119 protein-coding genes (1 of these 119 running past the window's edge) are annotated in these 115,343 nt (G+C 37.8%); 59 read left to right on the top strand and 60 right to left on the bottom strand.

Annotation, left to right across the window (positions count from 1 at the left end; translation table 11 throughout):
- Positions 1-123 precede the first annotated feature (123 nt).
- From AACZ49_RS09620 to AACZ49_RS09645, 6 genes are all read left to right on the top strand, one after another.
- A complete protein-coding gene (locus AACZ49_RS09620; RefSeq protein WP_225603982.1) occupies positions 124-726 on the top strand; it encodes a PRTRC system protein E in 603 nt (200 codons plus the stop codon).
- A gap of 27 nt (positions 727-753) precedes the next feature.
- On the top strand, positions 754-972 hold the full coding sequence (locus AACZ49_RS09625; protein ID WP_112376284.1) for a PRTRC system protein C: 219 nt from the start codon (positions 754-756) through the stop codon (positions 970-972).
- 17 nt (positions 973-989) lie between these two features.
- Positions 990-2,156 (top strand): hypothetical protein, encoded by a 1,167-nt coding sequence (locus AACZ49_RS09630; RefSeq protein ID WP_225603981.1) that lies wholly within the window; start codon positions 990-992, stop codon positions 2,154-2,156.
- The gene (locus AACZ49_RS09635) at positions 2,153-2,875 is read left to right on the top strand and encodes a PRTRC system protein B (protein WP_291125283.1); all 723 of its coding nucleotides are present in this window, start codon (positions 2,153-2,155) and stop codon (positions 2,873-2,875) included. The genes AACZ49_RS09630 and AACZ49_RS09635 overlap by 4 nt, the downstream gene beginning before the upstream one ends.
- On the top strand, positions 2,875-3,681 hold the full coding sequence (locus AACZ49_RS09640; RefSeq protein ID WP_225603979.1) for a PRTRC system ThiF family protein: 807 nt from the start codon (positions 2,875-2,877) through the stop codon (positions 3,679-3,681). The genes AACZ49_RS09635 and AACZ49_RS09640 overlap by 1 nt, the downstream gene beginning before the upstream one ends.
- A gap of 323 nt (positions 3,682-4,004) precedes the next feature.
- The gene (locus tag AACZ49_RS09645; protein ID WP_225605884.1) at positions 4,005-4,526 is read left to right on the top strand and encodes a GNAT family N-acetyltransferase; all 522 of its coding nucleotides are present in this window, start codon (positions 4,005-4,007) and stop codon (positions 4,524-4,526) included.
- On the opposite strand, the gene AACZ49_RS09650 is transcribed toward AACZ49_RS09645, so the two are convergent.
- From AACZ49_RS09650 to AACZ49_RS09730, 17 genes are all read right to left on the bottom strand, one after another.
- The gene (locus tag AACZ49_RS09650; protein ID WP_339654030.1) at positions 4,523-4,972 is read right to left on the bottom strand and encodes a DNA-binding response regulator; all 450 of its coding nucleotides are present in this window, start codon (positions 4,970-4,972) and stop codon (positions 4,523-4,525) included. The two genes, AACZ49_RS09645 and AACZ49_RS09650, sit on opposite strands and share 4 nt — an antisense overlap.
- Before the next feature lie 274 nt (positions 4,973-5,246).
- Entirely contained in the window at positions 5,247-5,546 is a 300-nt protein-coding gene (locus AACZ49_RS09655; RefSeq protein ID WP_066439707.1) for a helix-turn-helix domain-containing protein, read from the bottom strand.
- On the bottom strand, positions 5,527-5,838 hold the full coding sequence (locus AACZ49_RS09660) for a helix-turn-helix domain-containing protein (protein ID WP_066439706.1): 312 nt from the start codon (positions 5,836-5,838) through the stop codon (positions 5,527-5,529). The genes AACZ49_RS09655 and AACZ49_RS09660 overlap by 20 nt, the downstream gene beginning before the upstream one ends.
- 153 nt (positions 5,839-5,991) lie before the next feature.
- Entirely contained in the window at positions 5,992-6,792 is an 801-nt protein-coding gene (locus AACZ49_RS09665; protein ID WP_066439705.1) for a TIGR02391 family protein, read from the bottom strand.
- Positions 6,793-6,854: 62 nt separating this feature from the next.
- Complete coding sequence (locus tag AACZ49_RS09670) at positions 6,855-7,136, bottom strand: molybdenum ABC transporter permease (protein WP_066439704.1); 282 nt, start codon at positions 7,134-7,136, stop codon at positions 6,855-6,857.
- 111 nt (positions 7,137-7,247) lie between these two features.
- Positions 7,248-7,697 carry a DUF3872 domain-containing protein gene (locus AACZ49_RS09675; protein ID WP_066439702.1) on the bottom strand — a complete coding sequence of 150 codons (450 nt, stop codon included), beginning with the start codon at positions 7,695-7,697 and terminating at the stop codon, positions 7,248-7,250.
- Positions 7,698-7,708: 11 nt separating this feature from the next.
- Positions 7,709-8,269, bottom strand: coding sequence for a conjugal transfer protein TraO (locus tag AACZ49_RS09680; protein ID WP_066439701.1), 561 nt, complete (start codon positions 8,267-8,269; stop codon positions 7,709-7,711).
- Positions 8,270-8,290: 21 nt separating this feature from the next.
- Positions 8,291-9,184 carry a conjugative transposon protein TraN gene (gene traN / locus AACZ49_RS09685; RefSeq protein ID WP_066439697.1) on the bottom strand — a complete coding sequence of 298 codons (894 nt, stop codon included), beginning with the start codon at positions 9,182-9,184 and terminating at the stop codon, positions 8,291-8,293.
- A 24-nt stretch (positions 9,185-9,208) separates the two neighbouring features.
- Positions 9,209-10,543: a conjugative transposon protein TraM gene (gene traM, locus AACZ49_RS09690; RefSeq protein WP_066439696.1), complete on the bottom strand. Its 1,335-nt coding sequence runs from the start codon at positions 10,541-10,543 to the stop codon at positions 9,209-9,211.
- Positions 10,530-10,817: a hypothetical protein gene (locus tag AACZ49_RS09695; RefSeq protein WP_019974903.1), complete on the bottom strand. Its 288-nt coding sequence runs from the start codon at positions 10,815-10,817 to the stop codon at positions 10,530-10,532. The genes traM and AACZ49_RS09695 overlap by 14 nt, the downstream gene beginning before the upstream one ends.
- A 19-nt stretch (positions 10,818-10,836) precedes the next feature.
- Positions 10,837-11,265, bottom strand: a complete 429-nt coding sequence (locus tag AACZ49_RS09700; protein WP_019974902.1) for a hypothetical protein — start codon at positions 11,263-11,265, stop codon at positions 10,837-10,839.
- Between the two features lie 11 nt (positions 11,266-11,276).
- Positions 11,277-11,900: a conjugative transposon protein TraK gene (gene traK, locus AACZ49_RS09705; RefSeq protein WP_339654038.1), complete on the bottom strand. Its 624-nt coding sequence runs from the start codon at positions 11,898-11,900 to the stop codon at positions 11,277-11,279.
- 21 nt (positions 11,901-11,921) lie between these two features.
- Complete coding sequence (gene traJ, locus AACZ49_RS09710) at positions 11,922-12,917, bottom strand: conjugative transposon protein TraJ (protein ID WP_059333820.1); 996 nt, start codon at positions 12,915-12,917, stop codon at positions 11,922-11,924.
- A gap of 2 nt (positions 12,918-12,919) precedes the next feature.
- The gene (locus tag AACZ49_RS09715) at positions 12,920-13,552 is read right to left on the bottom strand and encodes a DUF4141 domain-containing protein (RefSeq protein WP_019974899.1); all 633 of its coding nucleotides are present in this window, start codon (positions 13,550-13,552) and stop codon (positions 12,920-12,922) included.
- 26 nt (positions 13,553-13,578) lie between these two features.
- Positions 13,579-16,083, bottom strand: coding sequence for a TraG family conjugative transposon ATPase (locus tag AACZ49_RS09720; RefSeq protein ID WP_339654041.1), 2,505 nt, complete (start codon positions 16,081-16,083; stop codon positions 13,579-13,581).
- Positions 16,080-16,412 (bottom strand): DUF4133 domain-containing protein, encoded by a 333-nt coding sequence (locus AACZ49_RS09725; RefSeq protein WP_225603966.1) that lies wholly within the window; start codon positions 16,410-16,412, stop codon positions 16,080-16,082. Before AACZ49_RS09725 ends, AACZ49_RS09720 begins: the two co-directional genes overlap by 4 nt.
- A gap of 11 nt (positions 16,413-16,423) precedes the next feature.
- Positions 16,424-16,729, bottom strand: coding sequence for a DUF4134 domain-containing protein (locus AACZ49_RS09730; RefSeq protein ID WP_034867769.1), 306 nt, complete (start codon positions 16,727-16,729; stop codon positions 16,424-16,426).
- A 210-nt stretch (positions 16,730-16,939) separates the two neighbouring features.
- Here AACZ49_RS09730 and AACZ49_RS09735 point away from each other — a divergent pair, with 210 nt between their 5' ends.
- Genes AACZ49_RS09735 through AACZ49_RS09755 form a run of 5 tightly spaced genes read left to right on the top strand, consistent with a single transcriptional unit; the run spans position 16,940 to position 25,908 of the window.
- Positions 16,940-17,266, top strand: a complete 327-nt coding sequence (locus tag AACZ49_RS09735) for a helix-turn-helix transcriptional regulator (RefSeq protein WP_201443582.1) — start codon at positions 16,940-16,942, stop codon at positions 17,264-17,266.
- On the top strand, positions 17,263-20,247 hold the full coding sequence (locus AACZ49_RS09740) for an Eco57I restriction-modification methylase domain-containing protein (RefSeq protein ID WP_225603965.1): 2,985 nt from the start codon (positions 17,263-17,265) through the stop codon (positions 20,245-20,247). The genes AACZ49_RS09735 and AACZ49_RS09740 overlap by 4 nt, the downstream gene beginning before the upstream one ends.
- On the top strand, positions 20,234-21,871 hold the full coding sequence (locus tag AACZ49_RS09745) for a class I SAM-dependent methyltransferase (RefSeq protein WP_225603964.1): 1,638 nt from the start codon (positions 20,234-20,236) through the stop codon (positions 21,869-21,871). The genes AACZ49_RS09740 and AACZ49_RS09745 overlap by 14 nt, the downstream gene beginning before the upstream one ends.
- A gap of 42 nt (positions 21,872-21,913) precedes the next feature.
- Positions 21,914-23,995, top strand: a complete 2,082-nt coding sequence (locus AACZ49_RS09750; RefSeq protein WP_291125247.1) for an ATP-dependent endonuclease — start codon at positions 21,914-21,916, stop codon at positions 23,993-23,995.
- On the top strand, positions 23,977-25,908 hold the full coding sequence (locus AACZ49_RS09755; protein WP_291125245.1) for a UvrD-helicase domain-containing protein: 1,932 nt from the start codon (positions 23,977-23,979) through the stop codon (positions 25,906-25,908). Before AACZ49_RS09750 ends, AACZ49_RS09755 begins: the two co-directional genes overlap by 19 nt.
- Before the next feature lie 32 nt (positions 25,909-25,940).
- Here the strand turns inward: AACZ49_RS09755 and AACZ49_RS09760 are convergent, their stop codons facing one another.
- Genes AACZ49_RS09760 through AACZ49_RS09775 form a run of 4 tightly spaced genes read right to left on the bottom strand, consistent with a single transcriptional unit; the run spans position 25,941 to position 28,083 of the window.
- Entirely contained in the window at positions 25,941-26,576 is a 636-nt protein-coding gene (locus AACZ49_RS09760; RefSeq protein ID WP_292968504.1) for a conjugal transfer protein TraD, read from the bottom strand.
- A gap of 11 nt (positions 26,577-26,587) precedes the next feature.
- Entirely contained in the window at positions 26,588-26,893 is a 306-nt protein-coding gene (locus AACZ49_RS09765; RefSeq protein WP_034871411.1) for a DUF3408 domain-containing protein, read from the bottom strand.
- On the bottom strand, positions 26,893-27,303 hold the full coding sequence (locus AACZ49_RS09770) for a DUF3408 domain-containing protein (RefSeq protein WP_034871410.1): 411 nt from the start codon (positions 27,301-27,303) through the stop codon (positions 26,893-26,895). Before AACZ49_RS09770 ends, AACZ49_RS09765 begins: the two co-directional genes overlap by 1 nt.
- Before the next feature lie 12 nt (positions 27,304-27,315).
- Complete coding sequence (locus AACZ49_RS09775) at positions 27,316-28,083, bottom strand: ParA family protein (protein ID WP_292968505.1); 768 nt, start codon at positions 28,081-28,083, stop codon at positions 27,316-27,318.
- 708 nt (positions 28,084-28,791) lie between these two features.
- On the opposite strand from AACZ49_RS09775, the gene mobA reads away from it, so the two are divergent.
- From mobA to mobC, 7 genes are all read left to right on the top strand, one after another.
- Complete coding sequence (gene mobA / locus AACZ49_RS09780; RefSeq protein WP_120181176.1) at positions 28,792-29,229, top strand: conjugal transfer protein MobA; 438 nt, start codon at positions 28,792-28,794, stop codon at positions 29,227-29,229.
- Positions 29,230-29,231: 2 nt separating this feature from the next.
- Positions 29,232-30,515, top strand: coding sequence for a conjugal transfer protein MobB (gene mobB / locus AACZ49_RS09785; RefSeq protein ID WP_120181175.1), 1,284 nt, complete (start codon positions 29,232-29,234; stop codon positions 30,513-30,515).
- Between the two features lie 126 nt (positions 30,516-30,641).
- Positions 30,642-31,205 carry a Crp/Fnr family transcriptional regulator gene (locus tag AACZ49_RS09790; RefSeq protein ID WP_120181174.1) on the top strand — a complete coding sequence of 188 codons (564 nt, stop codon included), beginning with the start codon at positions 30,642-30,644 and terminating at the stop codon, positions 31,203-31,205.
- Between the two features lie 75 nt (positions 31,206-31,280).
- The gene (locus tag AACZ49_RS09795; protein ID WP_120181173.1) at positions 31,281-31,610 is read left to right on the top strand and encodes a multidrug efflux SMR transporter; all 330 of its coding nucleotides are present in this window, start codon (positions 31,281-31,283) and stop codon (positions 31,608-31,610) included.
- A 16-nt stretch (positions 31,611-31,626) separates the two neighbouring features.
- Positions 31,627-32,085 carry a GNAT family N-acetyltransferase gene (locus AACZ49_RS09800; RefSeq protein WP_120181172.1) on the top strand — a complete coding sequence of 153 codons (459 nt, stop codon included), beginning with the start codon at positions 31,627-31,629 and terminating at the stop codon, positions 32,083-32,085.
- On the top strand, positions 32,086-32,619 hold the full coding sequence (locus AACZ49_RS09805; RefSeq protein ID WP_120181171.1) for a GNAT family N-acetyltransferase: 534 nt from the start codon (positions 32,086-32,088) through the stop codon (positions 32,617-32,619).
- 225 nt (positions 32,620-32,844) lie between these two features.
- On the top strand, positions 32,845-34,845 hold the full coding sequence (mobC, locus tag AACZ49_RS09810) for a conjugal transfer protein MobC (protein WP_120181170.1): 2,001 nt from the start codon (positions 32,845-32,847) through the stop codon (positions 34,843-34,845).
- A 54-nt stretch (positions 34,846-34,899) separates the two neighbouring features.
- Here mobC and AACZ49_RS09815 read toward each other — a convergent pair whose 3' ends face one another.
- The 8 genes from AACZ49_RS09815 to AACZ49_RS09850 all read right to left on the bottom strand — a co-directional run bounded on the left by AACZ49_RS09815 (position 34,900) and on the right by AACZ49_RS09850 (position 47,206).
- A complete protein-coding gene (locus tag AACZ49_RS09815) occupies positions 34,900-40,320 on the bottom strand; it encodes an N-6 DNA methylase (protein WP_120181169.1) in 5,421 nt (1,806 codons plus the stop codon).
- Entirely contained in the window at positions 40,307-40,744 is a 438-nt protein-coding gene (locus AACZ49_RS09820) for a DUF1896 domain-containing protein (protein ID WP_120181168.1), read from the bottom strand. The genes AACZ49_RS09815 and AACZ49_RS09820 overlap by 14 nt, the downstream gene beginning before the upstream one ends.
- 146 nt (positions 40,745-40,890) lie before the next feature.
- Positions 40,891-41,772 carry an ORF6N domain-containing protein gene (locus AACZ49_RS09825; protein ID WP_249601199.1) on the bottom strand — a complete coding sequence of 294 codons (882 nt, stop codon included), beginning with the start codon at positions 41,770-41,772 and terminating at the stop codon, positions 40,891-40,893.
- Positions 41,762-43,855, bottom strand: a complete 2,094-nt coding sequence (locus AACZ49_RS09830; protein WP_249601198.1) for a type IA DNA topoisomerase — start codon at positions 43,853-43,855, stop codon at positions 41,762-41,764. The genes AACZ49_RS09825 and AACZ49_RS09830 overlap by 11 nt, the downstream gene beginning before the upstream one ends.
- Positions 43,856-43,861: 6 nt before the next feature.
- A complete protein-coding gene (locus tag AACZ49_RS09835; protein WP_249601197.1) occupies positions 43,862-45,337 on the bottom strand; it encodes a DUF3945 domain-containing protein in 1,476 nt (491 codons plus the stop codon).
- 85 nt (positions 45,338-45,422) lie between these two features.
- On the bottom strand, positions 45,423-45,731 hold the full coding sequence (locus AACZ49_RS09840) for a helix-turn-helix domain-containing protein (protein ID WP_002978404.1): 309 nt from the start codon (positions 45,729-45,731) through the stop codon (positions 45,423-45,425).
- 12 nt (positions 45,732-45,743) lie between these two features.
- The gene (locus AACZ49_RS09845) at positions 45,744-46,097 is read right to left on the bottom strand and encodes a helix-turn-helix domain-containing protein (RefSeq protein ID WP_249601196.1); all 354 of its coding nucleotides are present in this window, start codon (positions 46,095-46,097) and stop codon (positions 45,744-45,746) included.
- Positions 46,098-46,360: 263 nt separating this feature from the next.
- On the bottom strand, positions 46,361-47,206 hold the full coding sequence (locus AACZ49_RS09850) for an RteC domain-containing protein (RefSeq protein ID WP_249601195.1): 846 nt from the start codon (positions 47,204-47,206) through the stop codon (positions 46,361-46,363).
- Positions 47,207-47,459: 253 nt separating this feature from the next.
- Between AACZ49_RS09850 and AACZ49_RS09855 the strand changes: the two genes are divergently transcribed.
- The 17 genes from AACZ49_RS09855 (at position 47,460) to AACZ49_RS09935 (ending at position 65,575) form a co-directional block, all read left to right on the top strand.
- Positions 47,460-48,023 (top strand): AraC family transcriptional regulator, encoded by a 564-nt coding sequence (locus tag AACZ49_RS09855; RefSeq protein ID WP_200122132.1) that lies wholly within the window; start codon positions 47,460-47,462, stop codon positions 48,021-48,023.
- Positions 48,024-48,113: 90 nt separating this feature from the next.
- Positions 48,114-50,525: a heavy metal translocating P-type ATPase gene (locus tag AACZ49_RS09860; RefSeq protein WP_225603962.1), complete on the top strand. Its 2,412-nt coding sequence runs from the start codon at positions 48,114-48,116 to the stop codon at positions 50,523-50,525.
- Positions 50,526-50,545: 20 nt separating this feature from the next.
- On the top strand, positions 50,546-50,818 hold the full coding sequence (locus AACZ49_RS09865) for a DUF5661 family protein (RefSeq protein WP_225603961.1): 273 nt from the start codon (positions 50,546-50,548) through the stop codon (positions 50,816-50,818).
- Positions 50,819-50,830: 12 nt separating this feature from the next.
- Entirely contained in the window at positions 50,831-51,781 is a 951-nt protein-coding gene (locus AACZ49_RS09870; RefSeq protein ID WP_225603960.1) for a cation diffusion facilitator family transporter, read from the top strand.
- A 53-nt stretch (positions 51,782-51,834) separates the two neighbouring features.
- Positions 51,835-52,221, top strand: a complete 387-nt coding sequence (locus AACZ49_RS09875) for a hypothetical protein (RefSeq protein ID WP_225603959.1) — start codon at positions 51,835-51,837, stop codon at positions 52,219-52,221.
- A 181-nt stretch (positions 52,222-52,402) separates the two neighbouring features.
- Positions 52,403-52,909 (top strand): azurin, encoded by a 507-nt coding sequence (locus AACZ49_RS09880; RefSeq protein WP_225603958.1) that lies wholly within the window; start codon positions 52,403-52,405, stop codon positions 52,907-52,909.
- A gap of 109 nt (positions 52,910-53,018) precedes the next feature.
- Positions 53,019-53,261, top strand: coding sequence for a heavy-metal-associated domain-containing protein (locus AACZ49_RS09885; RefSeq protein ID WP_225603957.1), 243 nt, complete (start codon positions 53,019-53,021; stop codon positions 53,259-53,261).
- Positions 53,262-53,411: 150 nt separating this feature from the next.
- The gene (locus tag AACZ49_RS09890; RefSeq protein WP_339654074.1) at positions 53,412-53,789 is read left to right on the top strand and encodes a hypothetical protein; all 378 of its coding nucleotides are present in this window, start codon (positions 53,412-53,414) and stop codon (positions 53,787-53,789) included.
- A 107-nt stretch (positions 53,790-53,896) separates the two neighbouring features.
- Positions 53,897-54,967 carry an iron-sulfur cluster-binding domain-containing protein gene (locus tag AACZ49_RS09895; protein ID WP_225603955.1) on the top strand — a complete coding sequence of 357 codons (1,071 nt, stop codon included), beginning with the start codon at positions 53,897-53,899 and terminating at the stop codon, positions 54,965-54,967.
- 153 nt (positions 54,968-55,120) lie between these two features.
- Positions 55,121-55,711 (top strand): helix-turn-helix transcriptional regulator, encoded by a 591-nt coding sequence (locus AACZ49_RS09900; RefSeq protein WP_066439830.1) that lies wholly within the window; start codon positions 55,121-55,123, stop codon positions 55,709-55,711.
- 239 nt (positions 55,712-55,950) lie between these two features.
- Positions 55,951-57,021, top strand: a complete 1,071-nt coding sequence (locus AACZ49_RS09905) for an efflux RND transporter periplasmic adaptor subunit (protein WP_339654079.1) — start codon at positions 55,951-55,953, stop codon at positions 57,019-57,021.
- A gap of 3 nt (positions 57,022-57,024) precedes the next feature.
- Positions 57,025-60,159 (top strand): efflux RND transporter permease subunit, encoded by a 3,135-nt coding sequence (locus AACZ49_RS09910; RefSeq protein WP_339654081.1) that lies wholly within the window; start codon positions 57,025-57,027, stop codon positions 60,157-60,159.
- Positions 60,160-60,165: 6 nt separating this feature from the next.
- A complete protein-coding gene (locus AACZ49_RS09915; protein WP_339654083.1) occupies positions 60,166-61,464 on the top strand; it encodes a TolC family protein in 1,299 nt (432 codons plus the stop codon).
- Between the two features lie 98 nt (positions 61,465-61,562).
- Positions 61,563-62,129 carry a DUF2652 domain-containing protein gene (locus AACZ49_RS09920; protein ID WP_050377141.1) on the top strand — a complete coding sequence of 189 codons (567 nt, stop codon included), beginning with the start codon at positions 61,563-61,565 and terminating at the stop codon, positions 62,127-62,129.
- Positions 62,130-62,245: 116 nt separating this feature from the next.
- Positions 62,246-62,671, top strand: coding sequence for a transcriptional repressor (locus AACZ49_RS09925; protein WP_082171028.1), 426 nt, complete (start codon positions 62,246-62,248; stop codon positions 62,669-62,671).
- Between the two features lie 120 nt (positions 62,672-62,791).
- Positions 62,792-63,193 (top strand): HAD family hydrolase, encoded by a 402-nt coding sequence (locus AACZ49_RS09930; RefSeq protein ID WP_050377142.1) that lies wholly within the window; start codon positions 62,792-62,794, stop codon positions 63,191-63,193.
- 126 nt (positions 63,194-63,319) lie between these two features.
- Positions 63,320-65,575, top strand: a complete 2,256-nt coding sequence (locus AACZ49_RS09935) for a heavy metal translocating P-type ATPase (protein WP_050377143.1) — start codon at positions 63,320-63,322, stop codon at positions 65,573-65,575.
- 228 nt (positions 65,576-65,803) lie between these two features.
- On the opposite strand, the gene hppD is transcribed toward AACZ49_RS09935, so the two are convergent.
- Complete coding sequence (gene hppD, locus AACZ49_RS09940; RefSeq protein WP_050377144.1) at positions 65,804-66,964, bottom strand: 4-hydroxyphenylpyruvate dioxygenase; 1,161 nt, start codon at positions 66,962-66,964, stop codon at positions 65,804-65,806.
- 367 nt (positions 66,965-67,331) lie between these two features.
- Between hppD and AACZ49_RS09945 the strand changes: the two genes are divergently transcribed.
- The 7 genes from AACZ49_RS09945 to AACZ49_RS09975 all read left to right on the top strand — a co-directional run bounded on the left by AACZ49_RS09945 (position 67,332) and on the right by AACZ49_RS09975 (position 72,861).
- Positions 67,332-67,553, top strand: coding sequence for a heavy metal-associated domain-containing protein (locus AACZ49_RS09945; RefSeq protein ID WP_120182569.1), 222 nt, complete (start codon positions 67,332-67,334; stop codon positions 67,551-67,553).
- A gap of 39 nt (positions 67,554-67,592) precedes the next feature.
- The gene (locus AACZ49_RS09950; protein ID WP_120182570.1) at positions 67,593-68,036 is read left to right on the top strand and encodes a DUF3347 domain-containing protein; all 444 of its coding nucleotides are present in this window, start codon (positions 67,593-67,595) and stop codon (positions 68,034-68,036) included.
- 65 nt (positions 68,037-68,101) lie between these two features.
- Positions 68,102-70,405 carry a multicopper oxidase domain-containing protein gene (locus AACZ49_RS09955; RefSeq protein WP_120182571.1) on the top strand — a complete coding sequence of 768 codons (2,304 nt, stop codon included), beginning with the start codon at positions 68,102-68,104 and terminating at the stop codon, positions 70,403-70,405.
- A gap of 176 nt (positions 70,406-70,581) precedes the next feature.
- The gene (locus tag AACZ49_RS09960) at positions 70,582-70,803 is read left to right on the top strand and encodes a heavy-metal-associated domain-containing protein (RefSeq protein ID WP_120182572.1); all 222 of its coding nucleotides are present in this window, start codon (positions 70,582-70,584) and stop codon (positions 70,801-70,803) included.
- A 161-nt stretch (positions 70,804-70,964) separates the two neighbouring features.
- Complete coding sequence (locus tag AACZ49_RS09965) at positions 70,965-71,792, top strand: RteC domain-containing protein (protein WP_120182573.1); 828 nt, start codon at positions 70,965-70,967, stop codon at positions 71,790-71,792.
- Between the two features lie 252 nt (positions 71,793-72,044).
- Positions 72,045-72,311 (top strand): hypothetical protein, encoded by a 267-nt coding sequence (locus AACZ49_RS09970; protein ID WP_339654094.1) that lies wholly within the window; start codon positions 72,045-72,047, stop codon positions 72,309-72,311.
- A gap of 19 nt (positions 72,312-72,330) precedes the next feature.
- Positions 72,331-72,861: a CIA30 family protein gene (locus tag AACZ49_RS09975; protein ID WP_339654097.1), complete on the top strand. Its 531-nt coding sequence runs from the start codon at positions 72,331-72,333 to the stop codon at positions 72,859-72,861.
- 443 nt (positions 72,862-73,304) lie between these two features.
- Here AACZ49_RS09975 and AACZ49_RS09980 read toward each other — a convergent pair whose 3' ends face one another.
- From AACZ49_RS09980 to AACZ49_RS10000, 5 genes are all read right to left on the bottom strand, one after another.
- On the bottom strand, positions 73,305-73,829 hold the full coding sequence (locus AACZ49_RS09980) for a glutathione peroxidase (protein ID WP_339654100.1): 525 nt from the start codon (positions 73,827-73,829) through the stop codon (positions 73,305-73,307).
- Between the two features lie 109 nt (positions 73,830-73,938).
- A complete protein-coding gene (locus AACZ49_RS09985; RefSeq protein ID WP_339654103.1) occupies positions 73,939-74,412 on the bottom strand; it encodes a hypothetical protein in 474 nt (157 codons plus the stop codon).
- 449 nt (positions 74,413-74,861) lie between these two features.
- Positions 74,862-75,545 (bottom strand): SDR family oxidoreductase, encoded by a 684-nt coding sequence (locus tag AACZ49_RS09990; protein ID WP_339654104.1) that lies wholly within the window; start codon positions 75,543-75,545, stop codon positions 74,862-74,864.
- A 16-nt stretch (positions 75,546-75,561) separates the two neighbouring features.
- On the bottom strand, positions 75,562-76,260 hold the full coding sequence (gene folE / locus AACZ49_RS09995; protein ID WP_339654105.1) for a GTP cyclohydrolase I FolE: 699 nt from the start codon (positions 76,258-76,260) through the stop codon (positions 75,562-75,564).
- Entirely contained in the window at positions 76,223-76,633 is a 411-nt protein-coding gene (locus AACZ49_RS10000) for a 6-carboxytetrahydropterin synthase (RefSeq protein ID WP_339654107.1), read from the bottom strand. The genes folE and AACZ49_RS10000 overlap by 38 nt, the downstream gene beginning before the upstream one ends.
- Before the next feature lie 108 nt (positions 76,634-76,741).
- On the opposite strand from AACZ49_RS10000, the gene AACZ49_RS10005 reads away from it, so the two are divergent.
- The 12 genes from AACZ49_RS10005 to AACZ49_RS10060 all read left to right on the top strand — a co-directional run bounded on the left by AACZ49_RS10005 (position 76,742) and on the right by AACZ49_RS10060 (position 82,426).
- Positions 76,742-76,984 (top strand): FAD/NAD(P)-binding protein, encoded by a 243-nt coding sequence (locus tag AACZ49_RS10005; protein ID WP_339654108.1) that lies wholly within the window; start codon positions 76,742-76,744, stop codon positions 76,982-76,984.
- A gap of 27 nt (positions 76,985-77,011) precedes the next feature.
- Positions 77,012-77,362 carry a hypothetical protein gene (locus tag AACZ49_RS10010; RefSeq protein WP_339654110.1) on the top strand — a complete coding sequence of 117 codons (351 nt, stop codon included), beginning with the start codon at positions 77,012-77,014 and terminating at the stop codon, positions 77,360-77,362.
- Positions 77,363-77,393: 31 nt separating this feature from the next.
- Positions 77,394-77,582: a hypothetical protein gene (locus tag AACZ49_RS10015; protein ID WP_339654112.1), complete on the top strand. Its 189-nt coding sequence runs from the start codon at positions 77,394-77,396 to the stop codon at positions 77,580-77,582.
- A 269-nt stretch (positions 77,583-77,851) separates the two neighbouring features.
- Positions 77,852-78,145: a type II toxin-antitoxin system HigB family toxin gene (locus AACZ49_RS10020; protein WP_339654114.1), complete on the top strand. Its 294-nt coding sequence runs from the start codon at positions 77,852-77,854 to the stop codon at positions 78,143-78,145.
- Positions 78,146-78,195: 50 nt separating this feature from the next.
- Positions 78,196-78,585 (top strand): helix-turn-helix domain-containing protein, encoded by a 390-nt coding sequence (locus AACZ49_RS10025; protein WP_339654117.1) that lies wholly within the window; start codon positions 78,196-78,198, stop codon positions 78,583-78,585.
- Positions 78,586-78,716: 131 nt separating this feature from the next.
- The gene (locus tag AACZ49_RS10030) at positions 78,717-78,956 is read left to right on the top strand and encodes a hypothetical protein (protein WP_339654120.1); all 240 of its coding nucleotides are present in this window, start codon (positions 78,717-78,719) and stop codon (positions 78,954-78,956) included.
- A 440-nt stretch (positions 78,957-79,396) separates the two neighbouring features.
- On the top strand, positions 79,397-79,864 hold the full coding sequence (locus AACZ49_RS10035) for a YdeI/OmpD-associated family protein (RefSeq protein ID WP_339654122.1): 468 nt from the start codon (positions 79,397-79,399) through the stop codon (positions 79,862-79,864).
- Entirely contained in the window at positions 79,857-80,534 is a 678-nt protein-coding gene (locus tag AACZ49_RS10040; protein WP_339654124.1) for a DUF2461 domain-containing protein, read from the top strand. The genes AACZ49_RS10035 and AACZ49_RS10040 overlap by 8 nt, the downstream gene beginning before the upstream one ends.
- Before the next feature lie 207 nt (positions 80,535-80,741).
- Positions 80,742-80,978 carry a hypothetical protein gene (locus AACZ49_RS10045; RefSeq protein ID WP_339654126.1) on the top strand — a complete coding sequence of 79 codons (237 nt, stop codon included), beginning with the start codon at positions 80,742-80,744 and terminating at the stop codon, positions 80,976-80,978.
- 210 nt (positions 80,979-81,188) lie between these two features.
- Positions 81,189-81,617: a DUF6526 family protein gene (locus tag AACZ49_RS10050; RefSeq protein ID WP_339654128.1), complete on the top strand. Its 429-nt coding sequence runs from the start codon at positions 81,189-81,191 to the stop codon at positions 81,615-81,617.
- A gap of 268 nt (positions 81,618-81,885) precedes the next feature.
- Positions 81,886-82,137, top strand: a complete 252-nt coding sequence (locus tag AACZ49_RS10055; protein ID WP_339654131.1) for a type II toxin-antitoxin system ParD family antitoxin — start codon at positions 81,886-81,888, stop codon at positions 82,135-82,137.
- Positions 82,124-82,426, top strand: coding sequence for a type II toxin-antitoxin system RelE/ParE family toxin (locus AACZ49_RS10060; protein ID WP_339654134.1), 303 nt, complete (start codon positions 82,124-82,126; stop codon positions 82,424-82,426). Before AACZ49_RS10055 ends, AACZ49_RS10060 begins: the two co-directional genes overlap by 14 nt.
- An 884-nt stretch (positions 82,427-83,310) precedes the next feature.
- Here the strand turns inward: AACZ49_RS10060 and AACZ49_RS10065 are convergent.
- From AACZ49_RS10065 to AACZ49_RS10130, 14 genes are all read right to left on the bottom strand, one after another.
- Positions 83,311-83,694, bottom strand: coding sequence for a DUF3037 domain-containing protein (locus AACZ49_RS10065; RefSeq protein WP_339654137.1), 384 nt, complete (start codon positions 83,692-83,694; stop codon positions 83,311-83,313).
- On the bottom strand, positions 83,684-84,463 hold the full coding sequence (locus AACZ49_RS10070) for a HipA family kinase (protein ID WP_339654139.1): 780 nt from the start codon (positions 84,461-84,463) through the stop codon (positions 83,684-83,686). Before AACZ49_RS10070 ends, AACZ49_RS10065 begins: the two co-directional genes overlap by 11 nt.
- 147 nt (positions 84,464-84,610) lie before the next feature.
- On the bottom strand, positions 84,611-85,291 hold the full coding sequence (locus tag AACZ49_RS10075; RefSeq protein WP_339654141.1) for a hypothetical protein: 681 nt from the start codon (positions 85,289-85,291) through the stop codon (positions 84,611-84,613).
- Between the two features lie 182 nt (positions 85,292-85,473).
- Positions 85,474-86,520: an ACR3 family arsenite efflux transporter gene (arsB, locus tag AACZ49_RS10080; RefSeq protein WP_339654144.1), complete on the bottom strand. Its 1,047-nt coding sequence runs from the start codon at positions 86,518-86,520 to the stop codon at positions 85,474-85,476.
- 2 nt (positions 86,521-86,522) lie between these two features.
- Positions 86,523-87,155 carry a protein-tyrosine-phosphatase gene (locus tag AACZ49_RS10085; RefSeq protein WP_339654147.1) on the bottom strand — a complete coding sequence of 211 codons (633 nt, stop codon included), beginning with the start codon at positions 87,153-87,155 and terminating at the stop codon, positions 86,523-86,525.
- 38 nt (positions 87,156-87,193) lie between these two features.
- The gene (locus AACZ49_RS10090; protein WP_339654150.1) at positions 87,194-87,526 is read right to left on the bottom strand and encodes a metalloregulator ArsR/SmtB family transcription factor; all 333 of its coding nucleotides are present in this window, start codon (positions 87,524-87,526) and stop codon (positions 87,194-87,196) included.
- A 139-nt stretch (positions 87,527-87,665) separates the two neighbouring features.
- Positions 87,666-88,220 (bottom strand): GNAT family N-acetyltransferase, encoded by a 555-nt coding sequence (locus AACZ49_RS10095; RefSeq protein ID WP_339654153.1) that lies wholly within the window; start codon positions 88,218-88,220, stop codon positions 87,666-87,668.
- Between the two features lie 265 nt (positions 88,221-88,485).
- Complete coding sequence (locus tag AACZ49_RS10100) at positions 88,486-88,944, bottom strand: YciI family protein (protein WP_339654156.1); 459 nt, start codon at positions 88,942-88,944, stop codon at positions 88,486-88,488.
- Between the two features lie 218 nt (positions 88,945-89,162).
- A complete protein-coding gene (locus tag AACZ49_RS10105) occupies positions 89,163-89,786 on the bottom strand; it encodes a DUF6624 domain-containing protein (RefSeq protein WP_339654361.1) in 624 nt (207 codons plus the stop codon).
- A 223-nt stretch (positions 89,787-90,009) separates the two neighbouring features.
- Positions 90,010-90,876, bottom strand: a complete 867-nt coding sequence (locus AACZ49_RS10110; protein ID WP_339654159.1) for a DUF5694 domain-containing protein — start codon at positions 90,874-90,876, stop codon at positions 90,010-90,012.
- Positions 90,877-91,239: 363 nt separating this feature from the next.
- Positions 91,240-93,207, bottom strand: a complete 1,968-nt coding sequence (locus AACZ49_RS10115; protein WP_339654160.1) for a heavy metal translocating P-type ATPase — start codon at positions 93,205-93,207, stop codon at positions 91,240-91,242.
- 44 nt (positions 93,208-93,251) lie between these two features.
- The gene (locus AACZ49_RS10120; protein WP_339654161.1) at positions 93,252-93,668 is read right to left on the bottom strand and encodes a transcriptional repressor; all 417 of its coding nucleotides are present in this window, start codon (positions 93,666-93,668) and stop codon (positions 93,252-93,254) included.
- A 387-nt stretch (positions 93,669-94,055) separates the two neighbouring features.
- Positions 94,056-95,027, bottom strand: coding sequence for a succinylglutamate desuccinylase/aspartoacylase family protein (locus AACZ49_RS10125; RefSeq protein WP_339654164.1), 972 nt, complete (start codon positions 95,025-95,027; stop codon positions 94,056-94,058).
- A gap of 395 nt (positions 95,028-95,422) precedes the next feature.
- Entirely contained in the window at positions 95,423-97,597 is a 2,175-nt protein-coding gene (locus AACZ49_RS10130) for an alpha-glucuronidase family glycosyl hydrolase (RefSeq protein ID WP_339654167.1), read from the bottom strand.
- Between the two features lie 546 nt (positions 97,598-98,143).
- On the opposite strand from AACZ49_RS10130, the gene AACZ49_RS10135 reads away from it, so the two are divergent.
- The 3 genes from AACZ49_RS10135 (at position 98,144) to AACZ49_RS10145 (ending at position 102,363) form a co-directional block, all read left to right on the top strand.
- Positions 98,144-100,285 (top strand): thioredoxin domain-containing protein, encoded by a 2,142-nt coding sequence (locus tag AACZ49_RS10135; protein WP_339654170.1) that lies wholly within the window; start codon positions 98,144-98,146, stop codon positions 100,283-100,285.
- Between the two features lie 90 nt (positions 100,286-100,375).
- Complete coding sequence (locus AACZ49_RS10140) at positions 100,376-101,131, top strand: sulfite exporter TauE/SafE family protein (protein ID WP_339654173.1); 756 nt, start codon at positions 100,376-100,378, stop codon at positions 101,129-101,131.
- Between the two features lie 38 nt (positions 101,132-101,169).
- The gene (locus tag AACZ49_RS10145) at positions 101,170-102,363 is read left to right on the top strand and encodes a DegT/DnrJ/EryC1/StrS family aminotransferase (RefSeq protein ID WP_339654176.1); all 1,194 of its coding nucleotides are present in this window, start codon (positions 101,170-101,172) and stop codon (positions 102,361-102,363) included.
- Positions 102,364-102,367: 4 nt separating this feature from the next.
- On the opposite strand, the gene ribB is transcribed toward AACZ49_RS10145, so the two are convergent.
- The 11 genes from ribB to AACZ49_RS10200 all read right to left on the bottom strand — a co-directional run bounded on the left by ribB (position 102,368) and on the right by AACZ49_RS10200 (position 113,362).
- A complete protein-coding gene (gene ribB / locus AACZ49_RS10150; RefSeq protein ID WP_339654178.1) occupies positions 102,368-103,504 on the bottom strand; it encodes a 3,4-dihydroxy-2-butanone-4-phosphate synthase in 1,137 nt (378 codons plus the stop codon).
- 10 nt (positions 103,505-103,514) lie between these two features.
- The gene (locus AACZ49_RS10155) at positions 103,515-105,014 is read right to left on the bottom strand and encodes an LptF/LptG family permease (RefSeq protein WP_339654181.1); all 1,500 of its coding nucleotides are present in this window, start codon (positions 105,012-105,014) and stop codon (positions 103,515-103,517) included.
- Positions 105,015-105,019: 5 nt separating this feature from the next.
- Positions 105,020-105,664: an outer membrane lipoprotein carrier protein LolA gene (locus AACZ49_RS10160; protein WP_339654364.1), complete on the bottom strand. Its 645-nt coding sequence runs from the start codon at positions 105,662-105,664 to the stop codon at positions 105,020-105,022.
- Between the two features lie 13 nt (positions 105,665-105,677).
- The gene (locus AACZ49_RS10165) at positions 105,678-108,041 is read right to left on the bottom strand and encodes a DNA translocase FtsK 4TM domain-containing protein (RefSeq protein WP_339654184.1); all 2,364 of its coding nucleotides are present in this window, start codon (positions 108,039-108,041) and stop codon (positions 105,678-105,680) included.
- A gap of 63 nt (positions 108,042-108,104) precedes the next feature.
- Positions 108,105-108,470 (bottom strand): diacylglycerol kinase family protein, encoded by a 366-nt coding sequence (locus tag AACZ49_RS10170; protein WP_339654186.1) that lies wholly within the window; start codon positions 108,468-108,470, stop codon positions 108,105-108,107.
- Positions 108,471-108,485: 15 nt separating this feature from the next.
- Positions 108,486-108,989, bottom strand: coding sequence for a thiol peroxidase (gene tpx, locus AACZ49_RS10175; protein ID WP_339654188.1), 504 nt, complete (start codon positions 108,987-108,989; stop codon positions 108,486-108,488).
- 122 nt (positions 108,990-109,111) lie between these two features.
- Positions 109,112-109,369 carry a hypothetical protein gene (locus tag AACZ49_RS10180; RefSeq protein ID WP_339654191.1) on the bottom strand — a complete coding sequence of 86 codons (258 nt, stop codon included), beginning with the start codon at positions 109,367-109,369 and terminating at the stop codon, positions 109,112-109,114.
- Positions 109,350-109,664 (bottom strand): thioredoxin family protein, encoded by a 315-nt coding sequence (locus AACZ49_RS10185; protein WP_339654194.1) that lies wholly within the window; start codon positions 109,662-109,664, stop codon positions 109,350-109,352. Before AACZ49_RS10185 ends, AACZ49_RS10180 begins: the two co-directional genes overlap by 20 nt.
- 74 nt (positions 109,665-109,738) lie before the next feature.
- A complete protein-coding gene (locus AACZ49_RS10190; protein ID WP_339654195.1) occupies positions 109,739-110,383 on the bottom strand; it encodes a peroxiredoxin in 645 nt (214 codons plus the stop codon).
- A 217-nt stretch (positions 110,384-110,600) separates the two neighbouring features.
- Complete coding sequence (gene nhaC / locus AACZ49_RS10195; protein WP_339654197.1) at positions 110,601-112,067, bottom strand: Na+/H+ antiporter NhaC; 1,467 nt, start codon at positions 112,065-112,067, stop codon at positions 110,601-110,603.
- 74 nt (positions 112,068-112,141) lie between these two features.
- Complete coding sequence (locus AACZ49_RS10200) at positions 112,142-113,362, bottom strand: aminotransferase class I/II-fold pyridoxal phosphate-dependent enzyme (protein WP_339654200.1); 1,221 nt, start codon at positions 113,360-113,362, stop codon at positions 112,142-112,144.
- A 150-nt stretch (positions 113,363-113,512) separates the two neighbouring features.
- Here AACZ49_RS10200 and AACZ49_RS10205 point away from each other — a divergent pair, with 150 nt between their 5' ends.
- Positions 113,513-113,971 (top strand): Lrp/AsnC family transcriptional regulator, encoded by a 459-nt coding sequence (locus tag AACZ49_RS10205; RefSeq protein ID WP_339654203.1) that lies wholly within the window; start codon positions 113,513-113,515, stop codon positions 113,969-113,971.
- A 48-nt stretch (positions 113,972-114,019) separates the two neighbouring features.
- On the top strand, positions 114,020-115,343 hold the 5' portion of the coding sequence (lpdA, locus tag AACZ49_RS10210) for a dihydrolipoyl dehydrogenase (RefSeq protein WP_339654206.1). Its footprint extends 83 nt past the window's final position; only the first 1,324 of its 1,407 coding nucleotides appear in the window; it begins with the start codon at positions 114,020-114,022; its stop codon lies beyond the right edge, outside the window.

Below are 115,343 nucleotides of genomic sequence, written 5' to 3' on the forward strand. Positions count from 1 at the left end.
TATAGCCACGAGGACAAAAGTTTTTCAGACTTCGATAAAAGGCAAAATGCCTATTGGACAGATATACACAAGAAATTGACAGCAATCAAAGAACAGTTAAACAACAATTAAAATTTAAGAACGATGAACACAAATTTTTTCAATCAGATACAGCAGTTGGACTTTACAGGCAATTTACAACTGACGATAACCAAAGGAGCAGAAAGCAATCTAATCGTATCGGTATTGCTCCATAACGAACAATGCGGAGATAGTGCGAAAAACCTTATTCCCCCATTGACATTTAACGCCACACCCCAAGAGTTTGACGAGGGATTTTTTGAGCAAATAACCACACCTGTACAAAAGGTATCGGGTTTAATGGTGGATATGGAGAAATTCCAAAAGCAACTTGATGAAGCCAAAGCACAATCGGCAATCGAGAAAGCAAAAGCCGAAAAAGAGAAAAAGGAACAGGAAGCCAAAGACAAGAAGTTCAAACAGGCTATGGACAAGGTGGACGAGTTGGAGAAAGAGGGCAAGTTCCGTGAAGCGTGGATGAAAGTTCCCGATTTAACGGAGTTTCCCGAAAAAGCGGACGAGATACGCAAACGCAAAACCTCATTATCCGACAAGTTTGCAACACCGAGCCTTTTCGGAACAACGGAAGAAACAGCACCTGAACAGCCACAGGTGGCAGAAGTTACTGCCGATTATCCTATTGATGAAGCGGACGAGGAAGAATAAAAGTGTTAACCCCAAAATTAGAAAGTTATGTTATTAGCAACGCAATTAGAACGAGTTTTTATACTCAAAGATAAAGGACAGGACATCAGACTGACCGACCCAGAGCCACGTTGGAGTGTGGAAGCGGTGATGAATTATTACGCCAATATGTACCCCATTTTGACGACTGCAAAAGCATCAGCACCGCAGATAAAAGACGATGCAATCGAGTACAAATTTGAGAGCGTAATGGGTACGAAAGGTTGAACCAAAATTTTAAAACGATGAATTATGCAACGCAACATCATATCGGGAGTTATCAGCATACCCGAACAGAAAAGACAACAGCAGCTACACCGACAGTTGGGCGAGTTCGCAAATTGGCTACAAAGACCAAAGGACGCAAGCCAAGTGCAAAAAGACAAGCAGAAATCCGTACCAATAGCAATGCTACCAATGGTCTTTTAAAGTGTACGTTTCTGCCTAAACTGAAAACAGCACAATCCGTACAGGCTTGTCAGAAAACGGAGAGGGATTTTTACAAGTCCCTTTCCCGACTTGCCAAGCATTACAGCATTGAGCCAATGCAGACCAAAGATTTTGAGTTTCCCTACAATATAACATTGTCTATGTGGGATATGGAAACCAAAGTAAAACGTACCAATATCAATTGGGATAGTTTTAAATTGGTACAGGATAGTAAGAAAACCTACTTCACAAGTGAGGAACGATACAATACAGATACAACCTTGTATTATGTTCCTATTGCACCACTCTTTAAAATGCTCAAAGACCCGAAGCGTAAAAAGACCGCACAGCTACTTATATCGGTATGCAGTTATCTGTATCATATTGCCGATGTGCCGTATTACAGGCAGGAAGACAGCTATTTGTATTGGTTGTATGAAACGCACAAAGATTGGGTAGAACAGGATGATGAAACAGACGAAACCGAAACGTATAAAAGTGAGTTGAGAAATGCCGAATATATTGGCGACAATATAGAACAAAAGCTATTTAACCGTATCAATTTAAAGGTATTTGAACAGCGTTTGAGCCGATTTAAAAGCCTTGATACATTCGACAGGGAATGTTGGCAGGTAGCTTGTAATGCGTTTGCCCTTTGTACTGAATATCCGAACGCAAGCATTTTCAGAAACGCACCATTGCCCGAACAAGACCCATATAATGATGATTACGAAACCGAAGCAATCGGAATGGAAAAGTATATCTCATTTGTCGCAGATACAAAAGGTTGGTTATATGAAAGTATGGCAGACAGCATCAATAACGAGTTTAACGAATACGGAGCAATGCAGGAACCGACCATTTGCAAATCCTTTGACGGAAGTAAAATAAAGACAAATAACCTTGATTTTGAAAACCGCCTGTTTGCCCTATTGGACGACCTCTGTACCCTATTGTATGACTATAAAACAACAGAAAAATGAACACCGTAAACGACTTAACCCAAGATTTCGGCACATTATACTATCCTAAATCCGCTTTGGTTTTCTATGAAACCAAAGGAATTGAAACCGATATGTATGTGGAGCATTTCGATATGGACAGCAACGGAACGCCTATCAACGCTCATCCATTGACTGTAAGGGAAGCCAATGTATTGGCAAAGGCTTTACAGACCGAAGACGAAAAGAGCAACGCCTTTTTAAAATCAAAGGGAATTTTGCCGACCAATATTCTGCACATCAATCCGAATGCTGAAAAAGGTACAGTACTTTGGTACACCAAATCAAAGCAAAGGCAACTGTATTTTGTGGAAAGTTTGGGCATACCCAATGGCAAGGCACAAGTACCCCCAATGCTTTGGTTAGCGAGCAAAAGCAGTCTTACGGTATTTGCTTTGGCAAACGACAGAAGACCAACCGAGAAAACGCCATTGCATTACGCACCTTTCTTCAATATCTACGAAAAAGGGAATGTATGTATGGGTACGGTAAGTATTGACATTAAAAATTCGGCTTCGGTTGAGGAATTTATACAGGCGTGGGAACATTATTTTTTCAATTCCTATTTCAGCCATTCATTATGTGAAAACTTGACGAAAAAAAACATTGTAAACCTTTGGAAAGACCTTATTGGCACAGATAAACCCTTTCCGAAAGAAGCATTAAAAAAGAATAACAAAACCCTTAAAAATCTATTGTGATGAATACAGCAAAAACAGCAATCCATTTTACGGATAATTATCTGCTCAATCCCACCAATCCGATTTCGGTAAACCTTATCGGAGCAGGTGGTACAGGGTCAAAAGTATTGACCGCCTTAATGGAAATAAACGAAAGTTTGATTGCGTTGGGACACGCAGGGTTACAAGTCCGCCTTTGGGATGATGATATTATCACAAGTGCCAATTTGGGCAGACAACGTTTTGCAGAAAGTGAAACAGGATTATACAAATCCGTTGCTTTAATCAATCGTTGCAACCGCTGGGCAGGAACAAATTGGAAAGCCGAAACGGTAAAATTTGAAAAGGACAATTTTGGAAGACCTCCCGAAAAAGCAAGGGCAACCATTACCATTACTTGTGTGGATAATGTACAGGCGAGGTTTGGCGTTGCTGAAATTCTTAAAGAAACAAGCTACCGCAGACACTATCAAGATGAGCCAAAATATTGGTTGGATTTTGGCAACAGCCAGTATACAGGACAAGTATTACTATCTACCATCGGAGAGATAAAGCAACCCAATTCAGAGAAATACCAAACGGTGGCAAGCCTGCCATTTGTTACCGATGAATTTGGCGAATTACTGAAGCAATCCGAACAAGAGGACAACACTCCAAGTTGCTCACTTGCCGAAGCATTGGAACACCAGGACTTGTTTATCAATTCCTCATTAACCCAAATGGGTTGTTCTTTGCTGTGGAACTTATTTCGCAGGGGAATGACCGAATACAAAGGATTTTTTCACAATCTGAAAGATTTCCGCACCCACCCCATAAAAGTCGCCTGACCCGAAAAGTCGGGCGGCAAAAAGACAGATCCTCCCGATGGTCGGGGCAGTCTTTTTGCATTAAACAGGTGCAACCCCTTTGTCAAAATGCACCGCTCCGCACATTCCCTTTCCTTACATTTTACCAAACAAGTTGCGAGTTTTTGCGTGGGATATTCAGTATCCCAATGATTGGTTTTGATAATGACTTCTTTTCTTTTCACACGGCGACCAAAGAAAAGAAGCAAAAGAACGTCGTTTTATTACCATTGGATTTTGTCCTAATGCTTGTCAAAGAAAAGTTATATTCAGTAATTTTGTGGCTAATTGATAAGGTCAAGCAAATGGAAACAATACAAATAAAAGGAATAACATTAAATGATATTGAGCAACTGCAACAAATAGGCAGACAGACTTTCTATGAAACTTTTTCGGCAGGAAACACCGAAGAAAATATGACCAATTATTTAAATGAGGAATTTTCCATAGAAAAATTAACGATTGAATTAAGCGACAAAAATGCTGAATTTTATTTTGCAACACTTGACAATATGGTAATCGGTTATCTGAAACTCAATTTCGGGCAATCACAAACAGAATTGCAGGACGACACCGCACTTGAAATTGAACGTATTTATGTTTTAAAAGAATTTCACGGTAAAAAAGTGGGACAAATTCTATACGACAAAGCCATTGAAATTGCCAATCAGAAAAATGCCAACTACGTTTGGTTAGGTGTTTGGGAAGAAAACCCCAGAGCAATCAGTTTTTATAAGAAAAACGGCTTCGTTGAATTTGATAAACACATTTTTAAATTGGGCGATGACGAGCAGACAGATATAATGATGAAGCTGAAATTAGCTTAATTACTGTCAAAATATTCCTGTGCAATTTCCGCTACTCCCACACTAAAATATCTACCGCCATTGGTAACAACATCAATAGCTTTTTTAAAATCGTCCGTATCGCTACCAATGAGCAAATAACCTGTAAAACCAATTTCCAAAAGAGGTTTTACGGCTTTTTCTGCATCAATATCATTATGTGCAATCAGGTTAATGGTTGGATATTGTGTTCTCAATTCTTGAAGCTGTGCCAGCACATTCTTATTGTAAAAATCAAGGTCAATAATACAAATGTTGGGAAGTGTTTTTAATGCTGGTAATTGAGATAGTCCGTCTTCAATGTTTTCAGAACGGAACAATACTTCAATTCCTGAAGCAACGAGGTCGTTGCAGGTCAAATCCAAAATCGGGCTTTTATCATTGATAAAGGCGAGGGCAATTTTTTGTTGTGCTGTACCAGTTTCCATATCATTACTTTTTTGAGTTGATGTAGCCCTGCACAAAAAAAAGAAGCGCAGGCAACCACACTTACCGATACTGAGGCACCGGTACGCCTTAATCCCCGAATAAGCGAGCGCCCACGCCTATGACGTGAGCGTTCTTACTTATTGTCTTGGGGATACAAAAAATTACCAGTTTTCAGTACCAAGACCTAAAGCAAAAACACTTTAAGTATTGTTATATTTTACATAGCAAATATACTAAAGTCCTTCCGTTGAAACATAGTCAGAACCAAATTAATTAGAAGCAATGTCTGTCATTGGTTATATAGTTCTGTTCTAAGACGGTCAGAATATCCGTTTCCTTATAAATAATCTTACCCCCAATTTGTATATACGGCAGGATATTATCGTCACGGTATTGCTGTAAAGTCCGTTTACTGATATGTAACAGCCTACACACATCTTCGCCCGACAAGTATATTTCTCCGTTCATTACAGGACGGTAATTTTTTAATATTTCTTCAATACGGTTTCTCAACTGCATTATCATTTCCTGATGGGCGATGATTTCTTCCGTTTCATTCGTCAGTAAATCCATTGTCGTTGGTATTGTACGGCTGTCCGGCTTCGAGTAAAGCCTGTACGTCCGAGCGTTTATAATAATTCTTGCGGTTCAGTTTGGAATATGGTAATAAGCCTTTGTCCTTGTAGGTCTGCAAAGTCCGTTTGGTAATGTTCATCATCAAACACACTTCCTGGTTATCGAGCCATTGCTCCTCTTTGAAAATCGGGGTATATTTTCGTGTGGCATTTTCGGTCATTTCCAAAAGTTCCCTTAGGTCATTCTTCATTCCGTCCAATGCGGTTTTTTGTATTGCAATAACTTCCATTGTTTGCTCATTTTTTCTGTGGAAGTCGAATTTATAAAGGCTTATTGCAGGATTGGGAAAGGTTGCATTGATTGGCGTTGAAAGGCAGTGTTTGGCTTTTTACTTTTGCCATAAACGAAAAATCGGATAACCTTTTGAGCTATCCGATTTTTTTTATTTAAGCCCCGTTTTATAAGTGTTATCAAGTTTGTTGTGAATAATTGTTGCTACAACCAAAACTTCTGTCATTTGTGAAAGTTGGGTATCTTCCAATATTTTGGGGTTGTGTGCTTTTGGATTTCTGTACATAGAAAAAAATCCTTTGCAGAAATTTCCAAAACCTTTGTGTTCACTTTCTTCGCTTTGATTTTTCAGAGTATTGAAAGCAAGCATAGGTCTTTTGTCCTTTCCCAACGCAAAACAATCATCAACTAAATCTGCTCCGTCTGAAGTATAGCCACTTTTTTGCCTAAGCCTCTCTGCTACACTTTTCGTAATTTCAAGTATAGCGTGAAAATAATTTTCCTTTAACCATTCAGCTTCACAATAAGGCAAAATTTCTGAATGAACTCCAATTCCGTGTACTTTTTCTTTGATTTTTAGTGACCTGCTTTTTGCTTCCGAAATAGTTTTCGCCTTATCAACTTGTCGGGGCTGTCCACTTTTATCAATTTCTATCCCTTCATAAACAAGTTTCTCATTGATAGTTGTTCTATCTTTTTCAAATTCATCTTCGGAATTATATCTTTTAGGATTTAATAATCTAACAACAAATGCCAATACATTATTTCCACATCTGTCTTGTGCTTGTCTTTCTTTTAAAGCATAAAACAATCTGTCTGTTTTATTTGTGCCATATTGAGATTGAGAAATACCAGCACCTGATAAATGTTCTGTAATTTTCGTATGTGTCAGTATATTTGATATAATATCAGATATATTTCGTAGGGTTATGTCATCAAAGGATTTTGTCATTTTATAATTTTCCTCTTTATTATGAATACTAAATCATATAATCTAAATTTCCATAAAAATACTTATTTCGAGTTAGGTATCTCCACTTGTTGCTTCTCTTTGTCCTTTTTCATTTGGCTATAAGTCCATATACAGACAATACCGAGAATTATCAAAGCGTATGCAATCCATTTGCCGACACGTTCTATAAAACGGGTAAATACAGATGCTTCAAAACTCGAAAATCCCTCTGCACCCATACCATTACGCCTATAAAATTTCCTGCGGTTTATCCAATAAATAAGCACTATCGCAATAACGATAACAATAATACCAAACACCAATTGAGCCGTAACTGTATCCATACCCGTTAAGATTATAATTCAAGTAAATTTAAACAAAAAACAACGTACACCGAAAGCTGAAAAGCAATAAACCGACCTGTAACAGTCGGTTTTGCTTTTATATAAGTAGCATTAATCACTACTGTTGAACTGAAAGCTCAACTGCTTTTCGTTACCGAAGTTATCGGAAATCCAAACCTCAAAGGATTGTGATACGGTAGATGCCGAAGTGTAATACAACCGGAACTGCTCCGTTGGCAACGAATACAAATCGTTTGGCAAATACGGTGGTTCGTCATAATACCGCAATGTGCCTTGACCGTCAAATTGAAAGTAGCGGAGAAAATATTGCGTGTTGCTGTAATTGCCTGTTCGCTGTATGGTAATCCGTATCTCTACGGTCTGCCCACTGGCAATATCTTTGGGTACAGGCATTACTTTGACCTCAAAAGGGAAATCGTTCTGTATTTCGAGTTCATCGTCTTTGCTACAAGATACCAACGTAACCGAAGCCGTGAGGATTGCCAAGAGTATATATATTGAGCTTAATCCTATCCTGAATTTATTGAATATTGCTATCATCATTTTACATTTTAAAAATTAAACCTTAATCCCACGCCTGCGGACGGTCGGAATTGTTCCAAGTCTGTACCCCACAAAACCTTTGTACGCCCTTGCAGGACTAACACAAAACGGTCGGACAGGTACGTTTCAAATGTGAGCCGTCCGCCTGCTCCGTAAACAAAATTGTCTTCGCTCAGTATCTTCGCTCCGTCATACAACATTGCTTCGCCACGGTTGATGCTTTCGTAACCGACTACGCCTGTTATTCCAAAGTTCAGCGTGATGTTCTTACGAACATCGCCCAACAGGAAGAAACTGTAACCGCCCTCTGCGGTATAAGTTTCCTGCGGTATGCGGAGGTCTTTATAATCGTGGTATTGGTGTGTATATTCCAACGCCCAAAGCTGGTAGTTACCATTTTTGCCGTTTACGGTCATTGCTACATTGATGTAATAATCGTTACCGATTTTATCATCGGACAGCACACCCGTACTCACTTCCAATCCTTTCTGTTTAGGTAACATTCTTTGTGCCTGTGTGACCGTGATGGCCATAAAGATGAGCATCACGGTATAGATATACTTTTTCATATTATTTACTTTAAAAGGTTATTAAAATTTCAGGTGCATATCGTTAATCAAACGAGCTTTGATTAAGTCGGAATTTTCTATCTGGAGTGTCTGATGCCTGCCACCGTTTTTCTCGAAAATCTCAATAAGTAGTACCTTGTCATCGGCAATGGTAAATTGGTCTAACAGGAACACGTTTTGCTCGGTCGTTTTTCCGCCAATCTCATCCAATGGTTTGTAAGTCCTAAGCGGTATCATCGGGCGTTCCTGCACTACGGTACGTTTGGCTACCTTTTTATCCACCACTTTGAAATTCACAAAATCAATCTGAAACGGCACATTGGTACGGTTTCTCAATTCCGTATGGAAATAGTATTTGCCGTTGTGTATGTAGATACCTTTGAGGATAAACTGAATACCGAAACTCTTAGCCCCGATATGCTTTACAATACGTTTGTCCTTTTTGTAAATGGTTTCCAAAAGCAAGCCTGCCAATGATGGCGAATTGTTGCCCAATTCTTCAAAAAGCACATCGTTTCCGTTGGCTTTATCAACCGCCTTTTGCATTGTCAAGAGGTCATAGCTCAACGCTTCGGGATAGGGACTGTAATACACATTGAAACTGTAAAAACGCCCGTCATTTGTGATAACTGAAAAATTGGTTTCCGCTTCAAATTCCCTTACCGATGCTTTTACACGCAATACATTTTCCGCATCTTCCGCTTTTCCAGCAATCAGGTATTCGCTTCCCAAATCCACATAACGGATGGCGGTCGGAAAAATAAGATGTGAAGTTTTATCGTAGGTAACTTCCATTCTATACGGTTCTATCTTGCCTAATGCAAGCGGAGTTTTTGCACTATCCTGTGCGTAAGATTGTACGGCAAAGCCGAGTATCAGGGCAAATGCCCAAAAGGTTTTTAAATGATTTTTCATTGTTTAAATTATTTGAGTTCAACATTATTTTTTAGATACAAGGAAGACCTGATGCCCTGCTTTTAGCGTAACCTTTGGGGTTCTTACCTTTTTGGCGAAATAGCCCGAAACACCCTGTACCACGCCACGGCTTAAATCAGCAGCAACCTGTTGTCCTGCATTCTGCGTGAGCATTATGCTTGTTCCCGAAGTCTGGCTCATATTGCCCGCCATTTCGGTAAGGGCGTTCATTTCGGGCGAATACGGAACGTACAAGCCTTGCTGTCCGTCCAAATCGTAAATAGTAATATCAACCGGAATGATGTTGCCCTCTAATTCTACGGAGGTAATCTTTAGCTGCAATCGACCTCCCTGAAATTTGGCATTAGCTGTTACAATCGTTCCTTTCGGAATGGTACGTTGAGGCGTTTGGGCTGGCTCTAACAATCGCAATCGTACCCCTGTTTCGCCAATAACCGTTTGCGCATCGTGTACACAGGCTTTGATACTGTTTTTCGGTTGTGCCGTTTGCTCAATAGAACCTGCGGTATAAAAGCCCCGGTTTCTTGTTTCGCTCCAATCGGCTAAAAAGGCACTGTCCGTAGGCTCACGATACAAAGCGGAAACGGTGTTCTTTCTTGTAGGTGTGAATGCCACAAAATGCTCCTTTTGAGTTGAACCTGCGGTAGCCGTACCTGCATCCTTAGCAGGTGGGGCTTCTGTCGAATTTGTACCTGTTGGCAGATACTTTGCCGCCATCTGGTAGGATTTCTCCATTATGGCAAGCTGGTCATCAACGGTTACAGATTTAGGTACATCTTTCTCGGCTAATTGTTCTTTTAGTTCGTCCAATTGCCTGCGGAGTTCTGTTGTTTCAGAGTTGTTATCCTGATAAAATGAACCCAATGTGCTTTGTGCATTGCGGTAACTGCTCAATGCAGGATTGCCGTTTCTTCCCGAACCTCTGCCAACGCCATAGCTGCTGTTTTCGTCTTCTTCGGGAAATTCATCATTAGGCTCTTTTTTGTCTTCAGTATTCCAATAGTCAGAAAGCGTGGTAAGTGCATTGCGTTTTTCTTGCTCTTTGCGTTCCAGCATTTCCAACTCGTAAGCCTTGCCTTTGTCGGCAGGCATTCCTGCTCCGGTAGCCTCCGGTACTGCATCGTTCAGCCCGATGTTCTCAATTTCCTTTTTGTCTGCGGATGGTTTAAATATGAGGTACATACAACCTACGAAGACAATTCCCATTAAGCCAAATATGAGTGGCTTTTTGAGCTTTTCGGCTTTGTTCTGTGTACCGTCTTGCAGTACATCAGTGGTTGCTGCCTGGTTCCCTTCCGTTACCCGAACAACCGACTTTTTGTTCTCATTTTCTTTCATAAATCTTGTTTTTTAGAATTGTTGATAATGTGTCCTGCAATCTTGCAGGACTTTCACTTTTTTTGAGGACAGGGTTTTCGATATGCTCAATGACCATATCGTTACCCGACTTTGAGGTATCGTACCATACTTTGCAAATGACACCTGCCGTAAGCAGTAGATACCCCACAAAAAAGTAAAGTGTGTATTGGTGCTGTTTCCGCAAGGGCAATGCCCGCCAGCGTTCGTCCAGCTTGTCAAAGTACCTGTCCATATTTGCTCTTAGTTTTTTCATAACCTTACTATTTCTGTTGTTATAGCTTGAAACGCTTAGGACTTTGACCTGCCTTTTGCTTCGGTTCTTCATTGACCAAAGCGACTGCCTCAACCGCTTTGGGTGCGGATATGACTGACAGGTTTGTCAGTTCCGATTTTTTCAGCAGTTGCCCAAATTGGTCTTTCCTTGCAACCTCCATTCTGTTAAGCGAGAATTTGCCGTTCAGGTATTTTACCCACATACTGCATTCTACACTTGGCTTGTCTTCGCCCGACCATTGCAGGTAGCCCGTCAGCAACAAGTCCTGTTTAGGCAAACTATCTGTACCTTTTTGGCAGTTTTCGAGGTATTCGCCGATACTTTCCTTCAACTTTCCAGCATACGCTCCCTGCGTATGGAAATAACCATTATATCCTTTGTCTGTAAGGATTTTCGCAAACGTGTTTAAATCTGATAATGCTTCCATAAGATTGTTTTTTAGCGTTCTATAACTTCTATGTCCCTGTTTTCAACCACTGCAAACTTTTCAATGTTGAAGCCTTGCGGGTTATTGTCGGAACGAACAGAGTTTACGAGATAGCAGGAAGTAATCAGGTTACGTCTTGTTACATTGCTCGAACGGATAATGAATTGTTTGGCGTAGGTTCGTACCGCATACGGGTAAGTGTCGAAATTGCACACGACACTATCCACCTCTATACGTTGCTGCACATTCCCCGAAATGATACGGCTGTAATAACCCTTTTCCGACAAGTCTTTGTAGTAATCAAAAGCACTTTTATCGGCAAGGTTGAATGCCCTGCTCATATTGCTTTCGATAGCGTTCTTGTCGGGAGCAAGCGTAAAAAAGAGTTCGTGAAAACGCCTGACGTGTTCCCTTGCTTCCACAGGTCGGTTGATACTTGCATCTTGCGATAAGGCAAGCATCAACGATTTTCCATTATCCAGCACATAGATTTTTTGGCGTTGTTCGTCTGCAAAGCTGTAAGATTTCCAAAGTGAAAATCCTACCACGCTTAGGCAGAGAACGGCAAATACAATGGCATACAGCCGTATTTGCCTAAAACTGTTTTCGATATTTCTTAATGTTTTAAATTCCATTTTTAAATGATTTGATTGTTTTTATTTCCCCATTAACTTGCCACCGATATTTCCAACTGCCGAACCTGTTCCTGCTCCGGCGATATTTCCGGTTTTCATTGCGGCTTGGTTTACGTTACGGGTAAAGTTCCCTGCACCGCCTGCCTGAATAATCCAGCCTGTTACCGTTGGGATAGTGAAGTAGCCCACGATACCGATTATCATAAAGATGATGTACACGGTATTTGAGGTATCAGGAATGTAAGTCGGGTCGGCAAGCATTGCTATATCCTTTTCGATAATGAGGGATTGTATTTTGGCAAGCATAGAGCTGAACAGGTCTGCCACAGGCAACCACAGGTAAACGCTGACGTATCGGGTCAGCCATTGCGTGAGCGTGGACTGAAAACCGTCCCACACGCTTATCGCAAAGGCTATCGGCCCGAGTATGGACAGGACAATGAGAAAGAACGTCCTTATGGTATCAATAACCAAAGCTGCCGCCTGAAACAGTACCTCTAACAGATTGCGAAACCAATTCTTAATAGCTTGTTCGGTTTGGTAGGCAAACCTATCCATATACATTCCCGACATCGTAATCAAATCGCCGGGCGACCAGCCCAATTCTTCGAGCTTTTTATCAAATTCCTCATTTGATACGAGATAGGCTGTTTCAGGATTTCGTAGCATAGCTTCCCGTTCGAGCAGGTCTTTTTTCGCCTGCAAATTGTTGAGGTCAAGCACCTGATTTTCGAGGATTGTGTGAGTACCCTGTACCACCGGACTTAACACGGCATTGATTGTTCCCAATACGATAGTTGGGAAAAACATAATGCAAAGCCCCAAAGCGAAAGGACGAAGCAAAGGGTACATATCAATGGGTTCAGCCCTGCTCAAAGCCTGCCATACTTTTATGGCAACATAGAACAAAGCCCCCAATCCGGCTATCCCTTTAGCCACTGCCGCCATATCGGCGGACAGTGGGAGCATCTCATCATATAATGAGCGTAGGACTTCGTGAAGATTTTGAAATTCCATAACTACCAGTATTTTTGGTTAGGAGTTCCATAGAGGTCAAGCACTCTTTTGGTATTGTTCTGCTTTTTTGCTCTTAGAATACTTACAGAGATATTCTTATTGGTATAGTAGCGTACCAAGCTGTGGTATTCCTTTACTTCTTTGTACACTCTATCAATAATATCCATACGCTCTTTGTCGTTCAGCGAAAGGCTTGATGAGGTTACAATCTGTTTGAGTTCTTTCAGCAGTTCGGTACTTTCATTCAGCAATGCCGAATAACCATTGCTGATAGCTGCCAATTCCTGTGCAGAAAAATTCGGGTCGTTCATCATCTTACCGAAGTTGGTAACATACATTTCGGATACGTCACCGACAAGCAATACAGTCTGCTGTACCTTACGTGCATCTTTTACAAGATTATTTACAGCTTGTAGCTTGTCGTAATACTCCTTACCCTGTTTATACACCTTTTCCACTTCCTTGAAATTTTTAATTACATTGGATACCGTGGAAGAAGTCTGTACGATTTCATTCGCACTGTTGAGAATACCCGATGCCAGATTTGTGGGGTCGGTTACTACCCATTGTGCTTTTGCGGACGGTGCTACGGCGAGCATTAGTGCCGTACACACCATAAAAAGGAACTTTTTCATTTTTATGAATTTTAAAATGTTAATGACTATTGATTTGCTTTGTCACGCCTTTGCATTGCGATATGCTTAATGGCGAGTTCTACGTTACCGTCCAATTCGGAAGCTAATTGCATTACCTCCATTTTTTCGGTTTCTTCGGTGGTGTATGCGAGGTATTCCTCCAAACTAACTTCGGTGGCATAGACTGCCGAGTTCGTACCACCTAAGCCAATCCAAACCTCTTTGTACAGTCGGCTTGCATCGTTGTTCATATTGATAGAAAGTACCTGACCTTTTTCCTTATCTGTAAGCCCCAACATTGCCTGTATGTCATCGAATTTATTCATATACTTACGCTGGTCTAAGAGGATTTTACAGTCGGAATTGTTGATGATACTTTCTTTTACAATGGGCGACTGGATAATATCATCTACCTCTTGCGTAACGACAATCGCCTCTCCGAAGAATTTGCGGACGGTTTTAAATAAATATTTTATATATTCCGCCATTCCTTCTTTGGCAATCGCTTTCCACGCTTCTTCAATCAGGATGAGTTTGCGAATACCTTTCAGTCGGCGCATTTTGTTGATGAACACCTCCATAATGATAATCGTAACTATGGGAAAGAGGATTTTGTGGTCTTTAATCGCATCAATTTCAAACACGATAAAACGTTTGGAAAGCAGGTCTAACTGCTTATCGGAGTTCAGCAAATAATCATACTCGCCACCTTTGTAGTAAGGTTCGAGTACGTTGAGAAAATTGGCAATGTCAAAGTCCTTTTCCCTTACCTGCTTTTCCTCCAATACCTTGCGGTAGTCGCCTTTTACATACTCATAGAAGCCGTTGAATGATGGGTAAACATCTTCCGATTTTATTCTTTCGATATATCCACTTACCGCATTGGATAAAGCCACTTCTTCTGAACGGGTTGGCGGTTCATCATCACGTTTCCAGAGTGTGAGTATCAAAGTCTTGACACTTTCTCTCTTTTCAATGTCGAAAACGCCGTCATCGGTATAGAAAGGGTTAAAGGCAATTGGGTTGTCTTCGGTGTATGTGAAGTAAACACCGTCTTCACCTTTGGTCTTTCCTTTGATGAGTTCGCATAAGCCCTGATAAGAATTACCCGTATCTACCAACAGTACGTGTGCGCCCTGTTCGTAGTATTGCCTTACCATATGATTTGTGAAGAACGATTTTCCCGAACCTGACGGACCAAGTATAAACTTGTTCCGGTTCGTGATAATGCCACGCTTCATAGGCAGGTCGGAAATATCCAAATGGATAGGTTTCCCCGTCAGGCGGTCAGCCATCTTGATACCGAACGGAGAGGGCGAATTGTGGTAGTTGGTTTCTTCCGTGAAGAAGCACAACGCAGGCTCAATGAACGTATAAAAACTTTCCTCACTCGGAAAATCACCTGCATTACCGGGCATTCCTGCCCAATACAAAGTAGCCACGTCCGTCGTGTTGTGTCTTGGCTTGCATTCCATCAATGCCAACGCACTACCGCAATCGTTCTTTAGCTGTTTGAGTTCCGCAGGGTCTTCCGACCACGCCATAATGTTGAAGTGTGCCCTTACGGAAGAAAGACCGAACGAATGTGCTTCGTTCAGGTACTTTTCTATCCACTCTTTGTTGATTTGATTGGCACGGCTGTAACGAGCCAGTGAGTGCATATTCCTTGCGGACTTCTCAAACTTTTGCAGGTTGTCTTCGCTGTTGTCTATAAACAAATACTGATTGTAGATATGGTTGCAGCTTAACAACAAGCCCACAGGTGCGGCGAATGACAGACGGCAGTCGCTACGGTCGGTAGATAGCTTTTCAAAACGGGTATCTGCCGATACCGTTCCGGGTAGGTCGTCCGTGTCCGAAAGCGTGTGCAGGCTTAACCTTTTGTTCCCGATACGGACTTCTTCTGTTCCGAGTGCGATGTCCTGCATCGGTGTTCCCGCATCCCTCGATAGCGTAAGGTATTGTTCCAGTAATCCCTGCTTTTCGCCCGTTCCGATAATGTCGTCTTCGGTAAGGCGTTGCAGGGTTATAAAACCGCTATCGTTTACGATACGTTCAAACTGTGCCACCGCTTCCATAAAGCGGTGTATCGTTTCCTTGTTCCTGATTTCCTTTGGTATCAGCGAACCTTTACAAAGTGATGAAAAATTACTTTGCATACGCATACGCTCTTTGGTTGTCTTGGTTAAAAAGAGGTAGCAGTAATGGTTTAAGAACGGTCGCTCGTTGAAATGGCGTTGATAGGATTTTGCCAAAAAACTTTGGTTGTCTTCTGCTAAATCGGGTGCATAGCTTTCTTTGATGTACCAATCCTGTTTGTGGATGACCGTAAAATCCGGCAACGTCTTAATTGCCTTATGCCAGGCGGAGTGAATAGCTTCATATTCCGCAGAAGCTACGGTAAACAGTTCCGGCAAACGCACTTCAAAGCAGGCGGTAATGTCTGCATCTTTGGAAAGGATGCAGTTGTTTTCTACTGCCAACAAAGGAAATTTGTTTTCCAGCGTTGTTGTCTTTGCAACGTTTCTCATAGGGCATTCGATTTAAGAGTGAATTTTAAATAGCGGTGTACAGGCTTGCGACAGATAATATGGCGGGGATGCCTTTTATTAGCCGCTATCTTCATTAATCCGTGTTCGCCATATTTTCTGTTCAGCGAAAAGGTCTGCCACACAATGAGTGAAGCACCGCCTGCTCCGAGAAACAGGCAGATGTAAGAGTTTACGCCTGCCATATACAGTATCATCACGAAGATGAGCGTACCGAGTAGTCCGCCAGCGAAGATGAAAAGGTATTGCGCTTTCAAACCTTTAAATTCCACCGTTCTTCCGATGCCTTTGTTTATGTTGTAATTGTTCATAAAGCAAAGGATTAAAGGAAGAATGAACGCAGGATGGTAGCTGCCACGATTAAGAAGATACACGCACCGAACCACGAAGCCGCAGTTTTCGATGTATCGGGGTCGCCCGAACTGAATTTGTTGTACACCTTAACACCTCCGATTAGCCCGACCACCGCACCGATGGCGTAAATTAATTGGGTTGCGGGGTCGAAATAAGACGTTACCATTTGGGTAGCCTCGTTGATACCTGCCGAACCGTTTCCCTGTGCGAACGCACCAATTCCTGACAGCATAGCCACGGCTGCCAGCAAAACTTTTTTTCTCTGTTTTTTCATAATTGAAACACATTAATTTGTTACTGTTATCCCGCACCTTGCGGTCTTTCGGGACAAAGGTGTTTCAGAAAATGAGGCGGTCTAACAAAGTGGCAGTCAGAGGAAGTGTTTGGCTGTGAGTGGCTTTATTGGTTTAATTCGAATTACTTCGCAATAAAGTTTTTCCACAATTTGGATTGCTATGAAATATTTGCATAAATTTGACACAATATGTCAACGGAAGTTATGTCAACAGAAACAATAGGAGAAAAATTAAGACACATTCGAGAGGAAAGGGAACTACCTCTGCGGAAAGTTGCAGCCTTACTGGATATTGATGTTGCTATTTTAAGTAAAATGGAACGAGGGGAACGGAAAATAACAAAGGAGATAATACTGAAACTTGCAGATATATATCACTGTAACTCAGATGAACTTATGGTTTCATTCCTAAGCGACAAAATTCTATATGAAATTCAAGATGAAGATTTGGGTATGAAAGCACTGAAAGTGGCAGAGGAAAGAGCAAAATATATAAAACAGAATAAGAAGAAATGACAATAAAGCAACTCATAGAAAAATATTCTGCTAACAGAAAATATTACTTAACAAACAAGTATAACGAAACACTGCTTCGCAGTGATTTCTTAGACCCATTTTTCGAGTTGTTGGGCTGGGATATTAAAAATAATTCAGGAAAATCAACCAACGAAAGAGAAGTAATTTTAGAAGAAGCATTAAAAGCAAATGTTTCCGAGCATTCAAAAAAACCAGATTATACTTTCCGCTTGTTTTCTGAAAGAAAATTCTTTTTGGAAGCAAAAAAACCTTGCGTAGCAATTGAAGCAAGTAACGACACAGCTAAACAAGTAAGGCGGTACGGCTTTACAGCCAAATTGAAAATTTCCGTTCTTTCAAACTTTGAATACTTAATCATTTACGACACTTCGGTAAAAGTCGATGAAACCGACAATTACAATAAGGCATTAATCAAAAAATATCATTATACCGAATATGAAAGTAAGTTTGAAGAAATCAAAAAGCTATTGGGTAAGGACGCTGTGTATTCAGGTGCGTTCGATACCGAATGGCAAACTATTGAAAACAAACTAAATCAATATTCAATTGATACACTTTTTCTACAACAATTTAACGAATGGAGAAAGTTATTAGGAAGTGAGATATATAAACACGACCCTAAAATAAAAGAGCAGGAATTAAACGATATTGTTCAAAGCTATTTGAATAGGATTTTGTTCTTGCGTGTTTGTGAAGACAGAAATTTAGAAGATTATCAAACGCTTTTAGCCTTTGCCAACACAAGTGATTTTAAAGCATTAATCAAAAAATTTGAACAAGCTGACAAACGCTATAATTCAGGATTATTTGACCAGTTACTTAAAGATAAAATTGTAGAAAATATTAGCTCTGCATTTTGGACAATTATTAAGCAATTGTATTATCCAGAAAGCCCTTACTCATTTAGTGTATTTTCATCCGATATCTTAGGTAGCATTTATGAGATTTTCTTATCTGAAAAACTGACTGTACAAAACGGAATAGTTGAATTGGTAAAGAAGCCTGAAAATGTGGATAGAGATATTGTAACTACGCCAACATTTATCATCAATGATATTTTGCGGAATACGGTTTTACCAAAATGTAAGGACAAGACCGACAAAGAAATTCTGAAACTGAAATTTGCAGACATCGCTTGCGGTTCAGGTGCATTCTTATTGGAACTTTTTCAGTTGTTGAATGATATTTTAATTGACTACTATTTAAAAGCAGACAAAACAAAACTTATTCAAACCAATATCAACACTTACAAACTTCCTTTCAAAATAAAGAGAGAACTATTATTGAATTGTGTTTACGGAGTTGATAAGGATTACAATGCAGTAGAAGCTGCAAAATTTGGCTTATTACTCAAATTATTGGAAGATGAAAATACATCATCGACCAACACAAGCAAACCAGTTTTACCTGATTTATCAATTAATATTTTCTTCGGAAATAGTTTATTAAATCCAACACAAGTTGAAAAGAAAAACCAAACAATCATCAATCCGTTTGATTTTTCAAAACTTCGTTTTGATGTAATTATTGGTAATCCGCCTTATATGAAGTCGGAGGATATGAAAAATATTACACCGCTTGAATTACCGCTTTACAAAGCAAATTATACGTCTGCTTACAAGCAGTTTGACAAATACTTTTTGTTCCTTGAACAAGGTATAAACTTGTTAAATAATGATGGTGTTTTAGGTTATATTGTTCCAAGTAAGTTTACTAAAGTTGGTGCAGGTAAAAAATTGAGAGAAGAGCTTTCAACAAAAGGTTATTTGCATTCAATCGTTTCGTTTGGTGCTAATCAGGTTTTTGCAGACAAAACAACTTATACTTGTTTGCTGATTTTAAACAAAACACCGCAAAAAACTTTTCAATATGCAGAAGTAAAAAGCCTGAAAAGCTGGAAAGTTCGTGAACCAGAAGCTGTAAAATATACTTCTAAGAAAACTGAAGAATTAGACAATGAAGTCTGGGTTTTAGTTCCACCCGAATTAACCAATGCTTACAACAACATCATTGCCCAAAGTTCCAAACTGATTGCTTTAGTTGGTAGCGAAAATATTTTTAATGGTATCCAAACAAGTGCTAATGACATTTACATCTTCATTCCAACGAAAGAAGATGCGAAGCATTATTATTTTTCCAAAAAGGGAGTTGATTACAAAATTGAAAAGGCGATTACCAAACCTTATTTTCAAACATCATCAGGAGAAGACAACCTATATACCTACAGAACTTTCAAGCCAAATGCGAGAGTTGTTTATCCTTACCAAAACACGAAAAAAGGTATTGATGTAATTCCACTAACAGAAATTCAAATGAAATATCCGCTTGCTTTTGGCTATTTACAGAAACATAAAGCAAATCTGAACAATCCGAAAAGAGATATTAAACCAGAACCTACAACAGCAAACGAATGGCACCGTTTCGGAAGACAACAAGGACTAAGCATTTCGGATAAAAAAGAAAAGATAATACTTGGTGTATTGTCGAGTGGCGACAAATATGCAATAGATAATTACGGAACGCTTTTTACATCGGGCGGAACAGCAGGCTACTGTGCAATTACAATGCCTGATAATTTCGATTATTCCACATATTACATTCAGGCAATACTAAACTCAAAATATGTTGAGTGGTTTGTAATCTTAACAGGCGAAGTATTTAGAGGAAGTTATTTTGCAAGAGGCACTAAAGTCCTCAACAATTTGCCTATTCGCATCATTGACTTTGCGAATGCGACAGAAAAAGCACTTCACGACAAAATTGTTGAAACACAAAAAGAACTTATCCGCATACAAGACCAAATAGACGTGAATGTAGGAAACAAAAGGACTTTGACACCACTACAGGGACAATTTACAAGAGAAAAAGCAAATTTAGAAAAGCTGTTAGCCAAATTATATGATTTAGGCGATGACGATTTATTAATCCCTTTAATCAAAGATTTGTATGAAACTAATTGAGAACGCAACAGCCGAAAAATTAAGGGGTGGATTTTATACACCTGAACCCATTGCGGAGTTTATTTTGCGTTGGGGTACTAATGGTAGTAACAATTTTGACATACTTGAACCGAGTTGTGGCGATGGTGTATTCTTGGAACAATTAAAGAATTTAAAATCAAAATACAATTCCATTACAGCCATTGAGTTTGACGAAGTAGAAGCAAAAAAAGCCGATAAAATTGAACTTAAAAACAAGCAGGTAATCAATGATGATTTTCATACCTACTGCAATAACACAGAAAAGCGTTTTGATTTAGTGGTGGGTAATCCACCTTATATCCGCTTTCAGTTTTTCGACAGAAATCAGCAAGCAGAAGCAGAAAATATTTTTGTTAGAGCAGAATTAAAATATTCCAAATTGACCAACGCTTGGGTTTCATTCGTGGTTGGTTCATCCCTTTTGTTGAAAGACAAAGGTGGAAAAATCGGCTTTGTTTTACCAGCAGAAATCTTACAGGTTTCCTTTGCTTTGCAATTGCGAAAATTCCTTGCTCATTTCTACAACAAAATCAATATCATTTCTTTTGAAAAATTAGTTTTCCCTGATATTCAGCAAGAAGTTGTTTTATTGCTTTGCGAAAAGAACGGAACACAGGAACACAACATTGAACACATCGAATTAAAAGATGCAAACGAATTAAAAACGCTTGACACAGCAAGATTAAAAAGTCCTCAAAAGAAAATTGATTTCAAATCCAACAAATGGACTTTCTATTTTTTAGAACAGGAAGAAATTGACTTTTTAGAAACCATTGCGAAGAAAAGAAACATTGCAACACTTGGAAAGTACGCAAACGTTGAAGTCGGTATTACTACAGGAGCAAACAATTATTTTACAGTTCCGCTTACTACCGTTGAAGAATATAATCTTTACGACTATGCCAAACCGATGGTGGGGAGAAGTGTGCAAGTAAATAGTGTTATTTTCACAAAAGAAGATTGGGAAAAGAACAAATTTTCCAAAGCCAAAGCACATTTGTTAGCGTTTCCTGACAGGCAAAACCTTGACCAAAACAACGGAGCAGTGAAATATATTGCTCACGGAGAAAGTTTGAATATCCATAAAGGTTATAAAACAGGGATTAGAAATAATTGGTTTGTAGTGCCGTCCTTAAAAATTTCCGATGCTTTGTTTATCAGGCGAAACAACCTTTATCCAAGGTTAATCATAAATGAAGCAGAAGCCTACACAACTGATACTATGCATCGTGTTTTTGTAAAGCCTGACACCGATATTAAGGCATTGACTGCAAGTTATTACAATTCGCTTTCATTAGCATTTACAGAAGTTTCAGGACGAAGCCACGGAGGAGGCGTATTAGAATTAATGCCCAATGAAGCAGAGAAAATATTACTTCCATATCATAAAGACAATGCAGAAATGTTGTCAAGAATTGATGAATTAATCCGAGACAAAACAGACATTGAAGAGGTATTAAAAATAACTAATGAAGTAATCTTAAAACAGCATTACGGCTTGACGCAAAAGGAAATTGATTTGGCTCATAGTATTTGGAAAAAATTGTCTAAACGTAGGTTAAATAGAGGAAAAAAAAATAATAAAGGGCAAGCATCAGAGTAAGGAGATGAGAATATAAACTAATCAAATACTATAACCACTATTATGAAGATAAAAAAAATAGAAGTTGAAAATTTTCGATTACTGAAGACTTTCTCAATGGATCTTGAAAATGAACTTTCTCTTGTTATCGGGAAAAACAATACAGGAAAGACTTCTATTCTGTCAGTTCTTGATAAATTTATAAATGAGAAAAGCAAATTTTCTTATGATGACTTTAATATTGATTTTAAAAACGAATTTGAAGATTTAATTAAGTCGGCTGATGTTCCCGACGAATTCCTACCCAAAGGCATTAAACTGAAAATTTATATTGAATATAACGATACAGATGACTTATCTAATGTTAGCAGAGTATTAATGGATTTAGACCCTGATAATAATAATATTGTTTTAGGTTTTGAGTACACTGTAATCTATGATGATTTTTTAAAAATTAAAGCTGACTATGCAGTCTTCGCAGCCAGTGAAAATGCCAAAAATGTTAAGAAGAAAGAATACAAGCCAAGGGAACTAAGAGATTTTTTAAAGCAAAACTTAGAAACTTATTTTAAAATTCATAAATTCTCTTTCGAATATGATACAGCTACAAGCGACATTACCGAAACTAAACCTATTGACCTTATTAGTGAAAATATTAATTTAAAAGACATCATCAGCTTCAAGTACATAAGTGCAAGAAGGGATGTGACAAATAAGGAAAAGGAAAATACGCTCTCAAAACAAACTTCAAGCCTTTATAAAAAGAAAGAAGATAGTAGCGATAAGACCCAAGCTACAGAAGATTTTAAAGACCAGCTTTCAGAAACCGACAGTACATTAAGCGACATCTATAAAGACTTATTTAAAGATGTAATAAAAAAAGTACAGGATTTTGGTGGCGTTAAGCTGAATGACACTGATATAGCAATTATTTCAACACTGCAACACCGAGAATTGCTTGAAGGGAATACTACAGTGGTGTACACTCACGATGACCACAAGTTACCAGAGCATTATAACGGTTTGGGTTATATGAACCTAATAAGTATGATTTTTGAAATTGAAATTTTGGTACAGGATTTCAAAAAAGATAAAGATAAAAAGCCCGCAGATATTAATTTGCTTATTATAGAAGAACCGGAAGCTCATACCCATCCCCAAATGCAATATGTCTTTATAAAAAATATAAAAAAACTGCTTGGAGAAGGCATCAAAAGAGATGATGGTATAAACAGACCATTACAGTACATAATCACAACGCATTCATCACACATTGTCGCAGATAGCGATTTCGATGATATTAAATATTTGAAAGCAATAGCAAAGAATAACGTAACTGCGAAAAATCTGAAAGATTTAAGAACTCAATATGATGCTGACCCAAAACAGTATCAATTCTTAAAACAATATCTAACGATTAGCAGAGCTGAAATCTTTTTTGCTGATAAAGCAGTTCTTATTGAAGGAGATACAGAAAGAATTTTGATACCAACTTTTATGCGAAAAGTTGATTTGGAAGAGGCTTCACGTTTAGAAGCTGAAGGAAATGAAGATACCTTCTTACCGCTTCTATCACAAAATATATCAATTATCGAAGTTGGGGCATATTCTCAAATCTTTGAGAAATTTATTGACTTCTTGGGTATTAAATCAGTGATATTAACAGATATAGATGCTATAAAGGTAACAGGTCAAAATGCAAAAGGGCAAGACGAATGGGGAGCGTGTCCTGTAAATGAAGGCACTAAAACAAGTAACTCAGCAATTAATCATTTCTTGAATGCTGTAACTTGGGACGATTTAAAATCCTTACCTCTTGCTAATAGAACGATTATTGTCGGGAGTTCCACAGTTTGTATATGTTACCAACAGGAAGAAAGCACCTATCACGCAAGAAGTTTTGAAGATGCCTTTATACACCTAAATAGAGCATTCGTAAAAGAAAATAAAGATACTTTCCAAGGGATAAAAAATGCTACTGATTTTGATGATGATGCGAAAAGTCCTTATGTTTTAGCAGCGAATTGTGTTAAGAAGAAAACTCATTTTGCCTTGGATATCTTATACCACAGTAATGAAAAGTTTAGTAATTGGAATATTCCGGCTTACATTAAAAATGGTTTGTTATGGTTGAAGGAAGATTAAATTTAGAACCAGAAGTACGGGAAGTTTTTCAATCTATTGATAATGGCAGAAACTTTTTATTAAGCGGGGGTGCAGGCAGTGGAAAGACTTACTCCTTGGTAAAAGTAATTAGGCAGGCAATAGCTGAAAATCCAACGGCTAAGGTTGCTTGTATGACTTATACTAATGCAGCAGTAAAAGAAATTGAAGAAAGGGTAAACCATAAAAATCTTAATGTATCTACGATACACGATTTCTTATGGGATAGTATTAAACATTTTCAAAAAGAGCTTAAAGAAGCACTTATTGCCTTAGCAAACAATGAGGAGGTAACCAGAATTTCCATTGAAGAAGTCAATCCTGTACCGGAAAATTATTATGCTGTTTTACCTGATGGTGTACAGTACAAAGAGTTTGTTAGAATACGTGAAGGAATTATATCTCACGATGAATTACTCATAGTAGCCAACTATCTTTTTGAAAAATATCCCAAGCTTAGCAGCATCGTAAAAGATAAATATAAATTCATATTCATTGATGAATACCAGGATACAAGTAAAGCTGTTGTAGAAACATTTCTTACACATTTTAAGAAAAGTAAAAGAACGAATATCATAGGCTTTTTTGGAGATGCTATGCAATCAATTTATGAAGATGGCATTGGCAACTTAGACGATTATAAAGGAGATGATGCAGAAAAAGTAAACGAAATTCCAAAGAAACAAAATAGAAGAAATCCGCAACTTGTAATTGACTTGGCGAACAAACTTCGTACTGATGGCATAATTCAAGAACCATCTGCCGACCCGAAAGCCCCTAATATGGTTGGTGGTGTAATAAAGCAAGGAACTGTTTTATTTCTACATTCCACTGATGGATACATCAATAAGGTTGAGGCATTTTTAGAAGCTAATTATGCTTGGGATTTTAATAATTCAAAGGAAACTAAAGAACTTAATCTTACTCATAATTTAATAGCAGGTAAAGCGGGTTTTAGAAATTTGATGGATATTTATGATAAAGACCACATATTAAGTTTTAAAGATAGAATTAAGAAGTATATTAAAGATAACAATGTTGCTGCTGACTTTTCAGAAAATACATTTGGAGAAGTAATTGAAGCATTACAGCAAGGAAAAAGTGGTAGAGAGTTAAACGCAGTTCGTCCTACAAATACAATGCAGGTTTTTATTGATGGTAATGCTGAATTGTATAATTATGCGAAATCATTAAAATACTCTGAATTTTCCAAAATGTATGTTGACAAAGACCAATTACTTGATGATAAAAAGCAAGACAAAGATGATGAAAACAAGAAAGGTTCAAAAAGAGATAATCTTGTAAAACACTTATTTAAAATTCAGAATAATATTTCTCTGTATCAAAATAAAAAGTACAATGAGTTTTTAAGAGCCACAGATTATCATTTTAAAATAACAAGTATCGCAAGCAAAAAAGCCTTAAAAGAAAATATTGAAAGCCTTGTGAATGTTGGAGATAATACAATTGAACAAGTCATTAATGATGCTAACGAAAAGAGAATTTGTTTGATTGATGATAAGCTAATTGCCTTTAAAGAGAACAAAGAGTATTTGTATAATCGAGTGAAGGATGTTAAGTTTAGTGAATTTCAAAAACTATATGAATACCTTGAAGGACAAACACCATTTTCAACACAGCACAAAACCAAAGGAACAGAATTTGATAATGTTTTGGTTATACTTGATAATGGTGGTTGGAACAATTATAACTTTGGAAATCTATTCTTAGGTACAGGTTCTGCAAGTGTATTGGATAGAACTCAAAAAATATTTTACGTTTGTTGTACAAGGGCAAAAGAGAACTTAGCAGTTTTTTTTCACAATCCTGATGCAGACGTAATAGCGAAAGCCAAAGTATGGTTTGGAGAGGACAATGTAATTGATATTAGTTAACCTTATTCTTAAAAAAACAATAGGGAGTTTGCTCATACAAACTCCCCAATGTCAAAATCACTCAAATCACTTTTCCGCAAAGTGGAAGAACTGTCTTCCGTTTCAGATGAAAGGGTACTATCCAAAAGCTCGGCTATTCTTCGGGAAGCATCTTCCATAGAATTTTCCAATAGGCTGAATAATTCGGTTCCCTGTATTTTTTGAACTATCGCTATCGCTGTTTCCTTTTGGGCTGGTTCCAATTCTTCTTTTTGGAGTAACACCCCCACGGAGCTTAGTTCTTCAAAGGTAACCCCTTGGGCAAAACCGTCATCGCCACCGGATATTCCGTACCTGTTCCATTCTTCTTCCTCCTCCTCCAAATCAGGTATATTTCTGAAAACTTCGTCCAGCTCTTCCTGCGGAATTTGAACACTTACGTTTTCATTTTCGTCGTATTCAATGTCTAAGTTATCAGGGTTTATCTCTGGTTCCTCAATTTGGCGTTTAGTGGTAATGTTTGGCACTGTAAGGCTTCTTACAGGTTTGGGTTGCCCCATAATATCAGGTAAATCAGGGTTGACCTTTTCTGGCTTTGGATCTGGTTTCTCCCTTTTCGTAATGACAATCTTATCCTGTAAAAGCAGGATAATAATTATCAGAAGGCAAATCACAATTACTACTTCCATAATGTTAGTTTTTAAAATAAACCCTTGTATTTTTCGTTGAACTCCTTTGTAATCATGTCTTCAAATACTTTAAAATGATATTCCAGAATATTATTGAGATAGGCGAACAAGGGTATTTTATCATCGCCTATAATCTGAACGATACGGGTTAAACGTTCATGATATTCAGGGCTTAGGTATATACTTTTATTGCCTCTTTTCTGCATTTTATTCATTTGCATAAATGCTTTTTCATAGGATACTTTCGCTGTATTAGTTGCTATGCTGGAGTTGTCGTTGGTTGCAACGACATTCCTTTTCTTTTTGTTTTTCTTCATTACAAAATGGGTTTAAAATGTTCATTGAAATAATCTGTGATATCGTCCCCGTACTCTCTGAAGTGGTGTTCAAGAATGTTATCAATATAAGAGTAGAGCGTTGTTCTTTCTTCCCTTGTCAGTTGAACGATGCGGAGCAATCTTTCGTGGTATTCGGGGCGAATGTAAACGACCTTACCGTTACGACCTGAGGGAAACCGATTGACCAAAAAAGTTTCCTCATAGTCCACTTTTTTTGATGAACTGCTTCGCACTTTTTCTTTCGGTTTGGTTTTAATTTCCTTTGTTTCTTCCTCTTGAGGTTTGTTTATGGGTGGAGAAATAGGCTCGTCCCCACTTATGATATTCATCAAATAATCCTCATCAACGTCAGGCTTTTCAAAAGCGTTGTTTTTGTTATCCTTAGCCATAGTCTAATGATTTTATAGTTGTGTGATTTTCAAAAATTCTTCGACAAATAAATCCATTTTGGTTATTTTCATTAGCTGTGTTTCGGCAGGAAGTAAACTTGACCTGAATACATAACCGGCAGTGTCATCTGTTTCTTTTCGGAAACGCTTACTGTCCATAATCCTTGTTCCCATTATTGGCAGGTTGAGTTCTTTGATGACACTTTGATAGGCATCGTATATACCTGTTTTTTCTCTGCCGTCCACTTGGTTCCAGAACAACCAAAGTTCTTGTTTCTCGTTGCCCTCAGTAGTTTTCGGAAGTTGAAGAAAGGCTTTGGTAAAGCCCAATGTACTTTCTACGACCAAGCGGTCTGCGGTAATGGGCGAAAAGATAAAATCCATTGTCTTTAATGTAGTCAAGACACCTTTGGTGTTGGCAGTCCCCGGCAGATCGAAAAAGATAACATCCGGTACAACCACCGACTGGCTTCTGTATTCCGATGCTTTCTCCAAAGCTGTTTCAGCTTTGCATTTAATAATCGGGTATGCTTTTTTGTTGATGGCTTGAAACTGCTTCATTGCCGCTTTTTTATGGTAGTCGTTCTGCATTATGGTTCTCTTATCCCGCTCTCGCATATTAGTCAAACTGTGCTGCGGAAAGTCGCAATCCATTACCAGTACATTAAAACCTAATCGGTAGTGAAGTACACTTGCCAGCAAGGTGGTCATCGTAGATTTTCCCACACCACCTTTTTGGGTGGAGAAACTGATTTTTAAAGTTTCTTTTCTTGTTTCCATTATTTAAAAATTTATTGTTACACACTTTATTTGTTTTGCAGGATTGAATATTGGTTTATCTGATTATTACCTCATTCCTATATTCCTGCATTCCCTTTTGGGTACTTTCCTGCACAGGTATTTGCTTTCATTTTTGCCTTGTCAGGTACATTCTTTGGCAAGTGGCAAAACTTGCAACAGGTAAATTGCTTTACCGCTTTTATGCTTTTACACTTTTATTGTTTTATTGTTTTATGCTTTTAAAACCTTATGCTTTTATTCCAAACTGCCTGTTTGCAAACCTGATTTTCTTCTTTGTTGAAATACTTTTTTTACTACCTGCACTAAAATTATACGGCAAATAAAGCGATTGATTTAACCGCTGATTGAGCTGTGGCAGTGTTTGGCATTCAAAGGCAGTGTTTGGCACTGCTATACAATACACTGCTTTCGTAAACAGGTCTTTACTTTGTAAAATGATTTTTATTAACGGATTTATGCAAAAGTCTTTTGACAAAATGGAGAGTAACGGGAACGGCTTCGATCTGTTTTTCCCTGTTACATTTAATCCGTCCCGCAGGGCGGATTTTTGTGTTCAACAGAACACGGCAAGTTGTGTTTTGAGCATCTCGGAATGATTTCCGATGCTCAAAACAACTTGCCCTTTGCAGGGGGCAGAAAACACCTTCCGAAGTCAGGGTTTTGTATGGATTTTAAAATGGATTAGTGATGAACGATAACAACAAAAAGCAATTGAAAAAGACCGGACGCCGCCCAAAAGAAGACCCGGCGACCATCCGCTATACGATTTCCTTTAACGAGCAGGAACACGCCCGTTTTCTTACCCTGTTTGATAAATCAGGTATGCAGGTAAAGGCGCATTTCATAACGTCCTGCATCTTTGACAAGACCATAAAGACCATTCAGATTGACAAAGGAACGGTTGATTTTTATATGCGGCTAACCTCTTTTCACAGCCAGTTCCGTTCCATAGGTGTAAATTATAACCAGATTGTAAAGCTGTTGTACAAGCATTTTTCCGAGAAAAAAGCGGCAGCGTTCCTCTACAAATTGGAAAAACAGACGGCTGAAATGGCGATGCTATGCCAAAAAATTATTCAGCTAACCGAGGAATTTGAAGCAAAGTACCTGAAAAAACAGCCTTAGAAATGATAGCGAAAATCGGTAGAAGCGGAAATTTATACGGAGCATTGGCGTACAATCAGCTCAAAGTGGAGAATGAAAACGGACAGATTTTGTTTGCCAATAAGATGATTGAAACCGCTAACGGGCATTATTCCGTTGCACAATTAGCCCAGTCTTTTGCGCCTTACCTGATAGCCAACCGCAATACCGAAAAACATACGTTGCATATTTCGCTCAATCCTGACCCGAATGATAAAGTAAGCGATGATAAGTTTAGGGAGATGGCAGAACAGTATATGCGGGAAATGGGTTACGGAGAACAGCCTTTTGTGGTGTTCAAACACACGGATATTGACCGCAGCCATATACACATTGTATCGGTTTGCGTGGACGAAGAGGGTAAAAAGATTTCGGACAAGTTCGAGAAAATGCGGTCTATGAATGTGTGCCGTGAGTTGGAAAGAAAACACGGATTGATACCCGCAACTGATAAGGAGCATCGGCAGAACGACAAGGTTTTCCGCCCGGTAAACTACAAAGCTGGAGATGTGAAAAGTCAAATCGCTTCAGTAGTTCGCCACTTACCAAATTACTATAAGTTTCAGACTTTGGGCGAATACAATGCCTTGCTTTCCCTGTTCAATATTACCACCGAAAAAGTAGAGGGCGAATTGCAGGGGCAGCTACGGCAGGGTTTATTATACATTCCTTTAAACGAGAAAGGCGAAAGAGCCGGGCATCCGTTCAAGGCTTCTTTGTTTGGTAAAGATGCAGGGCTTCCGGCTTTGGAACTGTATTTTGCGAAATGCAAAACGGATTTAAAAGATAGTCCAACCAAGCAGACCTTACAATCAGCCGTTACCATTGCCTTGAAATCAACAACTGATGAAATGGGCTTTAAGAAGCAATTAGCCGAGCAGGGAATTAACGTAGTGGTGCGGAGGAATGATACAGGGCGTATTTACGGAATGACATTTATAGACCACAATTCTAAAGCGGTTTGGAACGGTTCACGTTTGAGCAAGGAACTTTCTGCCAATGCCTTTAATGATTATTGGAACAATAATATCAAACCGGAGATTAAAGAGCCAGTTGAATTACAACCGAAAATATCTACATCAAATGATGCGGATCTTCCTGCGGAAGAACCACACCATTTGTTCGACTTCTTAACTACTGGTAAACACGAAGATGGTTTGATTGAAGCACTGGGAGGCTTATTGCCCGAAGCCCAGGGCGAAGATTACGAGGAACAGGATTTTGCCAATAAAATGAAGAAGAAAAAGAAGAAAGGTAGTAGGTTGTAAAAAATATCTATTGATTGAAATATATGTTTCATTTTTAAGGTTGTACAGCTTCAGTCTTCACACCACATATAACGAAGCTCATTTTTTTATTTTGTAATTTTGTTACAACAAATCAGCATTGGATTAATGAACATAGACCTTTTACTTGAGAATATATATCCGCTTCCAGATACTTCAAAAGAATTGCTCAAGAAATCAATTACAGAGGTTAAATATAAAAAAGGGCATATTCTTTTGAGAGCTGATAAAATTGAAAAGAACATCTACTTTATAAAGAAAGGTGTAGCAAGAGCATATTCATATAAAGATAATGATGAAATCACTTTTTGGTTTGGCAAAGAGGGCGATACTATTATTTCAATGAAAAGCTATATAGCCAATCAGAAAGGATATGAAAATGTAGAGTTGTTGGAAGATTGCGAATTATATAAACTGAAAACAACAGTCTTACAAAGACTTTTTGAGAATGATATACATATTGCAAATTGGGGGCGAAGATTTGCCGAAAAAGAACTTATAAAAACAGAAGAAAGGCTTATTTCTCGACAAGTCCGAACAGCTACCGAACGATATAAGGAACTTTTGAAAAACAGTCCCGATATAGTCCAGCGAGTGCAATTAGGACACATTGCTTCTTATTTAGGTATAACACAAGTCAGTTTGAGCAGAATTAGGGCAGAAATAAAGTGAACGGCTCATTTTTTATCATTTGTAAAATTTCACCTCAATTCCGTTTCCGACCTTTGCAGATAAAGAACAAAGGAAATGAATTGGATAATTTTAGTTGTAGCAGGGTTGTTTGAAGTGGCTTTTGCATTCTGTTTGGGAAAAGCAAAAGAAACAACAGGAAATGAAATGTATTTGTGGTATGCAGGTTTTCTCGTTACCCTTACTATGAGTATGGGACTTTTGATTAAAGCAACCCAAACTTTGCCCATCGGAACGGCTTATGCCGTATGGACAGGTATCGGAGCAGTCGGAACAGTTTTAGTCGGTATTCTTGTATTTAAAGAGCCTGCAACATTTCTGCGAATACTTTTTCTTATCACTTTAATAGGCTCGATTGTCGGGCTGAAAGCCGTATCAGCTCATTAAATAATGTTTTAAAAAAATGAATATAACAATAAGAAAAGCCGAAGAAAAGGACAGCGAGAAAGTTTGGCATTTAATGAAAGAATTGGCTGTTTTTGAAAAATACATTGACAGTTTTGCCATTACACCCGAAATTGTCAGAAACAGCGGATTTAAGAAAAACCCACCCGATTTTTATTGCCTTGTGGCAGAAGATAATGATAAAATCGCAGGAATGTTGGTTTATTATTTTCTTCCTTATACAGCCCAAAACCGTCCTGCTATTTATATGAAAGAGCTCTATGTGGACGAAAATTATCGTGGTCAGAAAATTGGCGAACAACTAATGAATGCGTTAAAAACTGAAGCAGAACAAAATAATTGCAGTCAAATAAAATGGACGGTTGCACCGTGGAATAAAGTAGGAGTGAAATTTTATGAACGATTAGGAGCAAGAGAAAATACCGAATGGCTTAACTACGAATGGAATTTAAAATAGATGGAACCAATGGAAATAAGAAAAGTAACATTAAACGATATTGAACAACTGCAACAGATAGGCAGACAAACATTTTCAGAAACATTTTCTTCGAGTAATACAGAAGAGAATATGACAACATATTTAGAGGAGGGATTTTCCAATGAAAAGCTAATAGAAGAATTGAACAATGAAAGTTCCGAGTTTTATTTTGCCTTATCTGAAAACGAATTAGTTGGTTATTTGAAAATCAATTTCGGGCAATCGCAAACAGAATTGCAAGACGACACAGCACTTGAAATTGAACGCATTTATGTTTTAAAGGAATTTCACGGTAAAAAAGTCGGACAAGTGCTTTATGAAAAAGCTATTGAAATTGCCAAACAGAAAAATGCACACTACGTTTGGTTAGGTGTTTGGGAAGAAAATCCTCGGGCAATCAGCTTTTATAAGAAAAATGGTTTTGTTGAATTTGACAAGCATATTTTCAAATTAGGCGATGATGAACAAACCGATATAATGATGAAATTAAAATTAGAAGAGAGGATTTTGTAAATTAAATTGAGCCTCACAAGGGGCGAGATGGACGAAGCCGTTACTTTTGAGAAAGAATAAGGACAAAATCAATTTTACAATAAGGTTGAAAAGGTAGCGATTTGCTACCTTTTTCATTTTATACTAATCTGCCAAATACTGCCACACAACGCCACTTACTGCCATATTTTAAGAGCCGACAGCAACAGCCTTTAAATTCACGCCCGAACATTAAAACTTAAAATAATGCAGGGAGAAGACGATTTAAGAGGGCTTGCCAAAATAATGGCTTTTATGCGGGCAGTCAGTATTCTTTTGGTGCTGATGCACCTTTATTGGTTCTGCTACGGTTTCTTTTTAGAACGTGGCTGGACGTTGGAAGTAATCAACAAGATGTTAGGCAATTTCGACCGTACGGCGGGCTTGTTTTCACATACCCTTTATACAAAAGCATTCGCTTTGGTTTTACTGGCTTTGAGTTGCTTAGGGACAAAGGGTGTAAAGAATGAGAAGATAACCTGGTCTAAAATTTATGTGGCGTTGGGCATTGGCTTTGCGCTGTTCTTCCTGAACACACCATTGCTAAAGCTATCCCCCGCAACAAGCACATTTCTGTATATTCTTACTATCTCGTTAGGTTATATCGCCTTGCTGATGGCAGGCGTATGGATGAGCCGATTGCTCCGTACCAACCTAATGGACGATGTTTTCAATAACGAAAACGAGAGCTTTCAACAGGAAACCAAGCTGATGGAAAACGAGTATTCCGTCAACCTGCCCACCAAATTTTACTACAAAGGCAAATGGAACAACGGTTGGATAAACATTGTAAATCCTTTCAGGGCATCAATCGTGTTGGGTACTCCGGGTTCCGGTAAATCTTATGCCATCGTAAACAACTACATCAAGCAGCAGATAGAAAAAGGCTTTAGTATGTACATCTACGATTTCAAGTTTGACGACCTTTCGACTATCGCCTACAATCATTTACTAAAGCACCGGGATAAATACAAGGTACAGCCGAAATTTTACGTGATAAATTTCGACGACCCACGCAAGAGCCACCGTTGTAATCCACTCAATCCCGATTTTATGACCGACATTTCTGATGCTTACGAAGCGGCTTATACCATAATGCTAAACCTCAACAGGTCGTGGATACAGAAGCAAGGCGATTTTTTCGTGGAAAGCCCAATTATTCTTTTAGCTGCTATTATTTGGTATCTGAAAATCTATGAGGATGGCAAGTATTGTACGTTCCCACACGCCATTGAATTGCTGAACAAAAAGTATTCGGACGTATTCACGATTTTAACCTCATACCCCGATTTGGAAAACTATTTGTCGCCCTTTATGGATGCGTGGCAAGGTGGCGCACAAGACCAGTTACAAGGGCAGATAGCATCGGCAAAAATACCTTTGTCAAGAATGATTAGCCCGCAGTTGTACTGGGTAATGACCGGGGATGATTTTACACTCGACATCAATAACCCGAACGAGCCGAAGATTTTGTGCGTGGGTAACAATCCCGACCGCCAAAATATTTATTCAGCAGCATTAGGGTTGTACAATTCCCGAATTGTCAAGCTCATCAACAAAAAAGGACAATTAAAGAGTTCGGTTATCATAGATGAGTTACCCACGATTTACTTCAGAGGACTGGATAATCTTATTGCAACTGCGAGAAGTAATAAGGTGGCAGTATGTTTGGGCTTCCAGGATTTTTCGCAATTAACGAGGGATTACGGCGACAAGGAAAGCAAGGTAATACAGAATACGGTAGGTAATATATTCAGTGGTCAGGTGGTTGGAGAAACGGCAAAAAGTCTTTCGGAGCGTTTCGGTAAAGTATTACAGAAACGTCAGAGTATGACCATTAACCGCAATGATAAATCCACCTCTATTTCCACACAGTTAGACAGCCTTATTCCGGCTTCCAAAATTTCAACGCTTACACAGGGTATGTTTGTCGGTTCTGTATCGGATAACTTTGATGAACGTATCGAGCAAAAGATATTTCACGCCGAAATCGTGGTAGATAATGAAAAGGTAGCCGCCGAAACCAAAGCCTACCAAAAGATACCCCAAATCTTATCTTTTGTAAATGAGCAGGGCGAGGATAAAATGAAGCAGGAAATTGAAAGCAATTACAAACAGATAAAAAAAGACATCCTGAATATTGTTGTTAGCGAAATGGAGCGTATCAAGAATGACCCGAACTTGCAGCATTTGGTACAGGACGGATAATTTAAAAGGGAGGCTTAAATGACCTCCCTTTTTTATTGCCTGCCCGTTCAGGTTTTACAATACGCCACGAGGCAAATGAATACCTTTTGTCCGTATAATGCTTTCCTGAACCTTTGGAGCTTCTTTCTGCTTTTCTGCCTGCTCCGGAGCATCTTGTTTGGTTTCTGGTGTAATAGATAGCTGTATCTTTCTTTCTACGGCAGCCAGTTCCGTTTTGAGTTCGCCCAGTTTACTTTCTTTCGACCAAGTACCGTTAACCACTTCCTGAAGAATGGGCAGGTCTTTTTGTATCTCCGTAATTTTCTTGTGCTCCTGCTCGATATAGCCGGGCAATTTCTCCAGTGCATTAAGGAAGTTCGTAGCAGCCAGCTTTTCATCTTTAGCAATCACACCGTTGTTGTAGGTATATTTGATATTGCCCTCGCCCTGTACCAAAAAACGGTTTACCCTTATATCCACACCCTCTTTTTCGGACATTTCCGTTTTTACCAAAAGCGTAAATCCGTATAACGTACCGATTTCTTCATACTGACCTCCGGTTCGGGCTTTGTCCGCAATCTGGTTGAGTTTTGCACCGATTTGTTTAATATCGGCATTGGGCGGTAAGCCATCCAACTGTACAGGATTTACGATTGTACCGTCTGACCGTTTTTGGATACGCTCTTGCAGATTATTCCAATCAAGGCTCATACGGTTTAAACGAGATTGAGTGCTTTGCAACATTTCCGTATAATCTTCCAATTTGTACTTCGCACTATACTTTGAACGGTTGAACGCCTGTTTTTCGCTTTCCAACCCGGCAATCTGTTTTTCCAATTTGGCTTTATCCAACAGGTCTGTATTTCCTGATAGGATAGCCACGTATTCCGAAAAATTCATTCCCGATTTTTCGTCCATACTGCCCTCGTCAATAGTACGTTTGCCGAGGTTATTGTTTTTTAATTGGTCTATAAAAAGTTGCTTATTGTACAACAGATTGAACTTGTAACTATCCAATGATTTTTCTACGGCATAGATAATCACATCTACTTTGTTATCGGCAAAGAATTTGGCAATCTCATTACCTTTTCGAACGGCTCTGCCGTCCCTTTGAGCAAGGTCGCTTGGTCGCCACGGCGTATCGAGATGATGAACGGCAACGGCTCTTTTCTGTGCGTTCACGCCAGTTCCGAGCATACTTGTGGAACCGAACAACACACGGATTTTGCCCTCGTTCATTCCTTTGATAAGTTCCTTACGTTGCTTATCATTTTTGCCTTCCTGTATAAAACGGATTTCGTTTGCAGGTATGCCGTGGTCTTCCACGAGCTTGCGTTTGATTTCGGAGTACACATTCCATTCGCCCGGCTTGTAGGTTCCCAAATCGGAGAAAACGAACTGTGTTCCTTTCTGTGCGTTGTATTGGTTGTAATACTTGGTAATGTTTGCCGCACAATGCGAAGCCTTGTTATCGGGGTGGTCATCATACGCACCGCTTACCATCCGCATATCCAAAGACATTTTACGGGCGTAGTCCGTTGCGATGAGCATCTTTGCTTTTTCTTCCGATGGAGATAAAGGTGCTCTTCCGAGTAGTTCTCCTTTTCCTGTTTTTGCAAATTCCATCAGACTTTGGATAAATTCTTCCTGGTCGGGAGTAGGCGGTATATTGTACAACACCTCGTTCTTATTGGGGCGGTCAATTCCTATATCTTTTGCCGTTCGGTAATCCGTAATTTCGGAGTAGAATTGTGCCAGTTCCGGCACTTTGATAAAGTATCGGAAACGTTCTTTAGCTACAATGTTGTTAGCAACAGAAAATTCATAATCGGTCGTTTTCCTTGCATAGATAGCTGCCCACGCATCAAAAGAATGAATGCCCTGTTTTTCCAATGCCCGTGGTCGCAGGTATTTGAACAGCAGATATAGTTCCGTTAATGAGTTGCTGATGGTAGTTCCTGAAAGAAAGGTTGCTCCCATATCCGCATTGGTACGCTCCTGAATAGTACGGATAGCAAAGAGCAGGTTCAATGCTTTTTGGCTTCCGTCCACATTGCCCAATCCGGCAACCCTTGTATGCCTTGTGTTGAACATCAGGTTTTTGAATTGGTGGCTTTCATCAACGAACAAGTGGTCAATGCCCATCATCTTAAAATCCACCACATCATCTTTTCGGTTTTCAATATCGTGTTGCAGGGTTTTGAGCTTGACTTCGAGGTTTTCTTTCCGCTTGATTACTCCGGCAAGCATCCCTCTGGTAACTTCCTTGCCTTGCGATTGCAGGGCATCGAGGTTACGCTCTACGCTGTCTAATTCTATTTGGAGTATTTCTTTTTGAATTTCGGGCGATTGCGGTATCATTCCGAATTGGTCGTGTGTCAGTATCACACAATCCCAATCGTTGTTTTTAATGTCGCCAAAAATCCGCAGGCGTTTTTGGGGCGTAAAATCTTCCTTGCCAGGAAACAGAATTTTTGCGTGTGGGTAAGCCGTGCGGTAGGCTTCGGCAATTTCGTGAACATTGCTTTTCAGCCCGATAATCATAGGCTTATGGGCTAACCCCAAACGCTTCATTTCCTGTGCAGCCGTACACATTACCAACGTTTTTCCTGCACCTACTTCGTGGTCGCAAATTGCCCCGTTGTTGAGCTTTATCATCCAAACGGCATCCTTTTGGCTCGAATACAGGTCATTAATGCCTAAGCCCTTGCAGTCTAATCCCGGAAACTCCTGATGTGTGCCGTCGTAGTTAGGGCGGACGAAACAGTTAAACGTATCATTATATTGGTCGGTCAGCCTTGTTTTGAACTCATCGTTTTGGGCGTGAAGCCAATCGGTAAAGGCGTTGCGGATTTCATCAATCTTAGTATTCGCCATTTGTATGGCTTCCATATCCCGCACTTTGACATCTTTGCCTTCAACCGTTATTGTTTTTGAAATATCGGGCGTGGTATTGACAAGGGCGTGTTTGAGCAGGGCAATCCCATCATACGTCCGGCTTTGGGCTTTGACGGCGTATTTCTCCCAAATGTGTACGTTCTTCTGTTTGCAGGTTACGGAAAAGTCATCGGCACTGTCGGAATAATGGACACGGACTTCTGCATCGAACAGGTGCGATGCAAACCGGGCATAAATACCTGTGGGTATCCAGCGTTCGCCCAGATTAAAATCGAGTTCTTCAAATTCAATTCGTATTGGTCTTGCTTCCTCTAATACGGTAAGGCTTTCTTTGGCTTGTGTATCATCGGGATTGCTTTCGAGATAGGCTCTGACTTTCTCCGCTTTTTCCACTACGTTCCCTGCAATCCAGCGTTCGGCTATTTCATATTCCTTTTGAAGTGGATTGTAGTAGATACGACCGTGTAAGGCTTCTTTCAAAGCATCGTCAGGCATACCGCTGATTTCGGACATAAAGTCCAAATCCACGCTTCCGTACTTGTTCAACGAAGCTGATAACGCTTCTTCGGGATTATCCGTTGCTATGGTTATAGTAGAAAAACTAACAGGTCTGCTGAATATATCGGCTTTGTGTACCACGCCACCAATAACACGTTCCAAATAAGGGATTTCCTTACCGGAACTATCCGTTTTGATGAGCTTGATATTATCGGCACTGTTGAGGTTGCCGTACCTTTTAATAAAGGCATCGTAAAGGCGATTAAGGTTTTCCCTTTCTTCTTTGTATTCGGTCTGATGCTGTGCCTCTTTTGTGTAAAGCTGTTGGTAAACATCACGCACCCCGATATACGCTTCGGCTCTTGCTTTCTGTAAGGTCGGTAACTGTAAAGGGTGGAATACAGCCGTACCGTCTGCTATATCTACATCTTGCAGATGACCGACCCAACCATTATCCACCACAAGGCAATCGTTGCGATGGAACGATTGCAGTTTGCCACTGTACGGAGCAGGTTCGGGAATGGTATCGGGAATAGCTGGCTTATCAGCTTGGCCATTCTCATTGATACTTGAAAACAGGTCGCCGATAACTTCCTGTTTTTTGCCGTTGGCTGATGTATTTCCATTGGTAGGTCTATTAGTAACAGGAGGCGTATAAGGTTGTTGCATCGCACTGAACAGGTCGGTTTGGCGACCTATTGCACGGCGGTTTGTTTTAGTGCTTTGCCTTTTGGCTTGCGTGGTTCTTTTGGGCGGAGCAGCAACCATTACAGGTTCGTCCGCATTTTCAAACAGGTCGAAGATGCTTAGTTGCTTTAATTCCTGTGGGCTTTCCCGATGGGTTACAGGCGTGGGTACAGGTTGCGGTTTTGGCTGAATGATTACAGGCTCAATAACCGGAGGTGTAACCGTTGGTTCAATCGGAATTTGTATTATAGGTTCATCGTTCCGTTCGCCTTTGTACAAACCTATATTCAGGTGCTTGCCAAAATCTTCGGAAAGCATTTGTTTTAAATCTTTGGCAATTCCCTCAACGCCGTCTTTATGCGTATAGATTAATGCAGGTTGTCCGTATGGGTCGGTATCTAATTTACGTTCGGTATGCACAATCCTTGTGTTGTCCTGAAAGAGTGCATTACCAGGTGTATTGTATTCTGTTTGCCTGCTTTGGCAAAACAGATCTTCCCTTTCGGTCAGATTTTGTTTTGCCGTATTCTTTTGCAGGATAATCAGGTCGCTTCCGACTTCTGTACCTGCATATTCTGTAAAAAGATTGTTGGGTAAGCGAACAACCGAAACCAGATTATTATCCTGCATTAACGCCTTGCGTATGGGTTCGTTCTTAGGGCTGTTCAGAATGCCCTGTGAAGTAATGTAAACCAACAAACCGCCCTCACGGAGCATATCAGCACCTTTCAGAAAAAAGTAATTGTGTATGCTTCGGGCTGCCTGTACTTTTGCACTGTCCCTGCTACGGGAATAGGAAAGGTCGAAAACGGAAGTATCGCCAAATGGTATATTGCTGGCAATTACATCATAGCTGTTTTGTTCCTTTTCGAGAATTTCTTCAAAACCACTTACACGGATATTGCTTTCGGGGTAAAGCTGTTTTAAAATCTTGCCTGTGAGCAAGTCTTTTTCATAAGCGGTAATACTTTGTTGGTTTTCCGAAAAGGACTGTACGAATGAGCCGATACCTGCGGACGGTTCAAGGAATTTATCAATGTTCAGACCTCTTTCACGCAAGGTTGCGGAAATCGCATCTATTACCTGTGGCGGTGTATAAAAAGCTGTCAGTACGGAACTTTTCATACTGTCCACATACCTGCGGTATTGCTTATCGTCTTCGGAATTTTCTTTGAGCAGTTGGTGGAGTTCCTGCGTAATAGGGAAAAGGTCGTGTTCGGTTTTTCTCCAATGATTGATGTCTATTTCGTTGGCTATGGGGTTCAGCACGAATTTAAGACCGCCAAATCCGCTGTATTGCATCATTAGCAGTCTTTCGCCTACGGTGGCTTGCCGTTTCTCCTTTTCCAGTTTAAAAGCAATTCGCAGGGCATCAATATTCTGTTGGAGATGTTGCTTCTTACTGAAGCCCATTTTCCTCTATCCATATTGCGATGGTTCCAGTCAGTTCGGTATAGAGTAAATCAAACTCATAACCGTAGGCGAAATCATCGGTTAATTCATATCCTGCGAGAACAGCCTCACAGACAGGGAACATTTTAAGGGCAAACGGTCGCAGTTCCTCATCTGCCATTACGGTATCAAACTCATTGCATACCACCTGAAAAACAGTGTCGAATTTGGAGAAGTGTAAGCCCTCAAAAAGTATGTAGTTGGCTATTTCATTGCATTGCTCAATGGGGTTTCCCGCCCTGAAAGCACCCTCATAAGCATTGGAAGCCCACGAAGAACGCTGGTCGATAAATTTTTGGTCGTGTGCCTTTTCGGGGAAGCTACTGTTTAACAGTTCTTGCAGTCGTAATCTGAAATACGATAGGTCTTTTTGCTGTACATCCATACTATATTTTGTTTTAGAATTTTACTTAAATCCTAAAATTAGAAGCAGGAGCAAATGCCTATGAGAATGTTGCAGGGTTTGGCTTTGAAAGGCAGGATTTGGCGTAATAGGCAACAAAAAACCTCCGATAATTCGGAGGTTCATTTTTATGGCTTATTCAAGATTTGAAGCATCCTGCCGACTTCAATATCCATTCTTGAAAAGGCAAACCATTTTTTGCCCAGGTCTTTGAGTGATGCCCCGATGTGGTAGAGTTCTGTATGGTCAATAATCAAGAAACGGTCGTGGGCATCGGAGAAAAGCTCAATATCTACCGGAGGATATTGGCTATTGTAGCGTTGTAAATCCAACCGTAATTGATTACTGATATTTTTAGTAAGGATTGTGGCTGTTACATTGTCTTTGCGTTTCCCCAATAACGTAAGCACGGTATCATCCACATAATTATCAAGCAGGATAATGGAACTTGTGGCATTGCGGATAATATCGGAAACAAAGGCATAGGCATCAAAAACCTGCCCGTTATAGAAAATGCCTTTTTCGCTGTGCAGCTTATCACTTTCCAAAGCCTTAAAAATCTCTTCAAATTTTTGGTCGGCTTCCAGTTGCTTTAACTCGATATTATCCAAACGATGAAACAAAGAAGCATTGCTAATAAGCATACGCCGCATTTCTACAAAGGCTTCCATTATTTCAACACTCATTTTAACGGCTATGTCTGAACGGAGTATGGCAGATGCCATTGCAACGCCTTGTTCGGTAAAAACATAGGGTAAATAACGTCTGCCGCCGTAGCTCAAACTTGAGGTTCCAATTTGGAACCTCAAGTTTTCAACTTCCTCTTCGGTCAGTTGAAAGCAGAATGATACAGGAAATCGCTCAATATTTCTTTTAACGGCTTTGTTCAGGTTCTTTGTTTCTACCTGATATAAGGCAGCGAGGTCACTATCCAACATTACCTGTTTGCCCCGGATAGTATAAATCAGGTTCCTGATTTCTTTGGGTACGATTGACGGTTTATTTTCCATTGCGTTTACTGCTTTTGTTTTTCTCAAACTCAAAAGAGGTACTACAATCGGCATTCAACACGATATACGCATCGAATTTCTTACCTGCTTTGCTTGTCATTCCTTTGATTAAAGAGGTTTTGCCTTTATTGACAAGGCTTGTTACATTTTCGATACTGATTTGCACACCGCAGACGATACGGAACTGTACCCAACTACAAACCTCATCGGGACACTTCACAATTTTATCACGGATAATGAGTTGCTGGCTTTTGCATTTAGGGCAAACCAACTTCGGTAGGTTGTTTTGAGCAATAGAAGTTTGCAGCAATTCATCGGTAATGGATTTGGCATAGGTTTCCATTTCCTTTTGAAATGTTCCGGCATCCGCTTCGTTGTTCTCGATTTTCTGCAATGCCAATTCCCATTCGGCGGTCATTGCCACATCCGCAATTTTTCGGTCTTTGACAAGCCCGTACACCTGCAATCCTTTTTCCGTAGGGATTAATGAACGTTTATCCCTTTGGATATAATTGCGGGTAAACAGGGTTTCGATAATGGCGGCTCTTGTAGCCGGAGTACCGATACCGATATTTTTGAGGGCTTTGCGCTCTTCCTCGTTCTCGATTTCTTTCCCTGCGGTTTCCATAGCCGACAAAAGCCCGGCTTCGGTGTAAAGCACTGGCGGTTTGGTCTGCTTTTCCAAAACGGCGGCTTCCTTTATTTTGAGTTCATCGCCTTTATTCAGTTCAGGTAGTTCCTGTACCGGCTCTTCGCCATCATCGGTAAAACTTCCTTTGATGGAACGCCAACCCGCTTCCTGAATTTTACAGCCTTTTGCCGTAAAGTCGTAATGCAATACCTGTAATGATACATCGGTTATTTCTTTGACACAGGCTTGTGATATGGCTTCGAGCAACCGAAGCGCAATCATATTGTAAATCTTGTTTTCGTCTGCATTGAGTACGGACGGCACTTTATCCGTAATCAACAAACCGTGATGGTCCGTTACACGGAGGTCATTCACGATACGTTTGTTGAACCGTCCCCATTTGATTTTGGTAAGGGCTTGCTTGCAATCTTCACGGTTCTGCAATGCCCGCACAAGGTTTGGAATTTCAGCCCACATATCTTCAGGAATGTATTTGCTTCCGGTACGTGGGTACGTGATAAATTTCTTTTCGTACAGGCTTTGTGCGATATTAAGCGTTGCTTCAGCAGATAATTTCAGTCTTTTGTTAGCTTCCTTTTGTAAGCCTGTCAAATCAAAAAGCAAGGGCGGTTGTTCTGTAACGCTTTTGGTTTCTACCGAGGTAACAGTTGCCGTTGTGCCACGCTGAATAGCTCTAAGGGTATCATCGGCAAGTTGCTTTTCTTCCCATTTGGTAGCGGAAATACTTTTGAAATCAACCTGCGTTTTGTTGTGCATCAACTGTATCTGCCAGTATTTCTTTACCGTGAAATTCTTATTGTCAAGGTAGCGTTTGCATATCAAAGCCAGTGTGGGTGTTTGCACTCTTCCGAGCGAATAGATACCGTTACCTGCGGCTATACTCAATGCCTGTGTAGCATTGATGCCTACAAGCCAGTCGGCACGGCTTCTGCCTTGCGCAGCCTGGTACAATCCGTCAAATGCTGCCCCGTCTTTCAGGTTGTCAAAACCCTGCTTTATTGCCTTTTCGGTAAGTGAACTTATCCAAAGGCGTTCAAAAGGCTTGTTGCATTTCAGGTACTCATAAATGTACCTGAAAATGAGTTCGCCCTCACGACCTGCATCGGTAGCAACGATGATGCTGTTGCTTTGCTTAAAAAGTTGCTCAATGACTTTCAATTGCTTTAATGCGCCAGTATCGGCGGTGTACCCTTTATCTTTTTTGACCTTGCGGACGGTCAATAAAAACGGGTTGGGCAATATCGGCAGGGATGCTTTATCAAATCCCGAAATGCCATAATCTTCGGGCATTCCCAGTCCTATTAAATGACCGAATGCCCACGTAACAAAATAGCCGTTACCTGTCAGGTAGCCGTCCTTTTTATCGGATGCTCCCACAAGTCCGGCTATTTCCCTTGCTACGCTTGGTTTTTCTGCAATAATTGTTTTCATATCGTACTACATTTTTCTGCCTTTGGATTTTGCAGGGGTTTCGGGCTTTTCCTGTTGTTCCTGCTGCTGCTTGTTTTTTGGACTTTGCTGCCCGGACTTTAAAGGCTCTTGGACGTTTTTGGTCGCTTCGTTGGTTTTGCCCTCCGAATTGACGGCAGTCTGCGTTTTGTGGGCTTCGGTGGGTTTTACTCTTTCCTTATACTGATTGGGAAACTCGAACCCGGTTTTTCCTGTATCCTTATTGAAAGTGATATAGCCCTGATAAGGTTGCCCTTTTTTATCTTTTAATCCATCAATGTAGATGGTTTGACCTGCTTTGAAATCCTTATGTTGCTCATCGGTCAGCTCTTTGCCCCTAAATGTTTTTGGAGCTTCCTGCGGTTGGCTTTGCTGATTATTTTGTCCTTTGCTTTGGGCTTGACCGTTGCTTTGGGTTTGCCTGTTGGAATTATTGCGGTCAAACAGGAACTCCACATAACGCTTGTCTGCATTGAACTGTACTGTTGCCGAGAACTCCGTTCCTTTGGTGGAAATCATACCCTCTAACTTTAGCGGTTTACCCTCCATTAAAGTTTGCTTTTGTTCCTCATTCAGCTTTACGCCCTTAATTTCATCGGGAATTTTTATGAACTCTGTCCGTAATGCAATTACATCGTTTGTCAGCCTGTCAATACTGATAATAGACGGCATCAATTCGCCTGTTTTGGAATTTACCAAATTAACGACACGCCCCATATTGCCCGTTTCGAGCAGGTTTTTCTTGTCTTCATCGGTAAACTTGTGACCAAAAAACTCGAAGTGGAGGTTAGGCTCTTTTTTGATACCGTGTATTGCTACGATAACATTTCCATCTTCGGCTTGCTGTAAAGACAGGCGGGCATCTGTGCGAAGAACAGAACCTCCGAAATTAACGCCAATCGGTAAAAGTTCATTGGTTTTGTAACCTCGTAGCAAAGGGTCAAGCAGGTTTCTTTTTTCAAGATATTCCTTGCTTAACCCGAGATTTTTCATTGTGTCCCAATCAATCTGTTCCGGCTTGTAGCGATATTCGCTTACTTCCGGTGTTGTTTGTGCTGTTGCCATATTATTTTGATTTTCTTGTTTTTTATCCTGCTGTGGTTCTGTCTTCACTTCGTATTCTTTCATCACTTTTTCGCCCTCGGGAGTAGGCTTATCTACCTGCTTTTGCAACTCCTGTGCTTTATCAATAGCAAGAGGTGCAGGCACTTTGAAGAATGAAAAATTGGTAGGGTTCTTTAACTGACTGAAAAAATTGGAAAAGAAGTTGGAAAAGAAATCACCGCTTTTGTCCACACGCATAAACTGGTTTTGGTTCTTCTTTGTGGGTTCTACGGTTTCCATTTTCCCGTTTTCGTCAATACTCTTTACGGCTTGGATTTTCATTTTCTCTTTATCCAGCACCAGTAATATGTCCGATAGCTGTTCAGGCATATCCTGTTTATTAGTTGTTTCTTCGCTCATAATCTGAAAATTTTAAAAATTCACTGTCGAATGTAAAGGAAGCCTTCACTGATTTGCATTATGTGGCAGTCAAAGGCAGTGTTTGTCACTTATTGGCATCCAGTTTGGGCAAGGGAGGGTTAAAACTTTCCCTGATGAACTGATGCACATCGGACAGCTTGTAATACAGTTTTCCGCTAATGGTATAATAAGGGAGCTTGCCGATGGAGCGATACCGTTGCAGGGAACGGTTACTTATTTTCAACATTTGCAATAAATCCTGATTATCCAGTAATTCCTCGCCGTCTATGCTGTTGCGCTTCTTTTGTAAATCGTCTATGTGGTTGCCGAGAATGTCAAGCCTATCCATTATGCGTTCCATCCACGCCACAAATTCCATTTTGTCGATATTCATACGAGTACGCCTTTAATTATTACCTGATTTCAGCTTTCTGCCTTTTTCGATATAGCTTTTGCCTTTCGCCATAAGCTCTTCTACATATTCATTGGTGGTCTGCACAGCGTTTGCGTTGAGCATTTCCTTGATAGCACCAATCGTATAGTAATACTGTCCATACATTTTTGAAAAAGCAATCTGCCCGTTGGTACGCATACGCCACAATGTTTTTTCGCTGATGTGGAGATACTGGCAGACTTCGTGATTGTTGAGCCATAAGCTATCGTAACTTGTATCTTCAAGTTTGAGGATATATTCGCTTATGGCTTTCAACCGTTCATTGAGGTGCTTCCACACTTCTTCGTCAACTGTTATAATGTTCATAGCACTGCTGTTTAATGTTCACAGGACAAAATTCAGAACTGTGGCAGTGTTTGTCTGCCAATGCTTGCCAATTGAAAAAGCGTTTTTTTGAAAATTTTACAATTTGTCGTAAACCCTTATTAAATAAGAGTTTCGGTAGATTTTCCCATTTTTCGGTTATGGAAATAAGTCCATTTGCCAATTGGCATATATGGGTAAGTGCAGGCACAAAAAAAAGCAATACGGAATGTGTATTGCTTTCAAACCCTTTACGGACGGACTATTTATAAATCCTTATCCATATATTCTTCAAGAGCCTGTTTCAACTGGTCTAAAAATAATGTCCGTGAGCCTGCACGGGTTTTCATTCTATGGAATGCGTGATGCACATCGGTCAGTGAAATTCGGAATAAGACCTGCGAAATGGCAGTGAGCTTTCGGATGCCGATTTTACCACCTGAAATAGCGCCCGATGCGTACAGGGCATACATCAGCTCAACCAGTGCGTTTTTGCTGTCCGTCCAAGAAAGTTCTTTGATACCTTCTGCGTTCTGAAAATATACATCGAGATTATCTTCGGGGTTGATTTTGGTTAAGAGGTAGGCGTATAATAGGTCATTAGCGATGATGCGGGCTACTTTGTAATCGTAATAGGTAGAGAATTGCGGGTCGATTTCAAAGACGTAACTGTTAAGCCCATCGAGGTAATTTATCTGCCCTCGCTTAAAGTATTCGTTATCCTTATCCACCCTGCCCGAACGGTAGTACCTATAAAAATGGGAGTTGCAGATATGTTCCCTAAATTCAATCTTTAACTCCTGTAAATGGTTAGCGAAATAAGTATGATACATTTTCCCGTTATTAACCGGGCAAGCGGTTTCTATCCGGTAGAGCTTATTGTAGTAGATGAGTTTGCCCAGGATTTGGGGTTTAACCATTTTGAAAAACTCAATCTCTTTTGCCTCATTGACAAAGCCCGAATTTAAAACACATTCTTTTGACGAAACCAGTAGCTCCTGAAGATAAACCGTCATTTGAAAAGCCTCTTCAATCAGCCCCGAGCACGTAAGTGATAGTTTCCGTTCCTTCTCCTGAATTTCGCTAACAATATTGCCTAATGATTTTCTCATAGTAGGGAGGATTTTGTTACTGATACTTTGTTACTGATACAGTGTACCTGCACAAATGTTATTAATAAACAGGGATTTAACTGCCAATATGCCCCTACAATGGGGAAGATTTTGAACCATTTATGCCTGTTTTCTCCTGTAAAAAACCTTACCCGTATCACTTAGTCGCTCACAATCAATAAATACTTAAATTTTAATCCTAAATTTGTCTTTGCGTATTTATGCAATAATATGAACAGTGATTTAGGGAAATATGAGCAAATTATTTATCAAAAATATGGTCTGCAACCGTTGTATTCTCGTAGTTCAAAACGAACTCGACAAGCTCGGTATAGAGGCTAACAATATAAAGTTGGGCGAAATAACCCTTAAAAAAGATTTAACCACAAAAGAGCGTGAAGCATTGGAAAATGTTTTAGACCCTTTGGGCTTTCAGGTCATTGACGACAAAAAGAGCCGGATGATTGAGAAGATAAAAAATGTTATCATTGATTTGGTGCACCATCAGGACAATGATGCCAAAACCAATCTTTCGGATGTATTGAGCGATGCGCTGCACAACGACTACAACTATCTTTCCAACCTGTTTTCCGATATTGAGGGCACGACCATTGAGAAATATTTTATCGCACAGAAAGTAGAAAAGGTAAAAGAGCTTTTGGTATATGATGAGCTGTCTTTAAGCGAAATTGCCGACCGTATGAATTATTCGAGCGTGGCGTATTTGAGCAACCAGTTCAAGAAAGTAACCGGACTTACACCAAGCCATTTCAAGCAGATACGGGAAGACAAGCGCAAGCCTTTGGATAAGGTTTAAGTAAATCTTACAAATCAAACCCATAATTTCACAATAGAACTCCCCCTTATTGTTGCCAACTTTGCAATGTGAAAACAAAGCAATCGAAATATGGCAACAAATAAAGAAACAGTTTACATTCCTTTAGAGGATGTAGAAAGCGAACACTGTGCATTGATAGTCGAAAAAGGACTGGCACAGGTAAAAGGCGTAGAAACCCACAAAGTAGAGCTAAATAACCGCAGGGCGGCTATTACCGTAAATGATAACGAGGTAGTAGGAGAAGCTGTAAAAGCGATTAAAGATTTAGGCTACGGCGTTCCAACCGTTAAACATACATATCCCGTATTGGGTATGACCTGCGCATCTTGTGCGGGCAGTGCCGAGAGTATGGTAAAATACGCTCCGGGCGTGGTAGATGCTTCGGTAAACTTTGGTACGGGCAACCTTACCGTGGAGTTCCTGCCGAATATGACCAATTCCGAGCAAATCAGAAAGGCGGTACAGGATGGCGGTTATGACTTACTGCTTGAAGACGAAAACAAGCAGCAGGAAACATTAGAAGCTATCCACGCCGAAAAATTCAGAAAACTTAAAAACAAAACCATTTGGGCGGTAATCCTATCGCTTCCGGTAGTCATTATCGGTATGTTCTTTATGGATATGCCTTACGGTAATGAGATAATGTGGGCATTCTCCACTCCGGTAGTCCTTTGGTTAGGTAAAGACTTCTTTATTAATGCGTGGAAACAGGCAAAACACCGTTCTGCCAATATGGATACCCTCGTAGCATTGAGTACAGGTATTGCTTATATATTCAGTGTATTCAATATGCTGTTTATGGACTTTTGGCATCAGAGAGGCTTACACGCTCACGTGTATTTTGAAGCAGCCGCCGTTATTATCGCATTCATTCTGTTAGGTAAGCTGCTGGAAGAAAAAGCCAAAGGAAACACCTCATCAGCTATTAAAAAACTGATGGGCTTACAGCCGAAAACGGTTATCGTGATAGAAGCTGACGGTACGGAAAGACAAAAAGCCATCGAAGATGTGAACGCAGGCGATATTATCTTAGTTAAGCCAGGCGAAAAAATTGCGGTAGATGGTATGGTGGTATCGGGCAATTCGTATGTAGATGAAAGTATGCTAAGCGGCGAGCCTGTACCTGTACTGAAAAAAGAAAACGAAAAGGTATTTGCAGGTACAATCAACCAAAAAGGCAGCTTCCAGTTCAAGGCGGTTAAAGTGGGCAAAGAAACAATGCTTGCCCAAATCATCAAAATGGTACAGGATGCACAGGGAAGCAAAGCTCCGGTACAGAAATTGGTCGATAAAATCGCAGGTATTTTCGTTCCGGTAGTAATGGGTATTGCTATCCTGACATTTGTACTATGGTTCATTTTGGGTGGCGATAACGGTGTAGTACAGGGATTATTGGCAGCCGTTACCGTATTGGTTATTGCTTGTCCTTGTGCTTTGGGCTTGGCAACACCAACCGCTATTATGGTGGGCGTTGGTAAAGGTGCTGAAAACGGTATTTTGATTAAAGATGCGGAAAGTCTGGAATTGGCTAAAAAAGTAAACGCTATCGTTTTAGACAAAACCGGAACCATTACCGAGGGAAGACCACAGGTTACAGGCATCCAATGGCTGAACAATGACGATGCGACCAAAGATATTTTATTGAGCATCGAAAAACAATCGGAACACCCGTTGGCGGAAGCCGTTGTTAAACATCTGGACGGAGTTTCTACCACTACGTTATCAAACTTCGACAGTATTACAGGTAAAGGAGCAAAAGCCAATCACAATAACGAAACCTATTTTGTAGGTAATAAAAAGCTCTTAGCTGAAAACAAGATTACCATTGGGGAGCAACTGCAACTGCAAGCCGATGAATGGGGCAAACAGTCCAAAACCGTTATTTGGTTTGCAAACAGCAAACAGGCACTTTCGGTAGTGGCTATTTCCGATAAAATCAAAGAAACATCGGTAGCAGCTATCAAAGAAATGCAGGATATGGGCATTGACCTGTATATGCTGACCGGAGATAACGAAGCAACTGCCAAAGCCATTGCACAACAAACAGGTATCAAGCATTACAAAGCGGAAGTATTGCCACAGCACAAAGCCGACTTTGTAAAAGAACTGCAACAACAAGGCAAAGTGGTAGCGATGGTTGGCGATGGTATCAATGACAGTACAGCTTTAGCAACAGCCGATGTCAGTATCGCAATGGGTAAAGGTTCGGATATCGCAATGGACGTAGCTAAAATGACCATCATTTCATCAGACCTTACCAAAATACCACAGGCAATAAGATTATCAAAGCAGACCGTTGCTACCATTAAGCAAAACCTGTTCTGGGCATTCATCTACAACCTTATCGGTATTCCTATTGCAGCAGGTATTCTTTACCCAATCAACGGCTTCTTATTAAACCCGATGATTGCAGGAGCGGCAATGGCATTAAGCAGTGTGAGTGTGGTAAGCAATAGTTTACGTTTAAAATGGAAAAAATAACTTCTAAAAAATTAAAGACAATGGAAAAGAAAACACATTTTACGGCAGAGCAAGCCAAATCTATTGGCGACCAGTTGAATATTGACTGGAATAAAATTCCATTAAATGAGTTTCGTGTAGGGCTTGAAGTGGAACTGGAACACGGCTTGCAAGATGAGGCAACCAATGTAACAGGTAATGACCCTATTCTTACGGCAAAAATTGCCTTATCCCACTTAAACGCATTTTCAGATTATTATACAAGATTGTACAAAGGTTTTGGAATGGAAGTTCCACAATTAGGCAACGAATAATTAAGAAAGAATATGGGACACGACCACGGGCACAGCCACTCGCACAGTGCGAATAAAAAGACCTTAACCATTAGCTTGGTTATCATTACGTTGTATATGGCAGTAGAGGTAATCGGCGGATTACTGACAAACAGCCTTGCATTATTAGCAGATGCCGGACATATGTTGAGCGATGCGGTATCATTGTTCATTGCATTGATGGCATTTAAGTTCAGCAGCAAGGTAGCCGACTACGGCAAGACCTACGGCTACAAAAGATTTGAAATACTGGCGGCGGTTATCAACGGCGCAACGCTGATTTTGATTTCAGCTTATATCATTTACGAAGCGATAGAACGCTTCCAAAACCCGCCGGAAATTCAATCAAGCGGTATGCTCATCGTGGCATTCATCGGCTTACTCGTTAATGTGCTTGTAGCCTGGATAATGATGCGTGGGGCTGACGTAAAAGAAAACCTCAATATGCGTGGCGCATACCTGCACGTAATCAGCGATATGCTTGGTTCGGTTGGTGCTATCATCGCAGCCTTGCTCATTATGTTCTTTGGTTGGGGATGGGCAGACCCATTGGCAAGTGTTATCGTTTCCATACTGGTATTGAGAAGCGGTTATTTAGTAACCAAATCATCGGTACACGTATTAATGGAGGGCACACCGGAGAATGTTGAGGTTGAAAAGGTAACTGGAAAAATCCTGAACACCAACGGTATCAGCGGCATTCACGACCTGCATATCTGGACGATTACAAGCGGTTTGAACGCCCTTACCTGCCACGCCGTAGTTGATGAAAAAATGACGATTGGAGAAAGTGAAGTAATGCTTCGTAAAATAGAGCACGATTTGGAACACCTGAACATTCATCACGTAACTATTCAGTTAGAAACACCTGCCCATACACACGATAATTCAGTATTGTGCAATGTAAAGGCAGACCCATCAGGACACGACCATCATCATCATTAATTCAGTTGAATACTATTTAAAAACAAGTTTTAATCTCTAAAAAGGAAATAGAAATGAAAGTGAGCAAATTATTGATAGGCGCATTCGCCTCGTTAACTATCCTCTTGGCATCTTGCGGTGGCGATACCAAAACAGCAAAGGACGGACACGTACACACAGCGGGCGATGGACACGACCACGCTACGGAACAGGTTGAAAAACCTGCCGAAAAAACAACCGCAAAAAACAGAAATGAAAAAGGCGAATTAGTTGATGCGTCAGGACACCTGATTACGGGTTGTCCGGGGCATAAAGAAATGATAGGTTCGCAGGGCGATATGTGCCCGAAGTGCGAATATATGGTAATGATACCTATCACTTGGGATATTACAGGAGTAGATACGGTAAGGGTAACTGCTTTGGCAGACTACAACCCACCTGCGGATAAACTGAAAAAATAATCATCGAATTTAGCTTTATTGCGTTTGCTTAACGGTAGTTCCATTCAACAGGAACTGCCGTTTTTTTATGCACTTCCAAATCAGTAAATATCACAAATCTATCAGGGAAAAGCGTAATAAGGAACTGCCGTAATGTGCTGAAATTTGCAATATCAGAAAACAAATAAAATCTCAAATAGAAATGAAAAAGTTAGTGTTAGCATTGTCGGTAATCGCTTTTACTGCCTGTAACAATACACCAAAAGAAGAAAAGGCAAAGGAAAGCCTTTATCCCGAAACAGAAGAAACGGTTGCACCAGCAGAAACTGGTAACGAAGCCGTAATTACCATTAATGGCGGAGATGATATGAAATTCGACAAGACCGAACTTAAAGCCAAAGAGGGACAAACTGTAAAGCTCATTCTGAAGCACATCGGCAAAGCACCGATTGAAGCTATGGGGCACAATGTTGTCATTCTTGCACAAGGGACAGACTTTAACGCCTTTGCCAATGCATCAATAGATGCTAAGGAGAACGGCTACATTCCAAAGGGAATGGAAAACTCCATTATTGCCAAAACCGATATGATTGGCGGCGGGCAAACCGCCGAAATCACCTTTGCTGCTCCGGCAAAAGGTTCGTATGATTTCCTATGCTCGTTTCCTGGTCATTACATCTATATGAAAGGCAAGTTCATTGTAGAATAATACGGCAATTTCTAAATCAGTAAAAATCACAAATCTTACAAGGAATAGCATAATAGTAACTCACCGTTAAATACGGAAATTTGTAGAACAATAAAAAAACAAGTTCAAAATGAAAAATGTAGAATTAAGCATACCAGATATGCAAAGTGCACACTGCCAGGCAAGAGTAAACGGTGCTATCAAAGACATAGACGGCATCAAAATCGAAAAATTAGAAGCAGGAAAATTGGCTGTTTCAGTTGAAAGCGATGAAGTAAAAGAAGAGCTGGTTGAGGCGATTGAAAAAGCAGGCTACAAAGTTGGCGGCGACAGCAATGAGGCTTCAAGTTGCTCAACCGGATGCTGCAATTAAATTTGGGCAATCCCGGGAATGTATGAAAGTGCGTCTCCGGGATTTTTTTCTCGAAACTATTTCAAAGAAAATATGAAACACTTTAGAACGTTGTTCCATAAATAAGAAGCTATGTCACATAAACAAAATTCAGGCGACTGTTCGGAAATAATGACGAAAGTTTGCGGGGTAGCAGACCTGAATATTCAGACACGATTGGATACAGGTACATCCGCACCATTTACCGTCCAAATTACTAACGAGCTACAAACGGATTACCAGCAGTTGAATAACCTGCTCCTTGTTAAATGCAATATCACCCTTGAAATTATTTTTATAAAGCGTATTATCGAAAAGGTAAAAGAATTACTGGTGTACACCGAACAATCCATATCGCAGATAGCAAAAGCATTAGGCTACCAAAAGCCGACTGAACTATCGGGTCAGTTAATAACCTATACAGGATTAACGTCTGCACATTTTAAGCAAATACGAAAAAACAAGCTCGAAATCATCAAAAGACAGCAGGATAGACAAAACAAATTATAATGTCAGAACAGCAAACTTTTAAATAAAAGTCTTCATTAACCTCTCTTTGTGTACTAAAGCAGAGGTTTTCTTTTTATAAGCAATGGAAGACAGGAAACTACCGAGAGATGAAGAAATACACGTGGCAGACACACAAAATTATAAAGGAAACCGAAGACACCATTACCATATACTTTGACACAGCGCAGCAGGCATTTACCTATCTGCCCGGTCAATACCTTAATATCAGGCTTACGGTAAACGGCGAACTGCTCATACGTTCGTATTCGTTCAGTTCTAAGCCGTCTGAAGAATTTCCCGCCGTTACCATTAAAAGGGTCACAGGCGGAAAAATGAGCAATTACATTTTGGATAATGCAGACCATATCGAAAACTGGGAAATAGAAGCACCCTTTGGAAACTTTGTTTTGGAAAAACCGATAGCAGAACAATCCCAAATCGTACTATTGGCAGGCGGCAGCGGTATTTCGCCGTTATACGCAATGCTGAAAAGCATTGAAAGCACCAATCCAATTCCCTTACTGGTGTACAGCAACAAATCGCCGGAAGATACTATATTCTGGAATGAACTGGAAGCGATGCAGGCGGATGAAAAGCTGAACATCTGCTATTCCTTTACCGCACCCGAATTTGTTTCAACCAAAATCAACCACGTTGCAGGCAGGTTCAATTTGCTTGTTTTGCGTTCCGTCATCAAAAGACTGGTTGGCGAGGTTGCCGAAGCCCATTATTACATCTGCGGACCCAATGGGCTGATGGATTTGTACAGGGATGCCTTAACGGGCTTGAACATTCCCGAAACGCATATCCATTTGGAATACTTCGACCCCATACCGATAGATGCGGGCAATATGGAAACGGACGGCAATGCCAAAGATGTGATTGTAAACTACTACGAGGAAAATTACATTAATGATGAAACGCAGACTTTTGAATGTACATCGCTCATTGAGGTTCAGCCGAAGCAGTCGCTTTTGGATGCGATGAAAGCCCATCATATCAATGTGCCGAGTTCTTGTAAGAACGGAACCTGCGGAGCTTGTTGGGCTGTAAAGACAGACGGAGAAGTTCGGATGCTAAACAATGCCGCATTGACCGAACAGGATATTGCAGAGGGAATAATTTTGCTTTGCCAAAGCTACCCGATGAATGCGGATGTTTGTGTTACGGTACAGTAATACCGCACACAAGTAAGTTTATAATATTTAATGTTACTGCACCGATTTTCATAAAATTTCACAAAACAAAACCGGAATATCATAACACTTTGTAGGTAGCAAATGCAGAATTTTGACCCCTGAATAAAGGGATTAATACAATTTTTAGAAGCTATGACACTATTAATAAAAGGAATGGTGTGCAATAGATGTACCTATGTTCTTGAACAGGAATTGACAGCTTTGGGTTTTGAGGTTTTGGATATAAAACTGGGGCAAGCCATCATAAAGGATACGACAGACTTTTCGCAGAAGTTGGGAGTAATCAAAACGATGCTGAAAGGCATCGGCTTGGAACTGATGTATGACAAAAACCAAAAGACAATAAACAGGATAAAAGAGTTGGTGGAGAAAGGTATCACGTTGCAACTGCAAAGCGGCACACCTACCAAATTCACAACCTTAATCAGTGGCAAGCTGCACAAGAACTACGATACATTGAGTGCCTTATTCTCTTCAGTGGAGGGAATTACACTCGAAAAGTACATCATTCGTCGGAAGATTGAAAAGGTAAAAGACCTTTTGGTACATACCGAAATGTCGCTGACCGAGATTGCCCACGTACTGGGGTACAGCAGTCAGGCATACCTTTCCAACCAGTTGAAAAAACACACGGGCTTTACATCAAGCTATTTCAAGCAGGTAAAGCAGGAACACGGGGAAGCCGTTACTATGCAGATGGACGAAGCGCAACCCCCGCATTAAGGGTTTTCCAATCCATCCCCCAAGCATTTTGCTATTTTTTTAATGCAGGCATCGGAGCTACTGAAACATCAGTAGCTCTGTTTGTTTCAGGCAGATACCACCAAATCAAAAAAGTAAATTTCACAACTTTTACCCGTCATTTCGTATAGCTGCACCTTAGCTGTAACCCGACCTTTGCCCCTGTATTTAAAATTTTCAAAGTTTAACTAAACAAAGAAGCGTAACAAAATAAATGTAAGATGAGAACAAGTAAAATTGGTTTGTTATCCCTCTTCCTTATCGGAGCCGGATTGATACAGAGTTGCAAACAAAAAGAAGAAAAACAGTTAAAAGATGAGCCTCCGGTAGTAACCGTAGCCACTATCAACAGTTCGGAAACCGAGCAATCCGTTTCCTATTCGGGTTCTATTGTACCCGATAATATGACTACCGTAAGTTTTGCCGTAAGCGGAACAATTAACAGTGTGGGCGTAAATGAGGGACAACGTGTAAGCAAAGGACAATTCCTTGCAAGCATTGATGCCACCGAGTACGAAGCCGCATTGCAGATTGCCAATGCAAGCCTTGAACAGAGCGAGGATGCGTTCAGAAGATTTGATGAACTGTACAAAAAAGGGAGCTTCCCCGAAAAGGATTACATCGACATCAAAACCAAAGTAGCACAGGCGCAGGCAAACAAAAAGATTAACCGCAAGCGCATTTCCGACAGCCGCCTGCATTCGCCTACCAACGGAATTATAACCGTGAAAGCCGCCGAGGTGGGCGGTATCGCAGCACCGGGAGTACCTGCCTTTACCATCGTAAAAACGGATATGGTATATGCGCAGTTCGCAGTACCCGAAAGCGAAATCGGGAACTTTAAACAAGGGATGCAGGTGGATATGCACATACCTACATTGCAACGCAATTTCACGGGCAAAATCACAATCATCAATCCCGTGGCTGATGAAATTTCCAAAGCATATACACTGAAAGTACGCCTTGACAATCCCGGTGGTGTGCTGATGCCGGGAATGATTACCCAAGTGCTTGCAGGCGTTCCAGTTAAGGTTAAGCAGGTACGTGTACCGCTTACCGCTATCGTGAACAACGTTGATAAAATCCCTCACGTGTACGTGGTAGATAAGAACAACAACGCCAAGCTGACAAGGGTAACCGTTGGCAAAATCGTAGGCGATGAAGTCATTATTACCAATGGGCTTGAAGAAAACCAAACCATTATCCTTGCCGGACAAAAAAACGTCAAAGACGGGCAAAAAGTAAAAGCAGAAACAGCATCGGTAACAACCTCCGCTCCAAAAACTGAATAATTTATGAAAAGGAAAATAAACATCATTGAAGCGGCAATGAAATTTCCGCAAGTACCGATAGCGATTACCGTTATTATGGTGCTTGCAGGACTGATTTCATTAATGACGATGCCGAGAAGTGAAGACCCCCGTGTGACAGTCAGAACGGGGCTTGTCGTGGCTTTCTATCCCGGAAGCGACGAAGTACAGATGGAAAAAGAAGTTACCGATAAACTGGAACAATACCTGTTCGGTTTTGAGGAAATCAAAAAAGATAAAACCCATTCGGAAAGTAAGCCCGGACAGGTAGTTGTAACGGTAGAATTGCAGGACTATGTAAAAGACACCAAAAAATTCTGGAACACCTTACAACACGGTTTGGATGCCAATATGCCCTTGATATTGCCACGAGGCGTACAGGGACCGTATGTGAACAGCGACTTCGGCGATGTGGTTGTTCAGATGATTGCCGTATCAGCCCCCGGTCGTTCTTACGCCCAGTTGGAAAACTATTTGGATGAACTGGAAGACGGCATTAAGACGATACCGTCCGTTTCCAAAATCAAGCGTTACGGCGGACAGAAGCAGCAGGTATTTATTACCCTGCGAGAAGATGTATTGAAGCAATACGGTTTCGGTATCAACGAAATCACAAACACATTAAGCCAACAGAATGTAACTATTCCGAGTGGCGATATTGAAATTGACAAAAACCGTTTCCTTATTTTCACGGATGCGCAGTATCAGAATGAAAATGAAATCGGGAACCTGATTGTATATAGTTCCCCGCAGGGCGGCAATATCCGTTTGCGGGATATAGCCAACATCGAGAGAAGATATGAAGACCTGAAAAGCAAAATTACCGTTTCAGGAAACGATGTAATGATGCTGACCGTAGAAATGCAGCCCGGACAGAACATTGTCGATTTGGGTAATGCGCTGACACAGAAAGTTGCTGAAGTAAAAGAAATCCTGCCATCAGATGTGCAGGTCAGCACCATTGTTGACCAACCCGAAGTGGTTGATATGAATTTGGGGCATTTCTTTATCGAGTTCGGTATCGCCATTGCAGCCGTTATCTTGGTCGTAATGCTCCTGCTGCCGTTCAGGGTTGCCACCATTTCAGCCATTGCAGCACCCGTTACCATTGCCGTAACATTTGCTATCCTCAATTTGTTGGGTATCGAAATGCACCAGGTTAGTTTGGCGGCAATGATTATCGTACTGGGGATGGTGGTCGATGATGCCATTATCGTAGTGGATAATTACATCGAGAAAGTGGACGAAAAAATACCGTCGTGGACTGCCGCCTGGCAGAGTGCCACACAGCTAATGGTTCCCATTTTCACGGCAACGCTTACCATTGTCCTTTCGTTCCTGCCGTTGGCATTTACGCTTACCGGATTAACAAGGGAGTTTGTGCAATGGATACCGATTACCGTAACTATTGCCTTAGCAGTTTCGTTCTTGGTAGCCTTGTTCCTTACACCTTACTTGTGTTACCACTTCCTGAAAAAAGGATTGAAAAGCCACGATGCCCAAAAGCCGAAGAAACGCAATTTCTTAGACAGAATGCAGGCAGGCTTTGACAGAGCTATCGAGTTCTGTATGAAATGGCAGAAAACCACATTGGTAGCAGGAATATTCATCTTTTTACTTTCGTTCGTGGTAGGCAGTCAGGTAAAAACCGAGTTTTTCCCTATCGTAGAAAGAAACCAGTTCAACCTTGAATTGTGGATGGATAACGGTACGAATATCCACGAAACCGAAGCAGCCGTTAAGAAGATAGAAAAGGAAATTGCAGGCGATAAGCGCATTGTAAACACAGCAAGTTTTATCGGTACAAGCTCGCCACGTTTCTACTCTACCTATGCACCGGAGCACCCACGGGAAAACTTTGCGCAGGTATTCATCAATACCACAAGCAAAGATGCAACGGCAGAAATGATAGACGAGTATGTACAGAAATTCAACAACTACCTGCCGAACGGTTATGTGCGGGTTAGGCAGCTAAGCAAGAAGCAGCAGCCCGCACCGATTGAAATCCGTGTGATTGGCAAGGATATGACCGAGCAGAAAAAAGTAGCCAAGCAGGTTGCAGCATTACTGGAAAACACTAAAGGTTCTAACTGGGTGCGCACCGATTATCAGAATGATTATGTAGGGCTGAAAGCCGTGGTTAAAGAAGATGTAGCCTTGCGTTTGGGCGTTACCAAAGCGCAGATAGCACAGGCATTGGGTGCAAAGATAAAAGGATACCCGGTATCGCAGATGTGGGAGGGCAATAAAGCCATCGACATTGTATTGCGTACAGACGAAAGCGACAGGGAAAATCTGGATGCTTTGGGCAATATGTACATCAATTCAACATTCGGTGCTAAGGTTCCTCTAAAGCAGGTGGTAGATTTACAACCGTCGTGGCATACTGGGGCTATTGTACACCGTAACGGGTTAAGAACCCTGACCGTTTCTTCCGAAGCGCAGTTGGGCAGAAAACCCGCAGAAGTATTTGCAGAAGTACAGCCTAAAATTGACAGCCTGAAACTGCCGAAAGGCATTAAGATTGCCTACGGCGGCGAGTATGAGGATGGACTGGAAAGCGGTCCCAAAATGGGAAAGGCTTTTATGATAAGTTTCGTTCTCATCTTCCTTGTGCTGTTATTCCAGTTCAAGCGTGTGGGTAAAGTATTCATTGTACTGGCTTCGTTCCCGTTGAGTTTACTGGGCGCAATGTTGGGCTTGTTCCTTACAGGGTACGAGTTCGGGTTTATGGCAATCATCGGTATTACCGCCTTACTGGGTATCGTAGTCCGTAACGGGATTATCCTCGTGGACTATGCAGATGAACTGGTAAGGGAGCACGGTCATACGATTAGAGAAGCAGCCCTGTTTGCAGCTAAACGAAGAATGCGACCAATCTTCCTTACCTCAATGGCGGCAGCAATCGGTTTGATACCGTTAATGGCGAGTGGCTCGCCGGAATGGGGACCGATTTCAAGTACCATTTCAATCGGTATTCTGGTATCAATGATTACCACATTATTTATCGTTCCGGTACTGTATTACAGGTTCGTAAAACCACCTAAAAACAAACAATCGGATGAACAGCACGAGCGCAATACCGATACCGATGTTCACCACCAAAAATATTTATCATAAAAAGGGATGATGTTACAGAAAAGATATAAAACAGTCATAAAGGTTTTTATATGCGGTTTCGTTCTTTTGCAGGGAACAAACAACCTCTTTGCACAACAGCAGCTAACCCTTGCGGAAAGCAAAGAACTGGCATTAAAAAACAATAACAGAATAGGCAAAGCTAAAGAAGACGTAATTGCCACCCAATCCGACAAGCGGATTGCTGATGTGGCAGGCAGACCGAAACTGGATGCTTCGGCAACCGCCTTTTACTTTGGCGAACCGTTAAACACAATGCTTCCCGAATATGGTCTTGCACCAATGGTCAGCGTTACACAGCCGATTTATACCGGAGGTAAAATTAAGTACGGTAAGCAAATGGCGGAAACCAATATACAGATGAGCAACGCTCAACAAAGATTGGTCGAAGATGAAGTATTATTGGCTACCGAAACCGCTTACTGGCTTGTAGTGCAGGCAAAGGAAGAAATAAAACTGGAACAGCAGGTTAAAAAGCAACTGGCTTCGCATTACACTTTCCTGAACAATCAGTTTGAAGCAGGATTGATTTACAAAAACGATGTGTTGCGGGCAAAGGTGCTTCAAAACGAAAACGAAGCCCGCTTACAGGCAGCGGAAAACAAGCTCATTTTGGCAAAAAGAAGATGGAGCCAGTTAATCGGAATGGAAGACCCCACAGTGATAGACGTAGCTGATACATTGAGTACGGGCGACTTTTCAAATCAGGGCATTTTGCAAAACACCGATGCCGTGCGACCGGAAATTGATTTGGCTGCCAATGCCGTTAAAATAGGCGAACTAACAAAAAGTATGCTCAAAGCCGACCTGAAACCAACCGTTGGTTTAGCACTTAACGGAGTGGCTGCCTTTGGAAAAGAGGGCATCAACTTTGGCGACCCGACCAAAAAACATATGCTGACCTACTTCGGTATGCTAAGCGTGAATATCCCTGTTTTCGACTGGGGAAGCAAACGGGAAAAAGTAAAACAACAGGAAGCGACAATCCGTTCGGCTGAATACGGTTTGAAAGAACTGAAAAGCCAAATCAATGTGGAGGTTGAGCAGGCAACACTTAACCTGCAATTACAGACAAAAAATATTGATTTGATGCAGGCATCATTAACCGAAGCTGACGAGAACCTTAAATTGAGTAATGACCGCTTTAAAGCCGGAACTATTACCGGAGAAGATGTGCTGATAGCAGAAACACTTTGGCAGAGAGCATACAGCAATATGTTAGATGCAAAAGTACGGTACAAAATTGCCGAAGCAGTGTACCGCAAAGCCATCGGGCAGATAAAATAGCTTTTGTTGAAATGGAGTTAATGCTACGGCACTGATATACTCAAAATGCAGGGGCAGTCATACGCCCCTGCATTTTTAATTAATAATACGATGGAATAATGCAAGAACATACCGCCGATAATAAAAAAGGAATGGTAATGATACCCGACATTTCAGGTTTTACAGATTTCGTTATCAAATCCAATATGTTTGTTGGTAAATATATAACCGAAAGCCTGCTCAAATCAATAATGGACAGCAATATCCTTTGCCTTGAAATTTCGGAAATAGAGGGCGATGCCATACTATTTTACAAGCACCATAACCTGCCCACTTTTGAAGAAACCCTGATGCAGATAGAACAGATGTACAACGATTTTCAAAAGGAACTCAAACGCCTGGCAATGCAACTGGCAATCGAAATTCCGCTTTCGCTGAAGATAATCGTACACTATGGAGAATTTACCAAATACAAAATCGGGAAATTCGAGAAGCTCTACGGCGCACCTGTGGTAGAAGCACACAAGATGCTGAAAAATCATATTGCCGAACATCCGCCTTATGCCTTGTTTTCTGATGCTTTTTTACAAGCCAATTTCGACCAACCCGAAAAAGCAACCGTAGAATACGACAATTGCGATGACTGTATGTATTTGCCCGAAATCGGCTACATACATTACCTGTAAAAACCTAAACAGTAAATATCATAAATCAAACAAAGAATATCGTAAAATTGTCGGCAGCAAGGTTGTCTATTTTTGTGTAATCACCTTAGCTACGGACAGCATATAAAATACTAAAAATGGAACGCTTGGAACAAAAATTATTGAACAGGAGTATAAAACCAACATCAGTTAGGCTGTTAATTTTTAAAACAATGTCTGACTTTAAAAAAGCGTTCAGCCTTACCGATTTGGAAACCGAATTGGAAACTGTCAATAAATCGACCATTTTCAGAACGTTGAGCCTTTTTCACGACAACCTGCTCATCCATACGATTGATGACGGTTCCGGCTCAATGAAGTATTCCATTTGCAGTGATACCTGTATGTGTACCGTTGGCGAGCTGCACGTACATTTTAACTGTAACCGTTGTAAAAATACCTTTTGCCTTGAAAGCATTTCCATACCGCCCATTCAGCTTCCCGATAAATTTCTGTTGGAAAGTGTCAATTTCGTGATGAAAGGAATGTGTAACGAATGTTCGAGGTTCGTTAAGAAAAAATAATTTTTATCCCAATCGGTTAATCAAAAGCAGTCATATTTCAGGATATGGCTGCTTTTCATTTGCAACCAAGTTCCCAAAACCAACGGGTAGTTTTGCTGTGTAATTAAATCAAATATTACTATGGCAGATAAATATATCCCTACCCAAGATACAGATGTAGGCTACAACAATAATTTTAAAGTCATCAGGTTTGAATGTGCCGTTCCCGAAAAAGACACGATGATGGCATACACGGCAGCACTGCAATCCAAAGCAGAGCATCCCATAGCAAAAGCTATTCTCAAAGCACTTCCGCCAATCACTTTATCAGATTATACGGTTGATAAATTTGAAAAGATACCCGGCTGCGGCATTAAAGGTTTTGTGGACGGACACGAAGTCATCATCGGCAATATAGCCTGGATGAAATCTTATGACTTCTATTACGATGAAAGTTTAGACCACGTAAACGAAAAGGTGGTTATTGTAATGATTGACGACAGGTACACAGGCTGTTTTTTCATTACCGAAACCACAGCATAGCAACCGCTCCTTTCCAAAAGGCAAATTTTATATACTCCAAAATAGCCGTGTTGCTTTTGCAACTAAGTTCCCAAAACCCCATAGTAATTTTGCCTTATAAATGGAAATTAAAAACAATTAATAGATATGTCAAAACTATGTTGCAGTACAGATAACAATCTGAACCTTGTAAAAAAAAAGGAACACAAACACAAATATGATACGCAGGGTAATCAGTTGTGCTGTGTAAGAACAGAGAAAATTTATGAAAAAGCAGGAGCAGCAGATTTGCTAAAAGATGCCAATCATAAAGATGACGGACACGGACACACTGACGGCAGCAGTTGCAGTGAAGACGATGCCGGACATTGTGATGATGAGGAAGACCATCACGACCACAGCCACCACCATCACGACCACGGTCATAAACACAGCCATAACAAAAAAGGTGGTCATAACCACGACCACGGACACGACCATAGTCACGGACACGGGCACAGCCACGGGGATGACCACGACCACAGCCACGACATAGAGGGCAAAACAGCGTTTCAGCTTTTTATGCCTGCGGGTATCTCATTAATTTTATTGCTTATCGCCATCGGGTTAGATAATTACTTTCCACAGGATTGGTTTACCGGATGGGTACGAATTGCTTGGTATGTAATTGCCTATATCCCTGTCGGACTACCCGTAATTAAAGAAGCAATAGAAAGTATCCGGTATAAAGATTTCTTTTCAGAGTTCTTCTTAATGGGTATTGCTACAATAGGAGCATTTGCCATAGGCGAATATCCCGAAGCAGTAGCCGTTATGTTGTTTTATTCCGTAGGAGAAGTTTTTCAGACCATTGCAGTATCAAGAGCCAAAGGAAATATTAAAGCCCTGTTAGACCAACGTCCTGATGAAGTTACGGTTCTTAGGGCAGGCAAAGCGGTTGTGATAAAAGCCGAAGATGCTAACATTGGCGATATTATCCAATTGAAACCGGGCGAAAAATTAGGCTTGGACGGCGAATTAGTTTCGGATAGTGCTTCATTCAATACAGCAGCACTCACAGGAGAAAGTAAACCCGACACCAAAGGTAAAGGCGACACTGTACTGGCAGGTATGATTAACCTGAATACCGTAAGTCAGATAAAAGTTACTACCGACTACGCTGATAGTAAATTGAGCAAAATTCTGGAATTGGTACAGGATGCAACTTCTCAAAAAGCACCCACCGAATTATTTATCCGTAAATTCTCCAAAGTTTATACGCCAATCGTAGTGTACCTGTCAATAGCCATTACTTTGCTGCCTGCACTCTTTGTAGATAACTATGTATTCAGCGAATGGCTGTACAGAGCATTGGTATTTTTGGTTATCTCTTGTCCTTGTGCGTTGGTAATTTCCATTCCGTTAGGTTACTTCGGTGGTATTGGAGCAGCGAGCCGGAACGGTATCTTGTTCAAAGGTTCCAACTTCCTTGATATTCTTGCCAAAGTTGAAAACGTAGTAATGGACAAAACAGGAACGATGACCGAGGGCGTTTTCAAAGTACAGGAAGTATTCATAAAACCGGAGTTCAACAAAGATGAAATCCTGAACCTTGTCAATGTTTTAGAAAGCCAAAGTACGCACCCTGTGGCAACCGCAATCCACAATTACTGGGGAGAAGTAGATACCACAGTGAAACTTGAAAATACGGAAGAAATTGCCGGACACGGGCTAAAAACCACTGTCAACGGTAAAGAGCTGTTGGTAGGTAATTTCAAATTGCTTGACAAGTTCAATATCAGCCACGATGCAGACACGGCAAACATTGTTTATACCGTGATAGCAATCGCTTATGGTGGTAAGTTTGCCGGATATATAACCATTTCTGACAGCATTAAAGTAGATGCGAAAGCCGCCGTTGACAAACTGCGTAAAATGGGTGTTAGAACCACAATGTTAAGCGGGGACAAAAATACCGTGGTACAATACGTTTCAAATCAGTTAGGAATTGACAGTGCATACGGAGATTTATTGCCCGAAGACAAAGTAAATAAAGTAAAAGAAATCAAATCCCGTAATGGAAGCGTAGCCTTTATCGGGGACGGTGTAAACGATGCTCCTGTAATTGCATTGAGTGATGCGGGTATCGCAATGGGTGGTTTAGGAAGTGATGCCGCCATTGAAACTGCCGATGTGGTTATACAGGACGATATGCCGTCTAAAATCCCGATGGCTATCAATATCGGGAAACAGACGAAGAAAATTGTTTATCAGAATATTGTTTTGGCGTTCGGTGTGAAAGCAATTGTACTGATACTCGGAGCAGGCGGACTGGCTACAATGTGGGAAGCCGTATTTGCCGATGTAGGTGTGGCATTATTAGCAATTCTAAATGCGGTGCGAATACAGAAAATGAAGTTTTAATTGTTGGATTTGACTGCCGCCGAAAATATTCTGCGGCAGTTTTTTTTGACCTAAACCAAAAAGGAAGATGGCAAAACATCAATCACAGGCATCGCTTATTAATTGTCAAAAACAACATTGAACACAAACATTAACCAAATTGTAAACTATACCAAAAATAAATGCACACAAAAAGAGGCTGTTTCAATATTGGAAACAGCCTCTTCGCATTAAAAGAAAATTATAGAATTATAACGTACCTCTGCGTTCCTGCTCTCTTTCGATAGACTGGAACAAAGCCTTAAAATTTCCTGCGCCAAAACCTCTTGCACCCATTCTTTGGATAACCTCAAAGAAGAATGTAGGGCGGTCTTCCACAGGTCTTGTAAAGATTTGCAATAAATAGCCCTCTTCGTCTGCATCAATCAAAATACCCAATTCCTGTAATTCCTTTATATCCTCTTTAAATCGGTGCATATGCGCTTTTAAACGGTCTGGAATAGCATCATAATACGCTTGTGGCGGTCTTGATAGAAATTCAACACCTCTTGATTTAAGGTCGTTTACCGTCTTTACAATATCGTCCGTAGTTACCGCAATATGCTGAACACCCTCGCCCTCATAAAATTCAAGGTACTCTTCAATCTGCGATTTCTTTTTGCCCTCTGCGGGTTCGTTAATCGGGAACTTAATTCTGCCGTTACCATTTGCCATTACTTTTGACATCAGGGCAGAATATTCGGTTGAAACCTGCTTATCATCAAAAGACAGAAAGTTTTCAAATCCCATTACATCCTCAAACCATTTTACCCAGGTGTCCATTTGGTTCCAGTCCACATTGCCCACCATATGGTCAATATATTTCAGTCCGGCAGGAGCAGGATTATATTCGGTTTCCCATTTTTCATAACCTGGCATAAAAATACCGTTGTAGTTTTTGCGTTCGGTAAACATAAAAATGGTTTCGCCATACGCATAGATACCCGATTGTACCACTTCGCCGTTTTTATCTGTGGTTACGGTAGGTTCCATAAATGCTTTTGCACCTCTCGATGTGGTTTCTTCAAAGACTTTGCGGGCATCTTCCACCCAAAGACCAACCACTTTGATGCCATCGCCGTGTTTTTTAACGTGTTCGTTGATTTCAGAATTAGACCGCATTCCGGTAGTTAAGACCAACCGTACTTTATCCTGTTTTACCACGTAAGATGCCCTGTCTTTCATTCCCGTTTCCAGTCCGGCATAAGCCTCTGACCGAAATCCGAAAGCGGACTTATAATAATGGGCAGCCTGCTTCGCATTGCCTACATAAAACTCTACATAGTCGGTTCCTAAAATCGGTAAAAAGTCCTGTGCACCTTCGAATATTTTATCCAAGCCGTATTCAACGTTTTTCAAATCGTTTGTCATTATAATGATTTTTAAAAATTATGTTATGTGTGATTTTGCAATAAAGGTTTTTGCACAAGTGGGATTGTGCAATAGTGTTTTAGTTCCTGAACCCGAGCTACAACATCGCCCGATGCAAAACCGAGAGAAAGGTTTTGATAGACATTTTATAATCAGTTAGCGTTATTAAGCGGTAAATGTATTCCGCTTATTCAGAACCAACACCATAATCAGTAAAAGTCACAAAACAAAACCGAAATATTACAAGCGGAACCGTTTTTGAGGTATAATCAGTAAATATCATAAATCAAACAAGGAATATCGCAAACAGCATAGCGCATTATGTTCCGAATTTTGTACCAACAAAAACAATTAAAAGTTCAATACAATGGAAAGTAAAAATCTTCAATTCAAGACAAACCTTAACTGTGGTAACTGTGTATCAAAAGTGCAGGCAGATTTAGATAACGCAGACGGTATCTGCGAATGGAACGTTGACACCACAAACAGCGATAAAATACTGACTGTAAAAGCAGAGGGCATTACCGAAGACGAGGTTGTCGCAATCATCAGGAAAAAAGGTTTTAAAGCTGAACCTGTTTCAGCATAATACCATCAGCAATTCACTAATCTTTAAAAGGAACAAAAAATGAAAAAGTTAATAGTTGCAATAACCGTAATGATGTTTGGATTTTCTGCTTTTGCACAAAATACAGGCAACCTGCTGAACAATTATATCAGCGTAAAAAATGCTTTGGTAAGCAGTGACAGCAAGGCGGCAAACACCGCTATTTCCGCACTGAACGAAGCCGTAAAGAGCGAAGACAATTTTGCACAGAAAGCAGAATTGCAGAAAGCCACCGAGAAATTAAGCAAGGCAGGCAACAACATTGAAAAGCAAAGAGCCGCTTTCAATGATGTATCTACCATAATGTGGAAACTGGTAAAACCATCCGACAAAGTAAACCAACCAGTTTACTACCAGTATTGCCCGATGAAAAAAGCATATTGGTTGAGCAAAGAAAAGGACATCAAAAATCCTTACTACGGTTCATCTATGCTTACGTGTGGTAAAGTTGCAGAAACTAAATAATACCCATTAAGGCATTGCTCATTAGGCAATGCCTTTTAATCTTTATAACCAATGCTATTTTTAAAATGGATAATCAAAAATTTCTTCACAAAAAGCTGTTGCCGCTAACCCTGTTGGCACTCTTTATATCACAAGTCAGCATTGCCCAAAAAGTAGTCCATTACGACCTGTATGTAAGAGATACGGTTGTAAACTACGCAGGCAAAGAAAAAAGGGCAATCGCTGTAAACGGGCAAATCCCAATGCCCACGCTTGAATTTACAGAGGGCGACACGGCAGAAATTGTTGTCCATAACCAGTTGAAAGAAAGTACATCCCTGCATTGGCACGGGCTATTCCTGCCCAATAAAGAAGACGGTGTACCTTTCTTAACGCAAATGCCCATAGAACCCGGCACAACCTATACTTACCGTTTCCCGATTATTCAGACCGGAACGCACTGGTATCATTCACATTCGGGCTTGCAGGAGCAGATTGGTATGTACGGCAGCTTTATAATGCACAAAAGGGCTGATGACAAAACATTCAGGAAAGGCATTGACGATTTGCCGGAAATTCCCATAATGCTAAGCGAATGGACGAACCTCAATCCCAACAATGTACACCGTATGCTGCACAATGCAAGCGATTGGTTTGCCATAAGAAAAGGCGCAACACAAAGCTATGCCGAAGCCATCCAAAGCGGTAAATTCAAAACCAAGCTGACCAACGAATGGAAACGTATGTTGGCTATGGACGTGAGCGATGTATATTACGAACGTGTGCTGATGAACGGCAATCATCATACAGACCTGAAAAGCATTGACGGCAAGCCGTTAAAAGCAGGCGACAAAGTGCGTTTGCGGATTTCTAATGGCGGTGCATCCTCTTACTTTTGGCTTCGCTACGCAGGCGGTAAAATGTCCGTAGTGGCAAGCGACGGCAACGATGTGCAACCTGTGGATGTGGACAGGCTGATTATCGCTGTATCTGAAACTTACGATGTAGTCGTTACCATTCCCGAAGACGGTAAAGCCTTTGAATTTATGGCAACTACCGAAGACCGTACCCAATCCACAAGCTATTTTATTGGCAGCGGTACAAAACAATATGTTGGGGAAATGCCACGCCTGAAATATTTTGAGGGTATGAAGATGATGAATGATATGATGAAGATGAACGGCGACCTTGACGATATGGGAATGAATATGAGCCTTAACCAAATGGATATGAACGTAGTAATGTATCCTGAAATTACAGGCGAAGAAAAGGGCAAGAAAGCTAAGGACAATGGGCAGCCAATGGAGCATCACGGGGAAAACCATAAAATGAATACGGACGAAGACCCCAACCGTTATAATGCCAATGCGTTGAGCAATATAGTAACGCTCAATTACGCAATGCTGAAATCGCCACACAATACCACATTGCCAAAAGATGCTCCGGTAAAAGAACTGAAATTTACCCTTACCGGAAATATGAACCGTTACGTTTGGAGTATGGATAATAAGGTCTTGGCAGAAAGCGACAAAATACCTGTAAAGAAAGGCGAGATTTTGAGGATTACCATTCACAACAACTCAATGATGCGCCACCCGATACACCTGCACGGTTTTGATTTCAGGGTGCTGAATGAGCACGGCGAAAATGCACCGATGAAAAATATAATCGACATTATGCCGATGGAAACCGATACCATCGAGTTTCTTGCCAATACCGAGGGCGATTGGTTTTTCCATTGCCATATCCTGTACCATATGATGGCAGGAATGAACAGGGTTTTTGCAGTGGACGATTATAAAAATCCCGAATTGCCCAACAAGGAAAAAGCCTATAAAATGTTACAGCGGGAAAGCAATATGCCACACTTAATGGCACAGAGCGACTTTGCCATCAACGGTATAGACGGGGAAGCTATGCTGATGAACGCCCGTTACAGTTTGGGTACAGAATGGCGTTTAGGCTACAACGATATGCACGGCTACGAAGTAGAAACCCATTTAGGACGTTACATCGGTAAAATGCAATGGCTGATGCCGTTTATCGGTTTCGATTGGCGATACCGCAAAATGGGAATGGACGAACACGAGCAAAACCTGTTCGGACAGGTCAATAAAAAGGACAACCGGGCAGCAGTCAGCTTGGGTGTAATGTACACCCTGCCAATGCTCGTTAATGTACAGGCAGAAGTATATCACGATGGGATTTTTCGTGTATCGTTAATGCGTGAGGATATACCTATCTCCCGAAGACTAAGAGCCGGATTTATGGTCAATACCGATTTGGAATATATGGCAGACCTGCGGTATATCCTGACAAGGCATATCGGTATCAGAACACACTATGATAGTGATATGGGCTTTGGTGTAGGGCTTTCGCTCATCTACTAAAGCATTTCAATACAAGATTGGGAAAGGTTGTAGCGTTGCTATGACCTTTTTGCTTTTTATAATACGGGCTAAATCAGTAAAAGTCACAAATCAAACAAGAAATATCACAATAGAAGGCTTTGGAATTATGCTGAATTTTGCAACAGTACAAAACATTATAAATAAATTTCAAAAAAATGGAAAATAGAGAATTTCAATTCAAAACCAACCTTAATTGTGGTGGATGCGTATCAAAAGTAAAAGCTGATTTGGACGGAGCGGACGGTATCTGCGAATGGAATGTAGATACAGCTAACAATGACAAAATTCTAACCGTAAAATCAGAGGGAATTACAGAAGATGAAATAGTTGCCATCGTTAAGAAAAAAGGCTTTAAAGCAGAACCTTTAATGGTTTAATACACAAGCCCTATTCAGTTTCAAAAGTGAAAGCGGATATGGCTTTCCTATAAGCATACTATAACAAACATATTGAAATGAGGTAATTTATTGTAGGATACCTGCAATTACTGCCTCATTTTATCCTTTTTATTGGTATCATACTTAAAATTCCGCTTTCAATGACAGATTATTGCCATACTATAATAAACGAATTAGACGATAGAATAAGTGAATTGACCTACGAGCAGAATAATTCATTGGTATCGTATGAAAATGCTATTGTGCTGGTATTGCAGAAGATTGAAGAGGTAAAGAAGCACATTCAAGAAAAGGGATTTAAAGATGCGGAAGAAGAAATATTGTTTTTCAAGCAGCTAAAGCCGCAGTTAGTTTCAAAACTTATCTTCTTCAATTCGATTTATAAAATTGAAACAAAAAGACCACGTGGAGGGGATAAAATTATCAGGAAATACCTCAATATTGAGCTTTCCAAAATCAAGCGGTACTTCGATGCCAATCTGGAATTTTACAAGTATTACAGAACCAACAGCACCCATCTTGATAACAAATACTTTGTACGTGGCAAACACGATATTAAGCTAAGTTTAGACACCTATTATTTTGAGGCAGACCACAATTTTACAACCTCACACGATTACAAAGTAGCCAAGATTATTGCCAATGATTTGATACAGGTTTATCTCGAAGACCAGTTGAATAACAACAGTCAGAAAAGAATTTGGGAAAACCCGCCTTTAAACTGGACGGGCAGCAAGACCTCACTCATCGAGTTGATATATTCGCTGCATTCGCAAGGTTCGATTGACAACGGTAATGCAGACATTAAAATCATAGCCAAAACCTTTGAAAATATGTTTAATATTGACTTAGGGGATTTCTATCATTCCTATCTGGAATTGAAAGCCAGAAAGATGAACCGCACAAAGTTCCTCGATAGTCTTCGGGATGCGCTCATTAAAAGGATGGACGAACAAGACGAAAAATAAAGGTAAAGTTTCACGGCTTTACCTTTATTTTTTATAAATTTGCAGTAATGATTTACAAGGTAATCAAATGAAAACAAGTGCAGTAAGCACCATTACTAAATCGTTACCGATAGTACTTCCGGTACTTGTAAACTACTCTTTATTAGCCGATTTAGGTTAAATTAATCTTTTTATTAAAAAATAAAAATTGGTGGTATTGGTTCCAGTAGGTTCGTTATAGAAGAATTAAGCACTAAACTACAACCAAAAAATATGCAATCATCAGCCATTAATTATGCAAACATTGAATTAAGGCCTAAAGGCATTATCATACACTTCACCAATAGGCTAGACCGATATTCTTGGATAATACCCTATTACCGTTTAGTTACTTATAGTACCCAAACATTCAGTATTCACTCCAACGGACATTTTATAAAATTTAATAAAAACAAGAACTATCTAGACAATAAAAAATTTATCGATAAGATGATTGATTCCAAAAATAAATTTTTGAACTTAGGATATTATGATGCGTAATTCTATTTAAAAAAGGATTATGAAACCTATAATTTTACTTTTTATTCTAGCAACTACGATGCAATCAGCAACTATTTTTGATTTTAATAAAACAAGCAATGTCAGCATTTGGAAAATTGTAGATGACGTTGTAATGGGTGGTAGGTCATCAGGAAAATTTCACTTAGATAAAGAAGGAAATGGTATTTTTAAAGGTCGTATTTCATTAGAAAGCAATAGTGGTTTCTCTTCGTTGAGATATCGTTTTAATCAAACAAGTACAAAACAGTATTCAAAAATTATTTTGAAAGTTAAAGGTGATGGTGAAACCTATCAATTTAGAGTAAAAAGTAAGTCATCGGATTATTACTCGTATATCGCTTATTTTAATACCACAAAAGATTGGGAAACTATCGAGTTATCTTTATCAGATATGTACCCAGCATTTAGAGGTCGTAAACTCAATAAATCGAATTATGATGATGAGAGTATCGAAGAAATAGCATTTTTAATTGGTAATAAAAAAGCAGAGGCTTTTAAGTTAGAAATTGATTCTATTGTTTTAAAATAAAGATAAGCTCTGTATTTTGTTTATTATATCAAGAAATCGAACACCAATATAGTCTTGATAGAAATAATAGAATCCATAAAAAAGTTCTAGTCCAATTTTTTCTAACTAATTCTTTTAGCATCATTTCACTCACTCTTCCCTTTGAAATATTTGAATGGATAGGTACAAACTGCAGAAAAGTAGATACCCAAATAAGGACTATAATTACGAGGCTAAAAACCGTATATAAATTAAAGGATTTGGCTATTTGATAAATAGTAATACCAAGCTGTCCAAACATTAATGGTATAACTATCGGTTTAAACGGTTCATATATTTTCTATGCCAAACAGCCAAGTTTTCGGTGTTGTAATCAAGAAAACTAGGATATACGATACCTTGTATCATCCAAATCAACACCACTAATCCAAAATCTAGTAAAAGCCGAATGATCTCCAAAGACATTATAAATGCTTCGTTATTTTTGAACTCATCGGTTTTGTAATTGAAAAGTAGTGATCAATAAGATTACCTTTCTCATCGACTAAATACTTTTGAAAATTCCATTTTACACTGGAACTCTTTTCGCCGTTCAGGTCTTTAGATGTCAGCCATTTATATAAAGGGTGTTGCTTGCTTCCTTTTACGTCAATCTTTTCGGTAAGTAAAAATGTAACGCCAAAATTACGTTCACAAAATGTTTGAATTTGAGAAGCATCACCAGGTTCTTGTTTTCCAAATTGGTTACAGGGCGAACCAATAACAACAAGCTCTTCTTTATACTTGTCACTCAAAGCTTGTAACTCCTTATATTGTTTGGTAAACCCACACTCAGAAGCAACATTAACAAAAAGGATATGCTTTCCTTTATGTTGAGAAAGTGAAACAGGCCTGCCATCTAAGGCACTAATTTCAATTTCATAAATGGATGCTCTTTTTATTTTTTTAACAGCATTGGATACTAATTTTACTTTATTGAGTTTATTCATAACGTATTTATTTATAATTAGTTGTGTGTGTATAAGTGATTAAGTTAGTAAATATGAAAAGACCGTAGGGAAATCCTTATAATTTGCAGAGTACATATAGATCGAGCCATTAACTGTAAACGTCGTTCGGCAAAGTAGTTTCTTCATACTTGTGATGAATCATAATTATTGCTAGTCCGAAAAGTACAGCGACCACAATTAAAATAGTACCAATTAATCCAGTTACCCCAAAGGACATACGAATTAAAATTGTTGAAACTACAAACCCTGAATTTCGAATGATTTTATGAAATTTATCGGTATAAAAGAAGGAAATTAAGAGTAGAACGACGTCTATTAAAATTAATACTATAAAAAATTCATCAAAAAAGAGATTGTTTATGCCTTCAAATGATGTCAATTCATTTGAAGAAAGTAATATTCCGCGTCTCCAATTAAATAGTGTTACCGCCGCCATTACGAAAAATAAAGTAACCAAGATAACGGCAATTATTTTTTTCCTGATAATAAATTTTTCAATAGTACCTTTAATATTATTCTGTTGAATTGGTTTTCGTCTTCCTTGTTTTTGAAATTGATACATTAGATAAAAAAGGACAAGTGATGCTAAAATGTCATATGTAAACTATATATCTCCTTTTATGTCAAACCAACGGGTAAATAGTTCTAAAGTTGACAAATCTGTAAACACTTTACGAATGATCATTAGCGTAAAAATTTTTGATTGTTTGGTTAGGTAAGTTGTAAATGATTTTGGTAGATAATATATAAGTAAGTATACTTCATAGATTAGAATAAATGATAAAGGTGTATAAATTGCAGATATTGGATTTTTTAGTAATTCCGATTCTGTCAAAAAATTGATGACGTTAAATTTTGATAAGTATATTATTATGAAGTGAATAAAAAAACTTAGCAGAGCAACATAGAGTATAATTCTTTCTATACGTTTTGAGTGTTTTCTAAAAGAAAAATATTACATAGTATGTTAAGTAAGTTCATCTATTAATTAATTGACACATCGATATCCAACTATATTTTAAAGGATACTATACCACAATCCATTTCAAAAATTTGCCCGGAAAAAGAAGCTGCTTTATCTGATAATAGAAAAGCTGCTGTTGAGGCAACTTCTTCAGGGTTCAAAAACTTTTTTAAAGGATGCCGTTCGGTAATATTTTCAATCATCTTCTCATTGCGCAATAATTTCGATGCTAGCTGTGTCTCGGTAACCGTAGGTGCAATGGCATTAACGCGTACTGTTGGCGCAAGCTCGGCACCTAATGATTTCACCAAGCCTTCTACACCAGATTTTGATGTAGCGATGCTTGCGTGAAAAGGCATCCCCAACTTAGAGGCCACTGTACTAAAAAGTAAAATAGAGGGGTTGTCACCCTTCTTTATCTGTGGTAAATACTTTTGTATAGACTTTACTGCACCTAAGACATTTATTTCAAAGTCTGCCCTAAAATCATCCAGACTTAATCTCGATACAGGTTTAAGATTTATACTTCCCGGGCAGTAAACTAGGCTATCAGCATTATCTAAATCAGGTAATTCATCAGCAAGTATGTCACATTTGTAATGTACTAAATTAGCATGTTGTGTCTGAGGAGGCGTTCTACTGATGTTAATTACTCTATGATCTTCTAGCATAATATTTACTATGCTTTTACCGATACCTTTACTGCCGCCTATTACTATTATTGTCTTCATTGTTATGATCTCCCTGTTAATTCAAATAGTTCTGTAATTCAGTGATTTTGTTTGGTTCATTAAACACACCTCCATAAAAAGAGGTTACAGTGGCAGAAGTGTCATCTTTAATTCCACGAGAAGAAACGCATAAGTGTTTTGCATCTATAATTACCGCAACATCTTTGGTGTCTAATATTTTAGTAAGTTCAGTAGCTATCTGATTAGTAAGTCGCTCCTGTACTTGGGGCCTTTTAGCATAAAATTGTACTATTCTATTCAGCTTAGAAAGCCCAATCACTTTACCAGAAGAAATATATGCTATATGGGCCTTTCCTATGATAGGGACAAAGTGATGCTCGCAATTAGAATAAAATGTAATGTTCTTTTCAACCAACATTTGGTTGTATTGATATTTATTGTCAAATAAGGCGACTTTAGGCTTGTTAGCAGGATTTAAACCTGAAAAAATCTCATCTATATACATTTTTGCAACACGATTGGGAGTTCCTTTTAAAGAATCGTCGTCAAGGTCTAACCCCATAACGTCCATTATTTGTGCAAATAGACCAGATATTTTGTCTTTTTTTTCATCATCAGACATTTCAAAAGCATTGACTTTCATTGGAGTTTCAAGTCCTGTATAAATATGGTCGTCGCCTATTTCTTCGTCCGAAAATCCGTTGAGTTCGTTTTCTTTAATGAGGGTATTCAACATAGTTTCTTGGTGTTTCATAAAGTTTAATCTTTAATTCAAGTTTTGATTCAATCTCTGGTCTTAACAAGTCGTATATAACTATCGCAATATTCTCAGCAGTGGGGTTCAAGTCTATAAATTCTTGGGTATCTAGGTTAAGGTTTTTATGGTCAAACTTATTCAGAATTTTTTCTTTTATTAAGTTGGATAAAATTTTTGTATCTATTACATAGCCAGTCTCCGAGTCACAAAAACCAATAACTTTTACTTCTAATTCGTAATTATGACCGTGATAATTGGGGTTATTACATTTTCCGAAAACTTCTTTGTTCTTTTCATCACTCCAATTTTTATTATGTAATCTGTGTGCTGCATTAAAGTGCTCACACCTAACAATGGCTATCCTGTTCATTTATTCTGAGTATTGTTTTTTTGCAAAAAATATGCTGAAATCAAAAGTATTTTAATTTTTGTTTAATATTTAATAAATTTTGTTAAACAAAAATTAAAACTCATAACTTTGTATTCCAAACAATTGGTTTACCAACTAGACGAAATGGGAAATTCTAATTATAAAATACATAACATAGGAGCCGGAATTAGTGGTATAATAGCTGCGACTGTTCTTGAGCAAAATGGATACTCTCCTGTTATTATTGAACCTACCGATAGTGTTGGAAGAAGTGTAAAAACAGATATTGTAGATTGCTATCAGCTAGACCATGGTTTCCAAGTATTACTTACCACATATCCAGCGGGTTAAAAATATCTTGATTTTAAATCTTTAGAATTGCAAAGATTCTTATCCGGTGCTACTATTTTTAAAAATGGCAAAAAGATAACCATAGGAGACCCTTTAAGAGATACCTCCTTACTGTTCTCAACATTATTTTCTGGGATAGGAAAATTTTCAGATAAAATTAAAGTATCGAAACTAAACAGGAGATTAAAGGAAAAAACAGTGTCGGATATGTTTTCAGAAAATGAACAATCTACATTGTCATATTTGATGGATTTGGGTTCTTCTTTTAAAATGGTAGAAGACTTCTTTACACCATTCTTTAGCGGTATTTTCCTTGAGAATAGACTAGAAACATCTAGCAGAATGTTTGAATTTGTTTATAAGATGTCTAATATTTAGGGATATATTACGTAGTAAGAATTAAAAAAAAATGCTATTGGATATATTTCAAGAGCATAATGACAAAGTTGAAAGTCTGATTGGGAAAGAATTTGCCGCCGAAACCTTAAAAACGAATAGTAAAATACCACCGGCAATTATTTCAGCGGCACAAGCAACATTAGATTTAAAAACAACGTTAGCTTCTCCAATAGTTAAAGTAACGCCTAGAGCTGGATGAGCCGACAATTATAGAATAATGAAAAAAATGTTTTGACATTTATAAAACTAGAATTCAACTAAAAAAAGGCGAAGGCATAACAAAGAACTGAGGCCTCAAAATTCAAATAAAGGATTAATTAGGGCATTATGAGTAATTCCTTGAGTTGAATTAAATAATGAGCCAGTTGATGATTTAAGCCGATTTCCCATTTAGGGAAATTTTAACAATTATTATTTCCCATAACGGGAAATAATAAATATATTTGTATCAAGGTATTCATCTTAATCATGAGAATATATTCGAAAAGCACTTTAATTGAATTCTGGAAAAAGAACCCAAAAGCGGAAAAACAGTTAAGGGCTTTTTACAGTATTATCAAGAACACTGAGTTTAAAAATTCTAACGAGGTGACAGCATTGTTCAACACTGCAGATGTGGTTAAGGATGGTAAAATAATATTCAATATTTGTCGTAACGATTTTAGATTGATCGTTAAATTCAATTATCAAAAACATGCGGCCTTTATAAGGTTTATTGGCACACATAAAGAGTATGATAAATTGGACATAGAAAGCCTTTAGTTAAATAATAACCTTTATAGTTCAAGCTATAACAAAAGACTGTTAGAGTTATGGAAATCAAAATTATCAAATCAGAAAATCAGTACAGACAGTATTTGGAACGATTCAATAAAATATTCGATGCAGAAGAAGGAACACCTGAATCTGATGAGTTCGACTTATTGGCATTAGTAATTGAAAAATATGAGAATGAACATTACCATATAGAAGAGCCACATCCTTTGGAGGCAATCAGATTTATGATGGAGCAGAATGGAATCAGTGAAGGTGATTTAGGTAAAATTATAAATAGTAGGTCTCGGGTGTCCGAACTTTTCAGTGGAACTAGAAAATTGACCCTAAACCATATTAGGGCTATAAATAAAAGATTACACGTGCCAGCTGATATATTGATAAAGGATTACGAAGTTGGAGAAATAAATCACGGTTTGTCGGCCTAAAATATCAGTTAAACTATAAATTTATTTTTGATTGGTAAATAAAGGCCTATCGTGTAAAGTTCAACTAAAGGATAAAATTGTTTTATATTCGATATTTATACGTAACTTGTACGTATAATTAGATTTTTATTATGGTACGTAAAGAATTACACTTAGATGAAACAATAATCTCTGCTTTGGAAGCGGAAGCAAAGAGGCAAAATCGCAGCCTTAAAAACTACTTAGAGTTTTTAGCTATAGAGCAGGCTAAAAAGCTAGAAGTTCCATCAAAGGAGTATACCGATATGATGGATGATTTATTGAATAAATTTGATAAAAATGAAATAGAATTTTCCTCTATTGAAGAAGTAATGAATAGGAATGGTATATAATATTAATGTATCAAAAGATGCCGAGAAAGATCTCTTAACTGCAAAGTGTCATTATAAAGTATCTCGTTTAGAGGATACATTTGATAATGATTTTAAAAGCCAAATAGCATATTTAAAAGCCAACCCATTTCTTTATCAGGTTTACTATCGAAATGTTCGAAGGGCTCATTTTAATACTTTTAAATATTCAATCCATTTTATTATTCATAATGATGCCGTTTATATACTAAGGGTGTTACATTATAAACAAAAGTTTAAATAAAGGATCTTTGATTTACTACTTTTTCATTGATGCTATAATCTATGGCCCGTTCTGGCTTAGTTGGAAAATCCTCCGTATTTTACAAAGCCAGTTTTATCTATAAAGGTTCGTGTAGAAGCACCCCACAACTTATTTATACACGCGTTAGCGAACAGGATAAAAAACAAACCATAACAAAATGGAATACTTAGTCAAAGACGAGAAACTTGAATTAAAATATGAACCAGGCAAAGGTGCTTGGACTTACCATATTCAAATCCCCAACACGAAACACCTAGTTGGGAAATGGGGTTCGATGAAAGTTTCAGGCACTATTGACAACTATAAAATAGAACGTATCAACCTCGCCAAACTAGGAGACCAGGACAAACTGATTTCTATAAATGCCAATATTAGAAAAGCAATTAGCAAAAGTGGCGGCGACACAGTAACTGTATCACTTTATTTATTGACTTTAAAGGAGCAAATCACTGATAAGGAAGTTTTAGAGACATTCAAAGACTCAGGGGTATTAAAAGCGTTTAAAAAACTAACGAAAGACGGGCAAAATGAAATTATCGAAAAAATCACCTCTCTAAAGTCGGAAGACAAGCAAGTTAAAATGATTTTGAAATATATTGACCAATTAAGTAAAAACAATGATTAAGCAGACTTCTTTTGATTTCCTTTCAAAACTCAAGCTAAACAATTCAAGGGAATGGTTTGAACAAAACAGGGATTTATACGAAAATTATAGAAGCGACATACTTCAATTGACTGAAAATCTTTTGAAAGAATTGTCAAAGATTGACCACGCAATTTTACAAGCCAACTTAGACCCTAAAAAATGCTTGACGAGAGTAAACCGAGATTTAAGATTTTCAAAAGATAAAACACCGTACAAAAATTATGTCTTAGTTGTTTTTAATAAGAATTATCCACAGCCAAACAAAGCAGGGTATTTTATTCATATTGAACCTGATATTTGTTCGGTTGGCGGTGGAGTTTGGCAGACATCACCTGAGTATTTGAAGAAAATTCGTCAAGAGATTGATTATTCATTTACTGACTTCAATAAAATCATAACCACCCCGAAATTTCAAAAAACATTTCCAAACGGACTACAAGGTGTTGGAAAACTAAAAAAAATGCCAGTCGGCTATGACGAGACTAATCCAGCAAGTGAATTTCTTAAAATGAAAGGTTTTTGTACCAAAGAACCATTAAGTGACAAAATTCTAACAAGTAAAGATTGTATACAGACCATTATTCAAAGTTTCAAAACAACAAAGCCACTCGTTGACTACATTAACAAAGCAATTGAATATGAAGAATAAAGCCCATCCACGATATTGGCCAGAGGTAATGCAGTCGTGTGGTGATTAGAAATTAATTACAACAAATGGAATTAACAGCTAAATGGAAAGTGAAGCGCCTTGAACCACTGCACTGCAATCGAAGACCAGCGAAAGTATAGAAAAGCGATATAAAGGGCATGACAATTTTGTTATTTTTTTGATTCCTTACCTTTAGGCTAAAATAGGATGAATAGGGGAACTATTATATTGTACGACGATAAGCCAAGTATAGAAATACGCTTGGACAATGACACTATTTGGTTGAATCAAAGGCAAATGGCAGAATTGTTCGATAAGGATAGTGATACAATAGGTCTACATTTAAAAAATATCTTCAAAACCAAGGAATTGGATAAAAAAGTAACTACCGAGAAATACTCGGTAGTTCAAAAGAAGGAAATAGGAATGTTAGACGTACAGTGAAAAAAAGCGGTCAAAGTGAACCACTGAAAACAGAATTCTTCGAGCCATCTAAAAAACCATTTCAGATTGTGCTATAAAAGGGTTTACAATAATTATTGCTATGCTCACTTTAATCCGATGGGGGTGGCATACCATGTCCGTTCTATCTACCCTTACTAAAAACTTGAGAAAAATCGTATTTATACAAGTATCTTTATCAAAAATCATAAAATGAAAGATCAGAATTTCAAAAATCACGCAAAACTAGTACCAGGGTTTCACGGCGTGTTATTTGTCGCCTTAATTGCATTATTAGTTGGATCGGTATATCATCTTTTTAGAACCACATCAGAAAATTTGTATTTAGCATCTTTAATGGTGTTAATTTCCATTATCTTGATTGTGATGGCTTGGTATGTAAGAACATTCCCTTTAAAAGCACAAGATAGAGCTATTAGAGCTGAAGAGAATATGAGACATTATATGATGACCGGAAAACTACTTCCTTCAGATTTGAGAATGTCGCAAATAATTGCCTTACGTTTCGCGAGCGATGATGAGTTTTTACCCTTGATGGAAAAAGCTTTGAAAGATAAACTCTCTGCCAAAGAAATTAAATCGAGTATCAAAAGTTGGAAAGGAGATTATTATCGGGTTTAATTTTGGCGTTCTAACTAGAAAATTATGGGCGTAAGGCCCATGCTGGAACTCGTCTGTGACGTAATCCTTTCCCATATTTGGTACAATCAAGAATTTCAAGATTATATCTTCAGAAAAGTTCAAATAAAGGATAAGTTAGGACACTATGTCGTAATTGGTAAAGTGGATAAAAAGATTAGTTCGCAAAACATGTGTTAATTTTTATGGATTGTAGACTACATCAAAAATTATTCTTAAATTGAACCATTATTAATAATATTGGTTCATTATGGCTGTAATTAGAAAATCAATCACATTTACCCAACAACAGGAGGCTTATGTTAAAAGCCTAATCGAACAAGGTTTCTATACCAACGATAGCGAATATGTAAGAGATATTATTCGTAGGGATCAGGAACGAAGAAAACGTATTGTAGATTTAAATGAAGCTCTTATCGAAGGAATGGAAAGTGGTCCTTCTAATGCTACTATAGATAGTATTTGGGAAGAGGCCATAAATGAATATAATGCCGGAGAATAGTTACATACTAAGTGTTAAGGCAAAGAGTGATATTAAGTCCATTGCCAAATACACCATAAAGGAGTTTGGTACAAGTCAATCTTTAAAATATGCGAAAGGTTTAAAGGATATTTTGGGAGAACTATCAAATAACCCAGATATGGGTAGAAGATATGTTGCTGTTAAGAACCAAATGCTTTTAAGGTATAGGTACAAATCACACGTAGTTTTTTATTACATAGATGCTAAGTGTATTTTCATAGTTAGAGTGCTTGGCGGTAAGATGGACTTTCCTAAACAACTGAAGTAAAGTTCAAATAAAGGCTAGTAAAATTTTAAACTATCATTTTAAAACGAACTATTCAATTCTTATTCAAAACATAGCTAGACTATCAAAAACCAAACAACTTTCATTTGAAAGTATTTGTTCGGTCCTTGAAATAAATATAGTCTAAACATTATCTTTTGAACAGAACCTTTAAGCATCAATTTCAAATTTATATCTGAGTTTGAAAACTTCCTGTCATCGATTGAAAACACACCATATGTGTGGTCAATATTGAATGATGCTCATTGGTTTGTTATCAAATGAGCTAATTTGGAGGTAAATTGAAGGAAAAGAACCCACAATTCCCAAACTTTTGTTAAAAAGAGGCTAATTAGGTGTCACTAAATTTCCAAGTTTGTTTTAGCCCCTGTAATCGTTAGAAAAATGAGCATTTGGATAGTTCCTCTTTCTCCGCAGAAAAGCGCCGTAAACGCAATGTTTACGGGGTTTTGTTTTTGTGGTCGATAATCTACTTGACAGTTAAAGGATTTTTGTTATAATATTCCTCAAGCTCATTAATCATATCGTATAATTCAATTGATTTTTCTAATACTTTTTCTCCATTTTCCTGGGCTATTGTTATAAGGTTTAGCACTATTATCTGAGTAATGGTTTTTCGCTTGGCTCTGCCTATTATAGCATCTTTTTGTCTTAGGTCTGAACCTTTTTCATTAACGATTATATTGTTTTGTCCTGTTTTGTTGGTCTCGTTATCTATCTTTCCTGTTTAACTATAATGGACGTATGAAGTATATAGAAATTAAGGTAATAAAGAATGGTTAAGTAATGATTGAATATAATTCACAAATATTATTAATGGCTCATCTATGAGGAAATAATCACTTTATTTTTAAGTTTAATGTTTATTATAAAACATAATTCTCAAAAATATCTTCCAATTCTTGTTTGGGATTAAAGCTTAAGCCAGAACGTGTAACCGAACTCTGTATAATTGTACTTCTACAGGCTGTTAACCACCCAAAACGGTCAGGTAAATCTAGCTTACCTATAGGTCCGCCAGAAGTGTTTCCGTCGCAAATTAATTTCCAGGCTTTTAAATAATTATTAAGGATATCTTCCTCAATTTCTGGGGCAAAGGCCTTCAATTTATCTTGGTCAATATGATATTTTATATCAAGAAATTTAATTCGTTTGCAAAAAAGAATAACCCCCACATTAAAGAATTCTTCACGCTCTACTTTTGGTACAAGCCTAATTATCGCATACTTAAAGGTGTATCTATCTTGCATCTTCAGCTTCTTTAACTAGTATATCGATCATAGATAATTTGGTTGTTATAAATTGAATATACGCCGCTCTTTTTTCATCTGCATTCAAAACATCCGATTCACTCATAAGCCAGTCTTCGGGAATTTTTGAGACAATCTCAAAAATCTTTTCTTGTGTAATTAAATTATGAATTTCTTTTGCTGCATCGGGTAGGGCAGTTGATTGTTGCAATAGTATATGGTCTTTTATAAAAGGGAATGTTCTTGTAAGGTGACTCTCCCAAGTTTCCCAGTTATGGTGAAAATAGAAACTAGCTCCATTGTCAATTACCCAAAGTTCATTATGCCAGTACAGTAAATTAGCATTTTTGGCTGTTCGGTCAATATTACTGATAAGACTATCTAATAGTACAATTTTAGAAGCCGATAGGGGGTTTATTGTCGAAATTATAGGGTCGAACGTAATAGCACCGGATAAAAAATGTAATCCTAAATTTAAACCGACACTAAACTTAAGCAAGTCTTGAATTTCTTCATCGGGTTCTGTATTGCGAAACGAATCATCTAGATTCATAAAAACTAACTCAGGAACTTTTAATCCAATGGCACGAGCTAATTCTCCACCAATAAATTCAGCAATAAGAGATTTTTTGCCTTGGCCAGAACCTCTAAATTTTAATACATATAAAAAGTCATCGTCAGCTTTTACAATGGCAGGCATAGAACCTCCTTCTCGTAACGGTTGTAAATATTGAACAACATCTACTGTTCTAATATCAATTGTATTCATATATGCTAAAATAGAATTTGTAAAGCTAAAGGTAATTCGTCCAACTTAAAGTGACCTAAATTCTCAGCTATTTATAGGTACAAGTTGCCTTAAAAAAATAGACGGTTAATTTTTCATTGTGATCATTTTTCAATCTTCACTTTACAATTATCCTTTTTCTTTTGGTAAAGGCGAAATCATAATATGTGCTCTATGTGTCCCAGCATTCATAAGCCAAGGATGATTTGATGCTGTCGGTGCTTCTGGTAAACCAATAGTTTCTGAAGTCGCCCAAGGAATATATGTTACATAACGTAATTGTGCGCCATCAACAGCCCCATTTTCAGGGTCGTACATTGTATTTGGACCATAGTATATATGTAGGGTTGAACCGGGAGTTATTTTAAGTTTTCCTGATTTCATTTCTTCCTCACGTATCGCAAAGATTTCATCGGCTGATTTACCCTCTGCTCTTAATGCTCTTCCTCTCGCCATAAAAGGTTCAAGGTCTTTATGATAGCAGGCAGCATTAAAGCCATCTCTCGTTGGATCATCTGTAAGAACAATAAATTCATTATCTCCTTCTCGCAATGTCACAAATTCACCCGCCATATTATAGCCGATTACTTTAGAAGTAGACCTGCTTTTCTCTGGTGCGGCCATTAAGGCAGTAGCAATTAAGTCATCAACGGTTTCAATCGCTTTTAAATTTTTATTGATGTCTTTTGATCCACTTTCCGTATTAGATTCTGTTGTTGAGAATTCTTCTGTGGCAATTTTTGTTTTGTCTGACGTGTTACAAGAAATCAGAATTGTGGTGAAAATGAATGCTAGAAGAATATGTTTCATGGTTTCTGAATTTTAAATGTTTCATTGTTAAGATAAGAAATATAGGAGTGTAAAATGCTATTTATATTCCTCTAGGCATTTTACAAAAGCTATTTTTTTATGACATCACGTAAAATCGCAATTTAAAAGCTATCTTATATTGTGTCTTCATGAAAAAACAGAAAAGAATTTACTTTGTATATCTAATCACTTATCTTATCGTAATATTTTTTCTTTAACCAAAATGAAACTCGAACCAACAATATTAATGCGGGTACTTCTACTAACGGACCAATAACTCCTGCAAAGGCCTGCCCTGAGTTTAATCCGAAAACTGCTATGGCAACTGCAATGGCCAATTCGAAATTATTACCTGCTGCCGTAAAGGCCACTGATGCGGTTTTGTCGTATGAGGCACCGGTCGCTTTAGTGAAGAAAAATCCAATGACGAACATTAAGGAAAAATAGATAAGTAAAGGCACTGCAATTATTAAAACGTCCATAGGTATTTGGACTATTAATTCTCCTTTTAGTGAAAACATCACTACAATCGTAAATAATAGCGCAATCAATGTTATTGGCGAAATGGAAGGTATAAATTTGTTGGTATACCAATCTTCACCTTTTACTTTAACTAAAATTAGTCTACTCAATATTCCCAATATGAACGGAATACCTAAATAGATGACGACACTTTCTGCGATAGTACCAATAGATATATCTACAATTGCACCTTCAAAGCCTAAGTAGGGTGGAAGCACGGTGATAAATAGCCATGCATAAAAACTATAGGCAAAGACCTGAAATATACTATTCAAGGCTACCAAGCCTGCGCCATATTCACTACTGCCTTCGGCAAGATCGTTCCATACCAAGACCATCGCAATACATCGTGCTAGGCCAATTAAAATTAGACCAACCATATATTCTGGGTAATCACGTAAAAATGTAATGGCTAAAATGAACATTAGAACAGGACCGATTATCCAATTTAGGATAAGGGAAATAGAAAGAATTTTGGTGTTCCTAAATACTTTTGGCAGTAGCGAATAATTGACTTTTGCCAAAGGTGGGTACATCATTAAGATTAAACCAATAGCAATAGGAATGTTTGTGGTTCCGCTACTGAATGAATTAATAAAGTCTGGGAATGTTGGCGTAAAATAGCCAAGCGCAACACCAAATACCATGGCTATAAATATCCATAATGTTAGATTCTTATCAAGAAAGCTTAATTTTTTTGATGCCATTTTTAAGAGTTTATTTGAGAGAAAACGAAGAATAATTCAGTTGCAATTTGTAGACTTCTTTCTTTATATTTTTCAGCTTGTTGTGGTGTGTTGTCAAAAGCTTTAGGATCTTCAAAAGTTATCGGAATCCGTTTTTCAGCACCTGGTACAAATGGGCACGCTTCATTTGCCGAATCGCAAGTCATAATCGCTGCAAACTCAGATTTTGGATTAAAGTCATCATCTAATTTTTTTGAAAATCCTATAATTGGATGCTCGTTATCAGCATATTTAATACTGTATACAGGATTCTCATTTTTTGAAATAGTTTTTATCTGAAAGCCTGAATTCCGTAGCGTTTCTGCTGCCATGGGAAAAAGTGCGGTAGCTTCGGTACCTCCAGAATAGCAAAAGACATTTTTAATATCGAAATAATGAGCCATAGTTTGAGACCAAACTTGCGATAAATGACTTCTTCGTGAATTATGAGTACAGATAAAATTGATGCGTATTTCTTGGCTTGAAGTAGCTTTTAATTGTATGAAATCAATTAATGGTTGTAATATTTCTTTTCGTTCATCAGTAATGGTATCAATGTTTAATGTGCTAATTACCTTTTCGATTTCTGTAAATAATGTCGTTTTGGTTGTGGCCATATTTTGTAATGGTTTAGTGTGATTTATATAATGAATTATTAACAACAATTTTCATTCTCAGCTACATCTTGGTTAAGAAATGCTAACATGGTTTCTTTCATTTTTGTCCAATTTTCAGCATGTATACAGTAGCAAACACTTGTTCCTTCTACGTTTCCTTTAATTAAACCTAAATGTCTTAATTCTTTTAAATGTTGTGATATGGTGGGTTGTGCCAATCCGATTTCGTTGACCAAATCTCCACAAACACATGCGTTTATCTTAAATAAATACTGTAAAATGGAAACTCTTGCTGGGTGCCCAAATACTTTTGCGAAAAGCGCAATTTCGTTTTGTTGGTCTGTAAACATTTCAGATTTAGCTAGTCCCATGTTGTTTTATATTAATTAATCGCAATGTTACGATTAAAGAAATTAAAATTCAAATTAAAGTTGAGATTTGTTTGTTTAAAGTTAGAAGATACTATTGATCTTTAGTGAGTCAAATTAGAGTGTGAAGGTATTATAACATTTACTTACTTCTTTTGTCAGTTTCAAGAATCGAATATTGAAAATTGTCTGACCAGCCAGTTTTCAACGGTAGTATTTGCCTAAGGCGACCTTCTCGTAGCATTCCTGATTTCTCTAAAACCTTAATTGAGCCAATATTCTCTACAGCACATCCAGCTTCAATACGGTGTAGTTTGAGTGCATCAAAACCAAAATCTATTATAGCTTTCAGAGCTTCAGTAGCATATCCTTTTCTCCAATAATCTGAATGTATTTTATACCAAACTTCAGCTCTTTTATATTTTTGCTGACCAATTTTTAGCCCGAATAGACCCATGAATTTTCCATTCGATTTATTGTCAATTGCAAAAGTGTAATTTTTAAGTTCTTGTGACTTATTCTCCTTAATCCAAGGTTTGATTATAGATTTGGTTTCTTCCATACTACTCGGAATACCCAATATATTGTATTGGTCAGTTTCGGGTAAAGAATGCAGCGCATGGATTGATGCTAAGTCAGTTAAGTCTGTCAATCGTAATCGTATTCTTTCAGTTTCTATTGCAATCTTGTTCATCATAGTTAAACCCATTTTTCGTTAAATCTATCAATAAAGGCTGTAAAAGATTGAATAAAGTGCTTTCTTGGTGTTTCCATAAACCTCAAAAATAGCTTTCATATTTCTGAGTTAGTACGGGAAAAAGTCTTTTAAAGTGCCTTATGTTGATAGATTTTGTCTTAATTAAAGGTTTTAATAACGGTTAACAATGTTGTGTGTAGTTATTTGCCTTTTTTCATTTTATACAAATCCTTTTTATTGTTATGATTTCTCTAAATCAATTTGCTTAAAACCCAATTTTCCATACTTTATCAGAAGCTTCGAGGTATTCTGGTAATGCAGCTGAACCATACCATACATATAGTTCAGGTTCTAAAAACTTTGCCTTTATTGCTGGGTCAGTTTGAAGTAAAGTATTTGCTTCTTCAATAGTCGCTACATCCAAAATAAAAATCCCTCTATATGATTTTTCATTTTTAGCCATAGGTCCCGCCACAATTAATTTCTTTTCTTTGACTAACCGATTAATATTGTTCATATGACCCGTAAAACAACTGTCTTTAAATGTTTTATTGGTTGATTCATTAGTTCCAGTTTTCAGAATAACAAATACAAAATTTTTCATTCCGTAATCGTCAGCATCTAATTTAGTTGCTAATTCCGCATCATAATTTGGGTTCGTTTTTTGAGCAAAGGAGACATTTATACAAAAAACAACTACTAAATATGTTAAAAAATAGTTCATAATATCTGTTATTTATTGTGTTCAGTTGTTAATACATACAATGGTTAGTTATCAGCAGTGCGGTAGCATATTAGCATTTGCTTTCTCCTGTTTTCATAGCCATTTTTTTTCATTTTATAAGCCAAATACAAAAGATTTGGCGGTCTTTATAAAAATAAGTAAACCCAGCATATAAGCCTGAATCCCAAATTGTTTAAAGGTTTGTTGGCAACTGACATTTACTCCGTTTTATATGAATACGGTTCAGTAATTCCCATGTTTAAATATTTTTCTTTATTCATTTCAAAATGCATCTCCGACATATCGTTCAAATAATCTTCAATGGGCTCTAAACCTATTGATATTCTTCTTTCATTGACATTTACGCTGTCTTCCATTTTTTTAGGATATGCTTGTCCAGTATTCATGTTATATGTTACTTGAGTTCCATAGATTTGCGCTTTTCCAGTATTCAAATTTACTCGGTCAACAAGTAGCCCATAACTACTAGAGCTAGCATTACTTTTATCAACTTCTATTTTCATTTTTTCTAACACTCTGTTTTGAAATACAGGATTATGGTCTGAATGTTGAACCATTAAAAAAAAATTCCTTGAACCTTCTTCGCCAACTAAATCGTATCCAGCAAATCCTATATTTTTAAAGATTTGTTGTAGTCGTTTTTCGTGAGTCCTGAAAACACTATCCTTAATTTTTTTCCATTCCTCTAGAGGCAATTCTTTGTATTTTCCAGAGGGAACACTAGCCGAAATTTGGTCTACCTCCATCATTCTTAGGAGTTCATTAGCGAGTACTTTGTCATATTCTGCATTGCTTTTCTCTTCTTCTTGTTTTTTTGAAATTCCCTTTCATCCAATTAGAAGTATTCCTATAAATATAATTGTGTAAACTTTGTTCATATTTTTCGGCCTGTTGCAATTTATATCAGTAATATACTAATTCTATTTATATGATGATTCGAAGTCTGCAAATAGGAGTAGAGGGTATAAATGAACAAAGTTAGCCTTGTCTACAGGCGCTTTTTCTTTCTTTAAAAATTAAAAGGATGATTAAAAAGTGTTTATTTTATTTTAAATAAGAGAGAGTATTGACCATTTCAAATTTCGGACTTCTCTGCATAAACTCCCGTAACATTGCCGTATGTGCAGAACCCATTAAAATAAGAACCCTATCGTTCTTGTTCATTTTAATTCGGTTAAGGTTGGAGTAAATTTTCATGTTGCGATGGTAAAATAAGGCCGCTTGGTCAGCTCCTACAAAATTATCATCTATACCCACATAAAAAAGTTTGTCGGCATTTGCGTTTAAGGAATAATCTAACATTATTGGTTCGTTAATTAATGCTAACTTTTCTAAAAGAGATAAATTATCAAAATTGTTGTTTCGCTTTTCCAATTCTGGATATGCCTTTAATGGATTGTGGGTAATTTCTAAATAGGTTACTGGGTCAATAGCATTTGTTAATTCTGGGCTATTTTCTATAAAATCTCCCACACTATAATTGTAGCCTATATGATTATCAATGCCATACACTTTATGGAGTCCGCTCAATCTAGCAACATCAAAACCAACCATGCTCAATTCGCCATATTGGATGTTAAGCTCACTGGGATTTTTTAAAAATTCTTGATATGCTTTATTTATTTCACCATCTAACTTAGGTAGGTATTCTAGGCATATGATAGTAGGTTTGAATTTCGCCAATAGCGTAGACAGTTGACGAACTTTTCCTTGCTCTTTAGCATTGTTTTCGTCAAAATCTACCTTACTGGCATCGCTAGTGGAGCCAAAATGAAAAAAGCCGACATTTAATACTTGAATTTTATCTGTTTTTGTTGATTCTTTGGCTGTAGTATCTATAGTGGATTGGTTGCTATATTGATTAGTGCAACCAAGTAAGACAACGGAAAGGATAATTAGTAGTCTTCTCATATAAAACTGTAATTATTATTAATTAAAGTAAATAATTATGGTAATGATTTTTAAGGTTCTCACTTAAATGGAGTAAATGTAATAATTGGTTAAATAGAAAATGATAATTACATGTTTAATGAAAGTTTTATTAATATATAGTAATGGTTGAAGGTATTAAAGAAATTAGAAGGCCTATATATTATAGATTGGCCTTCTAATAACGACTGAAGAACTCTATTGATATGTGGTTCGTTAGCCCTGAAGCATTATTTTTTTAGATGTTTTGGAGAAATTACCACAGGGAAATGGAATGATTGCTTTTATGAATTTGAGAAAAATGGATAAATGAAATAGATTGTTATTAATCTCAACATAATTATTTTAATCCCAATTCATTCTTTGTAATCGCACAGCATTTAAAATGGCAAGTAATGCTACACCGACGTCGGCAAATACAGCTTCCCACATAGTTGCTAATCCGCCTGCTCCTAACATTAAAACGATAATTTTAACTCCGAATGCAAGGCCTATATTTTGCCATACTATGCTTCGGGTAGATTTACCAATCTTAATCCCTTTGGCAATTTTAGAAAGTTGATCCGTATGTATAACTACATCAGCGGTTTCAATAGCTACATCACTGCCTAGACCACCCATTGCAATACCAACGTCACTAACTGCGAGGACAGGCGCATCATTTATGCCGTCGCCAATAAAGGCTACTTTGATGCTAGATTGTTTTTTCAATTTTTCAACTTCATTTAGCTTTTCTTCAGGCAACAAGCCTCCCTTTGCCCAGTCAATGCCCAGTTGTTTTGCAACTTTTTGTGTTATGGAATCTTTGTCGCCAGAGAGCATAATAATTTTTGTAATTCCCGCAGCCCGTATTTCCTTTATAGCTTGGTAAGCATCATTTTTTAGTTCATCTGCAATTGTTACGTATCCAGCAAATTTTCCATCTATGGCAACTAAAACAATAGATTCTACAATGTTATCCGTATTTGATGGAACTTTTATTTTGTTCGATATTAATAAGGCTTTGTTACCTGCTAAAACAGTTTTACCGTTTACGATGCCTTTTAATCCTTTTCCTGCAATTTCCGAAACATCCGTCGCCTTAAAACCCTCATCTTCCATCTTGTATTCTAATATTGCTTTTGCGATTGGGTGGGTAGATTGCTCTTCAATAGCGATTAAGTACTTCATGAATTCACTCTCGGTAATGATTTGATCTGTAACAAGATCATGAATCTTAAAAACACCTTTGGTGACGGTGCCTGTCTTATCCATGACCACCGTGTTTACCTTGGTCATGGTATCTAAGAATGATGCTCCTTTAAACAGTATTCCGTTTCGCGATGCAGCTCCCAATCCACCAAAATAGCCTAATGGAATAGAAATAACCAAGGCACATGGGCAAGAAATTACTAGAAATATCAGTGCTCGATACAGCCAGTCCCTAAAAATATAATCATCCACAAAAAAGTAGGGAAGTAGTGTCAGTCCTATGGCAAGATATACTACTATAGGCGTGTATATACGGGCAAACTTGCGAATAAACAGCTCAGTTTTTGATTTTCTAACTGTAGCATTTTGGACCAAATCTAGAATACGGGCAATAGAGCTATTCTTGAATTCTTTTGTAGTTTCTACCTCAATAACACCTTCTAAATTTATACTTCCGGCAAATACAGATTCCCCTTTTTTAAGTGTAACCGGTTTACTTTCTCCAGTTAATGCTGCGGTGTTAAAAGAACCTTTATTAGACAATAATATACCATCTAACGGTACTTTTTCACCAACCCGAACTTTAATTTTTTCACCTATTTCAACCGATTCTGGATTTGACAAAATAAAATGGTTATTGCGAAAGACCAATGCTTCATTTGGCCGTACATCTAATAAAGCTTTAATATTTCCTTTAGCCCGCTTAACTGCAGCACTTTGAAAAAGTTCACCCATAGTATAAAACAACATCACGGTAACCCCTTCAGGATATTCACCTATTGCCAAGGCTCCTATGGTAGCAATACCCATTAAAAAGAACTCGGTAAAGAAATCTCCTTTTTTAATACTTTCCCAGCCTTCTTTTATCACAGGGAATCCTACGGGAATGTAAGCGGCTATATACCAAATAATGCGTATCCATCCTTTAAAGAATATAGGGGTTTCAGAATAATCCATTGTAATGCCTACCATTAACATTATAAAACTGCATATGGCAGGGAGGTACGTTTTTATATCTGATGTATTAACTGGGTGATCATGGTTATGGCCATCATCATGGCTATGCCCGTCTGAATGCTGTGTTGTTTTAAGGTCTCTGAGGTTTACTTTTTTCTTCTTCATAATTCTTGTAAGTTCGAAAAATTATGAATGCAACTGTAGTGCATTTAATGTTGGCTGCAGGTATCGCAGATGCCCTTTATGACCAAATTTGCGTTTTCGGCAATATACCCGGTAGGTAAATTAATATGTGGTATTTTATGTTCGGTCAAGCATACTGTTTTGTCGCAATAGCTACAGTGAAAATGTAAGTGAAGATCCTGGTCGATTTCACAATTACAACCAGGTTCGCATAGGGCAAATTTAGATATATTGGTACCGTCATCAATTTGATGAACAATACCTTTTTCTTCGAATGTCTTAAGGGTACGATATAAGGTAGTGCGTTCGGCTTTTTCAAAAGCATTCTCAATATCCGTCAAGGCTACAGCAGTTTTTTTACCGGCCATAAATTTATAGATAAGAATGCGCATCGCTGTAGGTCGTATGCTTTTGTTATCTAATGTTTTCTCTATCTCGCTCATTGAAATAATAGGTTTAAAACGGCCTTAATACTAAAGTAATCAATGTTATAATAGATTTCAACTTGAAGAGATCTTTAATATTGAGTAATAAAAATTAGTGGAGAAAAAGTAGCTGAAATTTTACTTTAGGTGATGGAAATATAAAATTATTGTTAGATAGATTTGTTAATGGTCTTGGTAGGGTATTAGGTAGACCATGTTATTATTGCTCAGTTTTTTCTATTTTAACATACTGTTTATTATATTTTCATCTCTTGTTTGGCGATTTTGAAATAGATTTTGTTAATGTAATAAAGATTATTTAATCAGTGTAATAGCTAGCTTTAATTGCAGGTAATTTTTAATTTTTATTGATGTTAATTAGTCGTTGCTCGGAAGACTAAAGGTTTATTCTATATCATGTGCAATATGAAAAATAGCATCACCTTGATTTACAATAGGCGACTCATTGATGCATATTATATACCCAGAATCGCTGGCCTTCATTTTGCGTTCAAAATATCCGAATGGTCCTGAAATATTACCTAATTCAGTACCTTTTTCCACTTTTTGACCCACTTTTACGATAGGGTGAAACATGCCGGAGTGTTTCGCTCGTAACCATTTAGATGCATTCACTAATTTTGGTGTAATGGGCTTAGGATTCATATGTTTTAGTTCTTTATCGAAGTTGCGCATTCCTAAATGATGCATTAAGCGTAATGCACCAGTAATGCCAGTATCTGTAATATCACCATTAATCTGAAGTGATTTTCCACCCTCATATAATAATACTTTCTTGTTAAGTTGATGTAAGGTCTCTCTAAACGATTTTTCTCTTCCAGCAGATTTTACAATGAACTCTGCACCAAAAACTTTGGCTAGGGCAAGGCCATCTGAATCATTTTTGTCTATTCTAATTTGCGGTGCATTAAAACGGCTATCACCACCCGTATGATAATCTATACAATAGTCGATAACCGGTGCGATATCTTTCACTAAGTGATAAGCGAACCTACTTGCCAAAGAACCACGTAAGCTTCCTGGGAAAACACGGTTTAAATCTCTACCATCGGGAAATTGCCTTGTTTGATTTAGGAACCCAAAGATGTTTACCACAGGAATACAAATAACCATCCCGCATTCTGGTTGGTTATACTTTTTAGATACCAATTGGCGTACTATTTCTACACCGTTAATTTCATTGCCGTGAATTCCACCGGTTATTAAAAGGGTGGGGCCATCTTTTTTGCCACGTTGTACAATTACTGGTACTTCTATTTTAGTTCTGGTGTGCAGTTTGGCAATATCTAAATTTAGTTGGGCTCCTTTTCCTTTTTCAATAGTTTCACCTAAAACTGTGTATTTTTTATTCGACATTCTTATATGCGTAAATTTTATTTTAAAACCCTTAGAGGTTACAAATTGATATGTTTCAAAGGATGAAATTACTGTTTAAAACAATAACACTTTAACAAAATATCTGGATAGTCATTTCTGAAGGATCTCTAGCCTTATGGATTAGATCAAAATTACTATAAGCCACAACGGAAAAACATGATGAAATGAAATCGAATTGGAATCATATTATCATATTGAAAATACTCTATTAGCTATCTTAAGTTATGAGCGGTAGAGGGTTAAAGTTTTTATATACCCATCTTCTTGATGCTCAATTTCAGCCATTTTTATTGAGCGTAAATGTGTAATTCCTTTATATAGACTGCTGTCAAGATAAAACAATTGCTATTTTTTAAATAGATTTTAATGGTTGATTAATCCCATTGTGGACGAATACCGGGAGCAAATGGAAATTTTAGTGATTTGTAGAACTCTAAGCTTTGTGCCGGTTTTTCAACACCTTCGGGCAATTCTTTTTGTGAATATGTTTGAAAATATAATAAGCATGCATCTCGCCACCACTTGGCTTCCTTTAATTGTATTTGTAAAAGCATTTTTACTTCGTTGTGCTCACTTTCGGTTACATAAGATTTTGCGTTATCCCAAGTATGAATCATGTCATTTACTTGGTCGACACCTTCTTGGTATTTTAAAGCTATACCATCCCATAAGGTGTTTCCGTCCTGTAATTTAAAGTCCCATGACAAATGATGAAACCAAAGGAGATATTCTTCGGGAATATTGTTTACGTCATTAAATGTATCCTCTAAAAATGAAGCGTATTGCTCAGTAGCATTACTACCTGAGGGTGTACGGTCAAAACCAATGCCGTTTGTATCTGCTTTATGATAGTAAACAGGATTCCAATCTGGTCTGCTTAAATTATCGACCCATGGGCCAGGACCGTAATGGTGTCCGGTGTCAAAAATATGATGTAAGCCTAACGGATTCATATAATTGACGACGGCCTCTCGAGAAGTAAGCATTAATTTTTGTACCTGTTCAATGAATTCTTGTTTATTGCTATAGGTAGCTCTTAACCATTCTTCAGCAATTTTTTCAGAACTTAAATAAGGATCCCATGCTAAACGACCAAAGCCGTACCAATTAGCTTGAGCAAAAGGATGTCCCGTCCAATTTAGATCAGTGCCAATATTGGCAACACCTGCTATTCCTGTTAAAGTGTTACCATACAAACTTCCATCAATAACTTTTGCTACCGTGGAACCTTTGCCTTTCTGATACGTATCTGCATCTAAGACTTCTTCAAAAAGTTTCGGCAAGAAGACCAAATGGCTACTAAAACCTAAATACTCTTGTGTAATTTGAAATTCCATTACTAAAGGAGTTTTTTTCATTGCTCCAAACATGGGGTGAAATGGTTCTCGAGGCTGAAAATCTATTGTTCCGTTTTTCACCTGAACTAAAACATTGTCCTTAAAAGTGCCATCATAAGGTAAGAATTCATCATAGGCTTGTTTTGCCCTATCGGTATCGTCGTGTTCGGAATAAACGAAAGCTCTCCATATAACATTACCGCCAAATGGTTTTAATGCAGTAGCCATCATATTAGCCCCATCTACATGATTGCGACCGTAGTTTTGTGGTCCTGGTTGACCTTCTGAATTTGCTTTAACCAAAAATCCGCCAAAATCGGGAATTCGCTTATATATTTCAGCTGCTTTATCTGACCACCATTTTTGTACCTCTGTATTTAGTGGGTCGGCAGTTTCTAATTTGCCAATTTCGATTGGTGCAGAAAAGCGTGCGGTTAAATAAACCTTGATTCCAAATCCTCTAAATACATTCGCCAGCGCTTCAACTTTTTCTAAATACATAGGGGTGAGCACTAAAGCATTTGCGTTTACATTTGTAATAACTGTTGAATTAATACCAAGAGATGCATTAGCCCTTGCATAATCAATATAACGTTGATCAATATATTCTGGTAATTTTTGCCAATTCCATAATGAGAAACCTGCATAACCACGTTCTACAGTGCGATCAAGATTATCCCAATGATTCAACATTCTTAAATCTATTTTAGGACTGTCTACTAAATTAATAGAATTTAATTTTTTATGTGTTTGCATTAAATGTAAAAACCGAAACGTAGCATAAAGTATTCCGATATCTTTTCTTGCACTTATAATTGTAATCGATTTCTTTTTGTAGGTCAATGTTTTGATTAAGAATCCTTCATCGGACAATACCGTAATATCCTTAGCAACCAAACCTTTTAAATCATTCGGTAAGTTTTCGTATTTATCAACAATTAGGGAGTTGTCTGAAATTAAGATGTTTGAGTATTGTACTTGCTTATTCAGCATTTGAGGTAACGCAAGGGAAAACTCTTTCTTTGCATTTTTTAAGACATCGCTATTATCTAAAAAATATATGGAACTAACTATTTTAGTATACTCGTTACTTAGTTCAGTATTTTCTATTTTATCATAATTTAACCAAAGCTTATAGCCATCTACCTGCTGACTGTGTAGCATAGTAGCTAATGGTAGAAATAAGATTATGAATATGTTTATATGTTTCATGTAGAGGTTTTTTGCAAGCACTTCATCTTTAAAAATAGGAGAATTATATTGAAAAGTGTGTATTTAAAGTAATGTACTAGCCAATAATAATTTAAAGAGAAATAGGACTAAACTTTTAAATTACCCTTAAATACAATATTTACGTGGTCTATAGCTCTTTACTTTTAAAATGATGAATAGCATTTTTGGTTACTAAAACCCTTTCGTTAAAATCAATTTATAGATGGTATAAATTCATTATTTTATTTTACAACAAAAAAAATTCGTTTTTACCTTTCTTATAAGTACCATGTCTTTCAGATTGCTAAGAAAAAATAACCCAATATTATTGGCCATAATGATTTCAAATTCAACATTCCTATTTTCAAGATACATGATAAGCTGGCTAACATCAGAAATATCTTCTCGATATTTTTAATTGTATCGAGAGAGCCCTTTTGTTAAATGATTTTACAATATTTAATATCAAATAAAACCATGTTCGTTATAGGTTTAAAATAAAATTATCTTTGACAAATCTATTTGTAATTATTTCCTCTTTATCATATGAACATCTCTAAACGATCATTACTCATTGTTTTTATAATTATAATTGGTTCTTGTAAAAATGTAAGCACTGACAAGAATGAAAAATCTAGACAAGAAAATCTTGAGATTGGAGATTTTGAGTTTACGAATGAACTAATTCATGAAACCAGTCCTTACCTACTACAACACGCACATAACCCTGTTGATTGGAAGCCATGGTCAGAAAGTGCTTTTGAGTTAGCGAATAAAGAGAATCGCTTAGTTGTTTTAAGCGTTGGGTATTCTACTTGTCATTGGTGCCATGTAATGGAAGAGGAATCTTTTGAAGATATAGAAGTGGCCAATTTGATGAATGAAAAATTTATCAACATTAAGGTAGATAGGGAAGAGCGACCAGATTTAGATATGGTGTACCAAACGGCATTACAATTGGTGAATGGTACTGGTGGTTGGCCTATGAACGCTATAATACTCCCCGATGGAAGCCCTATTTATTTAGGGACGTATCATGAAAAGGAAGAATGGAAATCAATTCTTGCCAAATTCAGCAATGAATTTGAAAATAACCCAGAGAAAATTAGGGAATACGCCACCATGCTGGCCAATGGAGTACAAGAGATATACGAACAACCAGCAAAACAAATGGAGAACGTTATCACACCAGATAAGGTTAAAAATGGTATAAAAGAATGGTCTTTGTTGTGGGATGTAGAATGGGGTGGCAATAAAGGGCAACAAAAATTTATTTTGCCAACGAATTTGAATATGTTGTTAGATTATGCTGTTTTACAACAAGATGCCGATGCTGAAAATCATGTTTTAAACACGTTAGAAAAAGTATCACATGGCGGAATTTACGATCATATAGATGGCGGTTTTTTTAGATATAGCACGGATAATACATGGAAAGTACCGCATTTTGAAAAAATGCTGTATGATAATGCACAAATGATATACTTATTGTCAAAGGCTTATAAGCTGACGGGTAATGAAGAGTATGCTACTGTGGTTAACGAAACTATTAAGTTTTTGAAAACTGAAATGCGTAATGAAAGGGGAGGGTATTTCAGCGCAATGGATGCAGATACCAATGGTGAAGAAGGAGTTTATTATGTCTGGACACGGAAGGAATTACAAGAGTTGCTAGCTGACGATTTCAAACTGTTTTCAAAATATTATGGTATTCAAGATAAGGAGGTTTGGGAAAATGAAAACTTTGTGCTGAACAACACTATTTCTAAAGAAGATTTTTCTAAGGAGTATAACTTGGCTTTGAATGAACTACATAATAAAATCAAACATTGGAAAGACATTCTATATATGGCCCGACAAAAAAGAGCTAAACCTTCTAAAGATTACAAGATTATTACTTCTTGGAATGCACTTTTAATTGATGGGTTGTTAGAGGCTTATAAGGCCTTTGGTGATGAAAAATACTTAGCTGAGGCAAAATCAATCTTTGAATATATTAAAGCCAATAACTATAAGAATGAGGTATTAGTTCATTCATTTACGACAGATAGTAAGCAGAAAGAAGTTTTTTTAGAAGATTATGCATTTTTAGCCAAAAGTGCATTTGCTTTGTTTGAGGTTACATTAGACCTTTCTTATCTAGAAATTTCAAAGGAATTAATGAGTAAGGCAATTGTAAAATATAGAAGCCAATCAGAATTGTTTTATTACAATGTGTCGAGTGAATTGGTGCCAAAAATAATAAGCACATCTGATGGAGTAGTACCATCCGCTAATGGAATTATGGCGCAGAATCTTTTCAGAATTGGTCATTTGGAATATAATACCGAATATTTAAAGAAAGCCGAGGTGATGGGTTCGTTACTGGTGAGTGATTTTGAAAATTACGCTGTAAGTTATGGTACATGGGGTTATTTGTTTTTGCAACAAGCATATCCTTATTATGAAATAGCTATAGTTGGTAGTAATGCAGAAGGTCTTATCACTAAAATAAATTCCACTTATTTAGTGAATACACTGCTTGTCGGTAGTTCTGTGTCTAGTAACATATCTCTTTTTAAAGATCGTTACCATAAAGATGGGACATTCATTTATGTTTGTCAGAATAACACCTGTAAGTTACCAGTTAAAACAGTGGATGAGGTATTTGAGCAAATGGAATCTTTTGGATATCAAGGTCTTAGGTAAATGTATTGAAAATTGATCTTTGTTCTACTGGTGTTTGCAGAACTGAATTTTGTAATATTTCAATAGTGAAATTCGGTTTACCTTTGTTTTATGGAAGAATGGTATGCCTATCCTTTATTGATTGTCGTTGGCTTTATTGTTGGTTTTATTAATACAGTTGCAGGTGGCGGTTCTTTACTTTCATTACCTTTTTTAATTTTTCTCGGATTACCATCAACCTTAGCAAATGGTACTAATAGGGTAGCCGTCATATTTCAAACTGCAATAGCGACTGCTGGTTTTAAAAGTAAAGGAGTTTCAACGTTTCCATTTAATTTGTATTTGGGTAGCTCTGCTTTTATTGGCTCCATAATTGGTGCCAATTTAGCAGTTGATATTAGTGGTCCACTATTTAATCGAATATTGGCCGTTGTTATGATTTGTATCGTGCTCATTATAGCATTTGGCCCAAAAATTAGCATCAACGAAGTACAGGAGCGATTAACGGGAAAATATTTGTGGTTAGGTATTATTACGTTTTTCTTTTTTGGAATTTATGGTGGTTTTATAAATGCAGGTGTAGGGTTTATTATTATTCTATTTCTTCATTATATAAATAAGATGACGTTAGTACGTTCTAATGCTACCAAAGTAGCTGTTGTTTTTATGTATATGGTATCTGCTTTGGTAGTTTTTGCTTGGAATGACCTGGTAAATTGGAAAGTTGGATTAATATTGGCTATAGGTAATGGAAGTGGTGCTTGGGTTGCAAGTCGAGCTTCAGTAAAAAGGGGAGATAGTTTTGTGAAAAAGTTTCTTATTGTTATGGTTTCGATACTGGCTATAAAACTTTGGTTTTACCGATAAATTAAACAAGATTTGTATAACTCTTAAAATAAACAAGAATGCCAGGATTTGAATTATTTGGTGAAAGTGAAAAAAAACAAGTACAAGATGTATTAGATTCTGGAGTGCTAATGCGTTATGGTTTTGACGGTATGCGAAATAACCATTGGAAGGCCTTAGAGCTTGAAAAAGGGTTGGCAAATAGAATGGAGACTAAATATGCACAAGTGGTGAGTAGCGGTACTGCAGCACTTACAGTAGCATTGGTAAGTGCAGGAGTAGGGGCAGGTGATGAAGTTATTATGCCAACATTTACATTCGTGGCAAGTTTTGAATCTATTTTGGCAATTGGCGCCGTACCAATTTTAGTTGACATAGATGATACATTAACACTAGAACCTTCTGCAGTAGAAAAAGCAATCACGAATAAAACCAAAGTTGTAATGCCGGTTCATATGTGTGGTTCTATGGCAGACCTTAGGGCTTTGGAAGAAATATGTGATAAATATGGCCTTTTGTTATTAGAAGATGCCTGCCAAGCAATTGGAGGTAGTTATGATGGAAAACCTTTGGGCAGTTATGGTGATTTAGGATGTTTTTCTTTTGATTATGTAAAAACCATTACCTGTGGCGAAGGTGGGGCAATTATTACGAACAATGAAAAATTTAAAATAAATGCAGATCATTATTCTGATCATGGACACGATCATGCAGGGGACAATAGGGGTGCGGAAACTCATCCGTTTTTAGGATATAATTTTAGAATATCTGAATTGAATGCTGCGGTCGGTTGTGCCCAAATTAAACGATTAGATGATTTTGTGTCGATTCAGAAAAAACATTATTCCATATTAAGAAATACTATTCATTCACTTTCTAATGTTACTTTTAGAAGAGTGCCTGAAGGAGGTGTTGAGAATTATTCATTTTTATCGTTTTTCTTACCTACAGAAGATTTAGCAAAAAAAGCCCATACGTCTTTAGGTGAAGCGGGTGTAGATGCTTGTTTTTATTGGTATGATAACAATTGGCATTACTATAAAAAATGGGAGCATTTGACAAATATGCAATCCTTAGGAAAACTTCCAAAGGAAGTAGTAAACCAGTTGCCAGATTATTCAAAATCAGATTTCTCTAAATCTGATATATGGCTAGGTAGAACCATTTCATGTTTAATAAAATTAAGTTGGACTGATGAACAAGTTTCTGAACGAGCTAATAAAATGAAAGAGGTTTTAGCAAAATTCACCTAGAATTTTAATAGGCGACATTTTCTACAATTTCTAATCCATAACCTACAATTCCCACACGTTTAGCTTGGGTGCTATTGGTCATTAGCTTCACTTTGTGTATACCTAAATCATGTAGTATTTGTGCTCCAATACCAAAGTCTCGATTATCCATTTCTATTTTAGGAGCTTTGGTAATACCTTGTTTTTGTAGCTCTTTAAGTTCTTTTAATCTGGAAAGTAAATTAAGTGATTCAGAATCTTGATTTATAAAAACAATAGCACCTTTGCCTTCTTGATTTATTTTTTTAAACATATCCTCTAATTTCTCGTCAGGGTTATGTGTTAAGGTTCCTAGTATGTCGTTATTAATTAATGTAGAGTTAATACGAGTTAAAATTTTATCTTCAGAAGACCATGAACCTTTGGTAAGGGCAATATGTACATGGTTATTTGTAGTTTGTTTGTAGGCTCTTAATCTAAAGTCTCCAAATCTTGTGACAATTTCAAAATCTGTTTCTTTTTGAATTAAACTATCATGCTCCATTCTATAAGCAACCAAATCTTCAATAGAAACAATTTTTAAATTGAACTTCTTAGCTACATTTACTAATTGTGGAAGTCGTGCCATACTCCCATCTTCATTCATGATTTCTACAATAATTCCTGCAGGTTGTAATCCTGCTAATCTTGCAAAATCAATAGCAGCTTCTGTATGCCCTGTTCGTCTTAAAACTCCACCTTCTTTAGCTATCAATGGAAAAATATGTCCAGGTCTGGCTAAATCCTGAGGTTTTGTGTCCGTATCAGTTAAAGCGATAACAGTTTTAGACCTATCACCAGCTGAAATACCTGTGCTAACACCCTTTCCTCTTAAATCAACTGAAACGGTGAAAGCTGTTTCTAAAGGATCAGTATTGTTACTGACCATCATATGTAATCCTAATTCTTTACATCGACCTTCAGTTAAAGGTGCGCAAATAAGTCCTCTACCATAAGTGGCCATAAAATTGACGGTTTCTGGGGTAGCCAATTCTGCAGCAGCTAAAAAATCACCCTCATTCTCACGATTTTCATCATCAACAACAATAATTACTTTTCCTAAGCGAATGTCTTCAATTGCTTCTTCAATAGTGTTCAATTGTATTTTTTTAAAATCAGTCATGTTTAAACAATCAGTTTTTATCTTTTTTCTTAAATATTTTTTTGAAGAAATCTGAAATAAATCCAAAATTCACCATTCCCTTGTCCTCGGTTGCTCTTTTGGTGAGAAAAACACCTAATGGTAGCATAATAAGAGTAGAAAGCCAAGCGCCTAAAATTGGATGAATGTTACTTTCTTTAGCATAATTACTTGCAAAAACCCCGATGAAATAATAGATTAAGAAAAGTACTATCGCAATGATCATTGGTAATCCCAATCCACCTTTTCTAATAATGGCACCAAGGGGAGCTCCAACAAAAAATAATATAATACACGAAAAGGCCAATGCATATTTATTATGAAGCGATAGAATATGCATGTTGTAGATTTTATATCTTTTTTGCATTTCTTCTTTTTTACCGCTAACAGTGCCTAGAATACTACTAGTACCATTTTTGGCGGTAGTTAATATCTGTATCTGCTGCCATTCTGGGAAAAGAATAAGAAAATTCTCCTTTATTGAATCTTGCAAAGCAATATTTGCCTTAGCCTTAATTGCTTTAACGGCTGAGATTGAATCTTTTTTTGATACCATGTCAGCTTTCGTAGAATCAGTATTCTTTGTTATTAAGGGAACAAATATGCCGCTTCTATTTTCAATATTTTTCGAAAATGCACGAACGATATTATAATTATCTCCGCGTAAAGAGTCAATATCTTTGGTTAAACGTGAGATATTTTTCATCTTGTCCGTACTTATATCTCGTTCTTCTTCTAATTCGTCATTATTTATATCAGGGATTTCAATATTCATTGTATACGTATCAAAATCAGCATGAGCGAAAGGAAACTGCATTTTGTTGTTCTTTTCACCATCAACATCACGATAAAAATTACCGTTCTTTAATACTAATTGAATGAGATCAGAATCATTACTACTAATTAGTTCACCTGATTCTGCTTTGATTACTTCAATATTTAAATTTGCTTTTGATTTACGGTGTATTATTACGTTTCTTAAAAAACGATCATTCTCACCATACTTTTCATCAACCTTAATATTCATTCCCTCAAAATCGCTAAATACACCCTCCGATACAACTGCAGCAGGCTTTACCTTGGCAATATTTCTTCTAAGATTATATATTTTCCTTTGAGATAATGGGATAACGTTATTGGCAAAGAAGAACGTTACACCCCCAAGTATAGTTACAAACACTATTAAACTAAACATTGATCGCTGTAACGAAATGCCTGAAGCTTTCATCGCAGCAAATTCATAGTTCTCTGCTATGGATCCGAAAGTTAAAATAGATGATAAAAGTACGGTTAAGGGCAATACTTTTTCAGTAAGATCTGGCATTAAATAGAATAGGAACTTACCAATAATTACAATATCTAAACCTTTACCGGCTAGATCATCAATAAAAAGCCAAATCGTTTGGAATATGAAGATGAACATCAATATTACAAACGAACTGACAAAATTAAAGACGAACCTTGATAGGATATAACGGTCTAGTATTCTCAATAGTTCTAATTTCTTAGAATGAAATAGCCTTCATCCTTATATTTAGCTTCATCAAAAGTAAATAAGGTTCTGGACAATACTTCGTCTGTTTTAAAAGAATTAACAGTGATTGTAGTCTTTGTACCGTTCTTGCCTGTTTCAATTAATTTATAAATATGCATTGTACCCATATCTATACCTAATAATCTCGATTTTATTTCCGTATCTGAATCAATAGGTGTCAATTTTACATATTGAATTTTTCTTCCTTGTACATCTTGTAAAATGTCCCAGGCATAATTATGACCTTCTTTGTAAAAAGTCAACATTTTTGAAGGTGTCATTGCATTTTTATCATCAGATTTATCTTCGATAGTGACTTCTTCATTTTCAGGTACAATAGTATATACTTTCTTGCCATCGTACAGTTGTTGAGAACCTAGGTAATTGAAAATGTATTTATTGCCTGCGAGTGTAACATCACCTCTAGTTTCTTGGTTAATGCCAGCTTCCACGTTTTTTAAATCGAATTTGAAGTCAACAAAAATGTTGTCATAACTTTGCACTTTTTTATATACTTCATCAAGTAAGTCCTTAGCCTTGTCAGAACTTTGAGCATGGGCAAAAGTTGCTGCAAACATAATCGTTAATACAATAATAATTTTCTTCATCTCTTTTTTTATATTATTCATTATCCAATAATTGTTGAAGGGCAACCATGTCGGATATATATACCTGTCTTGCTTTACTGCCTTCAAAGGGACCTACAATTCCTGCTGCTTCCAATTGATCGATTATTCTACCAGCGCGATTGTACCCTAATTTTAGTTTTCTTTGAATTAAAGATGCTGAACCTTGTTGTGCAATGACAATTACTTCAGCAGCTTCGCGGAATTTTTGGTCCCTATCTGAAACATTATAATCAACACTCGTGCCAGAATCTTCTCCGCTATATTCAGGAAGTTCATAGGCATCTGGGTATGCACGCTGACTACCAATATATTCAACGATTTTTGCAACTTCAGGTGTGTCAACAAATGCGCATTGAATTCTGGTAACATCATTTCCTTGTGTAAATAACATATCTCCTCGACCAATTAATTGGTCGGCTCCAGAAGTGTCTAATATTGTTCTAGAATCTATTTTAGAGGTAACTCGAAAAGCAAGTCTCGCTGGGAAGTTGGCTTTAATTATACCCGTAATTACGTTAACAGATGGTCGCTGTGTTGCAATTATTAAGTGAATGCCAATGGCTCTAGCCAATTGTGCAAGTCTTGCTACTGGTGTTTCTACTTCTTTACCGGCAGTCATAATTAAATCAGCAAACTCATCAATTACCAGTACAATGTATGGTAAAAATTTATGTCCGTCATTCGGATTCAATTTACGAGCCTTAAATTTTGTGTTGTATTCCTTTAAATTACGAACCATTGCTAATTTCAAAAGTTCATAACGATCATCCATTTCAATACAAAGTGAATTAAGGGTATGAATTACCTTTGTGTTATCAGTTATAATAGCTTCTGCAGAATCAGGAAGTTTAGCCAAGAAATGGCGTTCAATTTTATTGTAAAGCGTTAATTCAACTTTCTTTGGATCTACTAATATAAATTTCACTTCCGCAGGATGCTTTTTATATAATAAGGAAGTTAATACGGCATTTAAACCTACAGATTTACCTTGACCTGTTGCACCTGCCATTAAAAGGTGGGGCATTTTAGCTAAATCGACAACAAAGGTTTCATTGCTAATAGTTTTACCGAAAGCTATTGGTAATTCCATTTCTGCTTTCTGAAATTTGCTCGATGCAATTACCGAACGCATCGAAACTATAGTGGCATTTTTGTTTGGTACTTCTATACCTATAGTACCTTTACCAGGAATTGGCGCGATAATACGAATACCTAAAGCTGCTAAAGATAGAGCAATATCATCTTCTAGGTTTTTGATTTTAGATATTCTTATACCAGCATCAGGTACAATCTCATATAAGGTAACGGTAGGGCCAATAGTAGCTTTAATTTGGGCAATACCAATTTTATAATTTTTAAGGGTATCAACAATCTTATTCTTGTTTTCCTCTAATTCTTCTTGATTTATAGTAATACCACCGGTAACACCATGTTGGTCTAATAGTTCTATTGTCGGGAATTTGTAGTTGCCCAATTCTAAGGTAGGATCGAACTCTCCAAAATCATCTACCAATTTATTTGCTAGGATGTCGATTTCTTCAAGTTCCTCAATTACTTGTTCGACTTCCATAGCAAGAGTTTCCTCCTGCTCTGGAGTATTTATTTCAAAATCATTTAGGTTGTCTTCCTTATTTAAATGCGGAATTTCTGTTTTATGGGTGTAAGTGTCTATAATAACAGGTATGTCCTCGTCAAAAGAAGTGGTTAATATATCATCGGCCTTACTTGATTTACGTTCTTTAGTTGCTTTAAATTCTGTTGAAATGGCTTCCTTTCTTGATTTAATAAAGGATGAAATTCCTTCAGGTGTAATTTTAAATAATCGTACTAAAATGAATATGAGTCCAAAAACTAGTAATAGCAGTACACCAATTTTACCGGCATAGTCTTGTAGAAAATCATTCATTTCAAAACCTATTAATCCGCCTAATAGCGGACTGCTAGTTGCGAAAAATCCTAAGGTGATAGAAATCCATATAATGAAAAGTAAGCCCCAAATCCATTTTTTAAATAATGCTTTTAAAGGAAGTCCTAAAAACAAATATATTCCTGTGATACAAATTAAAAAAGGAAGAATTAGTGTGGCTAAGCCAAAGCCCTTGTACATGAAAATGTGACTAATGCTTGCGCCGAATTTGTTTAATAAGTTTTTAGCTAGCTCATTTCGATCTTTGAATTCTGTAAGAAGACTTTGGTCATCTTGCCAATTAAAATAAAACGATATAAATGAAAAGAACAATGCAATACTAAAAAGCATCAGCAAACTACCCAAAATAATTTTATTCTGTTTGGATAATTTAAACGGTGATCCTTTTTTAGTAGGTTTTGGCTTTGATTTAGTTGCCTTCTTTGCCATTAAAAATTAATTCTGGTGCTAAATTACAAATTTACGATGAGCTATAGGAAGCAATGAAGAGATCTAAATAATTTTAGGTAAGTAAATGATTAAACCAATAATGGTTGCTGCTATCGAAACCAGCATAACGGCCCCAGCAGAAATATCCTTAATAAAACCGATTTTCTCATCAAATTCTGGTTGTACGAAATCAGATATTTTTTCAACAGCAGTATTCATGCCTTCAATACCGAGTACCAATGCTATGGCAAATATTTGAAATATCCATTCTGTTTTTGATATTTCAAAATAAAAACCTGCAGCAGTCATGATTAAAGCAATGAAAACCTGGATTTTTATGCTTGCTTCACTACGTATCAGCAAAAAGGCGCCTTTTAAGGCAAAACCAATACTTTTAATACGATTGACCAAAAAAGTTTCTTTGGGCATGAGTGTCGTTTATTATTAGTTCATTAACGCCTCTAGAGCAGCTTTGTAATTTGGCTCTGCAGTAATTTCGGCTACTTGCTCGGTGTATAAAATATTTCCTTTTTCATCAACAACCACTACTGCTCTTGAATGTAATGGAGCTAATGGTCCATCAGAAAAATCAACATGGTACGATTTTCCGAAATTACCATCTCTAAAATCAGAAAGCATTTCAACGTTTTCGATACCTTCTGCTCCACAAAATCTCGCTTGCGCAAAAGGAAGGTCTTTAGATACACAAAGTACGATGGTGTTAACTAATTCTGCAGCCTCTTTATTAAATTGTCTAACCGATTGTGCACATGTACCTGTGTCCACACTTGGGAATATATTTAAAACCACTCTTGAGCCTTCATAATCTGAAAGTTTTACAGTAGATAAGTCATTTTTTGTTAGCTGAAATTCAGGTGCTTTGCCACCAGTTGCTGGTAAAGTACCTAAAGTGTGTGTTGCATTTCCTTTTAATGTAACCGAAGCCATAACCTTAGTGTTTATATAATTGAAAGCGTGAAATTATAAAATATTAAGATGAAACGTGAGGATATATGATAAAAAAAAGTCCTTTCATAATCGAAAGGACTTTTTTAGCTGTGCTGTAAAATTTATTTATCTATTGAACCCATAACGCGTTGCATGAACTGGTTTAAAGCATCTTTTTTAGGTGTGCCTTGTTGTATGCTTTTTGCTACATCTAATGCTCCGTACATATTCGAAATAAGTTCTCCGATCACATCAAGTTCGTCATCTTTCAAAGAAGGTAATTCGGTCAATGCTTCTAAAGTCTCAATAGTCTCTAAAATATAATCACTGTCTTTTTGTTCAATGAACTCTGTAAGTAGCTTAATTATTGGTAACCTCACTGATCAAATCTTTTAGTAGGTCATACTTATTGGTCTGCACTTGATTTTTGAATTTACCTTGCTCGAATGATGCAAAAGTTGGCAGGTTATTTACATTAGCTAGCTTTCTTGATTCAGGAAATTTTTCTGCATCAGCTATTACAAATGTTACATTTTCATTTTCTGAAGCTTCTTTTTTGAATTTAGGCTTCATAATACGACAATTGCCACACCAAGTTGCTGAGTATTGAACTATTACGTTGGTATTATTATCAATGATTTCTTGTAAATTATCTTGTTCTAATTCCAATAACATAACTGTAATTGTTTAAATATTATTTAGAAGAACATGAAGTAGAATACTTCATGTTCTTGATCTTTGGTTTTGAATTAATTGGCGTGTGCAGAAAGATAGCTTGCTACACCGTCTCTATTGGCAGACATTGCATCTTTACCTTCTTCCCAATTAGCAGGACATACTTCACCTTTTTCTTGTACGTGAGTAAAAGCATCAATTAAACGAAGGTATTCGTTAACATTTCTTCCTAAGGGCATGTGATTAATTCCTTCATGAAAAACTGTACCTTCTTCATCAATTAAATATGTTGCACGATATGTAACATTATCGCCTTCAACGGTTACAACATCATTCTCCTCATCATACTTTTCATTCGTAATATCTAAAATACCTAAGGTTGATGCTAAGTTTCTATTGCTATCCGCTAAAATAGGGTACGTAACGCCTTCAATTCCACCGTTATCTTTATTAGTGCTCAACCAAGCAAAATGTACTTCAGGGGTATCGCATGAAGCGCCAATTACTAAAGTATTTCTTTTTTCAAATTCGCCAATTGCTGCTTGAAATGCATGAAGTTCAGTAGGGCATACAAAAGTAAAATCTTTTGGATACCAGAATAGAACCACTTTTTTATTATTTTTTTGAGCTTCTTCTAAAACATTAAGTTTAAAAGTATCGCCCATTTCATTCATTGCATTAACACTAAGATTTGGGAATTTTTTTCCTACAAACGCCATAATATGTCTTTGTTTTATAATTAATTATAAAACAAAATTAAGACTTGAAAGAGGGTTAGAAGACTTTCTAAATTAGAATTTTCAATAGAAGAATAACTATTCTGAATAGTCAAAAAAATATACCTAATTAAATGCGAATAGCATAAAATATAATAAGGATTATTGTGAACCTGTCATGTTCATGTGATCAGTATCTTAGTATTGATAAAAAAAGAAATTAAGCTTCTTTTTTAATGAGCTGTCTAATTTTAATATTGAAAGCGGCAAATATTAACGTCATTATAGGACTCAACCAATTAAATATGGCGTATGCGAAATATTCAGAAACACTTACACCGAGTACTCCAGATTGATATGCTCCACAAGTATTCCAAGGTATTAGTACAGAAGTAACAGTACCTGAATCTTCTAAAGATCTACTTAAATTTTCGGGTGCAAGCCCTCTATCTTGATATGCTTTTTTGAACATTTTCCCTGGGATTACTATAGCCAAGTATTGATCACTGGCAATTACATTTAAACCGATACAACTAAGAACGGTACTGGTGAAAAGTCCGAATACACTTTTTGCTACGGCTAATAATGATTGCGTAATTCTTGCTAATGCACCAATACCATCCATTATGCCACCAAAAACCATGGCACAGCAGATAAGATATATGGTCCAAAGCATACCGTTCATTCCGCCTGAACTAAAAAGCTCATTCAATTTTTCATTTTCAGTTACTATAGCGGTATCGGTCAATATTGAATTAATAAGTGAGCTGAATTTTGAATCTGAAAGGTTCGATAAAATTTCTGGTTGAAAAATAAATGAAAAAATTGCTGCCAAAAGAACTCCCGTGCCAAGTGCTATTAGTGGCTTGGTTTTCAATAAGATCAGTGCTATTACAGTGACTGGAACTATAAATAAATAAGGTGTTATATTAAATGTCTGAGCAATTGTTTTTAGCAATCCTGTTACATCTGCATTACCTGTAGTGTCAATATTTAAACTGATAATTGAAAAGGCAATAACTGTAATTAATATGGTAGGGCCAGTAGTGTAGAACATGTATTTAATATGTGTAAATAAGTCTGTTCCTGCCATAGCTGGCGCTAAGTTTGTTGTATCGCTTAAAGGTGACATTTTATCTCCAAAATATGCTCCTGAAATTACTGCACCTGCAATCATGCCTGTGGGTATGCCCAACGCCGTTCCTATGCCTACTAAAGCAATACCTACGGTAGCCGATGTTGTCCATGAACTACCGGTGGCTATAGATATGATAGCGGCAATTACAATTGAAGCAGGTAGAAATATAGATGGACTCAACACTTTTAGCCCGTAATAAACCATAGCGGGAATAATTCCGCTCACTAACCAGGTGCCCGCTAATGCGCCAACCAAAAATAATATCATGATAGGAATGAAAACACTTTTTAGGTTCTCATATATTTCCTTAACCATGGTTTCAAATGTAGTTTTATTGAAAAAACCAACTATAGCGGCAAAAACACCTCCAATAAGTAATATGATTTGATTGGAGTATTCGCCAAACCATTCTCCATCCACCAAGAATATGTTGTAAGCCAACATTGCCATCAAAAGCACGACAGGAATAAGGGCTTCTAGAAGATTAAGTTCTTTGTTGGCTACGATATGTTCGTTTTCCCTGTGCTCATTCGAATTCTGGTTTGACATGTACAATGCGTTTGGTTATTACGTAATATTACGATTTATGCTACGGATGTGCAAGCTGTTTCTTAATTTGAATATTATGGGTTTACGTCAATGATATCCAGTATTTTAAGGTCTATTAGGCATTGTTTCATTAAAGAATAAGTTCTTTGAATATCGTCATCTAATCCAATTGAGAAACGAATTAGGCCGTTACCTAAGCCCATTTCTTTTTGCTCATCTAAAGGAATTTCAGAGGAAGTAGAGCTTCCTGGCGCGCTGAAAAGAGTTTTATAGAAACCTAGGCTAACTGCTAAGTATCCCAACTTTCTCTCTTGCATTAATTCCATTAGCGCATTGGCATTTTCTAATGTCCCTACATCCATAGTAACCAAACCTCCATACCCATATTCAGGATTCATTTGATCTTCCATAATCAAATGACCAGGATGGGAGGAAAGTCCCGGGTATACTATTCGTAGTCCATCCTTTTCAAAATTCTCAGCTAAGAACATGGCATTCTCGCTATGCTTTTTCATACGAATGTGTAGCGTGCGCATGTTCTTTAAGATTGAAGCTGCGCGCAAACTATCTAAAGTACTGCCCAGTAACATACCAGCACCATTATTCACATCTTTTAGGCTAAGACAAAATTCTGATGTACCACAAACTACACCGGCAACACAATCACTGGTTCCGTTTATAAATTTGGTAAGACTGTGAATAACAATATCAGCACCTAATTTAGCAGGCGTTACGGAAAGAGGTGAAAATGTATTATCAACCACCAAAGGAAGTTCATTGGTTTTAGCTATGCGTGAAAGGGCGGAAATATCCGCTACCTCTAATAAAGGGTTACTAACACTTTCGCAATAAATCATTTTTGTCTTTGATGTGATTGCATTAGATACAGCATCGAGGTCTGTGATATCCAAAAAGGTTGTCTTTATTCCGAATTTTATCAAAAAATTCTTCATAAAAGCATAGGTGCCACCATAAATTGTTCTACTGCTAATAAGGTGGTCACCTGCATTGCATAGTTGAAGTATAACTGCTGTAATAGCTCCCATGCCACTAGCTGTTACGTTTGCACTTTCGGTACCTTCTAATGCAGCAAGAGCTTCACCTAAATATAAATTGGAAGGTGAAGAATGTCGGCTATATAGATAGCAGCCTTCTGTGTTACCCTCAAAAGTATCGAACATAGTTTTTGCCGATATAAAAGTATAGGTAGAGGAATCTGAAATGGACGGGTTAACACCTCCATATTCTCCGAAATATTGTAAGTCTTGTAAATCGTTGCTAGTTTTTTGGCTCATGGGTTGTGATTTTAAGCAAATCTAATTTTTGATAGAGTAATTGTCAATGAAAACTTTATTATTTAGTTTTTTAAACTAATATTTTAAGTTAAATAGATTTATTTTCTATAAATAATTAAATTTGGTTAACTATTTAGAATCATATTCACTATGAAACTTGACGAAACGGATATTAATTTACTAGGGCTTTTACAGGCAGATAGTAAAAAAACAACAAAGGAATATGCCTTAAAACTTGGTTTGTCTACAACGGCTATTTATGAGCGTATAAAAAGGTTGGAAAGAACTGGTGTCATAAGAAATTATGTTGCTTTGGTAGATAAGTCGGTCGTTGACAGGAATTTTACGGTTTTTTGTCACGTAAAATTAGTGCAACATGTAAAGGAAAATATAGCCCAATTTGAAGCACAGGTTTTACTTTTACAAGAAGTAGTGGAATGTCATCACCTAAGTGGAGATTATGATTACTTATTGAAAATTCATGTTCAAGACATGGAGGCGTACCGTAATTTTATGGTCAACAAACTAACTGCTATGAATCATATTGGTAGCACGCAAAGTTCTTTTACGATAAAAGAGGTCAAGCATTCTACCGCTATTCCCCTTTAAAACTAAAAATAGTATTAATTTTGTACCACATTAGAAAACAAATATTTTATGGATCAATATGATGTAGCCATAATTGGCTCAGGACCTGGAGGATACGTAGCAGCCATACGTTGTGCACAACTAGGAATGAAAACAGCAATAATTGAAAAATATTCTACTTTAGGTGGAACCTGTTTAAATGTTGGGTGTATACCATCAAAGGCATTGCTAGATTCTTCTCATCATTATGAAGATGCCATTAATCATTTTGAGGAACATGGGATTGAAATTCCTGGTGAGATAAAGGTGAATTTGGAAAAAATGATTGGTCGTAAGCAAAGCGTTGTAGACCAAACTACCAAGGGTATTCAATTTTTAATGGATAAAAATAAAATTACTGTTTTTGAAGGACTTGGAAGCTTTAAAGATGCCACACATGTAAGTATTAAAAAGAATGATGGTAAAACAGAAGAAATAGGGGCGAAAAATATAATTATCGCTACAGGATCTAAACCTTCTACCTTACCATTTATAAAAATTGATAAAGAACGTATAATAACATCTACTGAAGCTTTAGAGCTTAAAGAAGTACCAAAACATATGATAGTTATTGGTGGAGGTGTTATTGGTTTAGAATTGGGTCAAGTATATAAAAGACTTGGCGCTGATGTAACTGTTGTTGAATTCTTGGACCGTATTATTCCTGGTATGGATGCTGCGCTTTCAAAAGAATTGACCAAGGTGATGAAAAAGCAAAAAGTAAAATTTGCATTATCACACAAAGTAAAATCAGTAGAAAGAAAAGGCAATACTATAATTGTAAAGGCGGACGATAAAAAGGGTCAGGAAGTTGTTTTTGAAGGTGATTATTGTTTAGTTGCCGTAGGTAGAAGGCCTTATACAGATGGATTGAATGTTGATGCTGCAGGTGTAAAATTAGATGAGAGAGGTAAAGTAATCGTAGATGAGCATTTAAAGACAAATGTTAGTAACATCTACGCTATTGGCGATGTAATAAAAGGAGCTATGTTGGCTCATAAAGCAGAAGAGGAAGGTACTTTGGTTGCTGAACTTATTGCAGGTCAAAAACCACATATCGATTATAATTTGATACCAGGTGTTGTTTACACTTGGCCAGAAGTTGCTGCTGTTGGTAAAACAGAAGAAGAGCTTAAAGAGGCTGGTGTTGATTATAAAGTGGGGCAGTTTCCAATGCGTGCATTAGGGCGCGCACGAGCAAGTATGGATACTGACGGTTTCGTAAAAATATTGGCAGATAAAAAGACTGATGAAGTCTTAGGGGTGCATATGATTGGTGCCCGTTGTGCCGATTTAATTACTGAAGCAGTAACGGCAATGGAATTTAGAGCGTCTGCTGAGGATATTTCTCGAA

Origin of the sequence: uncultured Maribacter sp., from assembly GCF_963975365.1 — a bacterium.
GTDB lineage: Bacteria > Bacteroidota > Bacteroidia > Flavobacteriales > Flavobacteriaceae > Maribacter.

Coding starts and splice junctions, on each gene's coding strand:
- AACZ49_RS09620 (WP_225603982.1), top strand. CDS start 124: ATGAACACAAATTTTTTCAATCAGATACAGCAGTTGGACTTTACAGGC.
- AACZ49_RS09625 (WP_112376284.1), top strand. CDS start 754: ATGTTATTAGCAACGCAATTAGAACGAGTTTTTATACTCAAAGATAAA.
- AACZ49_RS09630 (WP_225603981.1), top strand. CDS start 990: ATGAATTATGCAACGCAACATCATATCGGGAGTTATCAGCATACCCGA.
- AACZ49_RS09635 (WP_291125283.1), top strand. CDS start 2,153: ATGAACACCGTAAACGACTTAACCCAAGATTTCGGCACATTATACTAT.
- AACZ49_RS09640 (WP_225603979.1), top strand. CDS start 2,875: ATGAATACAGCAAAAACAGCAATCCATTTTACGGATAATTATCTGCTC.
- AACZ49_RS09645 (WP_225605884.1), top strand. CDS start 4,005: ATGGAAACAATACAAATAAAAGGAATAACATTAAATGATATTGAGCAA.
- AACZ49_RS09650 (WP_339654030.1), bottom strand. CDS start 4,972: ATGGAAACTGGTACAGCACAACAAAAAATTGCCCTCGCCTTTATCAAT.
- AACZ49_RS09655 (WP_066439707.1), bottom strand. CDS start 5,546: ATGGATTTACTGACGAATGAAACGGAAGAAATCATCGCCCATCAGGAA.
- AACZ49_RS09660 (WP_066439706.1), bottom strand. CDS start 5,838: ATGGAAGTTATTGCAATACAAAAAACCGCATTGGACGGAATGAAGAAT.
- AACZ49_RS09665 (WP_066439705.1), bottom strand. CDS start 6,792: ATGACAAAATCCTTTGATGACATAACCCTACGAAATATATCTGATATT.
- AACZ49_RS09670 (WP_066439704.1), bottom strand. CDS start 7,136: ATGGATACAGTTACGGCTCAATTGGTGTTTGGTATTATTGTTATCGTT.
- AACZ49_RS09675 (WP_066439702.1), bottom strand. CDS start 7,697: ATGATAGCAATATTCAATAAATTCAGGATAGGATTAAGCTCAATATAT.
- AACZ49_RS09680 (WP_066439701.1), bottom strand. CDS start 8,269: ATGAAAAAGTATATCTATACCGTGATGCTCATCTTTATGGCCATCACG.
- traN (WP_066439697.1), bottom strand. CDS start 9,184: ATGAAAAATCATTTAAAAACCTTTTGGGCATTTGCCCTGATACTCGGC.
- traM (WP_066439696.1), bottom strand. CDS start 10,543: ATGAAAGAAAATGAGAACAAAAAGTCGGTTGTTCGGGTAACGGAAGGG.
- AACZ49_RS09695 (WP_019974903.1), bottom strand. CDS start 10,817: ATGAAAAAACTAAGAGCAAATATGGACAGGTACTTTGACAAGCTGGAC.
- AACZ49_RS09700 (WP_019974902.1), bottom strand. CDS start 11,265: ATGGAAGCATTATCAGATTTAAACACGTTTGCGAAAATCCTTACAGAC.
- traK (WP_339654038.1), bottom strand. CDS start 11,900: ATGGAATTTAAAACATTAAGAAATATCGAAAACAGTTTTAGGCAAATA.
- traJ (WP_059333820.1), bottom strand. CDS start 12,917: ATGGAATTTCAAAATCTTCACGAAGTCCTACGCTCATTATATGATGAG.
- AACZ49_RS09715 (WP_019974899.1), bottom strand. CDS start 13,552: ATGAAAAAGTTCCTTTTTATGGTGTGTACGGCACTAATGCTCGCCGTA.
- AACZ49_RS09720 (WP_339654041.1), bottom strand. CDS start 16,083: ATGAGAAACGTTGCAAAGACAACAACGCTGGAAAACAAATTTCCTTTG.
- AACZ49_RS09725 (WP_225603966.1), bottom strand. CDS start 16,412: ATGAACAATTACAACATAAACAAAGGCATCGGAAGAACGGTGGAATTT.
- AACZ49_RS09730 (WP_034867769.1), bottom strand. CDS start 16,729: ATGAAAAAACAGAGAAAAAAAGTTTTGCTGGCAGCCGTGGCTATGCTG.
- AACZ49_RS09735 (WP_201443582.1), top strand. CDS start 16,940: ATGTCAACGGAAGTTATGTCAACAGAAACAATAGGAGAAAAATTAAGA.
- AACZ49_RS09740 (WP_225603965.1), top strand. CDS start 17,263: ATGACAATAAAGCAACTCATAGAAAAATATTCTGCTAACAGAAAATAT.
- AACZ49_RS09745 (WP_225603964.1), top strand. CDS start 20,234: ATGAAACTAATTGAGAACGCAACAGCCGAAAAATTAAGGGGTGGATTT.
- AACZ49_RS09750 (WP_291125247.1), top strand. CDS start 21,914: ATGAAGATAAAAAAAATAGAAGTTGAAAATTTTCGATTACTGAAGACT.
- AACZ49_RS09755 (WP_291125245.1), top strand. CDS start 23,977: ATGGTTGAAGGAAGATTAAATTTAGAACCAGAAGTACGGGAAGTTTTT.
- AACZ49_RS09760 (WP_292968504.1), bottom strand. CDS start 26,576: ATGGAAGTAGTAATTGTGATTTGCCTTCTGATAATTATTATCCTGCTT.
- AACZ49_RS09765 (WP_034871411.1), bottom strand. CDS start 26,893: ATGAAGAAAAACAAAAAGAAAAGGAATGTCGTTGCAACCAACGACAAC.
- AACZ49_RS09770 (WP_034871410.1), bottom strand. CDS start 27,303: ATGGCTAAGGATAACAAAAACAACGCTTTTGAAAAGCCTGACGTTGAT.
- AACZ49_RS09775 (WP_292968505.1), bottom strand. CDS start 28,083: ATGGAAACAAGAAAAGAAACTTTAAAAATCAGTTTCTCCACCCAAAAA.
- mobA (WP_120181176.1), top strand. CDS start 28,792: ATGAACGATAACAACAAAAAGCAATTGAAAAAGACCGGACGCCGCCCA.
- mobB (WP_120181175.1), top strand. CDS start 29,232: ATGATAGCGAAAATCGGTAGAAGCGGAAATTTATACGGAGCATTGGCG.
- AACZ49_RS09790 (WP_120181174.1), top strand. CDS start 30,642: ATGAACATAGACCTTTTACTTGAGAATATATATCCGCTTCCAGATACT.
- AACZ49_RS09795 (WP_120181173.1), top strand. CDS start 31,281: ATGAATTGGATAATTTTAGTTGTAGCAGGGTTGTTTGAAGTGGCTTTT.
- AACZ49_RS09800 (WP_120181172.1), top strand. CDS start 31,627: ATGAATATAACAATAAGAAAAGCCGAAGAAAAGGACAGCGAGAAAGTT.
- AACZ49_RS09805 (WP_120181171.1), top strand. CDS start 32,086: ATGGAACCAATGGAAATAAGAAAAGTAACATTAAACGATATTGAACAA.
- mobC (WP_120181170.1), top strand. CDS start 32,845: ATGCAGGGAGAAGACGATTTAAGAGGGCTTGCCAAAATAATGGCTTTT.
- AACZ49_RS09815 (WP_120181169.1), bottom strand. CDS start 40,320: ATGGGCTTCAGTAAGAAGCAACATCTCCAACAGAATATTGATGCCCTG.
- AACZ49_RS09820 (WP_120181168.1), bottom strand. CDS start 40,744: ATGGATGTACAGCAAAAAGACCTATCGTATTTCAGATTACGACTGCAA.
- AACZ49_RS09825 (WP_249601199.1), bottom strand. CDS start 41,772: ATGGAAAATAAACCGTCAATCGTACCCAAAGAAATCAGGAACCTGATT.
- AACZ49_RS09830 (WP_249601198.1), bottom strand. CDS start 43,855: ATGAAAACAATTATTGCAGAAAAACCAAGCGTAGCAAGGGAAATAGCC.
- AACZ49_RS09835 (WP_249601197.1), bottom strand. CDS start 45,337: ATGAGCGAAGAAACAACTAATAAACAGGATATGCCTGAACAGCTATCG.
- AACZ49_RS09840 (WP_002978404.1), bottom strand. CDS start 45,731: ATGAATATCGACAAAATGGAATTTGTGGCGTGGATGGAACGCATAATG.
- AACZ49_RS09845 (WP_249601196.1), bottom strand. CDS start 46,097: ATGAACATTATAACAGTTGACGAAGAAGTGTGGAAGCACCTCAATGAA.
- AACZ49_RS09850 (WP_249601195.1), bottom strand. CDS start 47,206: ATGAGAAAATCATTAGGCAATATTGTTAGCGAAATTCAGGAGAAGGAA.
- AACZ49_RS09855 (WP_200122132.1), top strand. CDS start 47,460: ATGAGCAAATTATTTATCAAAAATATGGTCTGCAACCGTTGTATTCTC.
- AACZ49_RS09860 (WP_225603962.1), top strand. CDS start 48,114: ATGGCAACAAATAAAGAAACAGTTTACATTCCTTTAGAGGATGTAGAA.
- AACZ49_RS09865 (WP_225603961.1), top strand. CDS start 50,546: ATGGAAAAGAAAACACATTTTACGGCAGAGCAAGCCAAATCTATTGGC.
- AACZ49_RS09870 (WP_225603960.1), top strand. CDS start 50,831: ATGGGACACGACCACGGGCACAGCCACTCGCACAGTGCGAATAAAAAG.
- AACZ49_RS09875 (WP_225603959.1), top strand. CDS start 51,835: ATGAAAGTGAGCAAATTATTGATAGGCGCATTCGCCTCGTTAACTATC.
- AACZ49_RS09880 (WP_225603958.1), top strand. CDS start 52,403: ATGAAAAAGTTAGTGTTAGCATTGTCGGTAATCGCTTTTACTGCCTGT.
- AACZ49_RS09885 (WP_225603957.1), top strand. CDS start 53,019: ATGAAAAATGTAGAATTAAGCATACCAGATATGCAAAGTGCACACTGC.
- AACZ49_RS09890 (WP_339654074.1), top strand. CDS start 53,412: ATGACGAAAGTTTGCGGGGTAGCAGACCTGAATATTCAGACACGATTG.
- AACZ49_RS09895 (WP_225603955.1), top strand. CDS start 53,897: ATGAAGAAATACACGTGGCAGACACACAAAATTATAAAGGAAACCGAA.
- AACZ49_RS09900 (WP_066439830.1), top strand. CDS start 55,121: ATGACACTATTAATAAAAGGAATGGTGTGCAATAGATGTACCTATGTT.
- AACZ49_RS09905 (WP_339654079.1), top strand. CDS start 55,951: ATGAGAACAAGTAAAATTGGTTTGTTATCCCTCTTCCTTATCGGAGCC.
- AACZ49_RS09910 (WP_339654081.1), top strand. CDS start 57,025: ATGAAAAGGAAAATAAACATCATTGAAGCGGCAATGAAATTTCCGCAA.
- AACZ49_RS09915 (WP_339654083.1), top strand. CDS start 60,166: ATGATGTTACAGAAAAGATATAAAACAGTCATAAAGGTTTTTATATGC.
- AACZ49_RS09920 (WP_050377141.1), top strand. CDS start 61,563: ATGCAAGAACATACCGCCGATAATAAAAAAGGAATGGTAATGATACCC.
- AACZ49_RS09925 (WP_082171028.1), top strand. CDS start 62,246: ATGGAACGCTTGGAACAAAAATTATTGAACAGGAGTATAAAACCAACA.
- AACZ49_RS09930 (WP_050377142.1), top strand. CDS start 62,792: ATGGCAGATAAATATATCCCTACCCAAGATACAGATGTAGGCTACAAC.
- AACZ49_RS09935 (WP_050377143.1), top strand. CDS start 63,320: ATGTCAAAACTATGTTGCAGTACAGATAACAATCTGAACCTTGTAAAA.
- hppD (WP_050377144.1), bottom strand. CDS start 66,964: ATGACAAACGATTTGAAAAACGTTGAATACGGCTTGGATAAAATATTC.
- AACZ49_RS09945 (WP_120182569.1), top strand. CDS start 67,332: ATGGAAAGTAAAAATCTTCAATTCAAGACAAACCTTAACTGTGGTAAC.
- AACZ49_RS09950 (WP_120182570.1), top strand. CDS start 67,593: ATGAAAAAGTTAATAGTTGCAATAACCGTAATGATGTTTGGATTTTCT.
- AACZ49_RS09955 (WP_120182571.1), top strand. CDS start 68,102: ATGGATAATCAAAAATTTCTTCACAAAAAGCTGTTGCCGCTAACCCTG.
- AACZ49_RS09960 (WP_120182572.1), top strand. CDS start 70,582: ATGGAAAATAGAGAATTTCAATTCAAAACCAACCTTAATTGTGGTGGA.
- AACZ49_RS09965 (WP_120182573.1), top strand. CDS start 70,965: ATGACAGATTATTGCCATACTATAATAAACGAATTAGACGATAGAATA.
- AACZ49_RS09970 (WP_339654094.1), top strand. CDS start 72,045: ATGCAATCATCAGCCATTAATTATGCAAACATTGAATTAAGGCCTAAA.
- AACZ49_RS09975 (WP_339654097.1), top strand. CDS start 72,331: ATGAAACCTATAATTTTACTTTTTATTCTAGCAACTACGATGCAATCA.
- AACZ49_RS09980 (WP_339654100.1), bottom strand. CDS start 73,829: ATGAATAAACTCAATAAAGTAAAATTAGTATCCAATGCTGTTAAAAAA.
- AACZ49_RS09985 (WP_339654103.1), bottom strand. CDS start 74,412: ATGTATCAATTTCAAAAACAAGGAAGACGAAAACCAATTCAACAGAAT.
- AACZ49_RS09990 (WP_339654104.1), bottom strand. CDS start 75,545: ATGAAGACAATAATAGTAATAGGCGGCAGTAAAGGTATCGGTAAAAGC.
- folE (WP_339654105.1), bottom strand. CDS start 76,260: ATGAAACACCAAGAAACTATGTTGAATACCCTCATTAAAGAAAACGAA.
- AACZ49_RS10000 (WP_339654107.1), bottom strand. CDS start 76,633: ATGAACAGGATAGCCATTGTTAGGTGTGAGCACTTTAATGCAGCACAC.
- AACZ49_RS10015 (WP_339654112.1), top strand. CDS start 77,394: ATGCTATTGGATATATTTCAAGAGCATAATGACAAAGTTGAAAGTCTG.
- AACZ49_RS10020 (WP_339654114.1), top strand. CDS start 77,852: ATGAGAATATATTCGAAAAGCACTTTAATTGAATTCTGGAAAAAGAAC.
- AACZ49_RS10025 (WP_339654117.1), top strand. CDS start 78,196: ATGGAAATCAAAATTATCAAATCAGAAAATCAGTACAGACAGTATTTG.
- AACZ49_RS10030 (WP_339654120.1), top strand. CDS start 78,717: ATGGTACGTAAAGAATTACACTTAGATGAAACAATAATCTCTGCTTTG.
- AACZ49_RS10035 (WP_339654122.1), top strand. CDS start 79,397: ATGGAATACTTAGTCAAAGACGAGAAACTTGAATTAAAATATGAACCA.
- AACZ49_RS10040 (WP_339654124.1), top strand. CDS start 79,857: ATGATTAAGCAGACTTCTTTTGATTTCCTTTCAAAACTCAAGCTAAAC.
- AACZ49_RS10045 (WP_339654126.1), top strand. CDS start 80,742: ATGAATAGGGGAACTATTATATTGTACGACGATAAGCCAAGTATAGAA.
- AACZ49_RS10050 (WP_339654128.1), top strand. CDS start 81,189: ATGAAAGATCAGAATTTCAAAAATCACGCAAAACTAGTACCAGGGTTT.
- AACZ49_RS10055 (WP_339654131.1), top strand. CDS start 81,886: ATGGCTGTAATTAGAAAATCAATCACATTTACCCAACAACAGGAGGCT.
- AACZ49_RS10060 (WP_339654134.1), top strand. CDS start 82,124: ATGCCGGAGAATAGTTACATACTAAGTGTTAAGGCAAAGAGTGATATT.
- AACZ49_RS10065 (WP_339654137.1), bottom strand. CDS start 83,694: ATGCAAGATAGATACACCTTTAAGTATGCGATAATTAGGCTTGTACCA.
- AACZ49_RS10070 (WP_339654139.1), bottom strand. CDS start 84,463: ATGAATACAATTGATATTAGAACAGTAGATGTTGTTCAATATTTACAA.
- AACZ49_RS10075 (WP_339654141.1), bottom strand. CDS start 85,291: ATGAAACATATTCTTCTAGCATTCATTTTCACCACAATTCTGATTTCT.
- arsB (WP_339654144.1), bottom strand. CDS start 86,520: ATGGCATCAAAAAAATTAAGCTTTCTTGATAAGAATCTAACATTATGG.
- AACZ49_RS10085 (WP_339654147.1), bottom strand. CDS start 87,155: ATGGCCACAACCAAAACGACATTATTTACAGAAATCGAAAAGGTAATT.
- AACZ49_RS10090 (WP_339654150.1), bottom strand. CDS start 87,526: ATGGGACTAGCTAAATCTGAAATGTTTACAGACCAACAAAACGAAATT.
- AACZ49_RS10095 (WP_339654153.1), bottom strand. CDS start 88,220: ATGATGAACAAGATTGCAATAGAAACTGAAAGAATACGATTACGATTG.
- AACZ49_RS10100 (WP_339654156.1), bottom strand. CDS start 88,944: ATGAACTATTTTTTAACATATTTAGTAGTTGTTTTTTGTATAAATGTC.
- AACZ49_RS10110 (WP_339654159.1), bottom strand. CDS start 90,876: ATGAGAAGACTACTAATTATCCTTTCCGTTGTCTTACTTGGTTGCACT.
- AACZ49_RS10115 (WP_339654160.1), bottom strand. CDS start 93,207: ATGAAGAAGAAAAAAGTAAACCTCAGAGACCTTAAAACAACACAGCAT.
- AACZ49_RS10120 (WP_339654161.1), bottom strand. CDS start 93,668: ATGAGCGAGATAGAGAAAACATTAGATAACAAAAGCATACGACCTACA.
- AACZ49_RS10125 (WP_339654164.1), bottom strand. CDS start 95,027: ATGTCGAATAAAAAATACACAGTTTTAGGTGAAACTATTGAAAAAGGA.
- AACZ49_RS10130 (WP_339654167.1), bottom strand. CDS start 97,597: ATGAAACATATAAACATATTCATAATCTTATTTCTACCATTAGCTACT.
- AACZ49_RS10135 (WP_339654170.1), top strand. CDS start 98,144: ATGAACATCTCTAAACGATCATTACTCATTGTTTTTATAATTATAATT.
- AACZ49_RS10140 (WP_339654173.1), top strand. CDS start 100,376: ATGGAAGAATGGTATGCCTATCCTTTATTGATTGTCGTTGGCTTTATT.
- AACZ49_RS10145 (WP_339654176.1), top strand. CDS start 101,170: ATGCCAGGATTTGAATTATTTGGTGAAAGTGAAAAAAAACAAGTACAA.
- ribB (WP_339654178.1), bottom strand. CDS start 103,504: ATGACTGATTTTAAAAAAATACAATTGAACACTATTGAAGAAGCAATT.
- AACZ49_RS10160 (WP_339654364.1), bottom strand. CDS start 105,664: ATGAAGAAAATTATTATTGTATTAACGATTATGTTTGCAGCAACTTTT.
- AACZ49_RS10165 (WP_339654184.1), bottom strand. CDS start 108,041: ATGGCAAAGAAGGCAACTAAATCAAAGCCAAAACCTACTAAAAAAGGA.
- AACZ49_RS10170 (WP_339654186.1), bottom strand. CDS start 108,470: ATGCCCAAAGAAACTTTTTTGGTCAATCGTATTAAAAGTATTGGTTTT.
- tpx (WP_339654188.1), bottom strand. CDS start 108,989: ATGGCTTCGGTTACATTAAAAGGAAATGCAACACACACTTTAGGTACT.
- AACZ49_RS10185 (WP_339654194.1), bottom strand. CDS start 109,664: ATGTTATTGGAATTAGAACAAGATAATTTACAAGAAATCATTGATAAT.
- AACZ49_RS10190 (WP_339654195.1), bottom strand. CDS start 110,383: ATGGCGTTTGTAGGAAAAAAATTCCCAAATCTTAGTGTTAATGCAATG.
- nhaC (WP_339654197.1), bottom strand. CDS start 112,067: ATGTCAAACCAGAATTCGAATGAGCACAGGGAAAACGAACATATCGTA.
- AACZ49_RS10200 (WP_339654200.1), bottom strand. CDS start 113,362: ATGAGCCAAAAAACTAGCAACGATTTACAAGACTTACAATATTTCGGA.
- AACZ49_RS10205 (WP_339654203.1), top strand. CDS start 113,513: ATGAAACTTGACGAAACGGATATTAATTTACTAGGGCTTTTACAGGCA.